This is a genomic window from Stenotrophomonas sp. 220_Sma (genome assembly GCF_056487375.1).
Window position 1 is genome coordinate 1 of sequence record NZ_CM151348.1, and the last position, 114233, is coordinate 114233.

Annotated in this window: 97 protein-coding genes (1 of these 97 running past the window's edge); 57 read left to right on the forward strand and 40 right to left on the reverse strand. The window is 67.3% G+C overall.

Going from position 1 to position 114233, the window contains the following annotated elements; translation table 11 throughout:
* From dnaA to ACZLIB_RS00075, 15 genes are all read left to right on the forward strand, one after another.
* Positions 1 to 1332 (forward strand): chromosomal replication initiator protein DnaA, encoded by a 1332-nt coding sequence (dnaA, locus tag ACZLIB_RS00005; RefSeq protein WP_014035414.1) that lies wholly within the window; start codon positions 1 to 3, stop codon positions 1330 to 1332.
* Between the two features lie 275 nt (positions 1333 to 1607).
* The gene (gene dnaN, locus ACZLIB_RS00010; RefSeq protein WP_478468845.1) at positions 1608 to 2708 is read left to right on the forward strand and encodes a DNA polymerase III subunit beta; all 1101 of its coding nucleotides are present in this window, start codon (positions 1608 to 1610) and stop codon (positions 2706 to 2708) included.
* A 991-nt stretch (positions 2709 to 3699) separates the two neighbouring features.
* Positions 3700 to 4794, forward strand: a complete 1095-nt coding sequence (gene recF / locus ACZLIB_RS00015; RefSeq protein WP_478468846.1) for a DNA replication/repair protein RecF — start codon at positions 3700 to 3702, stop codon at positions 4792 to 4794.
* A 112-nt stretch (positions 4795 to 4906) separates the two neighbouring features.
* Positions 4907 to 7366 (forward strand): DNA topoisomerase (ATP-hydrolyzing) subunit B, encoded by a 2460-nt coding sequence (gyrB, locus tag ACZLIB_RS00020; protein ID WP_164079646.1) that lies wholly within the window; start codon positions 4907 to 4909, stop codon positions 7364 to 7366.
* A gap of 67 nt (positions 7367 to 7433) precedes the next feature.
* Positions 7434 to 8279 carry a CPBP family intramembrane glutamic endopeptidase gene (locus ACZLIB_RS00025; RefSeq protein ID WP_049399023.1) on the forward strand — a complete coding sequence of 282 codons (846 nt, stop codon included), beginning with the start codon at positions 7434 to 7436 and terminating at the stop codon, positions 8277 to 8279.
* Positions 8280 to 8350: 71 nt separating this feature from the next.
* The gene (locus ACZLIB_RS00030) at positions 8351 to 9157 is read left to right on the forward strand and encodes a M48 family metallopeptidase (protein WP_032128510.1); all 807 of its coding nucleotides are present in this window, start codon (positions 8351 to 8353) and stop codon (positions 9155 to 9157) included.
* A gap of 132 nt (positions 9158 to 9289) precedes the next feature.
* Complete coding sequence (locus tag ACZLIB_RS00035) at positions 9290 to 10477, forward strand: tetratricopeptide repeat protein (protein ID WP_032128511.1); 1188 nt, start codon at positions 9290 to 9292, stop codon at positions 10475 to 10477.
* A gap of 143 nt (positions 10478 to 10620) precedes the next feature.
* Positions 10621 to 11286: an energy transducer TonB gene (locus ACZLIB_RS00040; protein ID WP_478057850.1), complete on the forward strand. Its 666-nt coding sequence runs from the start codon at positions 10621 to 10623 to the stop codon at positions 11284 to 11286.
* A gap of 94 nt (positions 11287 to 11380) precedes the next feature.
* Positions 11381 to 12142 carry a TonB-system energizer ExbB gene (exbB, locus tag ACZLIB_RS00045; RefSeq protein WP_004132614.1) on the forward strand — a complete coding sequence of 254 codons (762 nt, stop codon included), beginning with the start codon at positions 11381 to 11383 and terminating at the stop codon, positions 12140 to 12142.
* Between the two features lie 57 nt (positions 12143 to 12199).
* Complete coding sequence (locus ACZLIB_RS00050; RefSeq protein WP_012509603.1) at positions 12200 to 12625, forward strand: ExbD/TolR family protein; 426 nt, start codon at positions 12200 to 12202, stop codon at positions 12623 to 12625.
* A gap of 3 nt (positions 12626 to 12628) precedes the next feature.
* Positions 12629 to 13042, forward strand: coding sequence for an ExbD/TolR family protein (locus tag ACZLIB_RS00055; RefSeq protein ID WP_032129281.1), 414 nt, complete (start codon positions 12629 to 12631; stop codon positions 13040 to 13042).
* A 101-nt stretch (positions 13043 to 13143) separates the two neighbouring features.
* Positions 13144 to 14604, forward strand: a complete 1461-nt coding sequence (gene cls / locus ACZLIB_RS00060) for a cardiolipin synthase (RefSeq protein WP_032129285.1) — start codon at positions 13144 to 13146, stop codon at positions 14602 to 14604.
* Between the two features lie 40 nt (positions 14605 to 14644).
* Positions 14645 to 14914, forward strand: coding sequence for a hypothetical protein (locus ACZLIB_RS00065; RefSeq protein WP_032129280.1), 270 nt, complete (start codon positions 14645 to 14647; stop codon positions 14912 to 14914).
* A 9-nt stretch (positions 14915 to 14923) separates the two neighbouring features.
* Positions 14924 to 15667 (forward strand): pyridoxine 5'-phosphate synthase, encoded by a 744-nt coding sequence (locus ACZLIB_RS00070; RefSeq protein ID WP_478468848.1) that lies wholly within the window; start codon positions 14924 to 14926, stop codon positions 15665 to 15667.
* Between the two features lie 146 nt (positions 15668 to 15813).
* The gene (locus ACZLIB_RS00075) at positions 15814 to 16905 is read left to right on the forward strand and encodes a PA0069 family radical SAM protein (protein ID WP_478468849.1); all 1092 of its coding nucleotides are present in this window, start codon (positions 15814 to 15816) and stop codon (positions 16903 to 16905) included.
* 54 nt (positions 16906 to 16959) lie between these two features.
* Here ACZLIB_RS00075 and ACZLIB_RS00080 read toward each other — a convergent pair whose 3' ends face one another.
* The 3 genes from ACZLIB_RS00080 to ACZLIB_RS00090 form a co-directional block, all read right to left on the reverse strand.
* Positions 16960 to 17667 carry a 2OG-Fe(II) oxygenase gene (locus ACZLIB_RS00080; RefSeq protein WP_065724008.1) on the reverse strand — a complete coding sequence of 236 codons (708 nt, stop codon included), beginning with the start codon at positions 17665 to 17667 and terminating at the stop codon, positions 16960 to 16962.
* 108 nt (positions 17668 to 17775) lie between these two features.
* Complete coding sequence (locus ACZLIB_RS00085) at positions 17776 to 18792, reverse strand: class 1 fructose-bisphosphatase (RefSeq protein ID WP_014035428.1); 1017 nt, start codon at positions 18790 to 18792, stop codon at positions 17776 to 17778.
* 265 nt (positions 18793 to 19057) lie between these two features.
* Positions 19058 to 20260, reverse strand: a complete 1203-nt coding sequence (locus ACZLIB_RS00090; protein WP_088022996.1) for an amino acid aminotransferase — start codon at positions 20258 to 20260, stop codon at positions 19058 to 19060.
* A 171-nt stretch (positions 20261 to 20431) separates the two neighbouring features.
* Here ACZLIB_RS00090 and ACZLIB_RS00095 point away from each other — a divergent pair, with 171 nt between their 5' ends.
* The gene (locus ACZLIB_RS00095; RefSeq protein ID WP_478468850.1) at positions 20432 to 22522 is read left to right on the forward strand and encodes a TonB-dependent receptor family protein; all 2091 of its coding nucleotides are present in this window, start codon (positions 20432 to 20434) and stop codon (positions 22520 to 22522) included.
* 229 nt (positions 22523 to 22751) lie between these two features.
* Here ACZLIB_RS00095 and ACZLIB_RS00100 read toward each other — a convergent pair whose 3' ends face one another.
* On the reverse strand, positions 22752 to 23096 hold the full coding sequence (locus ACZLIB_RS00100) for a hypothetical protein (RefSeq protein WP_032129273.1): 345 nt from the start codon (positions 23094 to 23096) through the stop codon (positions 22752 to 22754).
* 146 nt (positions 23097 to 23242) lie between these two features.
* On the opposite strand from ACZLIB_RS00100, the gene ACZLIB_RS00105 reads away from it, so the two are divergent.
* Positions 23243 to 23641 (forward strand): hypothetical protein, encoded by a 399-nt coding sequence (locus ACZLIB_RS00105; protein ID WP_049399009.1) that lies wholly within the window; start codon positions 23243 to 23245, stop codon positions 23639 to 23641.
* A gap of 54 nt (positions 23642 to 23695) precedes the next feature.
* Here the strand turns inward: ACZLIB_RS00105 and ACZLIB_RS00110 are convergent, their stop codons facing one another.
* The 4 genes from ACZLIB_RS00110 to ACZLIB_RS00125 form a co-directional block, all read right to left on the reverse strand.
* The gene (locus ACZLIB_RS00110; RefSeq protein ID WP_478468852.1) at positions 23696 to 24094 is read right to left on the reverse strand and encodes a hypothetical protein; all 399 of its coding nucleotides are present in this window, start codon (positions 24092 to 24094) and stop codon (positions 23696 to 23698) included.
* A 166-nt stretch (positions 24095 to 24260) separates the two neighbouring features.
* Positions 24261 to 25289 carry an alcohol dehydrogenase AdhP gene (adhP, locus tag ACZLIB_RS00115; RefSeq protein ID WP_478468854.1) on the reverse strand — a complete coding sequence of 343 codons (1029 nt, stop codon included), beginning with the start codon at positions 25287 to 25289 and terminating at the stop codon, positions 24261 to 24263.
* A 95-nt stretch (positions 25290 to 25384) separates the two neighbouring features.
* The gene (gene eda / locus ACZLIB_RS00120) at positions 25385 to 26023 is read right to left on the reverse strand and encodes a bifunctional 4-hydroxy-2-oxoglutarate aldolase/2-dehydro-3-deoxy-phosphogluconate aldolase (RefSeq protein ID WP_132808674.1); all 639 of its coding nucleotides are present in this window, start codon (positions 26021 to 26023) and stop codon (positions 25385 to 25387) included.
* A gap of 116 nt (positions 26024 to 26139) precedes the next feature.
* Positions 26140 to 26730, reverse strand: a complete 591-nt coding sequence (locus tag ACZLIB_RS00125; protein ID WP_049399007.1) for a cysteine dioxygenase family protein — start codon at positions 26728 to 26730, stop codon at positions 26140 to 26142.
* 239 nt (positions 26731 to 26969) lie between these two features.
* On the opposite strand from ACZLIB_RS00125, the gene ACZLIB_RS00130 reads away from it, so the two are divergent.
* Positions 26970 to 28025 (forward strand): LacI family DNA-binding transcriptional regulator, encoded by a 1056-nt coding sequence (locus ACZLIB_RS00130; protein ID WP_049399006.1) that lies wholly within the window; start codon positions 26970 to 26972, stop codon positions 28023 to 28025.
* Positions 28026 to 28135: 110 nt separating this feature from the next.
* On the opposite strand, the gene phhA is transcribed toward ACZLIB_RS00130, so the two are convergent.
* Positions 28136 to 29029: a phenylalanine 4-monooxygenase gene (gene phhA / locus ACZLIB_RS00135; RefSeq protein WP_478468855.1), complete on the reverse strand. Its 894-nt coding sequence runs from the start codon at positions 29027 to 29029 to the stop codon at positions 28136 to 28138.
* Positions 29030 to 29154: 125 nt separating this feature from the next.
* Between phhA and ACZLIB_RS00140 the strand changes: the two genes are divergently transcribed.
* Positions 29155 to 29637 (forward strand): Lrp/AsnC family transcriptional regulator, encoded by a 483-nt coding sequence (locus tag ACZLIB_RS00140; protein WP_004153377.1) that lies wholly within the window; start codon positions 29155 to 29157, stop codon positions 29635 to 29637.
* An 87-nt stretch (positions 29638 to 29724) separates the two neighbouring features.
* Positions 29725 to 31725, forward strand: a complete 2001-nt coding sequence (locus ACZLIB_RS00145) for a hypothetical protein (RefSeq protein WP_478468857.1) — start codon at positions 29725 to 29727, stop codon at positions 31723 to 31725.
* Between the two features lie 39 nt (positions 31726 to 31764).
* On the opposite strand, the gene ACZLIB_RS00150 is transcribed toward ACZLIB_RS00145, so the two are convergent.
* Positions 31765 to 32757 carry a patatin-like phospholipase family protein gene (locus ACZLIB_RS00150; RefSeq protein ID WP_049399033.1) on the reverse strand — a complete coding sequence of 331 codons (993 nt, stop codon included), beginning with the start codon at positions 32755 to 32757 and terminating at the stop codon, positions 31765 to 31767.
* Positions 32758 to 33041: 284 nt separating this feature from the next.
* The gene (locus tag ACZLIB_RS00155; RefSeq protein ID WP_032129262.1) at positions 33042 to 34058 is read right to left on the reverse strand and encodes a TIGR00266 family protein; all 1017 of its coding nucleotides are present in this window, start codon (positions 34056 to 34058) and stop codon (positions 33042 to 33044) included.
* 159 nt (positions 34059 to 34217) lie between these two features.
* Between ACZLIB_RS00155 and ACZLIB_RS00160 the strand changes: the two genes are divergently transcribed.
* Positions 34218 to 36488, forward strand: a complete 2271-nt coding sequence (locus tag ACZLIB_RS00160; protein WP_032129261.1) for a TonB-dependent receptor — start codon at positions 34218 to 34220, stop codon at positions 36486 to 36488.
* Positions 36489 to 36600: 112 nt separating this feature from the next.
* Here the strand turns inward: ACZLIB_RS00160 and ACZLIB_RS00165 are convergent, their stop codons facing one another.
* Positions 36601 to 37440, reverse strand: coding sequence for an acid phosphatase (locus ACZLIB_RS00165; protein WP_049399001.1), 840 nt, complete (start codon positions 37438 to 37440; stop codon positions 36601 to 36603).
* 262 nt (positions 37441 to 37702) lie between these two features.
* Between ACZLIB_RS00165 and ACZLIB_RS00170 the strand changes: the two genes are divergently transcribed.
* Together ACZLIB_RS00170 and ACZLIB_RS00175 are read left to right on the forward strand one after the other, a co-directional pair.
* Positions 37703 to 38581, forward strand: coding sequence for a hypothetical protein (locus tag ACZLIB_RS00170; protein WP_049399000.1), 879 nt, complete (start codon positions 37703 to 37705; stop codon positions 38579 to 38581).
* An 11-nt stretch (positions 38582 to 38592) separates the two neighbouring features.
* A complete protein-coding gene (locus ACZLIB_RS00175) occupies positions 38593 to 39795 on the forward strand; it encodes a DUF4785 domain-containing protein (RefSeq protein WP_478468858.1) in 1203 nt (400 codons plus the stop codon).
* A gap of 143 nt (positions 39796 to 39938) precedes the next feature.
* Here ACZLIB_RS00175 and ACZLIB_RS00180 read toward each other — a convergent pair whose 3' ends face one another.
* Positions 39939 to 40724, reverse strand: coding sequence for an ABC transporter ATP-binding protein (locus ACZLIB_RS00180; RefSeq protein ID WP_478468859.1), 786 nt, complete (start codon positions 40722 to 40724; stop codon positions 39939 to 39941).
* A gap of 186 nt (positions 40725 to 40910) precedes the next feature.
* On the opposite strand from ACZLIB_RS00180, the gene ACZLIB_RS00185 reads away from it, so the two are divergent.
* The 4 genes from ACZLIB_RS00185 (at position 40911) to ACZLIB_RS00200 (ending at position 44984) form a co-directional block, all read left to right on the forward strand.
* Positions 40911 to 42113: a DesA family fatty acid desaturase gene (locus ACZLIB_RS00185; protein WP_478468861.1), complete on the forward strand. Its 1203-nt coding sequence runs from the start codon at positions 40911 to 40913 to the stop codon at positions 42111 to 42113.
* Positions 42110 to 42442: an EF-hand domain-containing protein gene (locus tag ACZLIB_RS00190; RefSeq protein ID WP_277779111.1), complete on the forward strand. Its 333-nt coding sequence runs from the start codon at positions 42110 to 42112 to the stop codon at positions 42440 to 42442. The genes ACZLIB_RS00185 and ACZLIB_RS00190 overlap by 4 nt, the downstream gene beginning before the upstream one ends.
* Before the next feature lie 19 nt (positions 42443 to 42461).
* Positions 42462 to 43274 carry a bifunctional DNA-formamidopyrimidine glycosylase/DNA-(apurinic or apyrimidinic site) lyase gene (mutM, locus tag ACZLIB_RS00195; protein WP_478468863.1) on the forward strand — a complete coding sequence of 271 codons (813 nt, stop codon included), beginning with the start codon at positions 42462 to 42464 and terminating at the stop codon, positions 43272 to 43274.
* Between the two features lie 105 nt (positions 43275 to 43379).
* Positions 43380 to 44984: an OpgD/OpgG family glucan biosynthesis protein gene (locus tag ACZLIB_RS00200; protein WP_012509627.1), complete on the forward strand. Its 1605-nt coding sequence runs from the start codon at positions 43380 to 43382 to the stop codon at positions 44982 to 44984.
* Between the two features lie 42 nt (positions 44985 to 45026).
* On the opposite strand, the gene ACZLIB_RS00205 is transcribed toward ACZLIB_RS00200, so the two are convergent.
* A complete protein-coding gene (locus ACZLIB_RS00205; protein WP_032128680.1) occupies positions 45027 to 45731 on the reverse strand; it encodes an SEL1-like repeat protein in 705 nt (234 codons plus the stop codon).
* Between the two features lie 95 nt (positions 45732 to 45826).
* On the reverse strand, positions 45827 to 46447 hold the full coding sequence (locus ACZLIB_RS00210) for a thymidine kinase (RefSeq protein ID WP_008264720.1): 621 nt from the start codon (positions 46445 to 46447) through the stop codon (positions 45827 to 45829).
* Positions 46448 to 46548: 101 nt separating this feature from the next.
* Between ACZLIB_RS00210 and ACZLIB_RS00215 the strand changes: the two genes are divergently transcribed.
* From ACZLIB_RS00215 to ACZLIB_RS00235, 5 genes are all read left to right on the forward strand, one after another.
* Positions 46549 to 48525: a UvrD-helicase domain-containing protein gene (locus ACZLIB_RS00215; protein ID WP_478468864.1), complete on the forward strand. Its 1977-nt coding sequence runs from the start codon at positions 46549 to 46551 to the stop codon at positions 48523 to 48525.
* A 107-nt stretch (positions 48526 to 48632) separates the two neighbouring features.
* Entirely contained in the window at positions 48633 to 49370 is a 738-nt protein-coding gene (locus tag ACZLIB_RS00220) for a DUF3592 domain-containing protein (RefSeq protein WP_478468865.1), read from the forward strand.
* 38 nt (positions 49371 to 49408) lie between these two features.
* The gene (locus ACZLIB_RS00225; protein ID WP_336684552.1) at positions 49409 to 49630 is read left to right on the forward strand and encodes a DUF3592 domain-containing protein; all 222 of its coding nucleotides are present in this window, start codon (positions 49409 to 49411) and stop codon (positions 49628 to 49630) included.
* A complete protein-coding gene (locus ACZLIB_RS00230; protein ID WP_336684551.1) occupies positions 49627 to 49875 on the forward strand; it encodes a DUF3592 domain-containing protein in 249 nt (82 codons plus the stop codon). The genes ACZLIB_RS00225 and ACZLIB_RS00230 overlap by 4 nt, the downstream gene beginning before the upstream one ends.
* A gap of 91 nt (positions 49876 to 49966) precedes the next feature.
* Positions 49967 to 50494, forward strand: coding sequence for a GNAT family N-acetyltransferase (locus tag ACZLIB_RS00235; protein WP_032128685.1), 528 nt, complete (start codon positions 49967 to 49969; stop codon positions 50492 to 50494).
* A gap of 98 nt (positions 50495 to 50592) precedes the next feature.
* Here ACZLIB_RS00235 and ACZLIB_RS00240 read toward each other — a convergent pair whose 3' ends face one another.
* A complete protein-coding gene (locus ACZLIB_RS00240; RefSeq protein ID WP_478468866.1) occupies positions 50593 to 51246 on the reverse strand; it encodes a YceH family protein in 654 nt (217 codons plus the stop codon).
* Positions 51247 to 51347: 101 nt separating this feature from the next.
* On the opposite strand from ACZLIB_RS00240, the gene ACZLIB_RS00245 reads away from it, so the two are divergent.
* The 4 genes from ACZLIB_RS00245 to plsB all read left to right on the forward strand — a co-directional run bounded on the left by ACZLIB_RS00245 (position 51348) and on the right by plsB (position 57005).
* The gene (locus tag ACZLIB_RS00245; RefSeq protein ID WP_478468867.1) at positions 51348 to 52271 is read left to right on the forward strand and encodes a 5'-nucleotidase, lipoprotein e(P4) family; all 924 of its coding nucleotides are present in this window, start codon (positions 51348 to 51350) and stop codon (positions 52269 to 52271) included.
* Complete coding sequence (gene pyrF, locus ACZLIB_RS00250) at positions 52268 to 52993, forward strand: orotidine-5'-phosphate decarboxylase (RefSeq protein ID WP_032128688.1); 726 nt, start codon at positions 52268 to 52270, stop codon at positions 52991 to 52993. Before ACZLIB_RS00245 ends, pyrF begins: the two co-directional genes overlap by 4 nt.
* A gap of 425 nt (positions 52994 to 53418) precedes the next feature.
* A complete protein-coding gene (locus ACZLIB_RS00255) occupies positions 53419 to 54369 on the forward strand; it encodes a hypothetical protein (RefSeq protein WP_478468868.1) in 951 nt (316 codons plus the stop codon).
* Positions 54369 to 57005 (forward strand): glycerol-3-phosphate 1-O-acyltransferase PlsB, encoded by a 2637-nt coding sequence (gene plsB / locus ACZLIB_RS00260; RefSeq protein ID WP_107432561.1) that lies wholly within the window; start codon positions 54369 to 54371, stop codon positions 57003 to 57005. The genes ACZLIB_RS00255 and plsB overlap by 1 nt, the downstream gene beginning before the upstream one ends.
* 100 nt (positions 57006 to 57105) lie before the next feature.
* Here the strand turns inward: plsB and ACZLIB_RS00265 are convergent, their stop codons facing one another.
* Entirely contained in the window at positions 57106 to 57309 is a 204-nt protein-coding gene (locus tag ACZLIB_RS00265) for a YdcH family protein (protein WP_005421068.1), read from the reverse strand.
* 91 nt (positions 57310 to 57400) lie between these two features.
* On the opposite strand from ACZLIB_RS00265, the gene ttcA reads away from it, so the two are divergent.
* The 3 genes from ttcA to ACZLIB_RS00280 are packed head-to-tail and all read left to right on the forward strand — an operon-like array spanning position 57401 to position 60102.
* Positions 57401 to 58321, forward strand: a complete 921-nt coding sequence (ttcA, locus tag ACZLIB_RS00270) for a tRNA 2-thiocytidine(32) synthetase TtcA (RefSeq protein ID WP_180862782.1) — start codon at positions 57401 to 57403, stop codon at positions 58319 to 58321.
* Positions 58322 to 58357: 36 nt separating this feature from the next.
* The gene (locus ACZLIB_RS00275) at positions 58358 to 59263 is read left to right on the forward strand and encodes a recombination-associated protein RdgC (protein ID WP_005411825.1); all 906 of its coding nucleotides are present in this window, start codon (positions 58358 to 58360) and stop codon (positions 59261 to 59263) included.
* A 59-nt stretch (positions 59264 to 59322) separates the two neighbouring features.
* Entirely contained in the window at positions 59323 to 60102 is a 780-nt protein-coding gene (locus ACZLIB_RS00280) for a M48 family metallopeptidase (protein WP_032128692.1), read from the forward strand.
* A gap of 329 nt (positions 60103 to 60431) precedes the next feature.
* On the opposite strand, the gene ACZLIB_RS00285 is transcribed toward ACZLIB_RS00280, so the two are convergent.
* The gene (locus ACZLIB_RS00285; protein ID WP_049461554.1) at positions 60432 to 61298 is read right to left on the reverse strand and encodes a methylglyoxal synthase; all 867 of its coding nucleotides are present in this window, start codon (positions 61296 to 61298) and stop codon (positions 60432 to 60434) included.
* A gap of 167 nt (positions 61299 to 61465) precedes the next feature.
* On the opposite strand from ACZLIB_RS00285, the gene ACZLIB_RS00290 reads away from it, so the two are divergent.
* Positions 61466 to 63874 carry an ATP-binding protein gene (locus ACZLIB_RS00290; RefSeq protein ID WP_478469965.1) on the forward strand — a complete coding sequence of 803 codons (2409 nt, stop codon included), beginning with the start codon at positions 61466 to 61468 and terminating at the stop codon, positions 63872 to 63874.
* On the opposite strand, the gene ACZLIB_RS00295 is transcribed toward ACZLIB_RS00290, so the two are convergent.
* From ACZLIB_RS00295 to ACZLIB_RS00305, 3 genes are all read right to left on the reverse strand, one after another.
* Positions 63860 to 65305, reverse strand: coding sequence for an FAD-dependent oxidoreductase (locus ACZLIB_RS00295; protein WP_164117970.1), 1446 nt, complete (start codon positions 65303 to 65305; stop codon positions 63860 to 63862). The two genes, ACZLIB_RS00290 and ACZLIB_RS00295, sit on opposite strands and share 15 nt — an antisense overlap.
* 89 nt (positions 65306 to 65394) lie before the next feature.
* Positions 65395 to 69849: a glutamate synthase large subunit gene (gene gltB / locus ACZLIB_RS00300; protein WP_478468869.1), complete on the reverse strand. Its 4455-nt coding sequence runs from the start codon at positions 69847 to 69849 to the stop codon at positions 65395 to 65397.
* Positions 69850 to 70024: 175 nt separating this feature from the next.
* Complete coding sequence (locus tag ACZLIB_RS00305) at positions 70025 to 70414, reverse strand: I78 family peptidase inhibitor (RefSeq protein ID WP_004133799.1); 390 nt, start codon at positions 70412 to 70414, stop codon at positions 70025 to 70027.
* Between the two features lie 111 nt (positions 70415 to 70525).
* On the opposite strand from ACZLIB_RS00305, the gene ACZLIB_RS00310 reads away from it, so the two are divergent.
* The gene (locus tag ACZLIB_RS00310) at positions 70526 to 71581 is read left to right on the forward strand and encodes a DNA topoisomerase IB (protein WP_478468870.1); all 1056 of its coding nucleotides are present in this window, start codon (positions 70526 to 70528) and stop codon (positions 71579 to 71581) included.
* On the opposite strand, the gene ACZLIB_RS00315 is transcribed toward ACZLIB_RS00310, so the two are convergent.
* The gene (locus ACZLIB_RS00315) at positions 71559 to 71867 is read right to left on the reverse strand and encodes a hypothetical protein (protein ID WP_004153470.1); all 309 of its coding nucleotides are present in this window, start codon (positions 71865 to 71867) and stop codon (positions 71559 to 71561) included. The genes ACZLIB_RS00310 and ACZLIB_RS00315 overlap by 23 nt on opposite strands.
* A gap of 195 nt (positions 71868 to 72062) precedes the next feature.
* Here ACZLIB_RS00315 and ACZLIB_RS00320 point away from each other — a divergent pair, with 195 nt between their 5' ends.
* Positions 72063 to 73169, forward strand: coding sequence for an SDR family oxidoreductase (locus ACZLIB_RS00320; protein ID WP_478468871.1), 1107 nt, complete (start codon positions 72063 to 72065; stop codon positions 73167 to 73169).
* 71 nt (positions 73170 to 73240) lie between these two features.
* On the opposite strand, the gene ACZLIB_RS00325 is transcribed toward ACZLIB_RS00320, so the two are convergent.
* Both ACZLIB_RS00325 and ACZLIB_RS00330 read right to left on the reverse strand, forming a co-directional pair.
* The gene (locus ACZLIB_RS00325) at positions 73241 to 74308 is read right to left on the reverse strand and encodes a serine hydrolase domain-containing protein (protein ID WP_478468872.1); all 1068 of its coding nucleotides are present in this window, start codon (positions 74306 to 74308) and stop codon (positions 73241 to 73243) included.
* 144 nt (positions 74309 to 74452) lie between these two features.
* A complete protein-coding gene (locus ACZLIB_RS00330; protein WP_121504992.1) occupies positions 74453 to 75400 on the reverse strand; it encodes a helix-turn-helix transcriptional regulator in 948 nt (315 codons plus the stop codon).
* 127 nt (positions 75401 to 75527) lie between these two features.
* Here ACZLIB_RS00330 and ACZLIB_RS00335 point away from each other — a divergent pair, with 127 nt between their 5' ends.
* From ACZLIB_RS00335 to ACZLIB_RS00355, 5 genes are all read left to right on the forward strand, one after another.
* Positions 75528 to 75920 carry a hypothetical protein gene (locus ACZLIB_RS00335; RefSeq protein WP_478468874.1) on the forward strand — a complete coding sequence of 131 codons (393 nt, stop codon included), beginning with the start codon at positions 75528 to 75530 and terminating at the stop codon, positions 75918 to 75920.
* Positions 75910 to 77130, forward strand: a complete 1221-nt coding sequence (locus tag ACZLIB_RS00340; RefSeq protein WP_478468876.1) for an MFS transporter — start codon at positions 75910 to 75912, stop codon at positions 77128 to 77130. The genes ACZLIB_RS00335 and ACZLIB_RS00340 overlap by 11 nt, the downstream gene beginning before the upstream one ends.
* Before the next feature lie 17 nt (positions 77131 to 77147).
* Positions 77148 to 79403, forward strand: coding sequence for a TonB-dependent receptor (locus ACZLIB_RS00345; RefSeq protein WP_478468877.1), 2256 nt, complete (start codon positions 77148 to 77150; stop codon positions 79401 to 79403).
* Positions 79404 to 79507: 104 nt separating this feature from the next.
* Positions 79508 to 79894: a BlaI/MecI/CopY family transcriptional regulator gene (locus ACZLIB_RS00350; protein ID WP_004133922.1), complete on the forward strand. Its 387-nt coding sequence runs from the start codon at positions 79508 to 79510 to the stop codon at positions 79892 to 79894.
* 3 nt (positions 79895 to 79897) lie between these two features.
* Positions 79898 to 81970 (forward strand): M56 family metallopeptidase, encoded by a 2073-nt coding sequence (locus ACZLIB_RS00355; RefSeq protein WP_478468878.1) that lies wholly within the window; start codon positions 79898 to 79900, stop codon positions 81968 to 81970.
* 67 nt (positions 81971 to 82037) lie between these two features.
* Here ACZLIB_RS00355 and ACZLIB_RS00360 read toward each other — a convergent pair whose 3' ends face one another.
* The 3 genes from ACZLIB_RS00360 to ACZLIB_RS00370 all read right to left on the reverse strand — a co-directional run bounded on the left by ACZLIB_RS00360 (position 82038) and on the right by ACZLIB_RS00370 (position 85930).
* A complete protein-coding gene (locus ACZLIB_RS00360) occupies positions 82038 to 82352 on the reverse strand; it encodes an I78 family peptidase inhibitor (protein ID WP_049461562.1) in 315 nt (104 codons plus the stop codon).
* A 66-nt stretch (positions 82353 to 82418) separates the two neighbouring features.
* Positions 82419 to 83444 carry a ribonuclease H-like domain-containing protein gene (locus ACZLIB_RS00365; RefSeq protein WP_277778865.1) on the reverse strand — a complete coding sequence of 342 codons (1026 nt, stop codon included), beginning with the start codon at positions 83442 to 83444 and terminating at the stop codon, positions 82419 to 82421.
* Positions 83441 to 85930, reverse strand: a complete 2490-nt coding sequence (locus ACZLIB_RS00370) for a DEAD/DEAH box helicase (protein WP_478468879.1) — start codon at positions 85928 to 85930, stop codon at positions 83441 to 83443. Before ACZLIB_RS00370 ends, ACZLIB_RS00365 begins: the two co-directional genes overlap by 4 nt.
* 212 nt (positions 85931 to 86142) lie before the next feature.
* Between ACZLIB_RS00370 and ACZLIB_RS00375 the strand changes: the two genes are divergently transcribed.
* Both ACZLIB_RS00375 and ACZLIB_RS00380 read left to right on the forward strand, forming a co-directional pair.
* Complete coding sequence (locus tag ACZLIB_RS00375) at positions 86143 to 86661, forward strand: hypothetical protein (protein ID WP_478468880.1); 519 nt, start codon at positions 86143 to 86145, stop codon at positions 86659 to 86661.
* A 39-nt stretch (positions 86662 to 86700) separates the two neighbouring features.
* Positions 86701 to 87375, forward strand: coding sequence for a hypothetical protein (locus tag ACZLIB_RS00380; protein ID WP_478468881.1), 675 nt, complete (start codon positions 86701 to 86703; stop codon positions 87373 to 87375).
* Between the two features lie 79 nt (positions 87376 to 87454).
* Here the strand turns inward: ACZLIB_RS00380 and ACZLIB_RS00385 are convergent, their stop codons facing one another.
* Genes ACZLIB_RS00385 through ACZLIB_RS00425 form a run of 9 tightly spaced genes read right to left on the reverse strand, consistent with a single transcriptional unit; the run spans position 87455 to position 99812 of the window.
* A complete protein-coding gene (locus ACZLIB_RS00385) occupies positions 87455 to 89263 on the reverse strand; it encodes a hypothetical protein (protein WP_478468883.1) in 1809 nt (602 codons plus the stop codon).
* The gene (locus ACZLIB_RS00390) at positions 89260 to 91434 is read right to left on the reverse strand and encodes a hypothetical protein (protein ID WP_478468885.1); all 2175 of its coding nucleotides are present in this window, start codon (positions 91432 to 91434) and stop codon (positions 89260 to 89262) included. Before ACZLIB_RS00390 ends, ACZLIB_RS00385 begins: the two co-directional genes overlap by 4 nt.
* Positions 91431 to 92552 carry a BatA domain-containing protein gene (locus ACZLIB_RS00395; protein ID WP_478468886.1) on the reverse strand — a complete coding sequence of 374 codons (1122 nt, stop codon included), beginning with the start codon at positions 92550 to 92552 and terminating at the stop codon, positions 91431 to 91433. The genes ACZLIB_RS00390 and ACZLIB_RS00395 overlap by 4 nt, the downstream gene beginning before the upstream one ends.
* The gene (locus ACZLIB_RS00400) at positions 92549 to 93445 is read right to left on the reverse strand and encodes a DUF58 domain-containing protein (protein WP_478468887.1); all 897 of its coding nucleotides are present in this window, start codon (positions 93443 to 93445) and stop codon (positions 92549 to 92551) included. The genes ACZLIB_RS00395 and ACZLIB_RS00400 overlap by 4 nt, the downstream gene beginning before the upstream one ends.
* A 7-nt stretch (positions 93446 to 93452) precedes the next feature.
* Entirely contained in the window at positions 93453 to 94436 is a 984-nt protein-coding gene (locus ACZLIB_RS00405) for an AAA family ATPase (protein WP_478468889.1), read from the reverse strand.
* 16 nt (positions 94437 to 94452) lie between these two features.
* Positions 94453 to 95160, reverse strand: coding sequence for a DUF4159 domain-containing protein (locus ACZLIB_RS00410; protein WP_032128709.1), 708 nt, complete (start codon positions 95158 to 95160; stop codon positions 94453 to 94455).
* Entirely contained in the window at positions 95160 to 96494 is a 1335-nt protein-coding gene (locus ACZLIB_RS00415) for a TldD/PmbA family protein (protein ID WP_478468890.1), read from the reverse strand. Before ACZLIB_RS00415 ends, ACZLIB_RS00410 begins: the two co-directional genes overlap by 1 nt.
* A 21-nt stretch (positions 96495 to 96515) precedes the next feature.
* Entirely contained in the window at positions 96516 to 98150 is a 1635-nt protein-coding gene (locus ACZLIB_RS00420; RefSeq protein WP_032128710.1) for a TldD/PmbA family protein, read from the reverse strand.
* A gap of 30 nt (positions 98151 to 98180) precedes the next feature.
* A complete protein-coding gene (locus ACZLIB_RS00425; RefSeq protein WP_478468891.1) occupies positions 98181 to 99812 on the reverse strand; it encodes a TldD/PmbA family protein in 1632 nt (543 codons plus the stop codon).
* A gap of 692 nt (positions 99813 to 100504) precedes the next feature.
* On the opposite strand from ACZLIB_RS00425, the gene ACZLIB_RS00430 reads away from it, so the two are divergent.
* Positions 100505 to 101119, forward strand: coding sequence for a DUF938 domain-containing protein (locus ACZLIB_RS00430; RefSeq protein ID WP_049462868.1), 615 nt, complete (start codon positions 100505 to 100507; stop codon positions 101117 to 101119).
* On the opposite strand, the gene ACZLIB_RS00435 is transcribed toward ACZLIB_RS00430, so the two are convergent.
* The 3 genes from ACZLIB_RS00435 to ACZLIB_RS00445 all read right to left on the reverse strand — a co-directional run bounded on the left by ACZLIB_RS00435 (position 101120) and on the right by ACZLIB_RS00445 (position 106547).
* Positions 101120 to 102442, reverse strand: a complete 1323-nt coding sequence (locus tag ACZLIB_RS00435) for a type II toxin-antitoxin system HipA family toxin (protein WP_071228824.1) — start codon at positions 102440 to 102442, stop codon at positions 101120 to 101122.
* 3 nt (positions 102443 to 102445) lie between these two features.
* Positions 102446 to 102703 carry a helix-turn-helix domain-containing protein gene (locus ACZLIB_RS00440; protein WP_004134030.1) on the reverse strand — a complete coding sequence of 86 codons (258 nt, stop codon included), beginning with the start codon at positions 102701 to 102703 and terminating at the stop codon, positions 102446 to 102448.
* A gap of 157 nt (positions 102704 to 102860) precedes the next feature.
* Positions 102861 to 106547, reverse strand: a complete 3687-nt coding sequence (locus tag ACZLIB_RS00445) for an indolepyruvate ferredoxin oxidoreductase family protein (RefSeq protein WP_478468893.1) — start codon at positions 106545 to 106547, stop codon at positions 102861 to 102863.
* A 168-nt stretch (positions 106548 to 106715) separates the two neighbouring features.
* Between ACZLIB_RS00445 and ACZLIB_RS00450 the strand changes: the two genes are divergently transcribed.
* Positions 106716 to 107351 carry a tetratricopeptide repeat protein gene (locus tag ACZLIB_RS00450; RefSeq protein ID WP_032128715.1) on the forward strand — a complete coding sequence of 212 codons (636 nt, stop codon included), beginning with the start codon at positions 106716 to 106718 and terminating at the stop codon, positions 107349 to 107351.
* 574 nt (positions 107352 to 107925) lie between these two features.
* Here the strand turns inward: ACZLIB_RS00450 and ACZLIB_RS00455 are convergent.
* Complete coding sequence (locus ACZLIB_RS00455; RefSeq protein ID WP_478468894.1) at positions 107926 to 109410, reverse strand: AAA family ATPase; 1485 nt, start codon at positions 109408 to 109410, stop codon at positions 107926 to 107928.
* Between the two features lie 123 nt (positions 109411 to 109533).
* Here ACZLIB_RS00455 and ACZLIB_RS00460 point away from each other — a divergent pair, with 123 nt between their 5' ends.
* The 6 genes from ACZLIB_RS00460 to ACZLIB_RS00485 form a co-directional block, all read left to right on the forward strand.
* Positions 109534 to 110163, forward strand: a complete 630-nt coding sequence (locus ACZLIB_RS00460) for a ParA family protein (RefSeq protein ID WP_010487235.1) — start codon at positions 109534 to 109536, stop codon at positions 110161 to 110163.
* 49 nt (positions 110164 to 110212) lie between these two features.
* Positions 110213 to 110689 carry a SixA phosphatase family protein gene (locus ACZLIB_RS00465; RefSeq protein ID WP_005407539.1) on the forward strand — a complete coding sequence of 159 codons (477 nt, stop codon included), beginning with the start codon at positions 110213 to 110215 and terminating at the stop codon, positions 110687 to 110689.
* 4 nt (positions 110690 to 110693) lie between these two features.
* On the forward strand, positions 110694 to 111311 hold the full coding sequence (locus ACZLIB_RS00470) for a YceI family protein (protein ID WP_032128717.1): 618 nt from the start codon (positions 110694 to 110696) through the stop codon (positions 111309 to 111311).
* On the forward strand, positions 111308 to 113359 hold the full coding sequence (locus ACZLIB_RS00475) for a phospholipase D family protein (RefSeq protein WP_478468896.1): 2052 nt from the start codon (positions 111308 to 111310) through the stop codon (positions 113357 to 113359). The genes ACZLIB_RS00470 and ACZLIB_RS00475 overlap by 4 nt, the downstream gene beginning before the upstream one ends.
* A 10-nt stretch (positions 113360 to 113369) precedes the next feature.
* Positions 113370 to 113804 (forward strand): hotdog fold thioesterase, encoded by a 435-nt coding sequence (locus ACZLIB_RS00480; protein ID WP_010487227.1) that lies wholly within the window; start codon positions 113370 to 113372, stop codon positions 113802 to 113804.
* A gap of 119 nt (positions 113805 to 113923) precedes the next feature.
* Positions 113924 to 114233, forward strand: partial view of a lysophospholipid acyltransferase family protein gene (locus tag ACZLIB_RS00485; protein ID WP_110710684.1) — the 5' end (the start) only. Its footprint extends 482 nt past the window's final position; only the first 310 of its 792 coding nucleotides appear in the window; its start codon is at positions 113924 to 113926; its stop codon lies off the right edge, out of view.

Below are 114233 nucleotides of genomic sequence, written 5' to 3' on the forward strand. Positions count from 1 at the left end.
ATGGATGCCTGGTCCCGTAGTCTCGAGCGCCTCGAAGCGGAGTTCCCGCCGGAAGACGTTCATACCTGGTTGAAGCCGCTGCAGGCCGATCTGCGCGTGGACAGCCTGGTGCTGTATGCACCGAATGCCTTCATCGTCGACCAGGTCCGCGAGCTGTACCTGGCCCGGATCCGCGAACTGCTGGCCCATTTCGCCGGTTTCAGCGACGTTTTTCTTGAAATCGGCTCGCGCCCGCGTCCCGTGGAGGCGCAGAACACGCCGGTTTCCACGCCGTCGGCGCATGTGTCCAGCGAACCGCAGGTGCCGTTTGCCGGCAACCTGGACAATCACTACACGTTCGCCAACTTCGTCGAAGGCCGCAGCAACCAGCTGGGCCTGGCCGCCGCCTTCCAGGCAGCGCAGAAGCCGGGCGACCGCGCGCACAACCCGCTGCTGCTGTACGGAGGCACGGGCCTGGGCAAGACCCACCTGATGTTCGCCGCCGGCAATGCCATGCGCCAGGCCAATCCGGGTGCGAAGGTGCTGTACCTGCGTTCGGAACAGTTCTTCAGCGCGATGATCCGGGCTCTGCAGGAAAAGACCATGGATCAGTTCAAGCGCCAGTTCCAGCAGGTGGACGCGCTGCTGATCGATGACATCCAGTTCTTCGCCGGCAAGGACCGCACCCAGGAAGAGTTCTTCCACACCTTCAACGCGTTGTTCGATGGCAAGCAGCAGATCATCCTGACCTGCGACCGCTATCCGCGCGAGGTTGAAGGCCTGGAAGCACGCCTGAAGTCGCGGCTTGCCTGGGGCCTGTCGGTCGCGATCGAACCGCCGGACTTCGAGACCCGCGCTGCGATCGTGCTGGCCAAGGCACGCGAACGCGGTGCAGAGATTCCCGATGATGTTGCGTTCCTGATCGCCAAGAAGATGCGCTCCAACGTGCGCGACCTCGAAGGTGCGCTCAATACCCTGACCGCCCGCGCCAATTTCACCGGCCGCGCGATCACCACCGAATTCGCCCAGGAAACCCTGCGCGACCTGCTGCGCGCCCAGCAGCAGGCGATCAGCATTCCCAACATCCAGAAAACCGTTGCCGACTACTACGGCCTGCAGATCAAGGATCTGCTGTCGAAGCGTCGGACCCGCTCGCTGGCCCGCCCGCGCCAGGTCGCCATGGCCCTGACCAAGGAACTGACCGAGCACAGCCTGCCCGAGATTGGCGATGCCTTTGCCGGTCGCGATCACACCACGGTGCTGCATGCCTGCCGCCAGATCCGGACCCTGATGGAAACCGACGGCAAGCTCCGCGAGGACTGGGACAAGCTGATCCGGAAGCTGAGCGAATGATGCACGGATGCCGATGAGGCGTCATCGCACAAAACGGTGCAGAATCCGGTAGCAAGCGCGGGACACGTTGTGGATAAAAATGGCGTCTGAAATCGCGTCGAATTTATCCACAGCTTTCCCCACCCCCTGGGGGTCGGTAATACAGAGGGTTTCGAGGTCTGAAATTCTTTTATTTACAAAGACTTAGCGTTGTTTTCCAGCGATTCTGTCTCTACCAGCACCACCAAGCTTTTGATTTATTCCACATTTTTTAAAGCATAGGGGCACGGAACCACATGCGTTTCACACTGCAGCGCGAAGCCTTTCTCAAGCCGTTGGCACAGGTCGTCAACGTGGTCGAACGCCGCCAGACCCTTCCGGTTCTGGCCAATTTCCTGGTCCAGGTGCAGAACGGCCAGCTGTCGCTGACCGGTACCGACCTGGAAGTGGAGATGGTGTCGCGGATCGCGGTTGAAGATGCCCAGGACGGCGAAACCACCATCCCCGCCCGCAAACTGTTCGAGATCATCCGCGCCCTGCCCGACGGCAGCCGGATCACGGTCTCGCAGACCGGTGACAAGATCACCGTGCAGGCCGGCCGCAGCCGCTTCACCCTGGCCACCCTGCCCTCCAACGACTTCCCGTCGGTTGACGAAGTGGAAGCCACCGAGCGCGTGGCCATCGGCGAAGCGACCCTGAAGGAACTGATCGAACGCACCGCGTTCGCGATGGCCCAGCAGGACGTGCGCTACTACCTCAACGGTCTGCTGTTCGATCTGCGCGGCGATGCGCTGCGTACCGTCGCCACCGACGGCCACCGCCTGGCGCTGTGTGAAACCGATCTGGCCAAGCCCAGTGGTTCCAAGCGCCAGATCATCGTGCCGCGCAAGGGCGTGACCGAACTGCAGCGCCTGCTGGAGAGCGGCGATCGCGAGATCGAGCTGGAAGTCGGCCGCAGCCACGTCCGCGTCAAGCGCGACGATGTCACCTTCACCTCGAAGCTGATCGACGGCCGTTTCCCGGATTACGAAGCGGTGATTCCGATCGGTGCCGACCGCGAAGTGAAGGTTGATCGCGAAGCACTGCGTGCCTCGCTGCAGCGTGCCGCAATCCTGTCCAACGAGAAGTACCGCGGCATCCGCGTGGAAGTCTCGCCGGGCAACCTGAAGATCAGCGCGCACAACCCGGAACAGGAAGAAGCCCAGGAAGAGATCGAAGCCGACACCAACGTCAGCGATCTGGCCATCGGCTTCAACGTGAACTACCTGCTGGACGCCCTTTCCGCCCTGCGCGACGAGGAAGTCATCATCCAGCTGCGCGACTCCAACTCCTCGGCGCTGGTGCGTGAATCCAGCAGCGAGAAGTCGCGCCATGTGGTGATGCCGCTGCGTCTCTGACAGCAGGCTGTTCCACGTGGAACCGAACGACGCCCGGGATCTTCCCGGGCGTTTTTTTTGCAGGTTCCACGTGGAGCATCGCGATGGCCGGATCTCCAGGTATGGGTGAATGGCTTCCTTGAGATTGCTGGTTGCCGATTGATCCTGGCTGCCCTTCCGATGCAATCGGTGCTGAGCGATTGGAATCCAGGTTGTGAGCTTGGGCGCTGTCCAGCCGCTTTCGATCGAGTATGCCGTTCTGGGTCTTCAGACTGATGCACGTTCCCCGAACTTGCCGGAGGGGTGAAGCAGATCGTGGGTCGCAACGCTGCGGTTGCTTCATCTGCAGACGCCACTGTCCACAGGTCTCGTTGGGGGCGGATCGGGGCCAGCCTAGCTTCTAAATCTGGGTATAAATCTAAAGCATGGTGGTGATGGTAGGCCCAGATTTCGTGGAGAAATGCATTATCTAGTTGATTTTTAAGATATTTATGCACCTGAAACCCCCTGTATAGAGGCCCCTCAGGCTGGGGGGGAACCTGTGGATAGTTTCGCAGGTCGGGCAAAAGGGCTTTTTTATCCACAGTTTGCCCATACCTTGTGTATAAGTCATACAGACCTGCTGTGGACAGCGTGAATCGGCGGGCTCGAATTCCTTGAAATCTGTGGAACCCTCCAGGGCATCGCATCGTAGATTTAAAGAAATCTGCGCGGTGCTCGCGCAAACCACCGTCGGGGCACCTGGCGATGCTCGCGGAATGAGGCTGAAATCGCTGAAATCTGAGGGCCGGTATCCTGTGCCGCCGCTCAGAATTCAAGGATTCCCGGGCGTATCCAGACCCAGGCGAGCCCACGTGAGGGAGCGCCACCACGTGGAACACGCGTAGGGTTGCCAGACGGAAGCTTCAGCACAGTGGCGATGTCTGGGGCGGCACGGCTGGCTTGACCGATGCAGTAAGCTGATGGATTCCCTGCCCCTCTACCGCCTTGTGCGGATGGTCTTTCGCGCCCCATGCAGATCCGCCGCCTCGCCTTGCATCAACTGCGTCGTTTCAGTGCGGTGGACCTGTCGCCCCAGCCGGGATTGAACCTGCTGACCGGCGACAACGGTGCCGGCAAGACCAGCGTGCTCGAAGCCCTGCACTTGATGGCCTATGGCCGCAGCTTCCGTGGCCGGGTGCGCGACGGTCTGGTACGCCAGGGCCAGGAAGCGCTGGAAATCTTCGTGGAATGGGACGAACAGCGTGCCCTTCACCCGCCCCACCGCCGAAAAGCCGGCCTGCGCCACAGTGGTCAGGACTGGAAGGGTCGACTGGACGGCGAGGATGTCGCACAGCTGGGTAATCTCTGCGCAGCGCTGGCCGTGGTGACGTTCGAGCCCGGGAGCCATGCACTGGTCAGTGGTGGTGGTGAACCCCGCCGCCGCTTCCTCGATTGGGGCTTGTTCCACGTGGAACCGGATTTTCTGTCCCTGTGGCGTCGCTATTCCCGGGCGCTGAAGCAGCGCAATGCCCTGCTCAAGCAGGGCGGGCCATCGCGGATGCTCGATACCTGGGATCACGAGCTGGCCGAGGCAGGAGAACCACTGACCAGCCGCCGCCAGCACTACCTGGAGCGTCTGCAGCAGCGCACGGTCGCCTTGGCCGCCAGCCTCGCTCCGCAACTCGGTATCCAGGGATTGGAGCTGAGCCCCGGTTGGCGGCGGCATGAGCTTCCCTTGGCCGATGCCCTGCTTCTGGCCCGGGAACGTGACCGGCAGGCCGGGTATACCTCGGTGGGCCCGCACCGCGCGGACTGGAGTGTGGATTTCCACAGCATTCCAGGTCGTGATGCGCTGTCCCGCGGCCAGGCCAAGCTGACGGCGTTGGCGTGCCTGTTGGCACAGGCGGAGGACTATGCGGAACAGTGCGGCGAATGGCCGGTGATCGCATTGGACGATCTGGCCTCGGAGCTGGATCGCACCCATCAGGCGCGGGTACTGGAGCGCCTGCTCAATGGGCCGGCACAGATCTTCATCACCGCCACCGAAACCCCGGCGGCGCTGCAGGAACTGACCCACATCGCCCGGTTCCACGTGGAACATGCACAGATCGTGGCTGTGCCATAGTGGGCACACCAGGGCCGCTCGACCCCGGCTGGTATAATTCGGGTTGGAATCCTTTCATTCTCGGCGCATCGCCCCAAGCGGTGCCCGACCTGCGGAGCCTACGGCAAGCGCAATGAGCGACGAACAGAACACCCCGGCAAACAACGGCAATTACGACGCCAACAGCATTACCGCCCTGGAAGGCCTGGAGGCTGTCCGCAAGCGTCCCGGCATGTACATCGGCGACGTGCATGACGGCACCGGTCTGCACCACATGGTGTTCGAGGTCGTCGACAACTCGATCGACGAAGCGTTGGCCGGCCACGCCGACCACGTTGCAGTGACGATCCACGCCGACGGCTCGGTCTCGGTGTCCGACAACGGCCGTGGTATTCCGACCGGCAAGCACGAGCAGATGAGCGCCAAGCTCGGTCGCGAAGTGTCTGCGGCCGAAGTGGTCATGACCGTCCTGCACGCAGGCGGCAAGTTCGACGACAACAGCTACAAGGTTTCGGGCGGCCTGCACGGCGTCGGCGTCAGCGTGGTCAACGCGCTGTCGCAGAAGCTGCTGGTGGACGTGTTCCAGAATGGCTCCCACTACCAGCAGGAATTCAGCAACGGCGCAGCCGTGACTGCGCTGGCCAAGCTGGAAGCCACCACCAAGCGCGGTACCACCGTGCGCTTCTGGCCGTCGACCGTCGCCTTCCACGACAACGTGGAATTCCACTACGACATCCTGGCCCGCCGCCTGCGCGAGCTGTCGTTCCTGAACTCCGGCGTCAAGATCGTCCTTGCCGACGAGCGTGGCGATGGCCGTCGCGATGACTTCCACTACGAAGGCGGCATCCGCAGCTTCGTGGAGCATCTGGCCCAGCTGAAGACCCCGCTGCACCCGAACGTCATTTCAGTCACCGGCGAGCACAACGGCATCGTCGTCGACGTGGCGCTGCAGTGGACCGACTCCTACCAGGAGACGATGTACTGCTTCACCAACAACATTCCGCAGAAGGACGGCGGTACCCACCTGGCCGGTTTCCGCGGTGCGCTGACCCGTGTGCTCAACAACTACATCGAGCAGAACGGCATCGCCAAGCAGGCCAAGATCAACCTGACCGGCGATGACATGCGCGAAGGCATGATCGCAGTGCTGTCGGTGAAGGTGCCGGACCCGAGCTTCTCCAGCCAGACCAAGGAAAAGCTGGTCAGCTCCGACGTGCGCCCGGCGGTGGAAAACGCCTTCGGTGCGCGCCTGGAAGAGTTCCTGCAGGAAAACCCGAACGAAGCCAAGGCGATCGCCGGCAAGATCGTCGATGCCGCACGTGCACGTGAAGCCGCGCGCAAGGCCCGCGACCTGACCCGCCGCAAGGGCGCGCTGGACATCGCGGGCCTGCCGGGCAAGCTGGCCGACTGCCAGGAAAAGGATCCGGCGCTGTCCGAACTGTTCATCGTCGAGGGTGACTCGGCAGGTGGTTCGGCCAAGCAGGGCCGCAACCGCAAGAACCAGGCGGTGCTGCCGCTGCGCGGCAAGATCCTCAACGTGGAACGCGCGCGTTTCGATCGCATGCTGTCCTCCGACCAGGTGGGTACGCTGATCACCGCGCTGGGCACCGGCATCGGCCGTGACGAGTACAACCCGGACAAGCTGCGTTACCACAAGATCATCATCATGACCGACGCCGACGTCGACGGCGCCCACATCCGCACCCTGCTGCTGACGTTCTTCTACCGTCAGATGCCGGAGCTGATCGAGCGCGGTTACGTCTACATCGGCCTGCCGCCGCTGTACAAGATCAAGCAGGGCAAGCAGGAGCTGTACCTGAAGGACGACCCGGCGCTGGACAGCTACCTGGCCAGCAGCGCAGTGGAAAATGCTGCACTGGTGCCGGCCACCGGCGAGCCCGGCATCGAAGGCCTGGCGCTGGAGAAGCTGCTGCTGGCCTACGCGGCGGCGCTGGATTCGATCGAGCGCAACGCACACCGCTACGACCGCAATCTGCTTGAAGCGCTGGTCGACTTCGTCCCGATGGACCTGGAAAGCCTGCGCGCTGCCGGCGAAGGCGAGGGCCTGGATGCACTGGCCAAGCGCCTCAACCAGGGCAGCCTGGGCAGCCCGCGCTTCAGCCTGGAGCTGCAGGAAGCCAACGATGAGCGCCCGGCCGCTGTGCTGGTGACCCGTCGCCACATGGGCGAACAGCACATCCAGGTGCTGCCGATGTCGGCCTTCGAAAGCGGCGAACTGCGCGCGATCCACCAGGCATCGAAGCTGCTGCACGGTCTGGTCCGCGAAGGCGCGACCATTTCCCGCGGTGCCAAGTCGATCGAAGTCGACAGCTTTGCCAAGGCACAGAACTGGCTGCTCGAGGAGGCCAAGCGCGGCCGCCAGATCCAGCGATTCAAGGGTCTGGGTGAAATGAATCCGGAGCAGTTGTGGGACACCACGGTGAATCCGGAAACCCGTCGACTGCTGCAGGTGCGCATCGAAGATGCTGTCGCTGCCGACCAGATTTTCAGCACGCTGATGGGCGATGTCGTCGAACCGCGTCGCGACTTCATCGAAGACAACGCGCTGAAGGTCGCAAACCTGGATATCTGACACAATCGGGACACGGCCGGTGCGCGGGGAGGCGCGCCGGCCTTCGACTCTTGAACGCAGGTACCTGATGTCCGCATCCGCCCCGGTTTCCGCTCCGCCCCCGGTTCCGCCGGCTTCTGCCGCGCCGCGTGCCGTTTCGCCGTTGGCGGGGTTTTTCATCGACCTGGGTATCGCCGCTGTCACCCTGTTCGGCCTGAGCCTGATCAGCGGCCTGCTATGGGGCCTGTACCGTGGCGTGGTGGTCGGTTACGCGAACGCGCAGGCCGGCGCTGGTGCCCCCGACGCCAGTTCGGTAGCGGCGTCACTGGGCCAGCCGGGCGCGCTTGCGCAGATTCTCATGGCGCTGTTTGCCACCGGCGGCGCCGCGCTGCTGCTGTACTTCTGGCGACGGCCGGCCAATGCCGCCGAGCGCCACGCGTCGCGCCAGGCGCTGCGCCGTCCCTCCACCTGGGGCTGGACCCTGCTGGTGGCGACCCTGATCGTGCTCGGCAGCAATGGCATCGCCTTCCTGGCCAAGCAGTTCGGCATCGAGCCGGTTCCCACCAATCTGGCGCTGATGCAGAGTGCGATCGCGCGCTTCCCGTTGTTCCTGGTGCTGTTCGCGGTGGTACTGGCACCGGCCTACGAGGAGCTGCTGTTCCGCCGCGTGCTGTTTGGCCGCCTGTGGAAGGCCGGACGCCCGTGGCTGGGCGTGGTACTGAGCAGCCTTGCTTTCGCCCTGATCCATGAAATCCCTGGCACCAGTGCCAACGGCCCGGCCGAGATCGCGCAGCTGTGGCTGGTCTATGGCGGCATGGGGGCCGCGTTCTGCTGGTTGTACCAGCGCACCGGCACGCTCTGGGCCGCGATCACCGCGCACGCGCTGAACAACGGCGTGGCGCTTGCCGCGCTTGTGTTCTTCGGGGCAACGTAACGCCGTGTCCGCTTGACGAAAGATTAAGCCGCTACGCTACACACTGCGCATATGAACACGGGGGTGGATCCATGAAACAACTGCTGCTGGCCCTTGTCATCACCACCCTGGTCAGCGCCTGCGCGACCACGACCTCTCCTACCGGCCGTCGGCAGATGGTGGGCGGGGTGTCACAGGCGCAGCTGGACCAGCTCGGCGCACAGGCGTTCGCCGAAACCAAGCAGAAGGAAAAGATCAGCACCGACGGCCGCCAGAACGGTTACGTGCAGTGCGTGGTCAACGCCCTGGTCGCGCAGCTGCCGCCTCAATACCGTGGCGTACGGTGGGAGACGGCCGTGTTCGTCGACAAGGAGCCCAACGCCTTCGCCCTGCCCGGCGGCAAGGTCGGCGTGAACACCGGCATCTTCACCGTCGCCAAGAACCAGGATCAGCTGGCTGCCGTAATCGGCCATGAAATCGGCCACGTCATCGCCCGCCACCACGAAGAGCGCATCACCCGGCAGATGGGTGCGCAGACCGGGCTGGCCGTGCTCGGTGCGCTGGCCGGCGCGGCCTACGGAGAAGGCGCTGCCAGCACCGTCAACCAGCTCGGGGGCATGGGCGCGCAGACCGCCTTCCTGCTGCCCGGTTCACGCACCCAGGAAAGCGAGGCCGACGTGATCGGCCAGCGACTGATGGCCCAGGCCGGTTTCAACCCGGCGCAGGCGGTCGACCTGTGGCAGAACATGATGGCCGCCAGTGGCGGCCGCAGCCCGCAATGGCTGTCCACCCACCCCGATCCAGCCAACCGTATCCAGGAACTGCGACGCGATGCACCGGGACTGACGCCGGTCTATCAGCAGGCGCAGGCGGCCGGGCTGCGGCCAAAGTGCGGATGAGTGCGCAGTTCTATGCTGTATTGCAGCACATAAAACGATTTCTCACGCCATCTGTTTCTGATACGTTTGGCGGCTCAGATTTTTCTGACAGTCCGACTTTGCCGCTATCCGGCGGTTCGATCGAGGTGAACGATGATTTTCCGTAACCACAAAGCTGTGCTTTCCGTCCTCGTCGCGACCGCCCTGACCGGCGCCGTGGTCACCGATGCCTTCGCGCAGTCCTCGCGTTCCTCCGAGCGTGGCAACCGCGGCGGCAAGCAGGCCAAGGCCGAAGCGCTGTACCCGAACGCGACCCGCGAGGAGCCGACCGTCAAGGCATCAGCCAAGCTGGGCAGCAAGCTGCAGAAGATGATCGACAGCTACAACAAGGAAAAGTTCCCGGAGACGCGCACGCAGGCCGACGCGATCCTGGCTGACAGCGCCGCGAACGAGTACGACAAGTCGCTGGCCGCGCAGCTGGCCTCGCAGGCCGCCTACCAGACCGACGACACCCCGGCTGCCGTGGCCTACCTGAAGCAGGTCCTGCAGTTCAACGGCCTGGACAACAACGGCCACTTCCAGTCGATGCTGATGCTGGGCCAGCTGCAGCTGCAGGAAGACCAGACCGCCGAAGGCCTGGCGACCCTGGACAAGTACTTCGCCGAGAGCAAGTCGACCAAGCCGGAAGAGCTGATCGCCAAGGGCCAGGCGCTGTACCAGCTGGAGCGCTACCAGGAAGCGATCCCGGTGCTGAAGCAGGCCATCGCCGGCGCCACCGAACCGAAGGACAACTGGAACCAGCTGCTGATGGCGGCCCTCTCCGAAGCCGGCCAGTCCGGTGAAGCGGTGAAGGAAGCCGAGGCGCTGGCCGCCAAGAACCCGAACGACAAGAAGGCCCAGCTGAACCTGGCCAGCATGTACATGCAGGCCGATCAGATGGAGAAGGCTGCCGCGGTGATGGACAAGCTGCGCAGCAGCGGCCAGCTCACCGAAGAGCGCGAGTACAAGCAGCTGTACTCGATCTATGCCAACACCGAACACAAGGAAAAGGACGTCATCGCGGTCATCAACGAAGGGTTGCAGAAGGGCATCCTGAAGCCGGATTACCAGGTCTACCTGGCGCTGGCCCAGTCCTACTACTACTCCGACCAGGTGCCGCAGGCGATCGATGCGTGGCAGAAGGCTGCCCCGCTGTCCAAGGACGGTGAGACCTACCTGAACCTGGCACGCGTCCTGCATGCCGAAGGTCGCATCCCGGAGGCCAAGCAGGCCGCCCAGCAGGCGCTGGCGAAGGGTGTGAAGAATCAGGCTGATGCCAAAAAAATCATCAACCTGAAGTAAGTAGGAATAACGCCTGAATGCCTGCACAGTTGATGCGCAGGCGCTCAGGATTGGTATAAGCTTGGAGGTTCCTGCGGTGTCATGCACCGCTGATCAGGGATTCCGCCCCCGGCATCCCGGCCCCACTATTGAGCTCTTGGCGCATGACGGAACAACTAGTCGTTCACCGGTACGAACAACCCGATGACAAGGGGCTGAGCTGGCCTCGCATCGTCGGCATCGCGTTTGTAATTGCCCTGCATCTGGCCGCGTTCATGATGCTCCTGATCCCCGCCGTGGCTCCCAAGGCCGTGGCTGAGAAGGAGCGCAACGTCATGGTGACGATCGTCGACGCCCCGCCGCCGCCGCCACCGCCGCCGCCGCCGCCGCCGACGGATACTCCGCCGCCGCCGGTGAAGAACCTGTCGCCGCCGAAGCCGTCGCCGGTCCCGCCGCCGCCGCAGGCGCCGGTCGTGGACGTGCCGGAACCGCGCCCGAGCGATATCGTCACCCCGCCGTCGCCTCCGTCGCCGCCGGCTCCGCCGACCTCGATCGAGGCCAGCGTGGACATCTCGTCGAAGGCCATGAACCCGCCGCGCTACCCGCCGGCAGCCTTCCGCGCGGGTATCCAGGGCGAAGTGATCCTGATCATTGATGTCGATGCCAGCGGCAACGTCACCAATGTCACGGTGGAAAAGTCCAGCCGTAACCGCGACCTGGACCGTGCTGCGATGGAAGCAGCTCGCAAGTGGCGCTTCAACGCCGCTGAATCTGGCGGTAAGAAGGCGGCAGGTCGCGTTCGCGTCCCGGTCAACTTTGCGCTGAACTGATGCGTCCGGGTGGCCGCCTGGCCACCCCCGCTCCCAGTTCGATTGTTTAGCTTAGCTACACCCTTTATCACCACACACAACAAAGGTAAGCGTCATGCTGCAGGAAATTTTCATCGCCGCTGCTGCCGGGGGCAATCCGTCCAACGCCCTGTCGCAGATGGGCTTCGAGCACCTGATCCACGAAATGACCACCAAGCCGGGTGATTTCGCGGTTTCCTGGGTCGTGCTGCTGACCCTGGTCGTCATGTCGGCCATGTCCTGGTACTGGACCGTCATCAACATCTTCCGCGCCACCCGCCTGAAGAGCGCCGCTGATCGCGTCGTCAGCCTGTTCTGGGATACCCCGAACGCGCAGGACGCCATCCGTGCGATGGAAGAACAGCCGGCTTCCGAGCCGTTCTCCAAGATCGCCCTGGACGCTGCCCAGGCGGCTGCCCACCACCAGCGCGCTGAAGGCGGCGCCACCGGCGGCGTGGGTGAGAACCTGAGCCGTTCGGAGTTCGTCGACCGCGCTCTGCGTCAGGCCGTGACCCGCGAAAGCAACAAGCTGCAGTCGGGCATGACCCTGCTGGCCACCGTCGGCGCGACCGCTCCGTTCGTCGGTCTGCTGGGTACCGTGTGGGGCATCTACGGCGCGCTGATCAAGATCGGTGCCACCGGCTCCGCTTCGATCGACGCCGTTGCCGGCCCGGTGGGTGAAGCGCTGATCATGACCGCGATCGGTCTGTTCGTCGCGATCCCGGCCGTGTTCGCCTTCAACTTCTTCAGCAAGATCAACAGCGCGACCATCAGCAAGTTCGATACCTTCGCGCACGACCTGCACGACTTCTTCGCCACCGGTTCGCGCGTCCGCTAATTGCGACGCGCTGTACCCAGCGAGAACGTAGTCAACACGATCTAGACGGAGCCCGTTATGGCTTTCAGTAGTGGTAACAGCGGCGGCCCCATGGCCGACATCAACGTTACGCCCCTCGTGGACGTGATGCTGGTGCTGCTGATCATCTTCATCATCACGGCGCCCCTGATGTCCCACAAGGTCAAGGTGGATCTGCCGGAGGCCAACCTGGTCCAGAAGCCGGACGACACCAACGACCGCAAGGGCCCCATCACCCTGGCAGTCAAGGAAGATGGCTCGATCTACTGGAACGACGAAGAAATCAACAAGCAGACTCTCGAGTCGCGCTTGGCGACCGCCGCCCAGCAGACCCCGCAGCCGCCGTTGAACCTGCGTGGTGACCGCACCACCAAGATGCGTGTCATCAACGAGATGACCAAGATCGCGCAGGAACAGGGCATGCTGGACGTCGGCTTCGTCGCGACCAAAGAGAAGGGGCAGTAAGCCATGGCATTCAGTAGTGGTGGTGGCAAAGGCCCCATGGCAGACATCAACGTCACGCCCCTCGTGGACGTGATGCTGGTTCTGCTGATCATCTTCATCGTGACCGCGCCGATCATGACGTACCCGATCGCCGTGGACCTGCCGCAGCGCGTGCTCAACCCACCGCCGCAGCTGGTCGAACCGCCGCCGCCGATCGAACTCAAGATCGACGCCAGCAACCAGGTCTCGTGGAACAACAGCCCGATCAATGCGAGCGAGCTGCAGCAGCGGATGGAGAACGAGGTCCAGAAGGACCCGACCAACCAGCCGGAACTGCGCATCGATGCGAGCCCGGATTCCGAGTACGACGTGATGGCCAAGGTTCTGGCTGCCGCGAAGAACGCTCAGATGAAGAAGATCGGTTTTGTGCAGCAGTAACTGCTACACCGCAATACAACAGTCATGACGCGACTGCAGACGCCCCTGGAAACAGGGGCGTCTTTTTTATGCCTGACGGCCTGGACCGTTATGATCGGCGGATGCTCGCCCTCTTCGACTCCCTGCGCCACTGGCTCGACGGCATCGCCCACCTTGGCACGATCCTGGCGGTCGCCTATCTGCTGTACCTGTTCGCGCTGGCAGGCTGGATCATGCTGCAGAAGCGCGAGCCGGTGGCCACGCTGAGCTGGATCCTGTCGCTTGCGCTGCTGCCCTACCTGGGTCTCTTCATCTACTACCTGCTGGGCCCGCAGAAGGTGAAGCGGCAGCGCCTGCGCCGTGGCCGTGCCCGCTCGGGGATGGAGCACTACAGCGATGTCTGCCCACCCGACGCCGACTGCACCGAGCTGGCCAAGGTCGCACAGGCCACGACCGGGCTCGCGCCGAGCAGCGCCACCGAAGTCACCTGGCTGGTGGATGGCGCGGCAACCTACGCGGCCCTGCTGGACGCCATCGCGCAGGCCCGCGATCACGTGCACCTGGAGTACTACATCTTCAACCCGGACCATGCCGGCACCGCGCTGCGCGACGCCCTGGTCGAGCGCGCCCGCGCGGGTGTGCAGGTGCGCCTGCTGCTCGACGCGGTGGGTTCGTCGGCCCTGCCCCGCCGCTTCCTGCAGCCGCTGCTCGACGCCGGTGGCGAAGCGATCTGGTTCCACCCACGGCAGCTGCTGAAGCCATTCAAGCGCCCGTGGTTGAACCTGCGTACCCACCGCAAGCTGGTGATCGTCGACGGCCGCCTCGCCTTCACCGGCGGCATCAACATCACCGACGACGAGGATGAAAGCCGCAGGGCGGATGCCTACCGCGACCTGCACATGCGCATCCGCGGCCACGTGGTGCGCAGCCTGCAGCTGGTGTTCGCCGAGGACTGGCTCTACGCCAGTGGACAGGATCCCTCGCGCATGGACATCGCGCGTCTGTGGCCAGCTGACATGCCGCTGCGCGGCGATGGTGCGATCAACGCCCAGGTGCTGGTCTCCGGCCCGGACTCGGGCTGGGAAACGATCCATCGCCTGCATGTGGCGGCGATCCAGGAGGCGCACGAGCGCGTCTGGCTGGTCACGCCCTACTTCGTGCCGGGCGAAGCGGCGCGGATGGCACTGACCTCGGCCGCGCTGGGCGGGCTGGACGTGCGCCTGCTGGTGCCGAAGATGAGCGATTCCTGGTTCGTCACCCAGGCCGCCCGCTCCTACTTCGACGAGCTGCTGCATGCCGGGGTGAAGATCTACGAGTACGGCCCACGCATGCTGCATACCAAGGCCTTCATCGCCGATGACGACGTCTGCATCGTCGGCAGTGCCAACTTCGATCACCGCAGCTTCCGGCTGAACTTCGAGCTGTCGATGATGATCAGCGACCGTGACCGGGTGGCTGCGCTGGCCGAACTGCTGCAGGGCGAATTCGACCGTTCCACGCGGGTGCACGACCAGGCCGGTCGTTCGCTGTGGCTGCACCGCCTGCCCGAGGCCTTCGCCCGGCTGGCCTCGCCGCTGCTCTGACGCAGCGCTACACTGCGCCGATCATCCGGGGAGCCCGACTATGTACTGGTTGTACCTGTTGCTGGCGCTGGGCTGTTTCGCCTTCGCGCTGAAGACCCCCAGCCCCGGGCTGATGACCCTGTGCCTGCTGGCCGCCCTCGCCTTCCTGCTGGCCTGGGTACGCGGCCGCTATGTGGCCCGTTTCGGTGATCCACAGCGCGATCCGTCCACACTGGTCGATGCCGAAGAACTGCGCCGCCTGCGCGAACAGGCCCAGGCCCGCCGCGGTGACGACCCCAACGATCACGATCCATCCCCTCTTTCCAAGTAGTTTCGTTCCATGACCCAGCTCAGCGTCAACGTCAACAAGATCGCCGTCCTGCGCAATTCGCGCGGCGGTGCCGAACCGGACGTGGTACGCGCCGCCCAGGCCTGCCTGGATGCCGGCGCGCACGGCATCACCGTGCATCCGCGACCGGACCGTCGCCACATCACCGCCGAGGACGTGCTGGCCCTGTCCACGCTGACCCGTGCGCGTGGGGTGGAGTTCAACATCGAAGGCAATCCGTTCGCACCGCCGCGCGAGGGTTATCCGGGGCTGCTGCCGCTGTGTGCACAGGCCCGTCCGGCGCAGGCTACCCTGGTGCCTGACAGCGACGGCCAGATCACCTCCGATCATGGTTTCGACTTCGAGCGGGATGCCGAACGACTGCGCCCGCTGATTGCCGAACTGAAAGCGATGGGTTGCCGGGTCAGCCTGTTCGTCGATGCCGGCAACCCGTTGCTGGAGCAGGCGGCCGAAGTGGGTGCGGACCGCATCGAGCTGTATACCGGGCCCTATGCGGAGGCGCATGCGGCTGGTGATGCTGACGCGATGCTGGCGCTGTTCGCCACTGCCGCACGCCGTGCACAGGCCGTTGGCCTGGGCGTGAACGCCGGCCACGATCTGTCGCAGGACAACCTGCGCGATTTCCTGGCCAACGTGCCGGACGTGCTGGAGGTGTCGATCGGCCACGCGCTGATCGGTGAGGCGCTGTACGACGGGCTGGACGCCACGGTGCGCGGGTACCTGGCGCTGCTCTGACCCCTCCCCTGTAGCATCGAGCCCTGCTCGACTTCGGTCTTGGGCCACCCTGGGTGGGAGTCGAGCACGGCTCGACTCTACGGGGGCGCTGAACCCTTCAGGCGGCCGTCGCAGCCACTGAGACGGCCGCGACGTACCCTGCCGCAATGGGTATTGCGATCAAGGGCCGAGGTTCCACGTCCCACCTTGCCGGGCGCTTTGAAAGCACTGTCAGCGAGGCGGTGGACGACGGCTGGGCGGTCGACGAGAGCGAGGAGTTCCTTGCCCCTCGCCTGCGTAACGAAGTGCGTGCCGAGACCGCGCGCAGCATCATCACCCGCAACAACTCGCCGGACGTCGGCTTCAGCCAGTCGGTCAATCCGTATCGCGGCTGCGAGCATGGATGCTCGTACTGCTTTGCGCGCCCCTCGCATGCCTATCTGAACCTGTCGCCGGGCCTGGATTTCGAAACCAAGCTGTTCGCCAAGACCAATGCGCCCCAGCTGCTGCGCAAGGAACTGTCGAAACCGGGCTACGTGCCGCAACCGATCGCGCTGGGCATCAACACCGATGCGTACCAGCCGATCGAGCGCAAGTTCAAGCTGACCCGCCAACTGATCGAAGTGATGCTGGAGACCAAGCATCCTTTCTCGCTGATCACCAAGAACGCACTGGTCGAGCGCGACATCGATCTGCTTGCACCGCTGGCCGCGGAGAACCTGGTCAGCGTGCATTTCTCGGTGACCTCGCTGGACCCGCACCTCTCCGCGAAGCTGGAGCCGCGCGCGTCAGCGCCGCATGCACGGCTGCGTGCGATGAAGCGTCTGCATGAAGCTGGCATTCCGGTGGGCGTGATGGTGGCGCCGGTGATTCCGTGGATCAACGACAGCGAACTGGAAGCCGTGCTGGAGGCTGCACACGATGCCGGTGCCAGCACCGCCGGTTATGTGCTGCTGCGCCTGCCGCTGGAAGTGGCACCGCTGTTCCGCGAGTGGCTGGACACCCATCATCCAGATCGCGCCGCACATGTGATGAGTACCATCCAGCAGTTGCGCGGCGGCAAGGACTACGACAGCCAGTTCGGCACGCGCATGCGGGGCCAGGGCGTATATGCCGATCTGTTGAACAACCGCTTCAAGCTGGCGCGCAAACGTCTGGGCTTCAATGCGCAGAACAGCCATTGGCCGAAGCTGGATTGCAGCCGGTTCCAGAAGCCGCTGCCGCCGAAGAAGGATTCGCCGCAGGGTTCGTTGTTCTGAGTAGAGTCGAGCTTGCTCGACTGGAGACGTAAAGGCAGTCGAGCAAGCTCGACTCTACCCCCCAAACAACTTCTGCGCACTCTGGAACAGGATCCAGCTGGTCGCGATGAACTTGTCGCCGCCCTGCGGCCGGTTGCCACGATGCGTGTGGGTGAACGCAGTCGGCGCAATCAGCAGGCTGCCGGTGCGCGGCGCGATCTTCCGCCCCTGGAACAGGAACTCGGTTTCGCCCTCTTCGAAGTCGTCGTTGAGGTACAGCGTCCACAGCACGTGCCGGTGCAGGGTCTCGGCCTGCGCATCCTTCGGGTACAGCTCGCAGTGCCAGTACGGATAGCCGCCCTCGCCTGCCGCATACCACTGCAGGTTGATCGCACCCGGGCGCAGGCAGGTGCGGGCCAGATCGGCCAGCTGCTGCTGCGGCATGTCGGGGAAGTCCTCGGCAGACAGGCGTCGCGGTTGGCCGTTGCTGTCCTGGATCTGCAACATCAGCGGCGCAATCAACGCCTGTGGATAACGGCGTAGATAAGTCAGCAGGCCATTGAACACCGCGATCTGCAGCTGCTGATCGACATCCTGCCAGCCGTCCAGGCCACTGATGCGCAGATCCTTGCTGTGCTTGAGTTCCGGGAACACGCCACTGCCCACCGCACCGGGCTGCAGGCCACGCGTAGCGCGCAGGCGTTCAACGATGGCCGCGCAGACCTCGCTGGGGACGGCGTTGTGGATGACTTCGATGAAATCGACCGGGCCCTGCTCGTGCATGCGTGCATTCCTTAGGCGGCAACGGCTTGATGGTGCCGTTTGCCGCCCTCGGTGTCACCCCACGGTCATGTCATCGAACTGCCATGACCGCTGTCAGGCGATAGGCCGTCAGCCCTGCGCGTCGTCGTGTGCGTGGTGGTAGCGCACGGCTTCAGCCACTTCCTCGCGCGAACCCAGGAACACCGGCACGCGCTGGTGCAGCTGGTCGGGCTGGATGTCGAGGATGCGCTCGCGGCCGGTCCAGGCAGCGCCACCGGCCTGTTCGACCAGCAGGCCCATCGGGTTGGCTTCGTACATCAGGCGCAGCTTGCCGGCCTTGGACGGATCCTTCTTGTCCCACGGGTAGATGAAGATGCCGCCGCGGGTCAGGATGCGATGCACGTCGGCGACCATGCTGGCGATCCAGCGCATGTTGAAGTTCTTGCCGCGCGCGCCTTCCTTGCCCGCCAGCAGATCGCCGACATAGGCCTGCATCGGCGCTTCCCAGTGACGCTGGTTGGACATGTTGATGGCGAATTCCTGGGTGGCCGCCGGAATCTGCATGTTCTCGGTGGTCAGCACGAACTCGCCCTTCTCGCGGTCCAGGGTGAAGGCATGGGTACCGTGGCCGACGGTCAGCACCAGCTGGGTGCTGGGCCCGTAGATGCAGTAGCCGGCGGCAATCTGCTTGCTGCCCGGCTGCAGGAAGGCGTCATCGCCCGGCAGTTCGACGTTGGTCGGGCAGCGCAGCACCGAGAAGATGGTGCCGACGGAGACGTTGACGTCGATGTTGGAGCTGCCATCGAGGGGATCGAACAGCAGCAGGAAATCACCGCGCGGATAAATGTCCGGCACCGGCTGGCTGTGGTCCATTTCCTCCGAGGCGCAGGCGGCGAGATGGCCGCCCCAGGCGTTGGCTTCGAGCAGGATCTCGTTGCTGATGACATCCAGCTTCTTCTGCGCTTCCCCCTGCACGTTGCCGGTACCGGCGTCGCCGAGCACGCCACCGAGGGCGCCTTTGCTGACGGCGATGGAGATGCTGGTGCAGGCGCGGGCGACGACCGCGATCAGCTGGCGCAGGTCGGCATTGATGCGGCCGGCGTGCTGTTCCTGGATCAGGAAGCGGGTCAACGAAGTACGGGACATGAGCGGGCAGGTCTCGGCAGCGGGAAAACGCCTATTGTCGCCCGTATGGCGGGGCCGTGCGTGAGCGCGGGAAGGCGTAATCGTTTCCAGATGCGTTGCGCTGTAGAAACGGGGCACTCTGCCTCTGTAGAGCCGAGCCCGCGCTCGGCTGCGCTTCGTCCGTCATACCGCGCAAGCCGAGCGCAGGCTCGGCTCTACAGGAACCAGGATCCAAAAACAAAGGCGCCTTTCGGCGCCTTTGTCTTCAAGCGACTGGAGCGTTGCTTCAGCCCTTGGCGACGGTGGCCACGGCCTTGGCGACGTACTCCAGGTTGTTCTGGTTCAGCGCGGCCACGCAGATGCGGCCGGTGCCGACGGCGTAGATGCCGAACTCGTCGCGCAGGCGTTCGACCTGCTCACGGCTCAGGCCGGAGTAGGAGAACATGCCGGCCTGTTCGTTGATGAAACCGAACTGCGGCGCACCGGCGGCGGCCAACTTCTCGACCAGGCCCTGGCGCAGGGCATGGATGCGCTCGCGCATCTCGGTCAGCTCCTGCTCCCACATCGCGCGCAGTTCCGGATTGGTCAGCACGCCTGCCACCAGCGCGGCACCGTGGGTGGACGGGCTGGAGTAGATGGTGCGGATCACGCGCTTGACCTGCGACTGCACGGCCTTGGCGTCAGCGGCGGTCGGCGCCACCATCGACAGCGCACCCACGCGCTCGCCATACAGCGAGAACGACTTGGAGTACGAGTTGGCGACGATGAAGCTGTCGATGCCGGCTTCGGCGATGATGCGCACGGCGGCGCCGTCCTGCTCGATGCCCTTGTCGAAGCCCTGGTAGGCCATGTCGATGAAGGGGAACAACTGCTTTTCCTTCAGCAGCTGCGCGACCTGCTTCCACTGGGTGACCGTGAGGTCAGCGCCGGTGGGGTTGTGGCAGCAGGCATGCAGCAGCACCACGGTGCCGGCGTCCAGCTTGCCCAGGTCGGCCAGCAGGCCGTCGAAGTTGACGCCGTGGGTGGTCGGGTCGAAGTAGGTGTAATCCACCACTTCGAAGCCGGCCGCGCTGAACACGGCGCGGTGGTTTTCCCAGCTCGGGTTGCTCAGCGCAACGGTGGCGTGCGGCAGCAGCTTCTTCAGCACGTCGGCGCCGACGCGCAGCGCACCGCTGCCACCGACGGTCTGTGCGGTGGTGACGCGGCCGGCGGCCAGCAGCGGCGAGTCCTTGCCGAACACCAGCTCGCGCGTGGCCTGCGTGTACGCCGGCAGGCCATCGATCGGCAGGTAGCCGCGCGGTTTGGCTTCAGCGGCGAGCTGCTGCTCGATCTGCTTGACGGCGCGCAGCAGCGGAATGCGGCCGCTCTCGTCGTAGTAGATGCCCACACCCAGGTTGACCTTGGTCGGGCGGCTGTCGGCGTTGTACGCCTCGGTCAGGCCCAGGATCGGGTCGCCTGGGACCAGTTCCACGTTTGCAAAGAAGGACACGGCGGTACTCGTTCGGTAGACGGAAAGGGGGAGGAATTGCGCCACGCGGTCTGCGGCTTTTCGGCCGGAAACAGCCCATCGTAACAAAGCCTGCCGGGGCTGGCCGCCGCCATCGTCATCCGCGGCCCCGTACCATGGCGTGCGTTGCCGCCCGATCCATCAACCTGAATCATGAATCCTGCCGCACGACGCCGTTGCCTGCCGCTGTCCGCCCTGCTGCTGTCGCCCTGGGCGGCGGTGGCCGAGCCTGCGCCCACCGCCCTGCCCGCCGTGCAGGTGCAGGTGGCGCGGGTGCCGGGTATCGACCCGTTCGCGCTGCCGGCCAGCCTGGACACCGTCTGGATCGACGCCAGCCGCGCGGGCACCGGCGCGCAGCTGTCCGAGGCGCTGGCCGGCGTACCGGGACTAGTGGCGCGCGACCGGCAGAACTTCGCCCAGGACACGCAGCTGTCGATCCGTGGCTTCGGCGCGCGCTCGACCTTTGGTGTGCGCGGGGTACGGGTGTTGATCGACGGGGTGCCGGCGACCATGCCCGATGGCCAGGGCCAGCTGTCGCACGCCAGCTTGTTGGGCGCCGAACGCATCGAGGTGCTGCGCGGGCCGTTCTCGGCGCTGTACGGCAATTCCTCCGGCGGCGTGCTGCAGGTCTGGAGCGCGCAGGGCCAGGCCGGCGACCCGTGGCGGTTGCGCGTGAACGCCGGCGCCGACACCACGCTCAGTGTCGGCGCGCAGCTGAAGGGTGCCGGCCAAGCGTTGGACTACAACATCGCCGCCAACCACTTCCGCACCGATGGCTGGCGCGACCACAGCCGTGCGCGCCGCGAATCGCTCAATGCGCGCATCGGTGGTGATCTGGGCGGTGGGCGGTTGGAGCTGCTGCTCAATGCGCTGGATGCCCCCGATGCGCAGGATCCGCTGGGCCTGAGCCGCGCCCAGGTGGCGGCGGATCCGCGCCAGGCCACCGCCGTGGCGCACCAATACAACACCCGCAAATCGGTGCGCCAGCAGCAGGCCGGTCTGCGCTGGACCCGGGAAACCGGCGCGCAGCGCTGGCAGCTGATGGGCTATGCCGGCCAGCGCACGGTGACGCAATACCTGCCGATTCCCCCGACCGCCCAGGCGAACCCGCTGCACGCTGGCGGAGTGATCGATCTGGAGGGCGGCTATGGCGGCCTGGACGCGCGCTGGGGCTGGCACGGTGACCTCGCCGGCCGACCGTTGGACCTGGTGGCCGGGCTCAGCGCAGACCGCCAGCGCCAGCACCGCACCGGCTACGAGAACTTCATCGGCAGCGCCCTCGGCGTGCGTGGGCGCCTGCGCCGCGACCAGATCGACACGGTGCAGAACGTGGACCAGTTCGCCCAGGCCTGGTGGCAATGGAGCCCGCGCTGGTCGTTGCTGGCTGGGCTGCGCCACAGCGCCGTGCGATTCGAATCGAATGACCGCTACATCACCGATCGCAACCCGGACGACAGCGGCCGCCGCCGCTACCAGGCGACTACGCCGGTGGCAGGCGTCAGCTTCGAGGCCAACCCGCAGTGGCGGCTGCACGCCGCCGTGGGCCGCGGCTTCGAGACGCCCACCTTCAACGAGCTGGGCTATCGCGCCGATGGCCTGGCGGGTTTGGCGCTGGATCTGGCCGCTGCGCGCAGCCGCAATCTGGAGGTAGGCAGCAAGTGGCGCGCACAGGATGGAACCCAGCTTGATATCAGCCTGTTCCGCGCAGATACCGACGATGAGCTGGCAGTTGCCAGCAATTCTGGCGGGCGCAGCACCTATCGCAACATCGGCCGCACCCGCCGCCAGGGTGTGGAACTGCAGTACCGACAGCCGCTGGCCGAGCAGCTGGAGCTGCAGCTGGCGTGGACCTGGCTGCAGGCGCAGGTGCGTTCGCCGTACCTGACCTCGAACACCCTGGTTGCTGCCGGCAGCCGCCTTCCCGGGGTACCGCGCCAGCAGGCCTTTGCCAGGCTGCAGTGGTCCCCCGCCGACTGGCAGTGGGCGATGGAGGCCTCGGCCAGTAGCGATACCGTGGTCAACGACGTGGCGACCGAACGTGCGCCCGGCTTTGCCCTGCTGCATCTGGAGGCCGGCCGTCGCTGGACGCTGCCGGGTGGCGAACTGCGCGCCTTCGCACGGTTGGAGAACGTGCTGGACCAGGCCTACATCGGCTCGGTGATCGTCAATGACGGCAATGGCCGCTTCTACGAGCCGGGACCGGGACGGCGGGCCAACGTCGGCCTGCAGTGGTCGTGGCGCTGAAGTGGTAGTGCCGGCCGCTGGCCGGCATGGCGCCGTGCAGGACGTCAGGAGGTTGCCGGCCAGCGGCCGGCACTACCCGTAAATCGGAGGCCGTGGCCGGCATCGCGCCGTGCAGGGCGCCAGGAGGTTGCCGGCCAGCGGCCGGCACTACCCGTAAATCGGGGGCCCTGGCCGGCATTGCGCCGTGCAGGACGTCAGGAGGTTGCCGGCCAGCGGCCGGCACTACCGGTCAGTCGGGGGCCTTGGCCGGCACGAACGGCGAGGTCGGGTCGCTGGCCGGGAAGGTCTCCTCCAGCGCCTCATCCTGGTTGTCGCTGGCGCGCTGCTTGCGCTCACGCCGCTTGAGCGGGCTTTCCTGGCCGCCACGATGGCGGTCGCCGCCGTCCTTGCGGTCCAGCGCGGCCTGTTCAGACTCGTGCTTCACCGGCAGATGCTCTCCGGCATGCTCGGCATCGAAGAACGGTGCACCGGTGCCGCGGTAGTCGGCATTGTCGGCATCGCGCTTGCCGCGCTGTTCGCCGGGAATGGGCGGGTGGTTTTCGCGCAGCGGGTCTCGTGAGGTCTCTCGGCTCATGGTCTGGTACCTGCACTCGGGGGCTCCCACTACACCGCCCTGCAGGTAAAGCCGCCGCGAACCTGGCGTCATGAACATCTCGCTCACCCCCCGGTAACGGCACCGCGCGTATTCCTGCCCACCCGCCCCCGCTGCAGGAGCCGGCCATGCCCCGTCTTGAACGACCCGCACCGTCCGTGTTCAACGCCCTGCTCGATCCGCTCGGCCAGCGCACCGCGCAGCGCCGCACGCGCCGCCAGGAAGATCCGCAGGCGGTGGCGCAGGACTACCTGCAGTACATGCTCAGTGACTACGAAGAGCGCCGAGGCCAGAGCCACCGCAACTGGCGCGATCTGTGCCCGGTGTATGCCTTCGCGCTGACCACCCATGCCGCGGATTGGCCACGCGGTGACGCCGCCGATACCTGCGAGGAACTGGCCGAGCACTGGGAGCAGATGCGCGGGCAGTCGCGGTTGAGCTGGTCGCAGGCGAGGCCGGTGGTGGAGGACGCCTGGCGCGCACTGGACCATATTCCGGCGGCGGCGGTGAAGCCGTTACTGCAGTAACGAAGGGCCATGCGCGTCGAGCGCGCAACGCGGTGAACGACGTGATGTCGTGCGTCAGGCCGGCGTTGCGTCGCGCGACGCGCGGCGGCCGAACCACCAGCCGGCCAGCAGCTGCAACGGCAGCGATGCCAGCAGCGAAATGACGAACCAGAGCGGGAAATCCGCGCCTGCGGTCCACATTGCGTAGGCGCAGCCGAGCGCGATCAACGACCAGATCGAAAAACCATGCGAACGCGGCCAGCACGGTGCGTAGTAGGTGGCGAAGGAAATGCCAGCGACGCCGCCGAGCACGCTGAAGGCCAGGTCCCACCCCAGCTGCACGCTGTTGTTGTCCGGCGACATGCCCACCAGCGGGGGCAGCCAGCTGGCGACGCTGCTGACCAGCGCAAGCGACAGCACGCCGCCGATCAGAGCGACGAGGGACAGGAACAGGGTCTTGAGCAGGTCGGGCATGCGCGCATTGTACGGCTGCCACAGAGTGCCCGGGTTGCCGGCCAGCGGCCGGCACTACCGAACCGACTGGGGTTTGCCGGCCAACGGCCGGCACCACCGGGGGATAGGCATGGCCGCCGCGTCCGTGGGAGAGGGGGACGGAGCGACGGCGGCCATGCACAGGCGGTCAGGCGGCGAAGTCGAGCACCACGCGGCCTTCGATCGTGCCCGCATGCATGCGCGCGAACACGTCGTTGATGTTTTCCAGGCGGTCGGTGCTGACCGTGGCCGCGACCTTGCCTTCGGCAGCGAACTGCAGCGACTCCTGCAGGTCCAGCCGGGTGCCGACGATCGAGCCACGCACGGTGATGCCGTTGAGCACCATGCCGAAGATGTCCAGCGGGAAATTACCGGGCGGCAGTCCGTTGAGCGAGACCGTGCCGCCACGGCGGACCATGCCCAGCGCCTGCTCGAACGCCTTCGGCGACACCGCGGTGACCAGCGCGCCGTGCGCGCCGCCGATTTCCTTCTTCAGGAAGGCGGCCGGATCGGTGGTACGCGCGTTCACGGTGATCTGCGCGCCGAGCTGCCGGGCCAATGCCAGCTTGTTGTCGTCCACATCCACCGCAGCCACGTTCAGCCCCATCGCGCGGGCGTACTGCACCGCCATGTGGCCCAGGCCACCGATGCCGGAAATCGCCACCCAGTCACCGGGTCTGGTGTCGGTGACCTTCAGGCCCTTGTAGACGGTCACGCCGGCGCACAGCACCGGCGCGATCTCGACGAAGCCCACGTCCTTCGGAAGCAGGCCGACATAGTTGGCATCGGCCAGTGCGTACTCGGCGAAGCCGCCGTTGACGGAGTACCCGGTGTTGCGCTGTGTCTCGCACAGCGTTTCCCAGCCACCCAGGCAGTGTTCGCAATGGCCACACGCCGAGTACAACCAGGGGATGCCGACCCTGTCGCCTTCCTTGACGTGCCCTACCCCGCCTCCCACGGCCACGATGTGCCCCACGCCCTCGTGACCGGGGATGAACGGCGGGTTCGGTTTCACCGGCCAGTCGCCCTCGGCGGCGTGCAGGTCGGTGTGGCAGACGCCACAGGCCTCGATCTTGACCAGTACTTCGCCCGCCCCCGGGCGCGGTACCTGGACTTCCTCGATCACCAGTGGCTTGCCGAACTCACGCACCACGGCGGCCTTCATGGTCGAATTCATGTTCGGATCTCCGTAGTGCGCTTGCCCACAGAATGACGCCGGCTCGAGGCCGGCGCTTTGATCACGATCAAACCTTTGACGATTCGTGCAGCGGTTCAGCCGGCCAGTACCGAGGCCTCGCGGGCCAGACGCTCGATCGCATCCCAGTCGCGGGTCTGCAGCAGCGCCGGGGTGGTCAGCCACGAGCCGCCCACGCACAGCACGTTGGGCAGGTGCAGGAACTGCGGCGCGGTCTGCGCGCTGATGCCGCCGGTCGGGCAGAAGCGCACATCGGCGAACGGGCCGTGCCAGGCCGCCAGCAACGCAGCGCCACCGGCCTGCACCGCCGGGAAGAACTTGAAGGTGTCGTGGCCGTGCTCCAGGCCCAAAATCAGGTCGGAGGCAGTGGCGGCACCGGGCAGGTACGGCAGGTCGGCATCACGCGCGGCGGCATACAGCGTCGGCGTGGCACCGGGGGACACCGCGAAACGCGCACCGGCCTGCTTGGCTGCCTGCATCTGCGCGGCGTTGAGCACGGTGCCGGCACCGATTACCGCATCGGGCACGGCCTCGACCATCGCCTTGATCGCATCCAGCGCCTGCGGCGTGCGCAGCGTCACTTCGATCACCGGCAGGCCGCCGCGGAACAGCGCCTGGGCCACTTCGACCGCTTCATTCACATCTTCGGGGGTGTACACCGGAATCACCGGTGCCAGCTTCAACAGCGCGCGCAGGCGCGGATCAGCGCTGGACATCGTCTTGCTCCTTGCCCGACCGGGCATCGCGGATCGCCGCCGGGTCCGGCAGCGCAGCGGCGCATGATGCCACGTGGCTCACGACGGTGCTGGTGGTGCCCCGCCCTGCCCCCGGCTCAGGCCGGGTCGGCCTGCAATGCCTGGATGCGACGCTGGTACCAGTCACCACCGAGTGGATCGAACACCGCCGAGCGCTCCATCTGCGCCTCGTACACGTGAACCGAGATCGCCAGCGCTTCGTTGCTGGCGTTGCGCAGGGTGTGGTACTCGTGCGGCGGAATCAGGCTGCCGGCACTGCCGCAGCCCCCGCGCAGCACGGCGTGGCGGCGGAAGCGGCAGCGCTCACCGTTGCGCTCCAGCAGTTCATAGCGGGTGATCTCCAGCTCGCCTGACCACACTCCCTCCACACACCACATGGCATCGTGGTCGTGCAGCGGCGTGCCCTGCCCTGGGCCCCAGCTCATGGCAATCACGCTGTAGCCGTGTTCGCGGCTGTGGTACAGCGGGCGTCGCGCGTAATGATCACTGACCGGACGGTGTACGCACTCGGGCAATTCGATGCGGCTGTCCGCGATGGCTTCCTGCAGCGCCAGCTGCAGGTCGGCGGTGATGCGCTCGGCATCACCGGAGGTCATCGCCGCGTCGACCGCAGCGATCAACCTGTCGCGGCCACGGAACACCGGAAACGGAGAAGTCTGCAGGTCCATGCCCCGACTGTAGCGGAGCCTGGTTAAGGGAATGTTGGCGTTCGCGCGCGTCGCGCCCGCATTCAAGGTGAACACGCGCGGAAGAACGGTTCAGATGGACATCAAGTAGAGCGATCACAATGGAACCTCGCGCAGCAGAAGCGGTCGAACACGACGCGATCCATCTTCGCTGCGACATTCCGCAACTTCGCGCCCCAAGGGCGCAAGGCTAGAATTCTCCGACTTACCTGGTTCTATACATGTCAGTGCGAATTATTAGCGATGCCGCGTTGCCGGCATCGAAGGGCAAGGCTGCCACGATCAACGACATCGCACGACTGTCGGGAGTTTCCAAGAAAACGGTTTCAAGAATCATCAACAACTCGCCGCTGGTGCGCAAAGACACCCGCGACAAGGTCGAGGCGTTGATGCGCGAGGTCGGTTACGTGCCCGACCCCCTGGCGCGCGGCCTCGCGTTCCGCCGCTCCTTCCTGATCGGCCTGGTGTATGACGACCCGGGCGCCCAATGCATCGTCGACCTGCAGCACGGCGCGCTGGAAGCGCTGCGCGGCACCGGCTATGAACTGGTCGTGCATCCCTGCGACAGCCAGTCTCCGGACTGCGCGCACGGCGTGCGGCGCTTCGTGCAGCAGCAGAAGCTGCATGGCGTGATCCTGGGCCCGCGTGCCTCCGAGTCAGCTGCGTTGACGGAGATGCTCGACGGCATTGAATGCCGCTACGTCCGCATCAACGCGCATGTGTCGGATGACGAGGCACAGGCCGTGGTCACCCATGATCGCGACGGTGCAGCCGCGGCAGCGGGCTACCTGCTCTCGCTCGGCCACCGCGACATCGCGGTGATTGCCGGTCCGGGTGACCGCCGTACCGCACGCGAGCGCACCCATGGCTTCCTCGACCGGCTGGCGCAGGTGGGCCTGACCCTGCCGGGTGAACGCGTGCTGGAAGCAGGCGATACGTTCGAGTCGGGCGTGCATGCCGCCGAACGGCTGCTGATGGGCGGACAACGCCCCAGTGCGATCTTTGCCGGCAACGACGAAATGGCTGCCGGCGTGTATCAGGTGGCGTTGCGTGCGGGCATCGCGGTGCCGCAGCAGTTGTCGATCGTCAGCTACGACGACAGCCCACTGGCGTCGCGGCTGTGGCCGCCGCTGACCTCGGTGCGCCGCCATGTGTCCGACATCGGGCGCATGGCCGCGGCGATGCTGGTGCAGGCCGACGTGCCGGATGCGCCGACCGCAACCAGCGTGCATCCGCAGCTGATGGTGCGCGGTTCCTGCCGGGCCGTGGACGCCTGATCGCCCTGCCCTCGCCTGCACTGCCGTGACGGTGCAGGCAGGCAGCAACGAAAACGGCGCATCCAGGTGCGCCGTTTTCTTTTCAATGCGAAGAGGTGTGCGCCGTGCGCTTACACGTCGCCACCGTCGGCCCAGCCTTCGCCGGTGCCCTTCTGGAACACGCGGTCATCGCCCTGCACATCGCCCGCCGGCAGATGCGCCTGATCAGACAGCGCCGCGTAGATCGGGGTGAAGTCCGGCGACGTCGCCTGCATCAGCTGTTCGAAGCTGTCGATGACGAAGTAGGTCTTCTGGAAGGTGTCGATGCGGTACTTGGTACGCATGATCCGCTGCAGGTCGAAACCGATGCGGTTGGGCGCAGCCGACTCCAGCGAGTACAGCGATTCGCCCTTCGACGACACGATGCCGGCGCCGTAGATGCGCAGGCCGTCGGGCGTATCGATCAGGCCGAACTCCACCGTGTACCAGTACAGGCGGGTCAGGTTCTGCAGTGCATCCGGGCCGATCGCGTGGGCTTTGACGCCGCCACGGCCGTACGCCTCCATGTAGTCGGCGAACACCGGGTTCATCAGCAGCGGCACATGGCCGAACAGATCGTGGAACAGGTCCGGTTCGGCGATGTAATCGATCTGGTCCGGGCGACGGATCCACCAGGTCACCGGGAAACGGCGGTTTGCCAGGTGGTCGAAGAAATCCAGTTCCGGCAGCAGGCCTTCCACACCCACCAGGGTCCAGCCGGTGGCGGCGCCGAGCACTTCATTGAGTTGATCGAAGCGCGGAATGATGTGCGCGCTCATGCCCATTTCGTCCTGTGCATCCAGGAATTCCTGGCAGGCACGGCCGACCAGCAGCTCGCGCTGGCGCTGGTACAGCGTGCTCCAGGTGGCGTGGTCGTCGGCGCTGTAGGTGTCCCACGGCTGCTCGACGAGCGCGGTGGTATACACCGGCACGTAGCCCTTGTCGGTCTGCTGGTGTTCGACGCGGCGGGGCTGGGCGAGGTCCATGGGGCACTCCTTGACGGGATACCCACGATGCTAGGGCAGGGCGCGCGCAACAGGGTTGCAAAAGTTGCGCCGATTGGCCTTGTTGGCGCAATATCCTTGCGTACTCACCATGTTGCGGGGCAACAATGGCCGGAGAAGTCCAGTTCGATCGCACGGATATACGTCTGCTGGCTGAAATCCAGCGGGATGGGCGCGCCACCAACGCCGAGCTGGCGACACGGGTGAATCTCTCGCCCTCGGCCTGCCTGCGTCGCCTGCAGCGGTTGGAAAGCGAGGGCGTGATCGTCGGCTATGGCGCGCGGCTGGAACCGCGCCAGCTGCGCCTGGGCCTTCAGGCCTTCGTGCGCGTGCAGCTGGAAAAGCACGACCAGGCCGCCATCGGCCACTTCGTCGACAGCGTGCAGGGCTGGGATGAAGTGGTGGCCTGCCATGCACTGACCGGCGACATGGACTACCTGCTGCACGTCTACGTGCGCGACCTGGAGCACTTCTCGCACTTCCTGCTGGACCGGCTGCTCAACGCCGGTGGCGTGGCCGATGCCAATTCCAGCTTCGTGCTGCGCACGGTGAAGGGCTTCCAGGCATTGCCGCTTTCGCAGCTGGAATGAACGCGCCGCTGCGATTTGACGGCGCCGGGCGGGTAGCCGAGCATCTCCGCCCTGCGCGCGTCGCAGCGTTCCTTTCCGGTTCCACGCATGTCCGAACTCCAGCACCCGCTGCCCACCACCACGTTCCTGCCGCTGCAGCGCAAGTCGCTGGCGCGCTACGTTGCCCATGGCACGCCACCGCAGACCGCAGTGGAGCAGGCCGGCCTGATGGCCGCGCAGCTGTGCCGGACGCGCCTGCATCCGGCGGCCGAGATCGAGCGCCTGCTGCATGATGCCTGCGCGTTGTTTGCCGGCAACGAAGGCGCGGCTGCACAGCTGGCCGGGCCCGGTGGCGGTGGCCAACCGGAGCTGGATGCCTGGCTGACCGCATTGGCTGCCCACGGCGTGCTGCTGGCGCCGGCGGAGATCCTGCAGGACGTCATCGCGCAGTCGCCACGGGAGTACCCGGGCCTGGCCCTGCAGCAGGCCTGCCAGGAAACCCTGGTCGAACATGAGATCCGCTTTCCCGCCACCTTTTCCAGTGACGATGACGAGGCCACGCAGGATGACGTCGCCGCCGCGGATGCGCGGTCGGTCGAGCACCATGGCCTGTACACCTCCGAGCAGGCCCGCGTGCTGCGCGCCATCGCCGCCAACCCCGATGAGCTGATCGACCTCGATGGCTATGCCGGCACCGGCAAGGGCCACCTGGTGCTGGCGCTGATGGAGGCGCGGCCGGGCCGCTACACCTACGTGGCGCCTTCGCGTGGGCAGGTGGAAGCTTTCCGCGCCCGCGTGCCGGCCAGCACCGCGGTGCGCCTGCTGACCCAGATCGAGTTCGCCAACCGCGTGGCGCAGCACGCCGCGCGCAGCGGCCAGACCGGTGGCTTCGTTGCCAGCTACCGGCGCAGCACCCGTACTCCGCGCGAGATTGCCGGCCGCATCGGCCTGCAGGGCATCGGTGGGCGCAGCCCGGAGCAGGTGCTGCTGACCGCGTTCGAGGCCATCAACCGTTGGTGCGCGTCGTCGGCCCCGGGCTTGGCGTTCCAGCATTTCGACCGTTCGGTGCCCGCTGCGATGCTCGATGTGTCGCCGTACATGGCGGCCGCCGAGCACGTCTGGCGCTGCATGTTCGACGCCGAGCTGCAGCGGGGCACGCTGCTGAGCCTCAGCCCGGCGCACATCGGCAAGTGGTTGGCGCTGCGCGGCGTCACCCCCCCGCAGGACATGGGCATGCTGCTGGTGGACGAGGCGCATGACCTGAGCCCGTCGTGGAAGCAGTTGCTGGCCGGCCATGCGCCTGGCGTGGTCAGCCTGGGTGATCCGCACCAGTGCCTGACCGGTACGGTGCCGCGCTGGGCCGCGTCGAAGGTGCTGGAAATGCACCAGTCGGTGCGCCAGGGCAACCAGGTCGAGGGCCTGGTCAACCAGACCCTGGCACTGGATGGACTGGGCCAGGAAAGTGGGCCGTTCGTCGGTGCCACCGACCGCGCCACCGGTGTGCTGCATTACCGCGACTGGGCGCAGGTGCCGAGCGAGGGCCTGCGCATCCATGGCAGCGTCGCCGATCTGGCCCTGGACGCGGCACAGCTGCACGCACTCGGGCTGCGGCCCTACCTGCATCCGGCATCGCTGCGCGCGCTGCGCAGCGTGCTGCAGCGGCCACTGGATGCGTGGCGCCGGCGCCGCGACAGCGCATCGGACCAGGAATGGGAGCGCTTCCTGGCCACGCAGGCCGACGAAGGGCAGGGCGCGCTGGTCGAACTGTTTGCGTCTGCCGATCGGGTGCAGTCACTGCTGCTGGCGCTTGATGACCAGGACACGCCCGCTGAAGGGCGGGTGGCGCTGTGCCTGGCCGAACACGCGAAGAACCTGCAGTTCGACGTGGTCTCGCTGTCGCCCGGTTGCTTCAGTGCGGGGCAGGGCAGGCACATCTGGCACAACCCGGTGCGCGCGGTCTATCTGGCGCTGACCCGTGCGCGACGCCAGCTGCATGTGCCGGCCGATGGCATGGAACAACTGCAGCATACGGCGACACTGCAGGAGCAGGCCCGCCAGATGCGCAGGCGCGAGCGGCAGCAGGCCAGCGGTTACCGGCCCGCGCGCTAGCACGCGCGTCGCTGTCTGGCAGCGACACGCCGGCTCAGGTCAGCACTTGTCCTTGCGGCCCATCAGCTTGCCCAGGCGCGAGGCTTCCTCGCACTTCGGCGCGGCCACCGGTGCCGGTGCGGCCGCCGCGGCACGTGCGCGCTGCAGCTGCTGGATCTTCGCGCGGATCTGCGGCATGGCTGCCATCGCGGCCTTTTCGCCTTCCAGGATGGCGGTGCCACGCTGGCTGAAATCGGCGGCGCCGATGTCCAGCACCTTCGGGCGGATGACGATGTCGGCGCGTGCCAGTTCCTGCTCGCCCAGGCGTTGGCCCATGATCGAGATGGACTGGTTGACGATGCCCAGCATGTCGGTCGGCGCCTTGCCGCTGGCCTTGCTGGAGATGTCCACGGCGATCACGAAGTCGGCGCCGAGCTGGCGCGCGGCATCCACCGGCACCGGGCTGACCACGCCGCCATCGATGTAGTTGCGGCCGCCGATCTTCACCGGTTCGAACACACCGGGAATGCTGCTGGACGCGCGCACCGCCTGGCCGACGTTGCCGCGGACGAAAATCGAGCGCTCGCCGGTTTCGAGCTGGGTGGCGACGGCGGCGAACGGCTTCTTCAGGCGCTCGGCAGGACGGTTGGCAACCTGCTCGTTGACGTAGTCCTGCAGCTTCTGGCCCTGCACCAGGCCGCCGGAGAACAGGCGCACGTCGCGGATGCTGGCTTCGTCCAGCGCGACCGCCTTGCTCTGCATCTGGAACGCGTCCATGCCGCTGGCATACAGCGCACCCACCACGCTGCCGGCGCTGGTGCCGGACACCACGGCCGGCTCGAAGCCATTGGCCTCCAGCATCTTGATCACGCCGATGTGGGCGAAGCCCTTGGCCGCGCCGCCTCCGAGGGCGATGCCGATCTTCACCGGCTTGGCCTGCGGCACCACGGTGGGTGCCGGCGGCGGCGTGGGACGGACCGGATCGCCACCGCAGCCGGCCAGCAGGCCGATCAGGGCGACGGACAGCAGCATGCGGGGGCGGAACAGGCTCATCGGCAGTGCGCTCGCGGCGCCGGATTCAGGAAAGGGCGCCAGCATACCGAAGCCGTGGCGGGGCGGGCAGGGTGGGAAACATCGCCCATTCATAAAGGTAGTGCCGGCCGCTGGCCGGCAATCATTGGGAACCTGGCAACGGTTCATGAGGCTGCCGGCCAGCGGCCGGCACTACCGGGACGCTCGCCAAGGTCCATGGGGCTGCCGGCCAGCGGCAGGCACGACCGGGATGCGCGCCAAGGTCCATGAGGTTGCGGGCCAGCGGCCGGCACGACCGGGGGCGGTCAGAACCGGTTGTCGCCGTCCAGCATCCGGCCCAGGCCGCCCAGCACCGAGCCTTCGCCGCGGTTCTGGCCACCGCCCTGCGGCGCGGCCATCCACATGCGGCCGGCCAGACGCGAGAACGGCAGCGACTGCAGCCAGACCTTGCCCGGACCGGTCAGCGTGGCCAGGAACACGCCTTCGCCACCGAACAGCATGCTCTTGATGCCGGCCACCCGGCGCACGTCCATGTCTACGGTCGGGTGGTAGGCCACCACGCAGCCGGTATCCACATCCAGGCGCTCGCCCGCGGCCAGCTCGCGCTCCACCACGCAACCGCCGGCATGGATGAACACCCAGCCGTCGCCTTCCAGCTTCTGCATGATGAAACCTTCGCCGCCGAACAGGCCGGTCATGATCTTGCGCTGGAACTGCACGCCGATCTGCACGCCGCGCGCGCCGGCCAGGAAGCTGTCCTTCTGGCAGATCAGGCGGCCGCCATGCTGGTCCAGCTTCATTGCCAGCACGGTGCCGGGGTAGGGCGCGGCGAAGGCGACCTTGCCCTTGCCGTGGCCGCTCTGGGTGTAGACGGTGGCGAACAGGCTCTCGCCGGTCAGCACGCGCTTGCCGGCGGCCATCACCTTGCCCATGAAGCCGCCGCCCTGGTCGCCGTTGGCGGCGCCGAACACCGTGTCCATCTGCACGGTGGCATCCTTGAACATCAATGCGCCGGCCTCGGCAATGGCGCTCTCACCGGGGTCGAGCTCGATCTCCACGAACTGCATTTCATGGCCGACGATGCGGAATTCGATGTCGTCGGCGCGGCCGCTGGCCGCGGCGGGGACCGGCGGCGGGGTGTTCGGCATGCCCGGGGCCGCGGACTGCAGTTCGGGCACCTCGGCAATCGAGGTCCACCCGCTCATGCCCTGGCACCAGGCCAGGGCGCGCGGGTTGGCCTGCGCATAACGGCGCGCGGCCTCGTCATCAAGCGGGCCGATACGCTCGGCCTGGGCGGAGGCATGGAAGTACCACTGGGTCATCGCGGCGGCTCTGCAGGGCTGGAAAACCCCGAGTCTAGCGAGGGCGCGGGGGCCGGGGCGACGCGGCCATGAACGGCAGGCATTTGCGGGGCAGGTGCTGTATTGCAACAATTATCTGGTAGCGCCGTTTTACCACCCCTCCAAACACAGCCTACCGCCATGTCTCCGACCCGCACTTCCCGTGGCCGCCTTCCGGTCGCGCGCCCCCTCGTTGCCGCTCTTTCCGCCCTGTTGCCGCTGGTAGCAGCCGCCCAGGAAACTCCCGCTGCCAAGGATCCGGTTGCCCTTGATGCCCTGCAGGTGACCGCGCAGCGCCGCGTCGAGAACGCCAAGGACGTGCCGGTCGCGATCAGCGCGATCCAGGGCGAGAAGCTCGATGTGCTGGGTTCGGCGGGCGACGACATCCGCTTCCTGGCCGCGCGCGTGCCCAGCCTCAACATCGAGTCGTCCTACGGCCGTGCCTTCCCGCGCTTCTACATCCGTGGCCTGGGCAACACCGACTTCGACCTCAATGCGTCGCAGCCGGTGTCGCTGGTGTACGACGACGTGGTGCAGGAAAGCCCGCTGCTGAAGGGCTTCCCGCTGTTCGACCTGGCCAATGTGGAAGTGCTGCGTGGCCCGCAGGGCACGCTGTTCGGCCGCAACACCCCGGCCGGCGTGGTCAAGTTCGATTCGGCGCGCCCGTCGCAGGATGCCGACGGCTACGTGCGCGTGGGCTATGGCAGCTACAACAGCTGGAACGTGCAGGGCGCCTATGGCGGCCCGCTGACCGACCGCTGGTCGGCACGCGTCTCGGCCATCTACCAGCGCCGTGACGACTGGGTCGACAACACCCGCGCCGGTGCGCCCAACAGCGGTTTCGAAGGTTATGACGAAGCCGCCGGCCGCGTGCAGTTCCTGTACGAAGGCGACGACTTCGAAGCACTGTTCAACCTGCACAAGCGCAAGCTCAACGGCACCGCCCGCCTGTTCCGTGCCAACATCATCCAGAAGGGTGGCAACGGCCTGGTCGAGAACTTCGATCGCGACAAGGTGGCCAACGATGGCGTCAACTTCTCCGACCTGGAAACCTGGGGCGGCAGCGCGCGCCTGCAGTGGAACCTCGGTTCGGTGACCCTGCACTCGATCACCGGTTATGAAACCGCCGAATCGCTCAATCGTGGTGACATCGACGGTGGCTACGGCGACGCATCGCTGGGCGCTGGCAACTATGGGCCGGGCTTCATCCCGTTCTCGTCGGAGTCGGCCGACGGCCTGCCGCACCATCGCCAGTGGACGCAGGAATTCCGCGTTGAATCCAACGAATGGGGCCGCTTCGACTGGCAGGCCGGCGTCTTCTATTTCGACGAAGACGTGACCATCAACAACTTCAACTACAACTCGTTGAAGCCGGGCAATCCGCAGACCGGCCACGTGGTGCAGAACCAGCGCAACAAGGCATGGGCGGTGTTCGCCTCGGGTGACTTCGATGTCACCGACCGCTTCAAGCTGCGTGCCGGCGTGCGCTACACCCAGGACAAGAAGGACTTCAACGCCAGCGTGCTGCAGGCCGTGCCGTTCGGCACCCCGGTCAGTGGCCCGTACCTGGCCAACACCGACGTCAACGACGTCAGCTGGGATGTCAGCGGCGTGTACAAGCTGACCGACAACGTGAATGCCTACGCCCGCGTGGCCAAGGGCTTCCGTGCGCCGTCGATCCAGGGCCGCCTGGCCTTCGCGCCGGGCCTGTCGCAGGCCGATTCGGAGAAGGTGATCTCGTACGAAGCCGGCATCAAGGCCGACCTGTTCGAGCGCCGTGCGCGCCTGGGCCTGAGCGTGTTCCGCTACAACGTTGACGGCCAGCAGCTGATCGCCGTGGGCGGCACCAACAACACCGCCACCCTGCTCAACGCCGACAAGACCATCGGCCAGGGCGTGGAGCTGGACCTGGAAGCCTATCTGGCTGACAACGTGCTGCTGACCTTCGGCAGCAGCTACAACGACACCGAGATCAAGGACAAGGATCTGGCGGTAGCGATCTGCGGCGGTGGCTGCACCATCAACGACCCGACCACCGTCATCAACGGTGGCACCTACGCACTGGTCAACGGCAATCCGCTGCCGCAGGCGCCGAAGTGGATCCACAACGCGACCCTGCGTGTCGGCTTCCCGCTCAGCGATGGCAGCGAGCTGTATGCCTACACCGACTGGGCCTACCGCAGCGCGGTGAACTTCTTCATCTACGAGTCGCCGGAATTCCGCGGCCGTAGTTCGCTGGAAGGCGGCCTGCGCCTGGGCTACAACTGGGATTACGGCCAGTACGACGTGGCCGTGTTCGGCCGCAACCTGACCAACCAGACCCGCGTGGTCGGCGCGATCGACTTCAACAACCTGACCGGCTTCCTCAACGAGCCGCGTACCTGGGGCGTGGAGTTCACCGCGAAGTTCTGATGTGGTGGCTGCGTTGATGCAATGAAGAAGGGCCGGCGCAATGCCGGCCCTTCTGCTTTACACCCATCGGTAGTGCCGGCCGCTGGCCGGCAACAATTGAACCGCCAGGCGCTTACAGCGCGCTCTGCGGGCGCACCTTCAGCACCGCTTCCTCGGCCGCGCAGTCGCGGCTGGAGTGCAGGCCGGCCTTGCGCGCGGCAGCGATCTCCTTGCGTGCGGCCAGCAGGTCCTTGTTGAACGCGGCGTTGTCATGCAGGCGGGCCACGGCGGCGGCGCCCATGAAGCGGCCTTCCAGGATGTCGCTCTGCCAGTGCACGTTGCACACCAGGCGGCTCTCGCCGTAGTTGCGGCCGCGCGCCTGGATGGCATCGGCGCGATCCGGTGCGATCTCCGACAGGATCAGGGCCCAGGCCCAGCCGATCGAGGTGTGGCCGGACGGGTACGAGCCGTTCTTGCGCAGGCCTTCTTCGTCCTTCGGCGAGCAGGTCGGTTCACCATTGACCATGAACGGGCGCGGGCGCTGGTAGTGGTTCTTGGCGGCCTTGGTGGCGGCGCTGGCGTCGATCCGGCTGCGCTCCAGCAGGCGGTACAGCGCCGGGGTCTTCACCGCATCGACGTCGATGTCGGCGGCGCAGGAGAAGTGGTTGGCGCCTTCGGGGAAGCCGAGTTCCGCATCGACACCGGCCTGGGCGAAGCGCGGGCTGCCACGCAGCGCGCGGGCTTCACGGCTGACCTGTTCGTCGAGGGCGAGGGCGGCCGAACCGGCCACCGGCGGTGCTGGCACCAGGTCGAGGCTGGCCGGTACCGCGCTCTTGTCCAGATAGCCCACCGCCTTGGTGGTGATGTTGGCTTCGACGGCGGTCGGCTTGGCGGCGGTGGCGGCACAACCGGCCAGGGCCGCGATGACGGCAAGGCCGAGCAGCGGGCGGGCAGGGTGGGAAATCAGCGACATGGACAGGCTCCGGAGGAAAAACATCGCGCCATGATCGCAGCCCGTATACGACACCGCAGTGGCCATCGGTCATACGGCCAGACCCGGCATGGTCATCCCGGCGATATGAAAAGCGTCATCGAGTGACGTCAGTCTCCTGAATCCGGGCGCAGCGCACGGACTTTCACGCGGCCGCGCCGCGAGCATCGGCACAACGGCAAGCACCAGGGGCCGTCCAGTTCCAGCCGGGTCGGGGGGATCCGTTGACAGAGGGAGAGAAGCGATGCGCAGCACCGCAACAGGAAGTACCGTCCTGGCCCTGCTCCTCGGGCTGGCAGCCGCGCCGGCACAGGCGGCCGACGTGGTCGGCGTGGCCTTCGTGCATGGCACCGGCGCACAGACCAACGCCACCCAGGACTACTGGCAGCCGGCGATCATCGATACCGTGCGCCAGGGCCTGCCCAACAGCAGCAACTACGTCGTCATCAACTGCGACTTCACCCAGTACATGTGGAAGCCGGAAGCGGCCGGCTGCCTGGCCAATCAGCTGACCGGCTTCATCGACAGCCGTGGCATCACCCAGCTGGTGGTGATCACCCACTCCAACGGCGGCAACGTGATGCGCTGGATCCTGTCCAACCCGACCTACGACAGCCGCTATCCGAAGATCATCCGCACGGTGCGCAAGGTCAACGCGCTGGCACCGTCTTCGGCCGGCACGCCGTTGGCCGATGCGGTGCTCAACGGCAACACCTTTGAAACCTCGCTGGGCTGGCTGCTGGGCTACAAGAACGACGCCGTGCGCCAGCAGCAGGTGGCGAGCATGGCCACCTACAACGCACAGAACCTGTACGGCACCGCCGGCCGTCCCGCCCTGCCCAAGCCGTTCCGCGCGGTGGTCGGCAGCGACGTGGAGTCGGCGGTGTGGGACAGCAACAGCTACTGCGGTGGCTATGCCGCCAACGTCGGCCTGGAGTTCACCCAGAACTGGCTGTCGTCCTGCTCCGATGGCTTCCTGGAGTGCAGCAGCCAGAAGGCCGCCGGCACCACCTGGTTCACCGACAAGGCGCGTACCCAGGGTGCAGAACCGCTCAGCCACAACCAGAGCCGCCGCGAGTGCTTCGGCCTCGGCACCCTGCTGCGCAACGACCTGACCCAGTGAGGGAGACGACCATGACGATTCAATCCACCCTGCTGGCCGGCGCCACCCTGGCAGTGCTGTCCCTTTCCGCAGCGCAGGCCGCGCAGCCGCTGCAGGCCGCCCGTGCGGGCGATCAGGTGCCTGCCGCCCTGGTAGCCGCGCCGCTTCCCGCCGATGAGAGCGAACACGCGCCACTGGCCTTTGCCTGGGCACTGGACCCCGCACAACCGCTGCAGGCGGCCACGCCGTATGCCTCGGTCAGCCGCAGCTACTGGCAGCAGGTTGATGGCACGCAGCTGCAACGCGGCCTGGACCTGCCACTGACGGCGCCGGATGCGGTGATCCAGCTGAGCCCGGCCGACGGTGCCCGCGCGCTGCCGGCCAACACGCTACAGGTGCGCGACCCGGCCGGCCGCAGCAGCGTGGCGCGCAGTGTCGATGCGCGCGCGCTGCAGGACGCCGGCATGCCGGTCAGCGATGGCAGCAGCATGCTCCGTACCGGCGCGACCAGTGCCGTCGGTGCCTACACGCTGCAGAGCGCGCAGGCCCAGGGCCGCTACGTGGTGCAGGTGCTGGAGCCGAACAGCCCGCTGCGGCTGGAGGTGCAGGCCAACCAGGCGCAGGTGCTGGCCGGCGGCAACATGCAGCTGCAGGCACGCCTGCTGGAAGACGGCGCCACCACCGCGCAGCTGGCATCGCGTCGTGGTGGGCTGGGCGGTGAAGCCCTGCTGGTCGCACCGGATGGCCGCAGCTGGCCGCAGCGCCTGCTGCGCACTACCGATGGCAGCCTGCGCGCGCAGGTGCGGATCCCGGCCGATGTCGGCAGCGTGCAGGGGCTGTGGGAATTGCAGGTGTTCGCCCAGGCCGACGGTGTGCTGCGCGATGGCAAGGTCGCCTTTGCGGTGGCACGGCCGACTGCCCGCTTCAGTGGCCAGGCGGCACCGGATCCGTCCAATCGCCAGGTGGCACTGCCATTGCAGGTGGCCGCCGCAGGCCGCTATGAGGCACGGGGCACGCTGTATGCCACGGCCCGCGATGGCCAGTTGAAGCCGGTCGCACAGGCACATGCGGCCGCGTGGTTCGATGGCCCGGGCGCAGGCCAGCTGGTGCTGCCGTTCGACCAGGCCGCATTGCCGGCCGGCTTCGGCGCACCGTACGAGCTGCGCGACCTGCAGCTGCAGGATCAGAGCCGGATGGCACCGATCGAGTCACGCGCGCTGGCGTTGCGGTTCTGAGCAAAGCGGTGGCGGGCCGGAACATCCGGCCCGCTGCCCCGCCTTCTGTAGAGCCGAGCCATGCTCGGCTGCTTCTGCTCGCGGCGAACGGCAGTCGAGCATGGCTCGACTCTACAGACGGTTACGGAGAGCGATGCATCTGTCTATCCCGCGTACGCGGTCAGTCGGCCTTCCTGCTCGACCACCGTGATCGCGCCGCCGAACACCGCCGACAGCGGTTCGTTGCGCAGCAGCTCGGCGCGGGTGCCATCGGCCAGTACGCGGCCGTCGCGCAGCAGCACCACCCGCTCGATCTCGGGAATGATCTCTTCGATGTGATGGGTCACCAGCACCAGGGTGATGCCCTGCTGTGCCAGCACCCGCATGGTTGCCACCAGCTGTTCGCGGGCAACCAGGTCCAGCCCGGTGGAAGGTTCGTCCAGCAGGAGTGCCTGCGGCCGATTGACCAGCGCGCGGGCGATCAGCACGCGGCGGGTCTCGCCGGCGGACAACTCGGCGTAGGCGCGGTCGCGCAGCGACAGCGCGCCGGTCATCGCCAGTGTCTCGCCGACGCGTGCACGCATGTCGGCGGTCACCTCGCGGAAGGCCGGCACCACGTAGCTGGCGAAGAAGCCGGACAGCACCGCCTGTTCCACGGTCAGCCCGGGCATGTCGGCCAGGTTGCTGCTGAGGTCGCCGGTGACGATGCCCAGCTGCGAGCGCAGCCGGTCCACCTGCCAGCGGTTCTGGCCCAGCACCTTCACCGCCACCGCGCCGTCGCCCTGGGCCAGCGGGTACAGCTCGCGGGTGATCAGCTTGATGAAGGTGGACTTGCCGCAGCCGTTGGGGCCGAGCAGGGCGGTGTGCTGGCCCTGCGCGATGCGCAGGCTGAGCCCGTGCAGCACCTTCACCTGGCCGCGTACCACGGTGGCGCGGTCCAGTTCGATCAAGGGGGCTGCTCCGCCAGGGGCGGGGCGGCGGTCATGGCGCTGGCGCGTGGATCAAGGCTCGACAACTCAGGTCCCCAACTGTGAACGGTGCCTCGGATGGCGATGCAGAGCATCGCCGCAGGGATGCAGTTTGCAACGCAAGCGCCCATGATGTCTGCCATCCCCGCGTCGACCCGGAGAGCCGTCATGCCAGATGCCCTGATGTCCCTGTTGACCGGTGGTGTGCTCGGCCTGGGGTGGTGGGCCATGCTGGCGGTGCTGCTGGTCTTCACCCAGATCACCATCTTCTCGGTGACCCTGTACCTGCACCGCAGCCAGGCCCATCGTGGGGTCGATTTCCACCCGGCGCTGGCCCATGTGTTCCGCTTCTGGCTGTGGCTGACCACCTCGATGATCACCCGCGAGTGGGTGGCCATCCACCGCAAGCACCACGCCAAGGTGGAGACCGAGGACGACCCGCACAGCCCGGTCACCCGTGGCATCGGCAAGGTGTTCTGGCACGGCGTGGAGCTGTACCGCGAAGCGCGTGGCATGCGCGCGGACATCGAGCAGTACGGGCGCGGCACCCCGGATGATGCGATCGAGCGCCGCCTGTATACCCCGCATGCCACGTTGGGGCCGGTGCTGCTGTTCGCGATCAATACCGTGTTGTTTGGCCTGCCGGGCGTGGCCCTGTGGGCGATCCAGATGGCATGGATCCCGTTCTGGGCCGCGGGCGTGGTCAATGGCCTGGGGCACTGGTGGGGCTACCGCAACTACGAGTCCGCCGACACCTCCACCAATCTCACGCCGTGGGGGTTCTGGATCGGTGGCGAGGAGCTGCACAACAACCATCATGCCTTCCCCAGTTCGGCGCGCTTCGCGATGCGGCGCTGGGAGTTCGATATCGGCTGGAGTGCGATCCGCCTGCTGCAGGCGCTGCGCCTGGCCAAGGTGCTGCGGGTGGCGCCGGCCATGGACGTGCGCCCGAACATCGCCGTGCCCGATGCTGAAACCCTGAAGGCGCTGCTCTCGCACCGCTTCCAGGCGATGACCGACTACCAGCGCAATGTGTTCATGCCGGCCCTGCGCGAGGAAGCCGTGCAGGCCGGGGCCAAGCTGCGCCGCCTGCTGCCGCGCCGGCTGCGCCGTGGCCTGGTCAACGATGGCCGCTGGCTGAAGCCGGACAGTCGTGCCCAGCTCAGCGAATGGGTGGCGCAGCGCCCGCGCATCCGCACCCTGGTCGAGTACCGCGGGCGATTGGCCGCGTTGCTGGAAGCCCGCGGCCACGATGCCGCCGAGCGCCTGCATCAGTTGCAGGCGTGGTGCCGTGAGGCCGAGGAAAGCGGGATCGCCGCGCTGCAGGCCTATGCCGCACGGTTGAAGGGCTACAGCCTGGTGGGCGCGTGAGGGCTGGGTATGGGCTTGCGTTGACGATGCTGCTGCCGGGCGCGGCGCTGGCCCAGGTCACCGACACCACCAGCTACCTGCAGCGGATGGACAGCGATGGCGACGGCCGGGTGAGTGAATCCGAATACGTGCAGTGGATGCTGTATGCCTTCGACCGCATGGACCGCAATGGCGATGGCGTGCTGAGCGCAGACGAGCTGCCCGGCGGCAAGGGCAGGGCGATCAGCCGCGAGCAGCAGCGGCAGGTGATCGTGCAGCGTTTCCACAAGCAGGATGCCAACGGTGATGGCGTCCTGGATGCCCGTGAACTGGCGGCACCGCCACGCTGAGCGGGCGTAGAATCGGTTCATGCCTGAACTGCCCGAAGTCGAAACCACCCGCCGCGGCCTGGCGCCGCACCTGCAGGGCCGCCGCGTGCACGGCGTGATCCTGCGCCGCGCCGACCTGCGCTGGCCGATTCCGCCGGAAGTGGCCGAGCTGCTGCCGGGGCAGCGCATCGAGGAGATCCGCCGTCGCGCCAAGTACCTGCTGCTGGATACCGCCATCGGCAGCGCGGTGCTGCACCTGGGCATGTCCGGCAGCCTGCGTGTGCTGCCCGGTGATACGCCGGTGCGCGCCCACGACCACGTCGACATCAGCCTGGACAACGGCCGCCTGCTGCGCTTCAACGACCCGCGCCGCTTCGGCAGCCTGCTCTGGCAGCCCGCCGGTGAGATCCATCCGCTGCTGCAGGGGCTGGGCCCGGAGCCGCTGGACGACGCGTTCGACGGCGACTACCTGTTCGCCCGCAGCCGTAGCCGCAGCGCGCCGGTGAAGACCTTCCTGATGGACCAGGCGGTGGTGGTGGGCGTGGGCAACATCTACGCCGCCGAGAGCCTGTTCAAGGCCGGCATCAGTCCACTGCGCGAGGCCGGCAAGATCTCGCGCGGGCGCTATCAGCGGCTGGCCGACGCGGTGAAGGAAATCCTCGGCTACGCCATCACCCGTGGCGGCACCACCCTGCGCGATTTCATCAGCCCTGACGGCGCACCGGGCTACTTCGAACAGGAACTGCTGGTGTACGGCCGCGACGGGCTGCCCTGCCCGAACTGTGGCCGCGCGCTGAAGCACGCCACGATCGGCCAGCGCGCCAGCGTCTGGTGCAGCCACTGCCAGCGCTGAGGCGGGCGGCCAGCGGCAGCTGAACGGGCAGGGTACGTCTCCGCTGCCCGTTAACGTTTGTCTGCCTATGATGGCCGACCTTCCCTCTGTGCCTGACGCGCCTGCATGCAACGACGCGACTTCATCCGCAATGCCTCCCTCGCCCTGGCTGCATTCGGCCTGCCGTCCCTGCCCGCGTGCGCGGCCAGCAAGAGCGGCCAGATGGGCCTGCGCCGCCTCGGCCAGCCGCAGCCATTCGACTTCGCCACCCTGAAGGGCCAGGCGCGCGCGCTGGCACAGGCACCCTACAAGAGCCACAAGCGGGTGCTGCCGGGCCGCCTGGAAGGCCTGGACTGGGACCAGTACCAGTCGATCGGCTACCGCCAGGACCATGCGCTGTGGGCTGACCAGCCGGGCAAGTTCCAGGCCAAGTTCTTCCACCTGGGCCTGTACTTCCACTCGCCGGTGCGCATGTTCGACGTGGTCGACGGCAAGGCGCAGGAGCTGGCCTATGACGGCGCGGCGTTCAACTACGGCAAGAGCGGCATCAAGGACGGCGAGCTGCCGGCCGATCTGGGCTTCGCCGGCTTCCGCCTGAACACCCGCAAGGACACCGACCGCGACTTCGCGGCCTTCCTCGGCGCCAGCTACTTCCGCGCGGTCGGCAAGGAAGGCCAGTACGGCCAGTCCGCGCGCGGCCTGGCGATCGACACCGGCATGGGCAAGCCGGAGGAATTCCCGGACTTCATCGCCTACTACCTGGAGCAGCCGTCGGCCGATTCGGAGACGATCGTGGTCTACGGCCTGCTGGATTCGCCCAGCGTGGCCGGTGCGTACCGCTTCGCCATCACCAACGGCGACGTGCTGCTGATGGATATCGACAGCGCGCTGTACCCGCGCAAGGCGATCGAGCGGCTGGGCATCGCCCCGTGCACCAGCATGTACCAGGTGGGCGAGAACGACCGCCGCATGGCATGGGACTGGCGCCCGGAGATCCACGACACCGATGGCCTGTCGCTGTGGACCGGTGCCGGCGAATGGATCTGGCGACCGCTGCTGAATCCGCGCAACCTGCGCTTCAACATGTTCGTCGACCGCAACCCGCGTGGTTTCGGCCTGCTGCAGCGCGACCGCAACTTCGACCACTACCAGGACGACGGCGTGTTCTACGAGAAGCGCCCCTGCCTGTGGGTGGAGCCGAAGGGCGAATGGGGCGAGGGCTCGGTGCAGCTGGTGGAGATTCCCACCGTGGACGAGACCTTCGACAACATCGTGGCGTTCTGGAACCCGAAGGAAAAGCCGCAGCCGGGCCAGGAGCTGCTGGTCGGCTACCGCCTGTACTGGGGCGCCGAGCCGCCGGCACGGCCGCCGCTGGCGCACTGCGTGGCCAGCCGCACCGGCCTGGGCGGCGTGGTCGGCAAGAAGCGCGAGTATTTCAGCTGGCGCTTCGCGGTGGACTTCGAAGGCGGCGAACTGGCCAGGCTGATCGACAAGGGTGAGGTCGAGGCCGTGGTGGAAGCCAGCCGTGGCCGGGTCGAGATCGTGTCGGCGCGCCCGCTGCGCGAGATCAACGGCTACCGCGCGATGTTCGACCTGGTGCCGCCGGAAGGCAGCACCGAGCAGATCGACATCCGCCTGTTCCTGCGCAGTGGCGGCAAGACCCTCACCGAGACCTGGCTGTACCAGTACACCCCGCCGCCGGCAGGTGCGCCGGAGCGCACGCTGTACTGAATGGATGCGGCCCGGTGCCGGCTACACGCCGGCACCGTTGTTTCAAGGCTTGCTGTCGGTGGCGTGCGACTGGGTCGGCACACCCACTTCCACCGTGCCCCGGCGGATCTTCATCCAGGTTTCGTCCTGCCAGCGTTCGTACTGCTTCGGGTCCCAGTACTTCGGGTCGTAGAGGCGATCGGCCTTGATGGTGCGGGAGATTCCGCCGTCCATGTACACGATGTCGACGTTGTTGGACATCGAGCCGACGCGGCTGCCGGTCATCTCGCGGCGCCCCTTTCTGAGCACTTCGGCCATGCGTGGGCGCGCGACTTCGTCACCATACTCGGCGCGCAGCGCGCTTGCCTGCGCGCGCGCCGCATCATGCTGCTCCAGCGGCAGCGTGGCCCAGTACTCGTTGCGCAGCTCGACGAACAACGGATAGCCACGTTCGGCCGCCACCTCCATCCAGGCATAGGCCATGACCGGATTGCGCGGCTGCTCTACCCCGTACCAGTACATCTCGCCGAGGTAGCCCTGGGCAGGCTTGTCCGCATACCGCGCGGCCAGCCGGAAGTTGTCCATCGCGCCGTTGACATCGTTGCGACGCAGCGCGTTGACGCCCCATTGCCGGTACATCATGTCCGGGTGGCTGTCCATGAAACCGGCGCCGATCACCGCCGCATCGTCTTCACCTGACGGGCGCTCGGCCGCGGTGGCCAGCAGGGGCAGCAACAGCAGCGGCAGCAGCAGGAGGGCAGAGCGCATGTCGGACGTCCAGTTCGGCAGCAGGGGAGCCGCAGCCTAGGCGCGACAGCGCGTGCTTGTAAACCGCTGGAGGTCATGGCGCACCGGCGCGCCTGCTACAGCGGCAGCGGCGCCTGCGCCGGATCGATCCGCCCTTCACCGCGGGTGATCTTCTTGAACTCGGCGCGGCTGACCGACACGTAGCGGTCGTTGCCGCCGATCTCCACCTGCGGGCCGTCCTGCACCGCGTGGCCATGCTCGTCCACACGCACCGTCATCGTCGCCTTCTTGCCGCTGTGGCAGATGGTCTTGATCTCCTGCATCTCATCGGCCCAGGCCAGCAGGTACTGGCTGCCTTCGAACAGCTCGCCGCGGAAGTCGGTGCGCAGGCCGTAGCACAGCACCGGAATGCGCAGCTGGTCGACCACTTCGCTGAGCTGCCAGACCTGGGCGCGGGTCAGGAACTGCGCCTCGTCCACCAGCACGCAGCCCATCGGGCCGTTGGCTGCCAGATCCTGTTCAACCCAGCGCTGCAGGTCGGTATCGCGGTCGAAGGCCATGCCGTCCGCACGCAGGCCGATCCGCGAGGCGACCACGCCGGCGCCGGCACGATCGTCCAGGCGCGGGGTCAGGATCGCCACCCGCATGCCGCGCTCGCGGTAGTTGTGGGCGCTCTGCAGCAGGGTGGTGGTCTTGCCGGCGTTCATCGCCGAATAGTAGAAGTAGAGCTTGGCCATCGACGGATTGTACGCCGCGGCCCCGCTTCGCCGAAGCCGTTCAGCAACCCCACCGGCGGCCCGCTGTGGTCGTCACCCGGCCCCGCTACAATCCCCATCCCATGCACGGTCTCAATCCCCCCCAAGCCGCCGCCGTCCTGCACATCGAAGGTCCATTGCTGGTGCTCGCCGGCGCGGGCAGCGGCAAGACGCGTGTGATCGTGGAAAAGATCGCCCACCTGATCGGCTGCGGCCGCTATCCGGCGCGCCGCATCGCGGCGATCACCTTCACCAACAAGTCGGCCAAGGAAATGCGCGAGCGCGTGGCCAAGCGCCTGCGCGAGCAGGACGCCGACGAGGTGACCATCTGCACCTTCCATGCGCTGGGCCTGAAGTTCCTGCAGATCGAGCACGCGGCCGTTGGCCTGAAGCGCGGCTTCTCGATCTTCGATGCCGACGATGCCGCTGCGCAGATCAAGGACCTGATGTACGGGGCCAAGCCTGATGACATCGAGGACATGAAGAACCTGGTGTCGCGCGCGAAGAACGCCGGCCTGTCGCCCGAACAGGCGATGGCCGCCGCGCGCAGCAATCGCGAGAAGGAAGCGGCCAGCGTCTACGAGCGCTACCAGCTGCGCCTGACCGCGTTCAATGCGGTCGACTTCGATGATCTGATCCGTCTGCCGGTGCAGATCCTGGAAGAAAATCCGGAGATCGCGCTGGCCTGGCGCGAGCGCATCGGCTACCTGCTGGTGGACGAATGCCAGGACACCAACGACGCGCAGTACCGGCTGCTCAAGCAGCTGGCCGGTGACAAGGGCAACTTCACCTGCGTGGGTGACGATGACCAGTCGATCTATGCCTGGCGCGGCGCCAATCCGGAAAACCTGCAGCAGATGGGGCGCGACTATCCCAAGCTGGAGATCATCAAGCTGGAGCAGAACTACCGCTGCTCCAACCGCGTGCTGCGCGCGGCCAATGCGCTGATCGCCAACAACCCGCACGAGCACCTGAAGAAGCTGTGGAGTGACCAGGCCGACGGCGAACGCATCCGCGTGTGGGAATGCCGCAACAGCGAACATGAGGCGGAAAAGGTTGCCGCCGAGATCGCCTTCGTGGCGCAGTCGCGCAATGTGCCGTGGAGTGATTTCTGCATCCTGTTCCGCGGCAACTTCCAGTCGCGTCCGCTGGAAAAGGCGATGCAGCTGCTGCGCATTCCCTACCACCTGACCGGCGGCACCATGTTCCTGGAACGCCAGGAAGTGAAGGACACGCTGGCCTGGCTGCGCCTGCTGGTGAACCCGGACGACGACACCGCGTTCATGCGTGCGGTGCAGTCACCCAAGCGCGACGTCGGTGCTGGCACGCTGGCCAAGCTGGCCGAGCTGGCGCAGGAGAAGGACATGCCGATGGCGCAGGCTGCCGAGGCGATCGGTGCCCTGCAGCAACTGCCCCCGCGCGCGGCCAACAGCCTGGCGCGCTTCACCGACATCCTGCGTGACCTGCGTGCACAGACCCGGCAGGTCACTTCCGGCGACATGATCCGCAAGGTCGCCAAGGAATCCGGCCTGCTCAGCGAACTGCGCCAGCAGGCCAAGGAAGAGGCAAGTTACCAGCGCCGTGCCAACAACATCGAGGAACTGGCGCAGTGGTTCGAGGGCGGCCCGCGCGGCGCCACCGCCGCCGATCTGGCCGGCCAGCTGGCGCTGCTGTCGCGCAGCGACAAGGACGAGGGCGGCAACCAGGTGCGCATGATGACCATGCACGCTTCCAAGGGCCTGGAGTTCCCGTACGTGTTCATCGTTGGCTGCGAGGACGGCGTGCTGCCGCACCAGGTCAGCCTGGACGAGGGCAATCTGCAGGAAGAGCGTCGCCTGCTTTACGTGGGCATCACCCGCGCCAAGATCCAGCTGTGGATGAGTTACAGCAAGCTGACCCGCAAGTTCGGCGAGCACGTGCGGTTGAAGCCGAGCCGGTTCTTCGAGGAGATTCCGGCCGAGGAGATCCAGCGCGACGGTGCCGACCCGGTGGCCGATGCCGCGCGCAAGAAGGAACGCGCGACGGCGGGGTTGGCGGCGATCGAGGCGCTGTTCGATTGAGGATCGAAAAGCGACTAAAGTGGTATTCCAACCCGTCCGATTGACGCTTCTGGCCTTGAGCCTGCATCGGGTTAAGGCCTAGTGTGAGCGCACCCGAAGTGCGCGCCGTGTCCTTCATCGTGTCCAACGACATCCCTCCTGTTCTCACCCGTACCTTCCTCGGGCTGGGCGTGGTCCTGCTTGTTTCAGCGCTTCTGGCCTACGTTGGGGCCAGGCGCTTCCTCGATGCGGCGGTCATTGCCGATGGCAGGATCACCCATGTGGCTGCCAGCGTTGATCGCGGTGGTTCGCGCACTTCAGGGGTGACGTTCCTGTACTGGGTGGACTTCACTACCAGCAGCGGGCAAGTGATGCGGTTCTTCGCAGGTCGTACCAGCCGTCGTGCCTATATGACGGGCGATCATGTAGATGTGCTGTACCTGCCGGACCGCCCGGACAAGGCCCTGGTGCGTTCGCTCTCATCACCCTGGGGCCTGAGCGTCATACTGGGAGTGACCGGCGGCCCATTCTTGCTGGGGGTGGGACTTCTGCACCTGCCGCAGGCGGCGAGGGCATGGCGGCGCAGGCAGCTCCTTCGCCACGGGACACGGGTGCAAGCCAAGGTCCGGGCGATCAAGCGCGATCGCGGAGTATTTTCGGGGGGAAGGCATCCGTTCGTCATCGTCTGCGCCTGGCGCGATCCTGAAACCACTCGATGGCATGTCTTCCACAGCGCGTATCTCTGGGCCGATCCCCGTGCACAGGTGAGTGGGCGTGAACTGGATGTCCATGTCATGCCGGTCAATCCGCGCTACTACCATGTCGATATCTCCTTCATTCGATCAGCGCCGGCACCTGCACGCTGATCGATCAACCCGGCCAGCACCATGCCCACCCTCCTCAGATGTTTTTTGCTGTTTTCTTTGCCGTGGGCCTGCTGATCCTTCTGGCCGCCGCCTGGCTGTTCGTGGACGTCCAGCGTTTCGCGCGCAAGGCCGTTTCCGTAACCGGAACGGTGGTGGCCGTCCAGGCAGAGGATGCCCGGTCGGAAATGGAGGGGATGCCCGCACGTGACATCACCCTGCATCGCCCGGTGGTGAGGTTCCAGACCGCACAGGGCAGATGATTCAGTTCACCGCGTCCTTTGCTACCGGGGCACCACTGTACGTGGTCGGCGAACAGGTACAGGTGCTATATCCCGGCGGCATGCCTTCCAAGGCTCGTATCCAGCACCCGGGATTGCGCTGGGGCGCACCGCTGCTGTTGGCGCTGATGGGCATGGGGTTCTGCCTGATCGCCGCATGCGTCCATCGCCTGTGCGTGCGCTACTGGCCGATCCTGTTCGGCCAGCGTGACGGGGCATGTGGCTAGGCTGGGCATCGTAGTGGCCCACTTGGCCTGAGCGTGCTGCACGGCGGGCGCTGGCGTTGCAAAATCGAGGTATTCCTTCCGGAGCCCACCCATGCATCCCATCGAAAGCGAACGCCTGCGGCTGCGCCGCCTGGAACCAGACCGGGATGCTGCGCCGATGCTGGCACTGCTCAACGATCCGGGCTTCCTGCTTTTCATCGGTGATCGCAACGTGCGCAGCGAGGAGCAGGCGCGGGACTACATCGCGTTGCGGGTGTTGCACAGTTATGCGTTGAACGGCTTCGGCATGTACGCGATCGAGCGCTTGGCCGACGGGGCGTGGCTGGGCAATGCCGGGCTGGTGCGCCGAGATGGCCTGCCGGGGCCGGACATCGGCTACGCGGTGCTGTCTGAATTCGCCGGGCAGGGTTATGCCGGTGAGGCGGCGCGGGCGGTGTTCGCGCATGCGCGCGCTGAGCTGGGCCTGCAGGATCTGTACGGCATCACCGATCTGGACAACGTGGTGTCCGGGAAGATCCTGCTGGGCCTGGGCATGCAGGAGCGCGGGGTGATCCAGTTGCCGGGCATCGAAACGCCCAGCCGGCTGTACGCCACCTTGGGTGCGGCTGACGTCGGGTAGTGCCGGCCGCTGGCCGGCACAGCAGCAGCTGACGGTGGGTGCCGACCGTTGGTCGGCACGATTCAGATGCAGTGCCGACCAACGGTCGGCACCCACCATCAACCGCGCAGTTCAGCCAGTTGCGCCTGAAGTTCGGCCACCGCCGCTTCCAGCTGGGCCACGCGCTCGGCCAGGCCGGGGTCGGCCGCTTCGCTGCTGCCACTGCCGCTGCTGGCGTACTTCGCAGCCAGCGCCGCGCCGTCCACTTCACCGCACAACAGGTGCATGTAGCGGTCTTCGCGCTGGCCGCTGGCGCGGGGCAGCACCACCAGCAGCGCGCGCTGCTGCAGGCGCTCGATGGCGTGGCGGGCTTCGTCGGTGTCGGCAAAACGATGCAGGCGCTCGCTGCGCGAGACCAGTTCGCCCAGGGTCTGCGGCCCACGCAGCAGCAGCATCGCCAGCAGCACGGTCTGCTGCCGGGTCAGGTCCAGCGCGGCCTGCAGGCGGTGCTCGTAACGGTCTGCGCGCGAGGAGAAGTGCTGGCGGGCCAGGCCCAGTGTTTCCAGCTGGCGCAGGGCGTGCTGCACGCTGCCGGCGTCGACGTTCATCACCGGCTCGCGGGCGGTCTTCTGGTTGGCGGCGGACTGGGCCGCATTGACCGTCAGCGGGTAGGTGTCCGGTGTGGTTGCCTCCTTCTCCACCAGGCAGCCCAGCAGTCGGGCCTGCACGGCGTCGAGCAGGGGAACGTCGGGGGTCTGGACGGAATCGGTCATGGCGGCCTCCGGAAGGGCAACGGGTCAACCGCCAAGCATAGCCGTCCCGGGACCGCCTTTGCCGGTAAAATGCGCCGGTATATCTGATTGCCGGTGAATCCATGCGTCGTCCCGTTTCCCTGTCCCTGACCCTGCTCGCCACCGCGGCGCTGGGCCTGTCCGCCTGCAAGCGCGTGGATGCGCCTGCCGCTGAAGCCGCTGCGCCGGAGGCCCCGGCCGCCGCTGCCAAGGCCGACGGCGCGCTCGATGCCACTGCCAACGACAACCTCAATGCGGTGCTGTGGATGCAGCGCGCGCAGGAGTACAAGGCGATCACCGAACAGACCTACCGTGCCGCCGCCGACCACCTGGATGCCGCGCTGAAGGAAGCCCACTGGGACGCGCTGGTGCCGGAAGAACGCGGCAACGAGGCCAAGGGCCTGAAGCCGGCCGTGGTGCTGGACGTGGATGAGACCGTGCTGGACAACTCGCCCTACCAGGCGCGCCTGGTCCGCGACGGCAAGGAATACGACGAGCTGACCTGGGACCAGTGGGTGGCCGAAAAGAAGGCCAAGGCCATTCCGGGCGTGGTTGATTTCGCCAAGGCCGCCAACGCCAAGGGCGTGACCCTGCTGTACATCTCCAACCGCGCCGTGCACCTGAAGGACGCAACCCTGGCCAACCTGCGCGAGCAGGGCCTGCCGGTGGCCGATGACAGCGTGTTCCTGGGCCTGGGCACCGTGGTCGAAGGCTGCGAGCAGGCCGGCAACGAGAAGAACTGCCGCCGCCGCCTGGCCGGGCAGAAATACCGCGTGCTGATGCAGTTCGGCGACCAGCTGGGCGATTTCGTCGAGGTGACCGCCAACACCAACGACGGTCGTGACGCGCTGCTGCAGCAGTACCACGACTGGTTCGGCGAGCGCTGGTGGATGCTGCCGAACCCGACCTACGGCGGCTTCGAGCCGGCGCAGTTCAACAACGACTACAGCCAGTCGCGCCAGGCCCGCCACGACGCCAAGCGCGCCGCCCTGGACTACGCACCGTGAGCCGCGCGCCGCTGCCGCTGCGCGATGACGAGCGCCTGATCTTCGCGCTGGACGTGCCTGACCGCGTGCAGGCGCTGGAGTGGGTCGACCGCCTCGGCGACAGCGTGGCGTTCTACAAGATCGGCATGGAACTGCTCGCCTCCGGCGAGTACTTCCAGGTGTTGGACGAGCTGGCCCGCCGCGACAAGCGCGTGTTCGTCGACCTGAAGTTCTTCGACATCCCGGCCACCGCCGCGGCGGTGATCAAGCGCCTGTCGCAGTGGCCGGTCAGCTACGCCACCATCCACGGCTGGCACCCGGCGATGATGGAAGCCTGCGCCGCCGCCAACAGCAGCGACATGCGCCTGCTGGCGGTGACCGTGCTGACCTCGATGGGCCGCCCGGACCTGGCGCAGATGGGCATCGACCGTGAGCCGGTGGACGTGGTGGTCGAGCGCGCGCTGGCCGCGCAGGCGGCCGGTATCGATGGCGTGATCGCCTCGGGCCAGGAAGCCGGCCCGATCCGCGCCGCTACCGGCGCCGGGTTCTCGATCGTCTGCCCGGGCATCCGCCCCGGTGGCCCGGTCGGCGATGACCAGAAGCGTACCGTTGGCGTGGCCCAGGCCTTTGCCGATGGCGCCGATGCCATCGTGGTCGGTCGCCCGATCCGCCTGGCCGCCGATCCGCAGGCTGCGGCCCGGGCCATCCAGCAGGAAATCGCGTCGGCGTTGGCTACGCGCTGAGATTCCGCTGCGCAGGCTGCAGGCCCGAACGCCATCCCGACCCGCGCGGGATGGCGTTTTTGCATCCGCCGAAGGACCCGGTTGTGCCCGAATCGCCGCAAAACCTGCCGTAGATTTCATGGCCCCGGCGCCAGGCATCAGTCTAATCAATAAAATCAATGATTTATGTGGCACTACGTGAAGTGTTGCCTTAACTTGAGCGGCAGCGTAGGATCGCCGCCATCCGGTCCTCGGACCGGACATGTGCCACAACACTGTCCACCGGCCCTGCGCCGGCTTGAAGAGCCTGTGATCCTCGTGATCCCGGCTCTTTTTTTATTCCGATCAGTGACTTGCACAAGCAACCGCGGAAACCGTGACGTCCCGGCTTGCCGCTGTCACCTCGCAGGCCGCAAGATGCGGACCGGTCCGGGGAGTCCGAGTGCATGAGCGTGGCAGTGCGAGGAAGGTCTGCGCGTGGATGGGGGCTGGCAGTCATGCTGCTGGCCGTGGCCGCGTGCAGTGAACCGGCCAACGATCCGGCCAGGCCGGCAGCCGAACCGGTTGCGGCGGTGCAGGCGATGGCCCTGCGCCTGGCCGAGGACGATCTGGTCGGCTATGCAAAGCTGTCGGTTCCGCCCAGCCAGTACCAGCGCCTGCAGCAGGCCTGGGCCGAGGGCCACAGCCAGTGGCCGCTGACCGAGCTGCCACTGGGCGACCAGCTGCTGCCGATGCTGGCCGCACTGCGCACGCCCAATGCCGGTGCCGAACTGCAGCGCAGCTTCGATCGCCAGCTGGCTGGTCAGGCCAGCGCCGTACGCCAGGCCGCGCAGTCGATGGGCAACTTCGGCGTGCAGTACCTGCGCCACCAGAAGGGCTATACGCCCGGCCAGCAGGCCCATTACATCGCCCTGGTGGAAACCCTCGCCAGCTGGGCGCAGGGCGCGCCGATCAGTGACCGTGCGCGTGCACGCAGCACGATCGCCGCGCTGGTGGGTGCCGCCGGCAAGGTTGGCTTCGACGATGAGGCCGGCCTGCAGGCCGCGGGCATGGAAGGCAGCCTGCAGCAGCTGGCGCCGTTCATCCATACCCTCAAGGCGGTGCTGGGCAGCTACGGGTTGGGCGTGGATGACGCACTGCGCAGCGTGCGCGGTGAACTGCTCTCGGTGGAGGGCGACAACGCGCTGGTACGCCTGCACTACGACCTGGCGGGGCGTGAGATGACCCTGCAGCTGCCGCTGAGCCGCCGCGAGGGCCATTGGTACCTGACCCGCACCCTGGCCGACACCGATGCCCTGCTGCGCAAGGCCGACGCGGCCCGTGCCGCAGCGGCGCCGGCACCGGCCGAGACCCCGCCCGAGGGTGGGGAAGCGGCAACACTGCCGCCTAAGCCATAATGGCGCCGATGTCGAAACAGAACCCGCTGCCGTTCCCCGGCGAAGAATCCCAGTCGACGCCCGCCGATACGGTGCCGGCGTCCCCCTCGACCGGTACCGGCCCGAACCCGGTACCGCCGCCCGCGCACGCGCGTCCGGCTGGCCGCCGCCCGCTGTGGGCTCGCCTGCTCGGCCGTCTGGTCGAACCGTGGCTGTCGCTGAAGATCGAACCGGAAGACCCGGGCCAGTACAACGATGGCCGCCCGGTCATGTACGTGCTGGAGGACTACGGCCTGTCCAATGCGCTGATCCTGGACAAGGCCTGCCGCCAGGCCGGCCTGCCGTCGCCGCTGGTGCCGCTGGCCGGTGACCCGACCGGCCGCAAGCGCGCCTACCTGGCGCTGTCGCGGCGCAGCTCCAGCAACTCGCTGATTCCCGAACAGCGCGGCGCCAAGACCCACTCCGATTCGCTGGCCAAGGTGCTGCAGGCCCATCGCGTGCGCGATGACCTGGACGTGCACCTGGTGCCGGTGTCGATCTTCGTCGGCCGCGCGCCGGACAAGCAGAGCGGTTGGTTCGCCGTGCTGTTCTCGGAAAACTGGGCGCTGGTGGGTCGCTTCCGCCGCCTGCTGGCGGTGCTGCTCAACGGCCGCAGCACCATCGTCCGCTTTGCCCCGCCGATCTCGCTGCGCAGCACCGTGGACGAAGGCCTGGAGCCGGAGCGCACGGTGCGCAAGCTGCAGCGCGTGCTGCGTACCCATTTCCGCCGCATTCGTGAATCGGTGATCGGCCCTGACCTGTCGACGCGGCGCCTGCTGGTCGACCAGGTGCTGGCCGCCGAACCGGTGCGCGAAGCGATCGCCGCACAGGCCAAGCGCGACAATTCGAAGCCGGCCGATGCCTGGAAGAAGGCGCACGCCTACGCCTGGGAAATCGCCGCGGACTATTCCAGCCCGGTGGTGCGTTCGGCCAGCTTCATGCTCAGCCACGTGTGGAACCGCATCTATGCGGGCGTGCTGGTGCACCACCTGGACAAGTTCAAGGCCGCCGCGCCGGGCCACGAAGTGGTCTACGTGCCCAGCCACCGCAGCCACATGGACTACCTGCTGCTGTCCTACCTGCTGTACGACCGTGGCATCGTGCCGCCGCACATCGTGGCCGGCATCAACCTGAACCTGCCGGTGGTCGGCACCCTGCTGCGCAAGGGCGGTGCGTTCTTCATCCGCCGCTCGATCCGTGGCAACGCGCTGTACTCGGCGGTGCTCAGCGAATACGTCGCGCAGCTGGTGGCCGGTGGCTACTCGCTGGAGTACTTCGTCGAAGGCGGCCGCTCGCGTACCGGCCGACTGCTGCAGCCCAAGGGCGGCATGATCTCGATGACGCTGCGCGCGTTCCTGCGCCAGCCGCGCAAGCCGGTGCTGTTCCAGCCCATCTACATCGGCTATGAGAAGCTGATGGAAGGCGGCAGCTACCTGGACGAACTGTCCGGCCGGCCGAAGGAAAAGGAATCGATCTGGTCGCTGCTGTGGGGCATCCCCAAGGTGCTCAAGCAGAACTACGGCCAGGTGGTGGTGAACTTCGGCGAACCGATCGCACTGAACGACGTGCTCGCCGAGAAGGCGCCGGAGTGGAAGGGCGAGGCGGTCTCCGAGGACGAGAAGCCGGCGTGGCTGTCGACCACGGTGGATACGCTGGCCGAACGCATCCAGGTGCGCATCAACGGTGCCGCCGACGTCAACCCGATCAACCTGCTGGCGCTGGCCCTGCTGTCCACGCCGAAGCATGCGATGGGCGAGGCCGACCTGATCGCGCAGATCGAGCTGTGCAAGACCCTGCTGGTCGAGATGCCGTACTCGGACCGGGTGACGGTGACCCCGCACTCGCCGGAGCGGATCATCGCCCATGCCGAGGAAATCAACGTCCTCACCCGCATCAAGCACCCGCTGGGCGACGTGCTCAGCGTCAGCGGCGATACCGCAGTGCTGCTGAGCTACTTCCGCAACAACGTGGTGCACCTGTTCACCGCCTCGTCGTGGGTGGCCTGCTGCTTCCAGAACAACCGCCGCATGAGCCGCACCGGCCTGGTCCAGCTGGGCCGTACGGTATACCCGTTCCTGCAGGCCGAGCTGTTCCTGCCGTGGAGCGAGGACGAGTTCGCCCTGCGCATCGACCGGACCATCGATGTGTTCGTGCGCGAGGGCCTGCTGCAGAACGTCAACGATGACGACGGCGGCATCCTGGCGCGCAATACGGGGCAGACCGACGAGGTGTTCCGCCTGCGTGCGATCGGCCATTCGCTGCAGCAGGCGTTCGAGCGCTATTACATCGCCATCTCGGTGCTGGTGAAGAACGGCCCGGGCGTGCTCGGCGCGGCCGAGCTGGAAAGCCTGTGCCAGCAGGCCGCGCAGCGGCTGAGCCTGCTCTATGCACCGGCGGCACCGGAGTTCTTCGACAAGTCCCTGTTCCGCGGCTTCATCCAGAAGCTGCGCGAGCTGCGCCTGGTGTGGCCGGACGAGAACAGCAAGCTGCTGTTCGACGAACGCCTGGATGCGTGGGCCAAGGATGCCAAGTTCATCCTCGGCCGCGAGCTGCGCCACACCATCGAACGGGTCAGCCCGGAAGCGGCACGCCCGGACGAGCCTGCGCCGCAGGATTGAAGGCAGCGCCGGGCCGTGCCCGGCGAACGGCATGCCAACCAAGGTTGGCATCTACCGGGGCGAAGCAGTAGATCCACGCCATGCGTGGATGGGCCACCGCTCAGGCCGGTTCGTCGGGAATCTGCAGGCTTTCCAGCCTGGCGATGCAGTCCTTCAGCTGCAGCTTGCGCCGCTTCAGGCGCTTGGCTTCCAGCTCGTCCTCGCCATTGGCGGCCATGCGGGTGATCTGTTCATCCAGCAGGCGGTGCTCGGCGCGCAGGGCGGCGAGGTGCTCGACGATCTCGGCGGGGCTGTAGGTGTCCACAGCCTCCGAGCATACACAGCGATGATGACTGCCGGGAGAGGGGAATTCCGACCCCCGGCCGTGGCCGCTCCGAGCCGTTAGAATGGAACCCATGAGTGCCGTGATTTCCCTTCCCGATCCCCAGCCGCGCGCCGCCCGTGATCCGCGCGTGGCCGAGCGCGAGCAGCACAAGCTGGCCAAGCGCCTGCGCCGCCAGGTTGGCGAGGCGATTGCCGACTTCGGCATGATCGAGGCCGGCGACAAGGTCATGGTCTGCCTGTCCGGCGGCAAGGACAGCTACACCCTGCTGGACGTGCTGCTGCAGCTGCAGAAGAAGGCGCCGGTGCCGTTCGAGCTGGTGGCGGTGAACCTGGACCAGAAGCAGCCGGACTTCCCCGAGCACGTACTGCCGGAATACCTGGCAGGCCTGGGCGTGCCGTATCACATCATCGAGCAGGACACCTATTCGGTGGTCAGCCGGGTCATTCCGGAAGGCAAGACCATGTGTTCGCTGTGCTCGCGGCTGCGTCGTGGCGCGCTGTACAACTACGCCGAACTCCATGGCTTCACCAAGATCGCGCTGGGCCACCACCGCGACGACATGGTGGCCACGTTCTTCATGAACCTGTTCCACCACGCCAAGCTGTCGGGCATGCCGCCGAAGCTGCGCAGCGATGACGGCAAGCACGTGGTGATCCGGCCGCTGGCCTACGTGCGCGAAAGCGACATCGTCGAGTACGCACAGGCACGCCAGTTCCCGATCATTCCCTGCAACCTGTGCGGCAGCCAGGAGAACCTGCAGCGCCGCCAGGTCGGCCTGATGCTGAAGCAGTGGGAAAAGGACCACCCGGGCCGCATCGAGCAGATCGCGCGTGCCATGGGCGAAGTCCGGCCCTCGCAGCTGGCCGACACCACCCTGTTCGACTTCATGGCGCTGGGCCGTCGCGACGACGCGCCGCTGCCCGACGCCCATGCCTGGCTGGCCGGTTCCCCGGCCGACGCCGACGCAGATCCCGAGACGCCCACCGTTTAAGGTCGGTCGCCCTTCCTCTTTGCCATCCGGAATTCCATGTTCTTTCGCAACCTGACGTTCTTCCGTTTCCCGACCACCACCGATTTTTCCGAAGTCGACACCCTGCTGCCGCACGCGCTGCTGAAGCCGGTCGGCGCACTGGAAATGAATTCGCGCGGCTTCATCTCGCCGTTCGGCCGCGAGGAGAAGGAACTGCTCTCCCACCGCATCGCCGAACATCTGTGGCTGACCGTGGGCGGCGAGGACAAGATCCTGCCGGCGGCGGTGGTCAACGACCTGCTCGAGCGCAAGCTGGAGGAGATCGAGGAGAAGGAAGGCCGCCGCCCGGGTGGCCGCGAGCGCAAGCGCATGAAGGACGACCTGCTGCATGAACTGCTGCCGCGCGCCTTCGTGAAGTCCTCGCGCAACGACGCCTTCATCGACCTGCAGCACGGCTACGTGGCGGTGGATACCTCCAGCCGCAAGACCGGCGAGTACTTCATGTCCGACATCCGCGGCCTGCTCGGCAGCTTCCCGGCGATGCCGCTGAATGCCGAAGTCGCACCGCGTTCGATCCTGACCGGCTGGATCGCCGGCGAGCCGCTGCCGACCGGGCTGAGCCTGGGCGAAGAATGCGAGATGAAGGACCCGGTGGAGGGCGGTGCGGTGGTCAAGTGCCAGCACCAGGAACTGCGCTGCGACGAGATCGACAAGCACCTGGACGCCGGCAAGCAGGTGACCAAGCTGGCGCTGATCTTCGAAGACAACCTGTCCTTCGTGATCGGCGACGACCTGATCGTGCGCAAGCTGAAGTTCCTCGACGGCGCCCTGGACCAGCTGGAGCATGCCGACGAAGACGGCCGCCGCGCCGAGTTCGACGCCCGCTTCGCCCTGCAGAGCGCCGAGATCCGCCGCCTGTTCCTGTTGCTGGAAGAAGCCTTCAAGCTCAGCAAGGCTGACTGAACAGGCAGCCCGACGGCCGCCGGTCATCCGGCGGCCCGAAGCGGCGCTATGCTGGGCGCATGAGCCGTCTGCTGCGCCGCCTGATCAGCCCGACCCCGCCCGCCACCGTACAGCGCGACACCGTTCGCCTGCGCCTGGAGGATGCCGAGATCGAGGTGCTGCGCGTGCGCGATCCACGTGCGCGCCGCATCAAGCTGAGCGTGGACGAGCGCGGCGCACGCTTGACCCTGCCGCCGCGCGCAAGCCTGGTGATGGGCGAACGCTTCCTGGAACAGCACCGCGACTGGCTGGCACTGCAGCTTCGCCAGTACCAGGGCCAGGGCCTGCCAGCACCGCTGCAGCCGGGCGAAGACGGCGTGCTGCCCCTGCGTGGCGAACTGCTGCCGCTGCGCTGGCAGGAAGGCCGCTACGCGCGGCTGGAGATCGACGCGCACGGCGCCTGCGTGCAGTGGCCGACCCGCGGCGGTGATGCCACCCTGCGCCGCCTGCTGCGCGAGTTCTACGAAGCCCAGACCCGCGCCGACGTCGGCCGCTGGCTGCCGAAGTACCTGCCCACCCTGCCGCGCGCACCCAGCCGCCTGCGTCTGAAGGTGATGTCCTCGCAATGGGGATCGTTGGCCCCGGACGGCAGCATGGCACTGGACCTGGCGCTGGTGCTGGGCCGATCCGAGGCGTTCGAGTACGTGCTGGTGCACGAACTCTGCCACCTGATCCAGCCGAATCACTCACCCGCGTTCTGGCACGAAGTGGAACAACGCTTCCCCGCCTGGCGCGAACAGCGCGATTACTTCCAGCTGGAAGGGCGACGCTTGAAAGCTATGCTCCGCCAGCTGCTGTAGAGCCGAGCCTATGCTCGGCTAACGCGCGTAGCGCGGATATTCAGCCCTCGCGATCAACAGCAGCCGAGCATGGCTCGGCTCTACAAAAGCGCGCGCAGCGCGCGACCCGCTTTCGCTCCTGCTCTTCTTTCTTTCTTCCGTGGTGGGCACACCGGAAACTGTCGAAGGACGGGATGGGTGGGATTGCGGGGGTGTCCGCGGCATGGATGCCGCGGCCAAGCCCCCATGGATGGGTTCACGGCGTCCCCCGCAATTCCACCCATCCCGGCCAACCTCATGACCGCGCAGGCCCCACCCACCACGAGGGGCTCAGCCGTTGGCCGAAACCCTCACCCCGCCCGCAGCGCCACCGCCGCCGCCCACCGCGCCGCCACCCGCGGCGCCGTAATGCACACTGCCTGATCGGTCACCGTCGTCACCGCGCGCTCCAGCAGCTGGATATCCGCCTCATGCTGGCGCGCCACATGCGGATCCTCGAAGAAGATCGCGCGCTGGCAACGCCCCTCCAGCACCCGGTCGGCAATCTGCGCATCACCGCCCATCGGACCGCTCTGGTAGCGCGTCACCCACGGCGTATCACGCGGCCAGCCCCGGCTCCAGGCCAGCTCGTTCAAACGCTGGCCGGTGGTCCCGGTGGCCACCCGCTCACCGAACCGGGCCAGCACATCGAAGTGCTCATCGGCGAAGGCCAGCATCGCCGGCTTCATCGCATCGTGCGCGATCAGCGCCAGTGTCTGGCCTTCGAACGCATGCAGGTCGTCGGCGCCGGCATCGGCTGCCAGCCCGGCGTGGACGCGCTCCACCTCCACCCAGTCGCGTGCGGTGGCTACGGTCGAAATGAACGGCTTGCCGTGGATCACGCACTGCCGCTTGAGCGCGGTTGCTTCCGGAAACACCGAGGATGGATCGACCGGGTCGATCAGGTAGATCGCGCCATCCAGTGTCCGATCCGGACCCATGCCAACGACTTCGGCGACCAGCTTCATCAGGCCACCCTCGCGTCCGTAGGGATAACGGTGCAGGCCCGCGTACCCGGTCAGGAAGCCCTGCCGTTCGATCGCGTCATGGGTGCGGCCGACCGCATGCAGCGACACGCCCAGCTCGCGCAGGCCGGCCTCGCTGCTGCGCAGCCAACGGAACAGCGCAGCGCGCGCGTCGTGGTGATGAAGACGGTTGGCAGCCAGGCCGATGCGCATCGAACGCTCCGCAGGTACGGGTGAAGGCGGCAGTGTATGTCGGCATTCCCCCATCTGGATGCTTTTACAACTTTCTTCATTGCCGTCGGCCCGGGCGTCGATAGCGTGGCAGGCAGCGGTACCGCAGCGCGGCCGTTCCTTCCGCCCGCGAGATGAGGATGCCTACCGTGAATGTCGCCGGCTTCCCGGCAGCCATTGCTGTCATGGCCAGCCTGCTGCTGCCTGCCGCGGCCTCCGCCACGGGCTGCAGCACACCGCTGCGCATCGCCTGGCCGTCCGACCGTGCTCCTTTGTCGTCCAGCGAACAGGGCGAAGCCCGGGGGCTCGGCGCGGCGTACCTGAAGCTGCTGGGCGGGCAACGGCCACTGCAGCTGTTGCCCGTGCCGGCCACCAGCGTGGACCGGGACGAGCTGCCGGCCGGCACCCAGGCGCTGCTGGGATGGCCACGCTCGCAACTGCCTGCCGGATGGGTGGTCAGCACGCCCTACCTGCAGCTGCCACAGGTGATCGTGCGCCGGGAGGATGCGCCGCCGGTGCTGGGCCTGGAAGATCTACGTGGACGCATTGTGGCCAGCCCCAGCCGGGTGCCGCTGCAGGGGCTGCTGGCCGAGCAGGCAGCGGGTGCACAGCTGCTGCCACCGGCAGCGCTGGACGATGCACTCCCGCTGCTGGGCACCGGATTGATCGATGCGGTGGTCGCCAACCTCGGCGACGTCGAGGCGGCGTTGCGCCGCTACCAGGGCGATGCACTGCTGATCGCCGCGCCGGCCGGTTTCGATGATGCCCTGGTGCTGGCGACCACGCCCGCCTGCGCCGATGTCATCGCCGGCTTCGAACAGGCGCTGTCGCAGCTGACCGATACCGAACGCGATCAGATCCGCGCGGCCTGGCTGCCGGACCGGCCGCGCAACGCTCCGTCATCGTCGCCCCTGCGCTGGCTGGTGCCGGCCTCGCTGATCCTGCTCGCCCTGGCGCTGGTCCATGCCTTCGGCTACTGGCGGGTCCATCGCGAGAGCGTGCGCCGCCGAGGGGTGGAGCAGCGCCTGCAGGAGGTGACCGCGAACCTGCCGGCGGTGGTCTACCAGGCGCGTCGTTCGGCGGGCGGCCACTACAGCTTTCCGCAGATCGCCGGGGACGTGCAGGCCCTGTTCGGAATCAGCGTGGAGACCGCGCGGATCGATCACCAGCGGTTGTTGGCCGCGGTCCACCCGGAAGACCGTAACCAGGTGATGGCCTGCGTCGAGATGGCTGCATTGGCGCGTGGCCCGATCGACGTCACCTTCCGCACCCGCTCGCCACAGGGCTGGCGATGGGTGCGCTCGCATGGGCGGCCGTTGTCCTGCGACGACAGCGACGTCGAGTGGAGCGGCTACTGGATCGACGTCAGTGAGGTGCAGTCACGTACCCGCGCGCTGGCCGAAGCGCGCCGCGAGGCCGAGCAGGCGGCACAGGCCAAGGCGCACTTCCTGGCAACGATGAGCCACGAGATCCGCACCCCGATGAGCACGCTGCTGGGCATGCTCGAACGGCTGGCGGGCAGCAGGCTGGAGGCGCGCCAGCAGCAGGTGCTGGCCACCGTCGATGATGCCGCGCGGATGCTGCGGCAGATCCTCGACGATGTACTGCACAGCCAACGCCTGGAAGGCGCACCACTGCAGCTGCGGCCCACCGACCTGGCGGCACTGGTGCGCGCGGTGCAGCAGCTGCTGATGCCGGTGGCCGCCAGCCGAGGCCTGCACCTGCAGATGGTGCTTGATCCGGAGATGCAGCCGGGATCGCTGGCCGATGGCCTGCGCCTGCGCCAGATCCTGTTCAACCTGGCCGGCAACGCGTTGAAGTTCACCCGGCACGGCCACGTGGAACTGCAGGTGCAGGTACTGCAGCAACGTGACTGGGGCCAGCGGCTGCGCCTGCAGGTAAGCGACAGCGGCGTGGGCATCAGCGAGGAGCGCCAGCAGGCGGTGTTCGCTGCCTATACCCAGGCGGAGCGCTCGACCACGCGGCGCTTCGGCGGCAGTGGGCTGGGCCTGGCGATCTGCCGCGAGCTGGCGATCTCGATGGGGGCGGAGCTGCAGCTGCGCAGCTCACCCGGGAAGGGCACCACGGTGTGGCTGGATCTGGACCTGGATGCCTGTGAGGCACCCGTGGCCGCGCCCGCGGCGGCGGTTGCCGACGAGCGTCCATTGCCGGCGGCGCGCGTGCTGATGGCTGAAGACCATCCCACCAACCTGCATCTGCTGGAGCAGCACCTGTGTGCGCTCGGGCTGCAGGTCCACGCCTGTACCGATGGACGGTCGGCGCTTGAAGCATGGCAGGCGCAGCCGTTCGACCTGGTCATCACCGACTGCCACATGCCGGGCATGGATGGCTTCGCGCTGGCACGGGCGATCCGTGCCGACGCCTGCCCGGCGCGTGCGCAGATGCCGATCATCGCGCTCACCGCCAGCGTGATGGAAAGCACCCGCGAAGCCTGTCGTGCGGCTGGCATCGACCACTTCCTGGCCAAGCCGGTGGAGCCGCACGCACTGCGGGCGCTGCTGGCGGCATTGCTGGTACCGGACTCAGTGGGCCAGTAACCGCACGATGCTGGCGGCGGCATCGCGGCCTTCGGCCACGGCGGTCACCACCAGGTCAGCACCGCGCACCGCGTCACCACCGGCGAACAGGCGCGGATGCGCGGTCTGGAATGGCAGGCGGTCCTTGCCGCCGGCCACGATGCGGCCGTTGGACTGGCCTTCCACGCCCAGCTCGGCCAGCCACGCCGGCACGCTCGGCGAGAAGCCGAAGGCGATGATCACCACGTCCGCTTCCAGCAGCGATTCACTGCCTTCGATCGGCACGGCGTTCTGGCGGCCGTTGGCATCGGGCTCGCCCAGCCGGGTTTCCACCACGGTCACGCCGATCACTTCATCGTCGGCGCCGGCTTCGATCGACAGCGGCTGCCGGTTGAACAGGAAGCGCACGCCTTCTTCGCGGGCATTGGCCACTTCGCGCGCGCTGCCGGGCATGTTGGCTTCGTCGCGGCGATAGGCGCAGGTGACCTTGGCCGCGCCCAGCCGCACCGCGCTGCGCACGCAGTCCATGCCGGTATCGCCGCCACCGAGCACCACCACGCGCTTGCCGTTGAGGTCGGGCAGGGCAATGGTGTCTTCCCAGCCGGCAATCGGCCGGCCCTTCGGGTCATCGCCGCCAACGATGCGGCTGTTCTGCACCAGGAACGGCAGGGCCGGCAGCACGCCCTTCAGGTCCTGGCCGTCGAGGCCACCATCGGTGTAGCGGTAGGCGCCGGTGCCGACGAACACCGCGTCGTGGGTATCCAGCAGCTGCTGCACGCTGAGGTCGCGTCCGATCTCGACGCCGAGGCGGAACTGCACGCCCATGCCCTCCAGCACTTCGCGGCGGCGGTGGATCACGTCCTTGTCCAGCTTGAAGCTGGGAATGCCGAACTGCAGCAGGCCGCCGATCTGCTCATAGCGGTCGTAGACCACGGCGGCAATGCCAGCGCGGGCGAGGCGATCAGCGCAGGCCAGGCCGGCCGGACCGGCGCCGATCACCGCCACGCTGTGGCCGCTGGGCTGCACCGCGCCCAGATCCGGGCGCCAGCCGCTGGCCAGCGCGGTATCGACGATGTACTTCTCCACCGCACCGATGGTGACCGCACCGAATTCCTCCAGCGTGCAGCTGCCCTCGCACAGGCGATCCTGCGGGCAGACCCGGCCGCACACTTCCGGCAGCGGGTTGGTGCTGTGGCACAGCGTGGCGGCTTCATGGATGCGGTTCTCCTGCACCAGCTGCAGCCACTGCGGAATGGCGTTGTGCACCGGGCACTTCCAGCTGCAGTAGGGGTTGCCACAGTCCAGGCAGCGGCCGGCCTGGTACTGGGCGTCCTCCTTGCCGAACTTGCCATACAGCTCGCCCCAGTCGCCGGACGTGCGCAGTTCCACCGGAATGCGCTGCGGCATGGTGCGGGGCAGATCGAGGAACTGGAAGGCGTGCTTGCGGCTCATGGCGGGCTCTGGAATGCGGGGGGGAACGTTGCCGGCCAGCGGCCGGCACTACGTGATCCTGGGATGCCGGCCAGCGGCCGGCACTACCGTTACGCGGCGCGTCGCAGGGTTTCGGTCAGCGACTCGATGCTGGCGGCCTTCGGTTTGACCAGCCAGAACTTGCCGATGTAGTCGCGGAACTCGTCCAGGATCTGCTGCGCCCAGATGCTGCCGGTCAGCTCGCGATGGCGGCCGATCAGGCGGTGCAGGTGCTGGCGGTAGTTCTCGAAGCCTTCGGCGGACACGCGATGGATGTCGATCAGCTCGTGGTTGTAGCGGTCGACGAAATCGCGGTCGACGTCCAGCACGTAGGCCAGCCCGCCGGTGAAACCCGCACCGAAGTTCAGGCCGACCTTGCCCAGCACCAGCACCACGCCATCAGTCATGTACTCGCAGCAGTGGTCACCAGCACCCTCCACCACCGCCAGCGCGCCGGAATTGCGCACGGCGAAACGTTCGCCGGCACGACCGGCAGCGAACAGTTCACCGCCGGTGGCACCGTACAGGCAGGTGTTGCCGATGATCGCGGTGCTGCGTGCCTCGAAGCGGGCGCCGCGCGGCGGACGCACCACCAGTCGGCCGCCGGCCATGCCCTTGCCGACGTAGTCGTTGGCTTCGCCTTCCACTTCCAGGTGCAGGCCGCCGACGTTGAACGCGCCGAAGCTCTGCCCGGCACTGCCGCGGAAACGCAGTTCCAGCGGCGCCTCGGCCATGCCCTGGTTACCGTGTGCGCGTGCCACCGCACCGGCCAGGCGGGTGCCGATGCTGCGGTCGGTGTTGTGGATCAGGAAGCGGTGTTCGCCACCGCGCTTGTGTTCGATGGCCGGGGCCAGCAGGCCGTCCATCTGCGTGGCCAGGCTGTCCGGCGATTCGTACAGGCGTTGCGCCGCGCAGTGGCTGCCCTCGTAGCGGCTGTCGGCCAGCAGGCGCGACAGATCCACGCGCACGCCGTCGCGCGGCGCGGCGTCGATCTGCCGCAGCAGGTCGGCGCGGCCTACGATTTCTTCCAGCGAACGCGCACCCAGGTACGACAGCCAGCCACGCACTTCCTCGGCCAGCAGGCGGAAGAAGTTCTCCACGCGCTCGGGCTGGCCGGTGAAGTGGTTCTCGCGCAGGCGCTCATCCTGGGTGGCAACGCCGGTGGCGCAGTTGTTGAGGTGGCAGATGCGCAGGTACTTGCAGCCCAGCACGATCATCGGCGCGGTGCCGAAGCCGAAGCTGTCCGCGCCCAGCAGTGCGGCCTTGACCACGTCCAGGCCGGTCTTCAGGCCGCCATCGGTCTGCAGCAACGTGCGCCCGCGCAGGTCGTTGGCCAGCAGTGCCTGGTGTGCTTCGGCAATGCCCAGTTCCCACGGCACGCCGGCGTAACGGATCGAGCTGACCGGTGACGCACCGGTACCGCCGTCATGGCCGGAGATGGTGATCAGGTCCGCACCGGCCTTGACCACGCCGGCGGCGATCGTGCCGACACCGGCATGGCTGACCAGCTTCACCGACACCAGCGCGGTCGGGTTGACCTGCTTGAGGTCGTAGATCAGCTGCGCCAGGTCTTCGATGGAATAGATGTCGTGGTGCGGCGGCGGCGAGATCAGGCCGATGCCCGGCTTGGCATAGCGCAGCCGCGCGATCAGTTCGTTGACCTTGTGGCCGGGCAGCTGGCCGCCTTCGCCGGGCTTGGCGCCCTGCGCGACCTTGATCTGCAGCACTTCGGCGTTGACCAGGTATTCGGCGGTGACGCCGAAGCGGCCCGAGGCCACCTGCTTGATCTTGCTGCGCTTGGCGGTGCCATAGCGGGCGGGATCCTCACCGCCTTCGCCGGAATTGCTGCGACCACCGAGGCGATTCATCGCAATCGCCAGCGCCTCGTGTGCCTCAGGGGACAGTGCACCCAGGCTGATCGCCGCGGTATCGAAGCGCGGGAACAGCTCGCTGGCCGGCGCCACGTCATCGAGTGGTGTCGGCGCAGCGGCCGGCACCAGTTCCAGCAGGTCGCGCAGTGCCGACGGCGGACGCGCGTGCACGGCATCGCAGTACTGCTGCCAGGCACGCGGATCGCCGCTGCGCGCCGCGCGCTGCAGGGTGGTCACCACGTCCGGGTTGTACATGTGGTACTCGCCGCCGTGCACGTACTTCAGCAGGCCGCCGACATCCACGTCCTGCTGCGCGTCCCAGGCCTGCGCGCACAGCTCGCGTGCGTCGGCATCCAGGCGCGCGAAACCGGCACCACCGATGCGCGAAGCGGTATCCGGGAAGCACAGGTCCACGACTTCCGGTTCCAGGCCGATGATCTCGAACAGCTGCGCGCCGCGGTAGCTGGCCACGGTACAGATACCCATCTTCGAGATGATCTTCGACAGGCCCTTGTAGACGCCCTTGCGGTAGCGGCGGCCGATCTGCGACTGCTCACCGCCCTTGCTGAGCTTGAGGATGCCGCGTCGGCCCAGGTCGAACAGGGTCTGGTAGGCCAGGTACGGATACACCGCCGTGGCGCCGAAGCCGAGCAGGCAGGCCATGTGGTGCGGGTCGCGCGCGGTGCCGGTCTCGACGATGAGATTCACGTCGCAGCGCAGGCCCAGCCGCGAGAGGTGGTGGTGGATGGCGCTGGTGGCGAGCAGGGCATGCACCATCGGCCGTCCGGCCACCGGGTAGCGGTCAGACAGCAGCAGCATCACCATGCCGTCGCGCGCGGCCTGTTCGGCCTCGGCACAGATGCGCTCGATGCCGGCGCGCAGGCCCTCGTCTTCGCTGTAGGACAGGTCGAGCAGGCGGTTGGCCTGCACGTACTGGTCCATCTTCAGCAGCTGGCGCAGCTTGCGCTGGCTCAGTACCGGCGAGTTGAGGATGACGTGGTTCACCGTCTCCGGGCCGGCGTGGAAGATGTTGGTCTCCTTGCCGAGCTGGGTGGACAGCGACATCGCGCAGTCTTCGCGCAGCGGGTCGATCGGCGGGTTGGTGACCTGCGCGAACGCCTGGCGGAAGTAGTCATAGAGCGGACGGCTGCGCTGGCTCAGCACCGCCATCGGCGTGTCGTCGCCCATCGAGCCAGTGGCTTCCTGCTCGGTCTCGGCCAGCGGCCGCAGCACCTGTTCCACTTCCTCGCTGCTGAGCTGGTAGAGCTTGTGGTAGCTGCGCAGCGTGCCTTCGTCGAAGGGTTCCTCCACCAGCGAGGGATCGATCAGTTCGGTCTGCAGGTAGGTCACGCCCTGCTGCAGCCATTGCTTGTACGGCGCACGACCGCGGTTGATGCGATCCACCGCATCGGAGTCGAGCAGGTCACCGCGCTTGAGATCGATGGCCACCATTTCGCCGGGGCCGAGCTTGCCCTTGCGTACCACGCGCTCGGTCGGCACTTCCCACACACCCGCTTCGGAGGCGACCAGGAAGTGGCGGTCGGCGGTCAGCATCCAGCGCGCCGGGCGCAGGCCGTTGCGGTCGAGGGTACATACGGCGTAGCGGCTGTCGCAGGCGACGATGCCGGCCGGGCCATCCCACGGCTCGCTGTTGAGCCCATGGAACTCGTAGAAGGCGGCCAGGTCCGGATCCTTGAATTCGAGCGACTGGGTGGCCGGCGGCACCAGGATGCGCAGCGCCTGGATCAGCTCCATGCCACCGGCCACCATCAGCTCCAGCATGTTGTCCAGGCTCTGCGAGTCAGAGCCGTGCATGGAGATGACGGGGTCGAATTCACCGATATCGAAGCGCGGCGTCTTCCACACCTTGCTGCGCGCCTGCGCCCAACGCCGGTTGCCTTCGATGGTGTTGATCTCGCCGTTGTGGGCGAGCATGCGGAACGGGTGCGCCAGCGGCCAGCGCGGTAGCGTGTTGGTGGAGAAGCGCTGGTGGAACACGATCGCGCTGGAGGCCAGCTCGCGGCGCTGCAGGTCCGGGAAGAAGCGGCTGAGCTTGTCCGGCAGCACCATGCCCTTGTAGCTGATCGCATCCGGGGTGAGGGTGGTGACGTAGAAGTCGGCGTGTTCGCGCAGCTGCTGTTCGCTGCGGCGACGGGCCAGGAACAGCGCCAGCGCGAAGCCGGCATCGTCCTGGCCGATGCCGGCGTCGACGAACACCTGCTCGATGCGCGGCAGCGTGTCGCGCGCCAGCTGGCCGCAGACGCTGTCATCGGTGGGCACCTCGCGCCAGCCGGCGACCTTGCAGCCGACCGCTTCCACCTGCGCCTGCAGCTGCGCGCGGCAGGCCTGCGCCGCGTCGGCGTCGTGCGGCAGGAACACCAGGCCGGCGGCGAAACGCGCAGCGACCGCGATGCCGGCTTCGCTGGCCAGCAGTTTCAGGAACGCATCGGGGCGGCGCAGCAGCAGGCCGCAGCCATCGCCGGTCAGGCCATCGGCGGCGACACCGCCACGGTGGGTCATGCGCGAAAGCGCGGCGATGGCGGTATCAACCAACAGGCGCGATGGTTGATCGTCGAGCTGGGCGACCATGCCAAATCCACAGGCATCGCGCTCGGAGCGCGGGTCGTAAAGCCCTTGGCGGTTGCGGGGGGCCATCTCTACCTCGATGCGGAATGAATTGAACGGGGACACTCAAGCCCGCTCAATCCTTGGAGCGCATCGTGAGGCCACCGGATGCCTCGACTAGATCACAGGTTGCTGCAACGCCGCAATACACGGTTGCAGGTGCAACAGAACGCGCCGGCAACCCAGTGCCGGCGCGGGGCCGGACTCAGCCGCAGCGCGCGCCGCTGACGGCGCCCTTGGCGTCCACTTCGATGTTCAGGCGGTCGCCGAGGAACTCCATCGTCGCCACGTCGTTGGGCTTGAGCACGCGCACCTGGTTGGCGCCGGCATCTTCCTGCGCCTGCTTGCCCAGCGCGTCGGTGTAGGTCTGGCCGACCAGGCTCTGCACCTGGCTGGCATCGCAGGTGCCGACCGGCGGAGCCTCGGTGGCCTTGCCGGCTTCGTCGGCCGGCGCCTTGGCGGCTTCGGCGGCCTGCTGGGCGTGGGCCGTGGCCGAATCCTGTTCATCCAGCGCCGGTGCCTGGCAGGCGGTCAGCGCCAGCACGGCCGGCAGCAACAGGGCGGAGAGCGAACGGGCGCGAATCGGGAACGACATCATGACTCCGGAAGGGGTTGTGAAGACCCGAGCATAGCGGCGAACCGGCCCTCACGTGTTTGTCTTGTGTTATCGACAGGATCGCGGCATGGCGACGGCGACACTACCGACATGCCAACCCCCTCCACCCCCGAACGACAGGCCGCGCGCGCGGCCGGCCTGCGCTATGTCGATGACACCCAGCCGGGCATCAGCCGGCGCCGCGCCGGCAAGGGTTTCAGCTACCGCGATGCCGATGGTCACGCGATACGCGACGCCACCACCCTGCAACGCATCCGTGCGCTGGCGATTCCGCCGGCGTATACCGCCGTGTGGATCTGCGCGTACGCCAACGGCCACCTGCAGGCCACCGGCCGCGATGCACGCGGCCGCAAGCAGTACCGCTACCACGCCGACTGGGCCAAGGAGCGCGACGCCGGCAAGTTCGACCGCATCATCGCCTTTGGCGAGGCTTTGCCTACGCTGCGGCGGCGGTTGTCGCGGGATCTCAAGCGACCTGGGTTTCCGCAGGAAAAGGTGCTGGCCATGGTGGTGGCGCTGTTGGTGGACACCCTGGTTCGGGTTGGCAATGAAATCTATGCACAACAGAACCGTTCGTTCGGACTGACCACACTGCGCAACCGCCATCTGGAACTGCTGCGCGGCGGCCGGGTGCGCATGCGCTTCCGCGGCAAGTCCGGGCAGCTGCAGGAGGTGACCGTGGGCGACCGCAGGCTGGGGCTGCTGGTGCGGCGCCTGCAGCAGCTGCCGGGGCAGGCGCTGTTCCAGTACCGCGATGACGACGGTGCGCTGCAGCCGGTGGATTCCGGCGCGGTGAACGACTACCTGCGCGAGGTGATGGGCGAGGACTTCACTGCCAAGGATTTCCGCACCTGGGGTGGCACGGTGGCGGCGGTGCAGGCGTTTGCCGCCACCGAACTGCCGGAACCGGCCAGTCAGCGCGCGCTGGCGCAGGCGCAGCGCGCGGTGGTGTGCGAAGTGGCATCGCTGCTGGGCAACACTCCGGCGGTGTGCCGCAAGGCCTACATCGACCCGTGCGTGTTCGCCGGCTGGGAGCGCGGTGAACTGGCCAAGCTGGCCGGCCTGCGTGGGCCGCGCCAGTGGGAACAGGCCACCCTGCGCGTGCTGCGCAGGGCGCGCAGGCTCAGCCGCAGTAGATCGCAGTGATGTTGTTGGTGCGGCCCTTTTCGATGGTCAGGCGGTCGCCGCCTTCGCTGGCCGGCGGTACCCGCGGACCGTCATGGCGCAGCACCCGTACATGCAGGCTGTCGCTGTCCACGCGTGCGCGGGCCACGGTGGCATCCGAAGCGGCCAGGCCCAGTGCGCCGCGCACCATGTCGCTGTGGCACTGCCCGGAAATCACGCCGTCGATCGGCTGCACCTGGGCCATCGGTGTGCTGCTGCAGGCGGCGAGGGCGAAGCAGACGGCGGTGGTGGCGATGGCATGTTTCATGGTGGCGTTCCTTGTGTGGTTGCGTGCAGCGTGCGACGTCGCACGTGGTGGCGGAATGAATACCGTGCACATCGTGGACACGGTGCGCTCACTGCCGCCAACAGCATAGGTGGAGACACTGCAGGCGCGGCGGATGCCGCCCCGGGTAGTGCCGGCCGCTGGCCGGCAACCCCATTCCCCCCCGAGGAGACCTGCATGGCCACCGCCAAGAAGCCCCCCGCCCGCCGCAAGGCATCGCCGAAGGTGCGCAAAGGCAGCACCGCAACCAAGACCGTCGCCGACCCCGATCGCCCGCGCGTGGTGAAGACCGCAACCCGCAAGGCGGCTGCCAGCGATCCGCGGGCAGCGCGCGTCGCGGCCCGGCAGCGGCGCCTGCAGGACCAGGAAAAGGCCAAGGATGTGCGCGCGGCAAAGAAGGCAACAAAGAAGACCGCGACCCAGGCAGGCGCACGCCGTCAGCCGGAGGCGATGCCGGCGCAGCAGCTGGCCAAGCCCGGGCATGAACACGAACTGGAGCTGGCGCCGCGTTTCCTTGCACCGGACTACACCGGCAGCGGCAAGCTGCAGGGGATGCGTGCGATCGTCACCGGTGGCGATTCCGGCATTGGCCGTGCAGTGGCGGTGCTGTTCGCACGCGAAGGCGCCGATGTGGCGGTACTGCACCTGGACGAGGCCGAGGACGCGGACATCACCCGCCAGCACGTGGAGCGCGAAGGCGGCCGCTGCGTGGTGATCGCCGGCGACGTGCGCGATCCGCGCTTCTGCAACAAGGCGGTCAAGCAGGTGGCCAAGGCGTTCGGCGGCATCGACATCCTGGTCAACAATGCCGCGTTCCAGCTGCATTGCGAGCGGCTGGAAGACCTGGAAGACGCGCATCTGCAGGAAACCCTGCAGACCAACATCGGCGGTTACATACGGATGGCGCGCGCGGTACTGCCGCATCTGGGCGAGGGCGCGAGCATCATCAACACAGGATCGGAAACGGGAATCTTCGGCAGCAAGGCGCTGATCGATTACTCGGCCACCAAGGGCGCGATCCATGCGTTCACCAAATCGCTGGCGAGCCAATTGCTACCACGTGGCATCCGGGTCAACTGCGTGGCGCCGGGACCGGTGTGGACGCCGCTGAACCCGGCCGACAAGCCGGCGGAGGACGTGGCGGAGTTCGGCAAGGACAGCGACATGGGGCGGCCCGCACAGCCTGAAGAACTGTCGCCGGCCTATGTATTCCTGGCCTCGCCGGTCTGTGCCAGCTACATCAGCGGGGTGATCCTGCCGGTGATGGGCGGTCCGCGCGGCTGACGCACCGATTCTGCCGGAAATGGCCGTCGGCGCGGCCGATGCTCCGGTAGGCCGGCCGCTGGCCGGCAGCCTCAGGGCACGGTCACCGCAGGCGCATAGAGATCGGCAATGCGCGGAATGAACTGCTGTGGATTGGCACCGACCAGGTTGGTCAGCACCACTACCGCCACGCCGCGGTCGGGGTAGACGATGAAGGCCGATCGCGCGCCACCGATGCCGGCCACCTGAAGGTCGGGCGATGCGCGCAGCACCGGCCAGCCACCCGCCCATGGGCCGGCACGGCCATCGGTGAGGCGCTCTGCGGTCCACATCCTCTTCCGAGCTGCATCCTGAAGCAGGCGCCCGTCGGTCAGCGCGACCAGCCAGCGCGCGGTGTCGTCGGCGGTGGTGAGGATGCCACCACCGGCCCACAGTGAAGGCGGAATGTCGTAGAACCAGTGCGACAGGCGCGGCGGTGCATCGGCTGCGTCGGTGGCACGCGGGGCCAGGCTGTACATCGTCGCCGCATCCGGAATCAGGTCGTAGCTGTCGCCGAAGGTGGTGCGGGCCATGCGCGCGCTGCTGAACTGGCCGGTGGCGAGGAAACGTTCGTAGGGCATGCCGGATTGCTGCGCGATGATCCGTGCCAGCAGTACGTAGTTGGTCTGGTTGTAGGCGAAGCGCTGCCCGGGTGCGGCTTCGGCCGGCCGCGCAGTGACGGCTGTCCACGCCTGCGCTTCGGAGCCACCGCCCAACAGCCCATTCGCATCAAGGATGTCCGGAAGGCCTGAGGTATGCGCAAGCAACTGGCGTACGCGTACGTCTCTCCACGCTGCCGGAAGATCATCCAGGTAACGCGAGGTCGGCGCGTCCAGATCCAGCTGCCCCTGCTGGGCCAGCTGCGCGGCAGCCACGCCGGTGAACGCCTTGGTGGCCGAATTGAGCGGAAAGCGGGTGTCGCGCGAGGCAAGCACACCGTTCTCGACATTGGCCAGGCCGTAGGCCTCGGACAACACGATCTGCCCGTCTTTGATCACCGCGACCTGCAGCCCGGGAATGCGCTGCTCCAGCATGATCTGGCGGATCAGGCGGCGGGTCTGGTCGTTGGCCTGGTCCTGGCTGGCGGAGATGGCGGCGAAGGGCAGGGCAGTGATGAGCATGAGCATGACTCGAAGCGTTGGGCGGAACATGCGGGATTCCGGCGGGGCGTCGAGGATCGGATGCAGCGGGTGCGTAAAAGGTTTAAGCAGTACCTGCGCTGCGTGGCAGGTACTGGTTGTGCGCGCGGGGCGTGCCTGCTGCGGTTAGCGGATCCGGGAAGGAGACCTTCCGAACTGCCGCTTGAACGCGGCACTGAAGCTGCTGGTATGGGCGTACCCGGCCACGCTGGCCGCCACGTCCACTGACACCCGTCGTTGCAGCAGGGCATCGTGCGCCCGTTGCAGGCGCAGTGCACGCAGCCAGGCGGCGATGCTGCTGCCGTGCAGCTGCTGGAAGGTGCTTTGCAGGTCGACGGCGTTGGTACCCAGCCTGCGCGCCATCTGGTTGATGGTCAGGCCATCGGCCTCGCCGCTCTGCAGCCACTGTTGCAACTGGTCCACGCAACGCCGCAGATGTGCGCTGGGGGCAGGCGCCTCGCGTTCGGCGATCACGGATCGAACCACGCTCGCCGCGACCTCCAGCGCAAAGCTCTCGCGCTGCAGGCTGGCCAGCAGAGGCGGCTCCGCCGTTTCCGCCCCGAACAACGCTGCGGCCCGCCGCAGCAGTGGCGCAGGCGGTTGCCACGCCTGGTTGCGTGCGTGGCTCAGTCGCAGGCGGGTGAGTCCGGCCGATGCAATACCATCGAGCTGGCGCGACAACCAGTCCTGGCCGAGGTGCAGGCTGACCTTGGTTTCCTCACGACCCGCCTGCCAATGGCGCTGGAACGCTTCCTCCTCACGAAGGTGGACCAGCATCGCCGGGCTCCCGGTCCGGCGGCTGTCCATCTGCAGGCGCTGGTTGGCGATGACCACTTCGGCCTGCCCCTGCAGCAGGAAGCTGGCGGTGAGACCCGCAGGCAGGCAGTTCTGGCTGCGGCCGCCGACCATGTCCTGGCTGCGGCTGAGGTAGAGCACCAGGCCGCTGTCCATCGACTGCACCTGCTGCCAGCCGGCCAGCACCGGCAGCGCATCGGGGAGGCCCGATTCAAAGTCGACCCGGCCGCCCAGCGCGTGGGCGGCGCTCATCAGTTCGGCGCAGGAATAGACCTGCATGCAAGGCACCCGCGAATGCTGTCGTGGCTAAATTTTCTTTCGTCGCGCCTAAACTTTCAATGGTATTGCAAATTATTCTCATTTGCGGGGGCTCGCTGCCCCTTTCCCCTGTTCAGCAAGAAGGTCGATGGCGATGGGTCTGGTGATCAACGAGGCGGTGGTGCTGCGTGCCGTCTTCCATGGCGCGGTGGATGCGCACCAGATCCGGTACTGGCTGGACCGCGTGCAGGCGCTGATCGATGCCCACCGCCCCTTCTACTTCGTTGCCAGCACCGCGCCCGGTACCACCTTCTGCGACGATTACCGTGCCCTGCAGGCGGTCTGGTACAAGCAGTACAAGGCCGCCTTCCGGCAGTACTGCCGGGGCCTGGTGCGCATCGCCAGCGATGCCGCCGAGCAGCAACGGCTGGACACTCCGGCGCTGCATGCGGCGTGGGCCGTGCCGTACTTCGTCACCGCCGATGCCGGCGCGGGCATGCGCTGGATTGGCGAGCACCTGGAGCAGGCTGATGCGCACTGAGCGCGCCGCCGCTTCGCCGTTCGGCCTTGGGGTGATCGTCGCGCTGTACATGGCGCATGCCTTGCCCCTGTATTTCTACAACGTGGCGGTACCGGCCATCCTGCGCAGCCAGGGCGTGGATCTGCGCTGGATCGGCATGTTGTCGCTGCTTTACCTGCCGTGGGCGCTGAAGTTCCTGTGGGCACCGCTGGTCGACCGCTGGCATCTGCCGGCCCTCGGTCGCCGCCGCAGCTGGCTGTGGCTGACCCAGCTGTTGCTGCTGGCCGGGATCCTGGTGCTGGCGTTCACCGGCCTGGATCATGGCCTGGTCGTGTTCGTGCTGGTCGGCATGTGGATCTCGACCATTGCCGCCACCCAGGACATCGCCATCGACGGCTATACCGTGGAGGCGCTGGCGCCGGCCGAGCACCGGCTGGGCAGCATGGCGCAGAGCGTGGGCGTGGCCTTGGGCAGCATGATCGGTGGCGCCGGCGTGCTGTGGCTGTATGAAACCCGCGGCTGGAGCGTGGCCCTGCTGAGCCTGGCGGCAATGAGCGCACTGACCCTGCTGGCAGTGCAGCAGATCAATGAAACGCCTGCCAGGCCCGACGCGCCGCGGCCGAGCATCCTGCGTGCGCTGCGTCGCCCCGAACTGCGCTGGGCGCTGCTGCTGATCGTGCTGTACCGGCTGGTGGAAGCGCCGGCCATGGCGATGATCAACCCGCTGCTGGTCGACCAGCAGTTCAGCCTGACTGAGATCGGGTTGCTGATCTCGGTGGGCGGCGCCGGTACCGGCATGCTGGCTGCGGTGGCCGCCGCCTGGCTGCTCAAGCAGCGCCGGGCCGAGCAGTTGCTGATGCACGCTGGCTGGTGGCGCACCGTGTTGTATGTACTGCTGGCATTGATGCTTTACAGCGGTGCGATGGCGTCGTCACGGTGGGGCCTGGGCGCGCTGGTGATCGCGCTGCTGGCGCTGCGCTATGTGTCGATGACCAGCCTGTATGCCCTGTTCATGCGGGTCAGTTCGCGTGCCCAGGCCGGCACTGACTTCACCCTGCTGGTGTGCTTCGAGCTGCTGGTCAATTTCATCGGCGGCGCGTTGTCTGGCTTCCTCGCCAAGGGCCTGGGCTACCCCATCTACTACATCGCGCTGGCGGCAGTTTCGGCGCTCGGGTTGCTGCTGTGCCGGCCGCTGATGCGCCGCTTCGCAGCACCCACGAACTCCCCCTGATACGCAACGAGGACACCATGCGGCATACCGCAGCAACCCTTCCGCTGGCGATGCTGGCGTTGGCCATCAGTGGCCAGCTGGCGGCGCAGAATACGTCCGCTACGGCTGGCACCCGGCAACTGGATGCGGTGAGTGTCACCGCCGTGCGAGGCGCACGCAGCGTGGCCGAGATCGCCGGCACCGTGTATGCCATCGAGCGCGAGCAGATTGCCCAGCAGATCACCGCCGGGCGCAGCACCGCCGACATCCTCGGCCAGTTGGTGCCGTCGCTGGCGCCGGCCAGCGGGACCACCAGCAACTACGGCATGACCATGCGTGGCCGCAGCGTGCAGGTGATGATCGATGGCGTGCCATTGACCGGCGCACGCGATGGGTCGCGCCAGCTCAACAGCATCTCGCCGACCATGATCGAGCGCATCGAGGTGATCTCCGGCGCCACCGCGCTGTATGGCGCCGGTGCCAGTGGCGGCATCATCAACATCATCACCCTGCAGCCCGGTGAGCAGCCGGTGCAGCTGGCCAGCCAGTTCGGCCTGCGCAGCCCCTCGCATCTGTCCAGTGACACGCTGGCCTGGAACGCCGCGCAGACCATGACCGTGCGCGGCGATCAGTTCAGTGGCGCGTTCGGCTTCGCCTATGGCCGGCAGGGCGCATCGCTGGATGCGCATGGCCGCCGTATCGGCCCGGAGATCGCGCAGACTGATCGGCAGGACACCGAGACCCGCGAACTCAATGCGCGCTTCGACTGGACCCCGACGGACAGCCAGCAGTTGAGCGTGGGCGTGCGCTGGTTCGACGATCAGCAGGACAGTGATCATGGCCCCGACTATGGCCCGCGCCTGGCTGCGCTGTTCAACCCAGCATTCACGCCCAGCCACCAGGCGCTGCCCGGCCTGCAGCTGGAGGCGCAGCCACGTACCCGGCACCAGGGAGTGAATGCGCAGTACCGCAACCGCGATGTACTGGGCGGGCAGGAACTGAGCGTGGAAGCCTATTACCGCAACGAGCAGGGGCGCTGGTTCCCGTCGGTGTCGACGCTGGTGCACCCGGCACTGCGCGGTGGCTTCGCCTATGTGGCGATGCAGTCCAATACCGATATCGATGTGTGGGGCCTGCGCACAGCGCTGCACAAGGGTTTCGACGTGGCGGGCCGCAGCCTGCAGCTGTCGTACGGCGTGGACCACGAGCGCGAGCAGGACAGCCAGCGCGGGCAGATGTATGACATCAACCGCTTCATCGCCAGCAACGGTCTCGATTACCAGCCCACCGCGCAGTACGCGATGGGGCCGGACGTGCGCGTGGATACCACCGGCCTGTTCCTGCAGGCCGACCATTCGCTGAGTGAGCGCTTCAGCGTGCAGGCCGGCGTGCGCCACCAGATCCTGCGCAACCGCGTCGAGGATTCACTTCCCTACACCGAAGCGATCACCGCCGATGCCGTTGCCGGGTATCAGCCGCACCTGCTGCGGGGCGGCCGCGTGCGCCACTCGCAGACCCTGTTCAATGCGGGCGTGGTGTACCGGCTGGATGCATCGCAACAGCTGTTCGCCAACGTCTCGCAGGGCTTCAGCCTGCCCGACACCCAGCGCATGCTGCGCGATGTACCGGCAAGCTTCGTCATCGACAGCCGCAACGTCGGCCCGATCAAGGTCGACAGCTATGAGCTGGGCTGGCGCCGCAGCGATGCATCGCTGCAGAGCGCGGTGACCGCGTTCTACAACCGCTCGGACAAGACCGTGCAGTTCAACCGCGACTACAGCGTGTCGGTGGCCGACACCGATGAGCGCGTGTGGGGCGTGGAGGCCAACCTGCGCTACACACCGACGGCGCAGCTGGAGCTGGGCGCAAGCCTTGCCAGCACCCGGGGCCAGTACCGCGATGCTGCCGGACGTTGGCGTGAGCTCAATGCGTTCCGCGTTTCACCCTTGAAGGCGGGTGTGCATGGGCAGTGGCGCTTCGCCAATGACAGCCTGCTGCGCTTGCAGGGACAAGTGGTGGGCGGGACCGATCGTGCCTGGCGCGATGCGCCACTCGCAGCGATCAGTCCCAGCATCCGCGCTACCCCGGCGGCGAAGATCCACGGCTATGCGGTGTTCGACCTGATCGGCGAGCTGCCGCTGGCAGGCGGCCGCTTCAGTGTCGGCATCTACAACCTGGCTGATCGTGACTACCGCACGGTCTATGGCCAGCAGGCCGAGGCGACCTACGGGAAGATGTCCAGTCTGCCGGCGGCGGGGCGGACCTTCTCGATCGGGTATCGGGTGGAGTACTGAGGGGCACGCCCCCCTACCGTTCGTCGGCCCATGACTTCCGGGGGGTTGACTACAGTTGTCGTCACGCAGAAAGTGGCGACACGTGTAGTCAAGGGAGTGGTGTCATGCGTGGCAAGACGATCGGGGACCAGGAACTGGCCCTGCTGCAGTACATCGATGAACATGCGCCGGCCAGCGTCGGCGAGGTCGCCAGTGGCTACGGCGAGGCCCGTGGCCTGGCCCGGTCCACCGTGCTGACGATGATGGAGCGGCTGCGGGCTAAGGGGTATCTTCGTCGCCAGCAGCAGGACGGCGTCTACCGCTACCAGGCCACGCGTGGCCCGGAAAGCGTGCTGCAGGGTGCAGTGGCCCAGTTCGTCGACAACACCCTGCAGGGCTCGGTGTCGCCGTTCGTGGCCTACCTGTCGCAGCGCCAGCAGGTCAGCGACAACGAGCTGGCCGAGCTGGAAGCGCTGGTCGCCGAACTCCAATCGCGCCGCCACGAGGGCTGAGCCATGGACACCACGATGCTGATCCCGTTGTTGGAACGGCTGGGCTGGACCAGCCTGCAGACCGTGCTGCTGGTGGCCCTGGTGTACGGCGTGTGCCGCGCGCTGCCGTCGCTGTCGGCGGCCACCCGCTGCCGCCTGTGGTGGCTGGTGTCGCTGCAGGCCGTGCTCGGCCTGTTCTGGAGCCAGCCGCTGCAGCTGGCCTGGCTGCCGGCACCGCAGGCGGTGGCGATGACCGCCACTGACGTTGCCGCAGATCTGGTCTACCCGCTGGCGCCGGAAGCCTCGGCGCAGCTGCTGGCGACGATGCCGGTGCCTGCAGCGGACGTGCCGGCAGTGGCGTGGTGGGCCGTTGCACTGGCTGCGCTGTGGGCATCCGGTGTGCTGTTGATGGCCCTGCGCACCTTCGGTGAGTGGCGCCGCTGCAGGGCGCTGCTGGCCGCCGCCTATCCCTGCGAGGACGAAGCGCTGGTGCAGGCGCTGCAGCTGGCCTCCGATGCCCACGGCGTACGCCCTGCGCCGCGGCTGTGGATGAGCGCGCAGGTGGACGCACCGCAGCTGGTCGGGCCGTTCCGCCCGGTGCTGCTGCTGCCGGCCGGCGACAACGCCCTGCAGGGTGATGCGCTGGACCTGGCACTGACTCACGAACTGCAACACCTGCAGCGGCGTGACCTGCAGTGGGGCCTGCTGCCCGCACTGGCCCAGCACCTGTTCTTCTTCCACCCGCTGCTGCGCCTGTCGGTGCGCGAATACGCACAGGCCCGCGAAGAAGCGGTGGATGCGGCCGTGGTTGGCCAGCATGGCGCGAGCCGTCAAGCCTACGGTCGCCTGCTGTTGCAGCTTGGCGTGGCACCGCAGCCACACCTGGGCGTGGCCAGCGCCGCGCCGAACACCACCAGCCTCAAGCGTCGCCTGCTCTCGCTGCAGTCGCGCCGGTCTTGCCCGCGCATCCTGGCGATGGCGTTGACCGCTGTGGTGGTGCTGGTGGGCGTGGCGCCGATGCGACTGGTCGCTGCGCCGGTGCCGCCGGCCCCGCCCGCGCCGCCGGCCGCACCGAAGGCCGTGGTGCCGCCGCCGCCGAAGGCTCCGCCGGCACCTCCGTCGTCCGCGCGCGTTCCGGCGGTGCCGGTCGCGCCTGCAGCGCCTGCCGAGCCGGCCGATGCCGAAGAACCGTCCGGTCCTGACGATGCCGACGTGGCCTACGTCGAGGATGCCTCTGGCATGGATGAGGACCATGACGGCACGACCACCTCGACCACCTCGACCACCTCCATCACCACCTACGGTCGCCTCGATCTGGGCAAGCCGCCTCGAGAGGCCTTCGTGCTGATCGATGGCGATTCGACCTTCGCCAACGGCGGCATGGACGACGTGACGGTGGCCCGCAGGCAGCTCGGCAAGGGCCCGGCGTTGTGGTTCCGCCAGGGTGACAAGCGCTACGTGGTGCGTGACCCGATGATGATCCAGACCCTGCAGCGTGCCTACAGCGGCGCGGTGGATCTGGGCCGCCAGCAGAGCGAACTGGGCCGCCAGCAGAGTGTGCTGGGTCGCCAGCAGGGCGAACTCGGCAGGCAGATGGGCGAGATGGGCCGCCTGCAGGGCGAGGAGGCGCGTCGCATCGCACTGGCCGCCACCGAGGCTGCGCGCAGCGCGATGGCTGCGCATGACATCAACCGCGAAGCGGCGGCGGAAGCGGCGAAGGCGGCGCGCGGTGCGGCCCACGATGCAGCTGCTGCCGCGGAAGCGGTGAAGGCGGTGCGTGGCTTGACCGTAGACGTGGCCGGTGTGCGTGAGGCGGCGCGCAGCGTGACCAACGACATGGCGGGCGCACGCGAGGCCGCCGCCGAGGCACGTCGTGCGATGCAGGAAGCCCGCAGCGAGGCCGCGCAATCCGGCCGCACCCGTGACATGCAGCGCCTGGCCAGCCAGCAGTCTGAACTGGCCAGCCGACAGGCGGCACTGGGCAGCCAACAGGCCGCGTTGGGCGAGCGTCAGGCACGCGTGCATGCGCAGGCATCGCAGCAGGCACAGCAGGTGATCGCGCGCGCACTGGCCAGCGGCAAGGCCGAGCGCCTCTGAGCGGTAGTGCCGGCCGCTGGCCGGCAATGTGGGGTGCCGGCCAGCGGCCGGCACTACCCTGAGGCGATCAACCGCAGCTGGCGCGCTCGATGCGGTTCTGCGCATCCACCTGCACGGTCACGCGGTCCTGGCGGAAGTCCATGGTCACCGCCATGCCCGGCTTGACCACCCGTGCACCGCGCGCGCCGCTGTCAGCCACCAGTTTCTTGATCGTGGCTTCGTCGGCGGTCTTGCCGGTGAAGGCCTCCAGCGCCTCCGGCCTGCATTCGTGCGCGGCATCGGCCACGGGCGCTGGCGCGGGATCGTGGGTGGTGCTGCTGCCGGCGTGACTGCAGGCGGCCAAGGGCAGGATGGCGAGCAGGACCAGGGGATTGAGGCGCATCGTCGGGCTCCAGGCGTGGATGGTGGCGGCAGTGTCACCGCTGCCACCGTCAGGCTGCGTCAACGCCTACTGCCCGACCAGCGCCAGGGTTTCGCGCTCACGTTGTTCTTCCCGTACCAGCCGCTGCAGCAGCAGGGCCAGGGTCACCACGTCCTGGTGGTTGTGGTCGGCCACCCGGCGCAGGTTCACCGCGTCGCCGCCGCGCAGGAAGCGCAGCCATGCGCCCGGCGCTTCAGAACCGGGCAGGTCGTCCTCGCGCACCACGCGCAGCAGCTGGCGTTCGATGGTGGACAGCTTGCAGTTCTCCCACGTGCCGCGATAGCGGCGGCGGGTGGGATAGAGCAGGTCGACGTGATCCAGCGCGCTGATCGGGCAGCGCTGGCGGGCCAGCCGGTAGCGCGCCTTCAGCAGCGGCGCATCGTAGCTGCGGCCGTTGTAGCTGCAGAACACGGTGGACGGCTGCAGCCAGCGGGCGAAGGTGGCCAGCATCGCATCCTCGGCGGCCATCGTCGCCATCAGCAGCTGGCGGATGCGCAGGCCTTCGCCGCGTTGCGGGCACACATGCCAGTCGGCGGCACCGATCATGAAGGCGCGGGTGCCGGTGCCGCCGGCCAGGCCGGTGGTTTCGGTATCGAAGAACAGCAGGTCGAGCGGGGATACGTGTTCGCCTTCGCGGCGGGCGAAATCCAGCGACAGCGGCTGCGACGGAATCGGCTGTGGCTGCAGCGACTCGATCAGGAACAGGCCCGGTGCGATTTCCTCGCCGGGCAGCTGGCGATCCTGCGCGCTGGCGCGTGCCGGCGCGGCTCCACCCCGCGAACGCAGGCCGAGCAGGCGATGCAGGCTGCCCACTTCCGGCCGACGCAGCGGTGCGGGTGCCGGTGTGGAGGCCGCAGCGCCGGTCGGCTTGTGGCGGATTTCCTGTTCGACCCAGGCGAACACCGAACGCTCGGCCGGTGGTTGCCGCGCATCGTTGGCGGCCACCGGTGCCGCAGGTGCTGCGGGCGGCGGCTCGGGCGCAGCCGGCGTGACTGCCTTCGGGTCACCGGCCTGCTTCCGCAGCAGGCGCAGCTTGTCCAGGCTCAGGCTCACGGGGCCAGCAGCTCCATCGGATCGCGCGTGGTCACCACCACGTCGGGCACGTGCTGGCAGGCCTCGGCATCGAACAGGTCCAGCACGCGCAGCGCCAGCGCTCGCGGCGAGGTCTCATCTTCTTCCTGCGCGGCCAGCACCGGGCCCACGCAGGCCGGGCAGCCGGCCTTGCAGTCGCAGCGCTGCACCAGTTCGCGCGCGCGCTGCACCAGCTCGGCCTGGCGCTGCCACAGCGGCTCGCTGAGGCCGACGCCGCCGGGGAAGTTGTCGTACAGGTACACGGTGGGCACGAACTCCTGCAGGAGTTCGACAACGCCAGGATCCCCCTCGCTGCCGCGCAGCTGGCCGCGGCCGCTCTGGTCGGCGATCGCGAACCAGGAACCATCGCCGTTGCCCACCGACTTCTGCAGGTCACGCGCATCGGCCATCACCGCTACGGTGGCGACGATGTGCAGCGCATACGCGGCGCCGAGGAAGCCATCCAGCGCATCCTGCTTGCTGGCGAAGGCGCGCAGCAGCAGTGCCTGCGGTAGCTGCCACCACACCGCCGTGGTGTGCAGTTCCTGGTCGGGCAGGTTCACCGGGCCGTAGCCGATGTTCTCGTGGGTGTAGTAGCGGATCTTCTTGTAGCCGGCCACGCGGCGCACCACGTGCACTTCGCCATGATGCGAATCCCCCCGGCCGGCCACGCCGCCGTCGAAGCGGTCCAGCACCTTGAGCTTGGTGAAGTCGATGCTGTCGGTGTAGTAATCCACATGCGTGCGGGTGACATAGGCCTTGCGGCCGTCCCAGTCGAGCGTCTCCACCTGGTAGGGCGTGGACTGCACCATGTGGATGGCACCTTCATACAGGGTGAGTGCGGTAGCGGAATAGTCGACCTCGGCGATGATCTGCTGGCGGCCATCGCTGCGATCGACCACCACGAAGTTGCCATCGGCCACCGCACGCAGGCTGACCGCGTTGGCCGGGTAACTGTCGGCGATCCATTCCCAGCGTTCGCCCTCGCGGTGGATCACTTCTGTCTCTGCCAGCGCTTCCAGGAACACTTCCGGATCGATCGGGCCGAAGCCATCGCCAACCCGGAACGGCAGCTCGAACGCCGCGCAGCGGATGTGGTCGAACAGGATCAGCGGCTGGTCCGGCGCGATGCGCGCGTGCTCGGGCGAGGCCTCGGCGAAGAAGTCCGGATGCCGCACCACGTACTGGTCCAGCGGCTGCGAACTGGCCACCATCACGCCGAGTGCGGGCTGCTGGCGGCGGCCGGCACGGCCGAAGCGCTGCCAGGTGGCGGCCACGCTGCCGGGGTAGCCGTTGAGGATGACCACGTCCAGGCTGCCGATATCCACGCCCAGCTCCAGCGCCGAGGTGCTGACGATGCCGTCGATGTTGCCCGCGCGCATCGCACGCTCGGTCTCGCGGCGTTCGGTGGGCAGGTAGCCGCCACGGTAGGCGCGGATGCGCGGCGGCTTGCGCGGGTCGTGGTCGAAGATGTCCTTCAGGTACTTGGTCAGCACCTCGACCATCAAGCGGGTCTGCGCGAACACCAGGGTCTTCAGCCCGGACTTGATCGCAATGCGTGCGATGCGGTTGCTCTGCGAGCGTGCCGAGGCGCGCAGGCCCAGGTCCGGATTGATCACCGGCGGGTTCCACAGCAGCACCTGCTTGGGCCCACTGGGCGCGCCGGATTCGGTGATGGCGGTGACCGGTGCCTCGATCAGCGCTTCGGCATGGGCCTGCGGGTTGCCGATGGTGGCCGAGCACAGGATGAACTGCGGTTGCACGCCGTAGAACGCGCAGATGCGCTTGAGCCGGCGCAGCACGTTGGTGACATGGCTGCCGAACACGCCGCGATAGGTGTGCACCTCGTCGATGACGATGTAGCGCAGGTTCTCGAAGAACTGCGCCCACTTGGTGTGATGCGGCAGGATCGCCTGGTGCAGCATGTCCGGGTTGGACACCACGATGTCGCCGTGCAGGCGGATGGCCTGGCGCGCATCGCCCGGGGTGTCGCCATCGAAGGTGAAGGCCTTCACCCCGAGGTCGCCGGCACGGTTGAGCTCCAGCAGCTCGGCCACCTGGTCCTGGGCCAGCGCCTTGGTCGGGAACAGGTACAGCGCCTTGGCCTTGTCCTGCATCGCCGCGCTGACCACCGGCAGGGTGTAGCACAGCGACTTGCCGCTGGCGGTGGGGGTGACGATGGCCACGTGCTCGCCGCGCTGGCTCGCCTCCCAGGCCTCGGCCTGGTGGCTGTAGAGCTGTTCGATGCCACGCGCCTTCAGGGCGGCAGCCAGGGCCGGCGGAACCGAATCGGGAATGGGCGCATAGCGGCCTTCGCGGCCGGGAATGGCAAAGCTGCCGGTGATGCGGTCCTGGTAGCGGCGCTGCAGGCGCGCGCTGAGCAGGGCGCCGTCGCGGGCGGGCAGGCCATCGCGGGTGGCGAGCTTCTGCTCGGCATCGGCGGTGCGCTTGGCGAGTTCGTAAGCCATGGAAAGTCGAGCCGGGACGGATTGCGAGGGGTCACATGGCACCACACTCACGTCTCAGGATGTGAGACACCGCACACCAAGGGCATGAACCGTTCAGTGCTCGCGTCCCGTGGCGTCGCCGCATCTCCCCTGGCTGAACAGCTGCCCGTGCAGCAACGAAATCTGAAGCCGGCATCCGTATCCTTGGGTGCTGGACGCAACCAACAGGGTGGATGGCTGTGGCACGACGTGGAACGCAGGGAGCCGTCCTGGCCAGCATGCTGCTGGCCGGTATCGCGCAGGCGCAGCAGGCCACGCCGGTAGCGGTGCCCGACCCAGCGCCCGAACCTCCTGCAGATGCGCTGGCGGCAACCACCGCGCCGATCTCCACCACCCTGCCGCAGGACAACGTCACCACCCTTGGCGAAGTGCGTGCGCTCAAGCCCGAAGACGAGCCGCTGGATCTGTACCGTTTCAAGAACCCGGTGAAGTTCGGCGACAACCGCTTCAGTCGCGACTGGAGCGAACCGCCGTCGCCGGAGCAGGTCAGCATGGGCGGTGGTTACATCATGATGGGCGTGGTCAAGGGTGTGATGGCGGCGGCCAAGGGGATCAACAAACTCACCGGCGGACCGGCGCAGATCCAGGCCGCCGTGGCGCGGCCACCGCCGGAGCTCAGTGCCGAACAGCAGCAGCGTGCGCTGCGGTTCTCCCAGGAGCAGGATGCCGGCGATGCACCGCCGGTGAAGTAGGCCGGTATATCCTGCCGGCTCCCCACCGGTAGTGCTGCCATGTTCCTGCGTTCGATCTGCCTGCTGGCCGCATCGCTGCCGGCGTCCGCCTTCGCCGATGGCATCGCCGGTGATGGCGCCTGCCGCAATGGCGCGTTTCCCTCTGAACAGAGCCGGTTCGCTCTGGCGCGGGTGGTCGATGCGCCCCGTCTGTACCTGCTTGGCGACATGGACGGCTGCCCGGCGAAGGGCGAACCGGCCTGCCGACAGCGCAGCTATGTGGTCAATGGCGATACCGTGGTGACCGGGCGTGATCTTGGCCGCTACCGCTGCGCGTTCTTCCCGAACAAGGTGGGTGGCAGTGCTGGCTGGGTGGACCGCAGCAAGCTGCAGGCGTTGCCGGTGGTCGTGCCGTTGCTACAGGATTGGGCGGGCCACTGGAAGGACGGCGACAACGGCCTGCGCATCACCGTGCAGGGCGGGCAGCTGCATGTGGAGGGTGACGCCTACTGGCCCTCCGCCAACCCCACGCCGGAGCAGCGTCCCTACGGGCCGAACATGGGCCAGGTGGAAGCGCGCGCGGCGCCGCGTGGTGCCGATGTCGAGTTTGTAGAGGACACCTGCAAGGTGCGCGTGCATTCGCTGGGGGAGGTGCTGATCGTGGTCGACAACAGCGAATGCGGTGGCATGAACGTGCGCTTCAACGGCGTGTACCGGCGCGCCGGTTCGCGTTGACCCCGCGGAAAGGCGCCAACCAAGGTTGGCATCTACCAGGGCAATCGGAGGGATCCGACCCCGGGATCAATCCCCGGCTTCAGCGTCGCCGTTCCAGCCACCACAGCAGCGATGCGCACAACACGAACGCCAGCCACCATGGCCAGCGTGGGCCTGCCACGGGTTGCATCACTGACGCGTCTGCCGGCGTGCTGGCAGCCAGTGCACGCGTGGTCGCATCGATCATCGCCTGCCGATGCAGCGTCGGTGCATCCTTCGGATCGAACACATAGCGCCAGACAACGATGTCGCCGTGCTGCAGGCGCTGCCAGCCCGGTTCGCGGGGCCACCAGCCAGCGCAGCGCAGCGCCGACGTCGCGCCATCGACGATCAGGGGTACATCGTCGCCGCGCTTGTTGAAGACCTGCAGCGGCGCCTGCACACCGCACAGCGCCTGCCGTTCGCCTGCCCAGCTGATCGGTTGCGGTGACCACAGCGCATCAGCGCTGCCCTGTGCGCGTGCCAGCGTGGCCACCACGCCGCTCCACAGTTCGCCGTGGCGGTCGTCGCGCCCGGCCAGTACCCAGCGCCAGCTGTCGGTCAGCGGCAGCAGGCCGATGCGGCCCTTGCCGGCAGCGCGCCAGCCACCGACAGCCTTGCCCGTGCCATCCTGCAGCAGGGCGGTGCTGCCCGGTGCCTGCAGCGCGAGTGCTTCCAGCGCAGGCAGGGGAGCATTGTGCGAGCTGCGGTCAGCCTCTTCGCCGTAGCCGGTCGGCAGCGTACCCGCGGCGAGCGGGCCACGCCGTGCGGCGAGGACCGCGCTGTCGCCGTCGCCGGGAAGTTCGAGGGCGTGGCTGCTGCCATCGCCTTGCACCGGCAGGCCCAGATCGCGGAGGCGCTGGCGCGCGCTGGCCGAAGGTGCGCCCGCACTGCGTACCAGCATGCCCAGTCCCTCGCGCAACGCCTGCCGCACGGCGGCCAGCTGGCCGGCACTCAATGCGGCCAGGCTGCGCTCGTCCAGCAGCAGCAGATCGCTGTGCGTGAGCGATGCTGCATCGATCGACACCGCGCCATCACCGACGCTGAGTCCGGCCCCAGTATCCGCCTGCACCTGCACGCGGATGCCGGCATCGGCCGCCCAACGCCGCAGGTACTTCAGCTCTGGACCCGGCGCACTGGCGCGCACCAGCAGGCGCAGCGGTGCGGCCGGCAGGGTCTGCTGCGGTACCGGTACGCTGTCCACCACATGGCCGTCGGCATCGAGCAGGCGCAGCTGGAACACGCTGCGGCCTTCGGCGCGGGCGATGCCGCTGAGCTTCACGCGCCCGTCCTCGGCAACGTCCGTGCGATCAACCACGCTGTCGGCGGGGTCGAGCAGCTCTGCTTTCGCCTTGGCCGCGCCACGCGCCTGTGCCTGGACGTCAAAACGAGCACCGGGAGCGACATCGGCCGGTGGTTGCAGTGCGATCCAGCCGCGCGGCTCCGGTGCGGCCTGCCAACGTACATCCGGTGGCAGCAGCGCGTCACGGTCACGTGCGGCCAGGCCCGCACCGACCAGTGTCAGTGTGGACGCCGGATGCTGGCGCAGCGCGGTGGCCATGTCGGGAACGCGCTGTGCGCCGGGAACATCGGCAGCTTCGGGCAAAAGCAACAGCGGGCCTTCGCTGGCCGGGAGCGCGCCGGCCTTGCCGGCATCGGTTCCCAGCACGACCAGCCCGCCTGCGGGTTGCTGGCGGGTGGGCGGCACCAGGCAGAAATACAGCAGCGCGGCGACGATGATCTGCAGTGCGATCACGATCCACCGGCGGCCAGGGTGCGCGGTGTTTCCACGCAGCTGGCGCACGCTGGCGATGACCACGATCAGGGCGAGTGCCAGCGCAATCCACAGGTTCACAGCGGAGGCGTTCATGGCTGCGCCTCCAGCGCGTCGAGGTAGCGCTGGCCCATCGCATCGGCGGCACTGCGCCGCATCGCCTGCGGCAACGGACGCTGCAGCGCCCGCCACAACTGTGCGCGCAGGCGCTGGCGACAGTCGCTGCAGTCGGGCTCGATGCGCAGCTGCTCGATGGCCGCAGCCAGATCGAGTGCATCGGGCAGGTAGGCCGCGTTGCGCTGCTGCCAGATCGCGAGCGCGTCCAGATCCGGCGCGCCGGTGTCGTCGCCGAGACGCTGCCAGGCTTCGACGATGGCCGGATCGGGCGGGGTGCGGGCGGCCAGCGGCAGTTCACGACTGGCCAGCCCGGCACGGTCACCGCCGAGGCGGCGGCCTTCATCGATCGGTGGCAGCTCCGGTCCGACACGGGCCAGATAGATGCGCTCGGCCTGCTGCACCTGCTTGATGAAGCCCAATGCCTTGTAGGCGAAGGGTAATGCCTGCTCCGGTCGGCCCTGGCGCAGCTCGCCTTCGGCCGACCACATCTGGTCCAGCGCGGCCTTCAGCGTGGCGCGTGTCTGCGGATCGAGCAGGGTGGCCGCCTCGGCATGGTCATGGGTGTGGCCGTATTCGGAGAGCACATCGGTGGCGCTGCCGAACACCGGTGGCGTATCGGCATTGGACGCCTTGCCGCCGTGATCGTGGCCATGCTCATCGTGCGCTCCGGCCTCGGCGCCATGGCCGTGATCGTGATCGTCGTCGTGATCGTGGTCGTCTGCGGCGGGCGTATCGCTGGTGGGCAGGTCGCTGGTCGGCGGTGGCTTCGGCGCACCTTCGCTTTCCTCACCCAGGAACTGGCCGTAGCGCAGGCGCAGGATGCGCTGGTCGACGCCGATCGCATCGCTGCGCTTCACGAAGTCCTCGGCGGCGAGAGTGCGGCGCTGCCGGATCAGCGCTTCGGCATCAATGATGATCTGCCGCTGGCTGCGGAAGTAGGCCGGCAGGGTCTTCTTGATGCGGCCTTCCAGCTCTGCACCGAGTGCGACTTCGGCGCTGGGCAGGCGCAGGATCACGCTGCTGCTGCGTCCGGTCTGCGGCGTGGGCGCATGGTTGTCGCGCACTTCCAGCTGGGCGATGACATCGTTGCCGGGCTGTGCGCCCAGCGCAGCAAGATCAAGGGTATGGGCGAAACGCCGCGCGGTGGCTTCGCCGCTGCCGGCAAGCGTGACGCTGCGCTTCACGAAGGTGATGTTCTCACCGCTGCCCTGGGTGGTGGTGATCGACAGCGTTGCCTGCGCCGCGACACCGTAATCGTCGCTGCCCTCGAAGCGCAGCGCCCACTGGCGTTGCCCCGGCGTGCCCAGCACCAGGCTGGCGGCCGGCTCCAGCACGCGCACGCTGGGCGCGCGGTCGGCCACTACATCCAGCCGGTACAGGCGGGTTTCGGCCAGCGCCGGTTCGCTCACCACGCGGTACAGCACCGGCGTGCGTGCCACATCCTGCGCCTGCCACTGTCCATCGTGCTCGCTTAGTGGCAACCGGCGACCATCGTGGAACTGCAGCCATGCCTTGGCCGGTGCGCGGTCGAAGCGCAACGACCACGATAGCTGGCTGTCGGCGGCGACCTTTGCATCCAGCGTGCTCTGCGTCAGCGTGGCTTGCCCGGTGTAAGCCGGTGCGTCGATGCGCAGGCGACTGGACTGCAGTTGCAGCGGGCCTGCGGACGCCGTGCTGCCGGTCGTGGCGGAATGAACGGCTGCCGGGTCTGGGTTCGAACGCGGCCAGCCGAACGCGAGCAGGGCAACGGCCAAGCCACCGATCCAGCACAGCATCACCGCCAGGTGCGGCCAACGCGGACGCAGCTCCGGCATCGCGCGTTCCAGCGTGGCCAGCACATGCACACGCTGGCGCTGCTGCAGCGGATTGAGGGTGAGCGTATCGGCGAACAGCAGATCGGCGCTGTCTTCGCTCGTACCGCTGCCATCGAGTTGGCGCTGCAGCCACTGGCGGTCCAGCTGGCGGGCACGTGCAGTGGCGAAGGCCGCGCAGGCGAGCAGACTGACCGTGGCGACCACGCAGGCGATATCGAAACCGGACAGCCGCAGTGCGAGCGCCGTCGCAGCCAGCGCCCACGGCAGGCCCAGCAGCAGGGTGATGGCGGCGCGGCGACGACGCGCACGTTGCCAGGCATGCTGCAGCGTCTTCATGCGATCGCCCTGCGCCGCGCGCTGCTGGCCATCCAGCGTTCCAGTGCGAACAGCAGCACGATTGCCAGCAGAAGCCACGCCGTGGGCTCACGCACCGGCGACGCTGCGGCGGGCAGTGCAATCTGGCGCGGCGCCTGGTCCTGTGCATCGCCCACGCGTGGCGACGGCGGCGGCTGCAGGGCCAGCAGCAGGGAACGCGGCAGCTGTGGATCGCGCAGCGCGGTGTTGCTGGCGGCATCCCAATCACCCGGTAGTGACAGCAGGCGGCCAAGGCCGACACGTTGCTGCCACAACAGCGGCACGCCTTCGGCGCTGCGCAGCAGGACCTGGGCTTCCGTGGCGGGCTTGGTGGCGATCAGCACACTGCCGCCGTCGCGCAGCCACGCCTGCCAGTTCGCCGGCAGTGCGTCGTTGCGGCTCCATACGCCGATCTCGCCGCGTTCGGGCAGGGCATCCGCCCCCAGAGGAGCGAGCGGCGCCTGCACGCCCCACGCGCGCTGCAGTGCATTCAACCAGTGCTGGGCAGCGGCCGAAGCATCGCTGTGCACGCGCAGGCGCGGCGACGTTGCGGCACGCGGTTGCGCAGTGACCGGCATCGGCTGCGTGTGCCATTGCACCTCACGCGACAGCTGCAGGCGGGCGCCATCCAGGCCGGGCAGGGGATCGGGAACGTGCACGGTCAATGCGGTGCCAACGGGCAGCTGCGCGTCCAGTTCGCGCAGCAGGCTGGGCAGGGATCCGCTGGTTGCAGATGGCGCCTGATCAATGGCGGGGAAGCCGGGCGCCAGCCAGTGCCAGTTGCCCGCTTCGGCGGTGCCGCGCAGAGCGGTCGCGTCCAGCCCTGGAGCAACGACCGTCCACGCAGTGGGGGCTGGTGCAGGCCCGGTCAACGCAGGCCGTGCCTGCAACAAGGCCAGCGCGGCCAGCAACAGCAGGCGCACCAGCAGCAATGGCCAGTCATCGAAGCGGATGCGCTGGCGTGGCCGGATCTGTGCGCGCAGCCAGCGCAGCGCGGCGAAATCCAGCGGTGTGTACGGATGGCGGCGGGCGAGGTGGATCAGCAGCGGCAGCAGCCATGCAGCGAGCGCGGCCAGACCCAATGGGAACAGCAGGGTCATGCACCGCCCCCACGGCCGAACAGCGCCTGCAGTGGTTGGTCCAGGGGCTGGTCGAGCCAGCCGGTGGCCCTGGCGATGCCGCTGGCCTGCAGGCGCGACTGCAATGCGTTTCGTGCGTCAGCGAAGTGCTGCAGGTAGTCGTTGCGGATCGCCGCGCCATCGCCCAGCAGTTCCTCGCCGGTCTCCGGGTCGCGGAAGCGGTGGCCGGCGTCGAATGGGAAGTCGCGCTCGTCGGCAGTCAGGATCTGCAGCAGGGCCACTTCGCGGCGCGCGCTGGCCAGTTGTTCCAGCAGTACGATGCCGGCCTCGTCGAAGCCATCACCGATCGCCAGCAGCAGGTCGCCCGGGCGTACGCGCTCCCACAGGGGACGCAGGCGATCGGCCGCAGGCCAGCCACCGCGTGCCTGCAGGGCATGCAGTTGCAGATGCACGCGATCACGCTGGCGTGCGCCGCTCGCTGCGGGCACCAGCTGCAGTCCATCGCCATTGATCGCCAGCAGGCCGAAACGGTCGCCCTGCTGCAGGGCCAGCTCCACCACGCACGCGGCCACGCCGCGCATATGATCCAGGCGCGTGCGCTGCGGTACCGCGCGATCGGCCTGGCCGGCCGAGGCGGTGGCATCGAGCAGCAGCCAGACCGTGATCGGGCTTTCGCGTTCGGATTCGCGCACGAAGAAGCGGTCCGAGCGTGCATACAGCTTCCAGTCGATCTGGCGCAGTTCGTCACCCGGCTCGTAGGCCCGGTACTGGGCGAACTCCAGGCCGGCACCACGGCTGCGGCTGGCGTGCTGGCCAATGCCGCTCGCACCGCTGGCCAGGCGCGGCCGCAACCGCAGCAGGCGCAGGCGCGCGCGCAGTTCCGGTGGCAAGGTCAGCGGGGCACCTGCGTTCACGCGTGGCTCAACCCGGGAACGGCACGGCCTGCAGCAGGGCGGCGACCACGTCGTCGGCACGCTTCTGCTCGGCCTCGGCGGCGAACGACAGCAGCAGGCGATGGCGCATCACCGGTGCGGCCAGTGCCTGCACATCCTCGCGGGTGGCGGCGAAGCGGCCCTGCAGGAGTGCGCGTGCCTTCGCCGCCAGCACCAGCGACTGCCCGGCGCGCGGGCCCGCACCCCACTTCACCCACTGGTTGATCGCCGCGGGTGCGCCTTCGCCTGGGCGGCTGGCGCGCACCAGGCGGGTGATCCAGGCCAGCACATCAGGGCTGACATGCACCTGGCGTACTGCGGCCTGCAGCGCGATCACCGCTTCGGCATCCATCACCTTCGGCACCGCGTCGGTGGCACCGCCGGTGGTCTGTTCCAGGATCTGCCGTTCCTCGTCTTCGCTGGGGTAATCCACCAGCACGTGCAGCAGGAAGCGGTCGAGCTGTGCTTCCGGCAGCGGGTAGGTACCGGCCTGCTCGATCGGGTTCTGCGTGGCCAGCACGAAGAACGGCGCGGGCAATGCGTAGGTGGTGCCGGCGTAGCTGACCGTGCGCTCCTGCATCGCTTCCAGCAGCGCGGCCTGGGTCTTGGGCGGGGTGCGGTTGAGTTCGTCGGCGAGCAGCAGGTTGGTGAAGATCGGGCCCTGCTGGAAGCGGAAATGGCGATGGCCGGTGCCGTGGTCTTCCTCCAGCAGCTCGGTGCCGAGGATGTCGCTGGGCATCAGGTCCGGGGTGAACTGCACGCGCCGGAACTGCAGCTCCAGCGCCTGCCCGAGCGAGCGCACCAGCAGGGTCTTGCCGAGCCCCGGCGCGCCTTCCAGCAGGCAGTGGCCGCCGGCCAGCAGGCCGATCAGCAGCTGCTCGACCACGGTGTGCTGGCCCACCACCGCGCGTGCGAGCGCAGCGCGCAGATCGTGCAGGCGCGGCAGCAGGGAGTCGAGGTCAGCGGTGGTCATGGGCGTGCAGGTCCTATCAATTGTTCAACGCGTACATCACGATGTTGACGCCGAAGCGGGTGTTGTCTTCGGCCAGGAAGCGCTTGTTGCGCCAGTCGTAGTCCCACTCGCAGCCGTAGTCCTTGTTGCTGTAGAGCAGGCCCAGGCGGCCATCGACCTCGATGCCCTTCAGATAGTCGTGCACCAGGTCGTCGCCCCAGCCGTTGAGTTCGAAGCTGGTGGCGGGCGGGCCATCGGGGAAGCGGAAGAAGCTGCGGTACAGCGGGTGGCTGTTGGGCAGCTTCTGCAGTGCCTTGGGACCAAACAGGCGACCCATCTGCGCCTCGAACGAGGTGGCGAACAGGCCGTCGATATCGTGGTTACAGTCGTCGACGAAGACGAAGCCGCCATTGCGCACATAGCGCACGAAGTTCTGCCGCTCGGCGGCGTTGAACTCCACCAGCGTGTGCCCGGCCAGGTAGCAGAACGGCGCTTCCAGCATGCGCGGATCGGCCAGCGCCACCACGTGTTCCTGCGGGTCCACGCGCAGCGAGGTGTAGTCGATCAGCGAGGTGATCAGGTTGGACGGCATGCGCGCATCCACATCCCAGTCGCCGGAGTCGTACTGCAGGCGGGTGAACCAGAAGTCGTAGCGCGAACTGCGCGGGCCTGACTGCGCCAAGGCCGGCAGCGCCGCCGCCGAAGCGGCAGCGGCCAACCAGCGCAGGCAGGCCCGGCGATCCATCAGACGGCGTCGGACAGCGAGGTGAAGGTGAAATCGCGCAGCTTCATCGGCGGGATCATCATCACGTAGCTGGATTCATCACCGGCCACGCGCACCGGCTTGCCCAGCTCTTCGATGTTGTTGAGCATGATCACCGGCGACTCGTTGAAGCGGAAGTTCTTCACCGGGTGCTTGATCTGGCCGTTCTCGATGTAGAAGGTGCCGTCGCGGGTGAGGCCGGTCAGCAGCACGGTCTGCGGGTCGACCATGCGGATGTACCAGGTACGGGTGACCAGGACGCCCTTCTGGGTGCCGCGCACCAGCTCGGCGGTGCTCTTGTCGCCACCGCTCATCAGCAGGTTGCCCGGCGTTGCCTTGGCGGTCTTGCCCTGCTTCTGCGCCCAGAAGCGCGAGTAGTCCAGGTTGGCGATCTTGCCGTTCTCGATGATGGCCATGCGCTCGCGTGGCATGCCTTCGCCGTCCCACGGCAGCACCGGTGCGTCCGGATGCCACGGATCGGCAATCATGGTCACGCGCGGGTCGTAGACCTGCTCGCCCAGCTTGTTGCCGCCGCCCTTCTTCGACAGGAAGCTGCGGCCTTCATCGGCCGAGCGTGCGCTGAAGAAGTTCATCATGAAGCTGATCAGGCCCGCGGCCGCGGCCGGTTCCAGGATCACCGTGTACTTGCCCGGCTCCAGCGCCTTGGCTTCGGCCGATTCGGTGGCCTTGCGCATGGCGATGCGGATGTCCTGGTCAGCCTTGAAGTCGGCGGCATCCTTCAGGTTGCGGCCGACCCAGCCCGAACCGCGGCCATCTTCGGTGCGCACGGTGCAGGTGTAATCGAAGTTGGTGGTGCGCTGGTAGGCGAAGTTGCCGTTGCTGTTGGCGGTGGCCTGGAAGCCCTGGCCGTCCTCGAGGAAGCCGGCGGCGATCAGGCCGTGGCCACGGCACGGGGCGATCGAATCGGCGGCGACCTTGGCTCGGAAGGCCGGATCGATCGCGGAGGTGGATTCGCTGAAGGTCGGGCTGGCGCGGTAGCTCTGCTTGCCGATGGCCGGCATGAACTCCGGGTTCTCCGGCGCCAGGCGCGCCAGGTCTTCGGCGCGGCGTACCACGCGTTCCAGCGCGGCATCGTCGAACTCGTTGATCGAGGCAGTGCCGACGCGCTTGCCGAAGGCGACGGTGACCGCCAGTTCGGTGTTGTCGACGATGCCGCTGGTGGAGACATTGTTCAGCGCGAAACGGATGTTGCCGCTGATCGCGCCGGCCAGCACGGCGGTGCATTCGTCGGCCTTGGACAGGGCGATGACCTTGTCGAGGATGGCCTTGGCCTGGGCTTCGGTGAAGATACTCATGGTGTAAGGGCTCCTGACCGATCAGCCGAGGCTGCGTGCGGTGTTGATGACGTTGATGCCGTTGAAACGCGCGGTCGACGAACCGTGCGAGACCGCCGAGACCTGGCCCGGCTGGCCCTTGCCGTCGAAGAACGAACCGCCCAGGCGGTAGTCGCGCTCGTCGGCCACGGCGGTGCAGGCGTTCCAGAACTCCGGTGTGCGGATCTGGTAGGCCACGTCTTCCAGCATGCGGGTGATCTGGCCGTTCTTGATCTCGTAGAACAGCTGGCCGCCGAACTGCGCGTTGTAGCGCTGCTGGTCGATCGAGAACGAACCATCACCGATGATGTAGATGCCGTTCTCCACGTCCTTGATCAGGTCCGGCACGCTCAGCGGCTTCTTGCCCGGTGCCATCGACACGTTGGCCATGCGCTGGAACTGCACGCTGGACCACGAGTCGGCGTAGCAGCAGCCGTCGGACTCGGTCTTGCCGAGGATGTGGGCCTGGTCGCGGATGGTCTGGTAATCCACCAGCTTGCCGTTGCTGATCAGGTCCCAGCGCTTGCACTTCACGCCTTCATCGTCGTACGCCACCGCACCGAGGCTGCCCGGCTGGGTCTTGTCGGCGAAGATGTTGACCAGCTCGCTGCCGTACTGGAAATGCTGTTCGCGCTTGTCCAGGGTGGCGAAGCTGGTGCCGGCGTAGTTGGCTTCGTAGCCGAGCACGCGGTCCAGCTCCAGCGGGTGGCCGATCGACTCATGGATGGTCAGCCAGGTGTGCGACGGGTCGAGCACCAGATCGTACTTGCCCGGCTTCACCGACGGGGCCTTCAGCTTTTCCTGCGCCTGCTTGGCGGCGGCGATGGCATCTTCCTTCATGTTGTAGGAAGAGCTGTAGTTGACCACGCCATTCGGGCTGACCACCTTGCCGGCAGCCGCACCGTCCAGATACTCGTAGCCCAGGCCCATCGGCGAGGACAGGCCTTCGCGGGTACGGAACTTGCCGCTGGACTTGTCGATGGCGGTGATCGTCATCGGTGCCCAGATGCGGTGCACGTCCTGGTCGATATAGGAACCATCGGTGGAGGCGAAGTACTTCTGCTCGTTGACCAGGAACAGCATCGAGTTGACGAAGCTGGCACCGGCGCCCATCGCCGCAGCGTTGACGTCCAGCAGCAGGCCGACCTTGTCCTTGATCGGCACTTCCATCGCATTCTTGCGGATAGGCGTGCGCCAGCTCACCTCACCCACGCCCGGCGCCTTGGCCAGCTGTACCGGTGCGGTCTGCACGCCGGCATTGGCCTTGGCGATTGCTGCGGCCTGCTGCGCGGCCTTGGCTACATCGGCCGTACCCAGCGCATTGGTGGCGGCGAAGCCCCAGGCACCGTTGACGATCACGCGGATGCCCACGCCGGTGGACTCGGTGTTCACCACGTTCTGCACCTTGTCCTCGCGGGTGATCACGAACTGCCGCAGGTAGCGGCCGATGCGCACGTCGCAGTAGGTGGCACCGGCCTGGCGGGCAGCGGCCAGTGCTGCATCGGCCAGGCGCTTCTTCAGCCCCAGGTCCAGCGTGCTCTGCAGTTGTTCAGCGGCGATCGCCTTGCCGAAGAAGGAGGGCACGATCAGCCCGCCCGCGGTAAGCCCGGTCAGGGCCAGGAAGTCACGTCTTTGCAAGGCTGCTCTCCATGTCGAAGGATGGGTGGCTCAAGCGCCGAGACTGCGCGCGGTGTTGATGATGTTGATGCCGTTGAAGCGGGTGGTGGACGAACCGTGCGAGACCGCCGAGACCTGGCCGGGCTGGCCCTTGCCGTCGAAGAACGAACCACCCAGGCGGAAGTCACGCTCGTCGCAGATGGCAGTGCACGCGTTCCAGAACTCCGGCGTGCGGATCTGGTAGGCCGCATCCTCGACCATGCCGGCGATCTTTCCGTCCTTGATCTGGTAGTACAGTTGGCCGCCGAACTGCGCGTTGTAGCGCTGCTGGTCGATCGAGTACGACCCGCGGCCGTGGATGTAGATGCCGTTCTCCACGTCCTTGATCATGTCCTCGACGCTGAGCGGTTTTTTGCCCGGCGCCAGCGAGACATTGGCCATGCGCTGGAACTGCACACTGGACCAGGAATCGGCGTAACTGCAGCCATGCGAGGCATCGCGGCCGAGGATGTGGGCCTCATCGCGGGTGGCCTGGTAATCGACCAGGATGCCGTCGCGCACCAGGTCCCAGCGCTGGGTCTTCACGCCTTCGTCGTCGTAGCCGACCGCACCGAGGCTGCCCGGTTGGATCTTGTCGGCGAAGAAGGTGACGATGTCGCTGCCCCAGCGGAAACCGGCATCGCGCTTGTCCAGCGTGGCGAAGCTGGTGCCGGCGTAGTTGGCTTCGTAGCCGAGCACGCGGTCCAGCTCCAGCGGGTGGCCAACGTTCTCGTGGATGGTCAGGAACAGGTTGGACGGGTCCAGCACCAGGTCGTACTTGCCCGGCTTCACCGACGGCGCCTTCAGCTTCTCGCGCGCGTGGCGGGCGGCGGCGATGGCGTCCTCGACCGGGTCGTAGGAATCGCGGTAGGCGGTGATGCCACCGGGCAGCTGCACCTTGCCGCGCGCATCGCCATCAAGGAACTCGTAGCCCATGCCCATCGGCGAGGACAGGCCGGCACGAGTGCGGAACCTGCCGCTGGCCTTGTCGATGGCGGTGGCAGTGAACGGCAGCCAGATGCGATGGATGTCCTGGTCGATGAACGAGCCGTCGCTGGAGGCGAAGTACTTCTGTTCATTGACCAGGAACAGGGTGGAATTGATGTAGTCGGCGCCCGCATTCAGCGCGGCGGCGTTGAGCGCCAGCAACAGCTCGACCTTGTCCTGGATCGGCACCGCCATCGCGTTCCTGCGCACCGGGGTCTGCCAGCGCACCTCGCCCACCGACGGCGTCGGTGCCAGCTGCACCGGCCGGGTCTGGATGCCGGCGTTGGCGCGGGCGATCGCTGCGGCCTGCTCGACCGCCGCGCGCACGGCAGCCTCGGTCTGCTGGTGGGTAGCGGCAAAGCCCCAGGCGCCGTTGACGATCACCCGCACGCCGATACCGGACGATTCGCGGTTGGTCACATTGCCGACCTGGTGCTCGCGGGTGATGACCGACTGGTTGAGATAGCGGCCGATGCGCACGTCGCAGTAGCTGGCCTTGGCGGTGCGTGCGGCGGCGAGCGCAACGTCCGCCAGGCGTCTGCGCTGGGCGGTATCGACCGGGGCGAGCAGCTGCTCGGCGGCGATGGCACGGGAATGCGGCAGCAGCAGGCCCGCCAGGCCCAGACCGGAAAAAGCCAGGAACTCACGTCGTTGCACAGCGTTTCTCTCTCTCGCTTGCGTGCGGTTGGCAACGGGCCGGACCGATCACGTCAACTCCTCGACTTTCGCCAGCGCGGCGCGTCCGGGCAAGTGACTGCAGTCATGGTTGGGTGGATTTCGGCAGGGCTACGCCCTGCACCTGCAGAGGCTACAAGCCAAGGCAACGTCAAGGTCAACGTCGAAAGCTGGCCATCCGTGGGTTGGCGGGGTGGGTCCGGTTGCGGGGGACGCCGTAAATCCGTCCATGGAGGCTCGGTCGCGCCATCCATGGCGCTCACGCCCCCGCAACCGGATCCACCCCGCCTTCGACGGTTTCCTGCGAGCTGTTGGAACCTGCTGCTGTTGGTGGGTGCCGACCGTTGGTCGGCACGCGGTCGGATCACGTCTTAAAAATTGATATCTGACAGATGTGTCGACCAACGGTCGACACCTACCAACAGCACACGAAATCTGTCAGAGGCGGGGCGGTGTGGGTGGGCAGGACCGTTGGCGCCATGGATGGCGCCATCGAGCCCCCATGGATGGGTTTACGGCGTGTCCTGACCACCCACACCGCCCCGCCATCCCACGGAATGCCCGCTTCTGACGTTGACGTTGTCCTGGCCTGAAGCAGGTGCAGGGCTGCAAGCCCTGCCGAGCAACACCCCCTCGTGCACAATGGGGCCGACCCCGCCTGGACACCGTCCCTGATGTCGAGCAAGCCGTATTCAGAAGCCTGCGAGCGCAACCGCGAACCCATCGCCACCGCACTCGACCCGTGGATGGGCGACCGCCATCGGCTGCTGGAGATCGGCAGTGGCACCGGCCAGCACGCGGCCTTCTTCGCCGAACGCTGGCCGTGGCTGCGCTGGCAGCCTAGCGATCATCCGGACCATCTGCCCGGCATCGAGGCCTGGCGTGCGGAGGCCGCGCTGCTCAATCTGCTGCCGCCGGTGGCGCTGCAGGTGGAACTGCCCCCGGCGCCGGGCCTGTCGTTGCCCGAGGGCAGCACGTTCGATGCCGCATTCAGTGCCAACACGTTGCACATCATGGGCTGGGAGCATGTGCAGGCGCTGTTCGCCGCGCTGCCGTCGGTGCTGCGGCATGGTGCGCTGCTGGCGGTGTACGGCCCGTTCAACTACGGCGGCCGCTACACCAGCGACAGCAACGCGCAGTTCGATGCCTGGCTGAAGGCGCGTGATCCACGCAGCGGCATCCGCGATGTGGAAGCGGTGCAGGCGCTGGCGGCGGACAACGGCTTCACCCGCCTGGGTGATGTGGCGATGCCGGCCAACAACCGGTTGCTGCTGTGGCGGCTGGGGTGATCAGGCGTCCGGCGACATGCTGGAAAGGCGTGCCGCCGCAGCGCGCAGCCCGTTGAAAATGGGTTCGGACACGTTTACGGGGAAATCACTTGGGAGCTGACGCGTGACCTGCTCGATGGCGGGTTCGACGGCTGCGATCAGCGCTTCGATCCACGGCTCCGCACCATCAGCGACACCACAGGCGCGTGCGGTTTCGTTCCAATGGCGTCGTCGCACAAGGTGCAGCTTCCGGTGGCGATTCTTGCCCTGGACGGACATGGCGAGCTGTGCATTCCGCGGGTCGAGCTGGTTTGGCCCCCTACCCAGGATGGGATGCACCGACAATACGTCGTAGACGGGTGTCAGGCGGAAGCGTCCACCGGCTTCGAGGTAAACACTGAAGTTCTTGGCATGTCCATCGGTTGCAGCCAACATCCAGAAAAGAATCTGCGTCTTGAAGAAGGTCGCCCGATCCTCGAAATGCTCGGATTGTCGAAGCAGATCCATGATGGTCACGATGCCTGGGCCGCCATCGGATTCATACTTCCTGGCAGCGGGCAGACCGAAGACCTGGCACATGTCTTCCTGCGGCAGTCGCAGCCACCACCGGCGATCCGCAGAAAGGCGGCGGTCGAATCGCTCCACAATAAGCGCGCGTTCGTCCTTGAAGCGTCCCATCTGCGTATTCGCAACGGGGATTCCAAAGGCGGAAAGCAGTTGCATGCACAGCCATTCGTTCTCGACGGATTGGTGCATGTCCGCCCGCATGTTGCCCACAATGCCAAGCGGCAGCTTGAAGATATGGGTGGATGGGGTACTGCCGGTAGGAATGCACCACTGGCCAGCATGCAGCAGAAGTCCCGTCTTCTCCTGCGCACCGGCGATGGATATGCGGAACGCATCATCACTGGTGGGTGCGCCAGGTAGATTCCCTGCCGTCACCTGACGCAGGATCGCAGCGACGCCTGATTCGTCCAACGCTTCGCACGTAATCTGCTGGATGTCCCCCGGTGTATGCGAAAGCGGCAGCAGTTGCACTGCGCCGACGCAATCCCGGCCAATGGCTTCGAGAAGATCGAACGTGTCGCTGCTGCGCGTGGAGAACCTGTCGCGGATCCGGTTGCGGATGACGGCGTTGTCGGGAAGAAGGTTGTCGAAGTAGTTGTTGACGACATCGCCCCGATGGCTCTCACCCTCCGGGAGCAGGGGCAGTGAGAGTGACAACGGCCGGGACTGGGCGGAGCTGATCCACGAGTCGACGTACGAAAGCCGGGAAGATCCGCTCCGGACATCATCCCAGAGCGCGACCTCGACACCATTCATCCAGACCCGCAGCGTACCCATGGCTCACCACTCCAACGTTGACGTTGTCTCCGGGGGGCTTCGCTGCTGCAATCTGACTTCCAGACCCAGCACTGCCCAGACCCGCATCAGCCGTTCGAAGCTTGCTGATGCCGGGTCGCGCTCCAATGCGCCTACTGCCTGGCGGCTTATGCCGAGCTGTGCCGCCAACTGCGCCTGGCTCAGGCCCGCCTGGCGCCTGAACGCACGCATCAGCGGTGCCAGTTGTTGAGGTGTCCTCACCGTGTGCAGCGGCCTGTCCATATCGGCAGTCCCCTAGAAAGTGACCGTACGCGAACGTGTACGCAAAGGATAGGTTGCATTACGACAAGCAACCTATCTCTTTCCTTCGCTGGAGGCAACCTATCGATTGCTATCTCAATATGCAATCAATAGGTTGCTTTCGTGCCGTCAGCGGTGCTCAAGCCACCTGCACGATATGCAGCGCCTTCGGGTTCCGCCACTGCGCCAGCAGGGCGGCTTCGCGCGCCTTGGCCTGCTCGAAATGCGCTTCCTTGACGTGGCCGAAGCCGCGGATGTGCTCGGGCACGCTGGCGATCTCCACCGCCAGCGCCAGGCGGTCGTCATCCAGGCCGTCCAGCAGCAGCTGCACGGTGGCCTCGTAATCGCCGATCAGCTTGCGCTCCATGCGGCGTTCCTCGGTGCGACCGAACACATCAAGCCGGCCGCCGCGCAGGAACTTCAGCCTGGCCAGCAGGCCGAAGGCCTTGAACATCCACGGGCCGTACTCCTTCTTCAGCAACCGGCCCTGCTCGTCCTTCTTGGCGAACAGCGGCGGTGCCAGGTGGAAACGCAGCTGGTAATCGCCCTCGAACTGCTGCTGCAGGCGGCGCTGGAAGTCGCCGCTGGTGTACAGGCGGGCCACTTCGTACTCGTCCTTGTACGCCATCAGCTTGAACAGGTAGCGGGCCACCGTCTCGGTCAGCGCAGTGGAACCGCCGATGCGCTCGGCTTCGGCGGCGCGCACGCGCTCGACCAGGCTGCGGTAGCGGTTGGCGTAGGCAGCGTCCTGGTACTCGACCAGGAACGCGGCGCGGCGCTCGATCATTTCATCCAGCGAGCGCGACAGGCGGGCGTCGTCCAGCGGCAGGAACGCAACATCGCCACCGTGCGAGGGCAGGCCACGCAGTTCGCGTTCGTCGTCGGTGTTGCGCGGTGCGGCGGTGGCACCCCATTCGTTGCCCTCCCACTCGCCCGGCGGCAGCGGGTGCAGCGGGCCCGGAGTGGATTCGGTATCGGTGTGGCGGTTGCGCACCAGGCCGGCGGCCTGCTGCACGGCCTGCGGGTCGACCACGGCCAGGCGGCCCCAGGCGAAGGCCTGCTGGTTCATCGCCACGGCCGCACCGTTGAGTTCGATGGCGCGCATCAGCGACTCGAACGACAGCGGCACCAGGCCCTGCTGCCACGCATAGCCGAGGATGAACAGGTTGGCGGCGATCGCATCGCCGAGCAGCGCGGTGGCCAGCTGGGTGGCATCCAGCAGCAGCGGTTCCTCGCCACCCAGCGCCACGCGCACACCGGCCACGATGTCGGCGGCGGGGAACTGCATGTCCGGGCGGGTGGTGAAGGTGCCGGGCATTGCTTCGTAGGTGTTCAGCACCACCTGCGAACGGCCGGCACGCACCTTCGACAGGGCCCAGTAGTCGTTGACCACCACCATGTCGCAGCCCACCACCAGGTCAGCCTCACCGGCGGCGATGCGCACGGCGTGGATGTCTTCAGGGCGACGGGCAATGCGGATGTGCGTGGTCACCGCGCCGCCCTTCTGTGCCAGGCCGGTCTGGTCGAGCACGGTCGCACCCTTGCCTTCCAGGTGGCCGGCCATGCCCAGCAGCGCGCCGATGGTCACCACGCCGGTACCGCCGACGCCGGTGATCAGGATGTTCCAGGGCTGTTCAAGGGTGCCGCGGATGGCCGGTGCCGGCAGGTTGTCCAGCAGGGTGGAAGCATCGCGCTTGCTGCCCTTGCGCGGCTGGCCACCGTGCACGGTGACGAAGCTCGGGCAGAAACCGTTCACGCAGGAATAGTCCTTGTTGCAGTTGGACTGATCGATCTCGCGCTTGCGCCCGAACTCGGTTTCCTTCGGTAGCACCGACACGCAGAAGCTCTTCTTGCCGCAGTCACCGCAGCCTTCGCAGACCAGCGAATTGATCAGCACCCGCTTCTGCGGATCTTCCAGCTTGCCGCGCTTGCGGCGGCGGCGCTTCTCGGTGGCGCAGGTCTGTTCGTAGATCAGGATCGAAACACCCTTCACCTCGCGCAGGCGCTTCTGCACCTCATCCAGCTCGCTGCGGTCGTGGAACTCGACGTCGCTGGGGAAGTGCTCGCGTTGGCCGGTCCACTTGCCGATGTTGTCCGACAGCACCACGATGGTGTGGATGCCTTCGGCGCGCATCTGCTTTGCGATGTCGGGCACGCTCAGCGGGCCGTCCACCGGCTGGCCGCCGGTCATCGCCACCGCGTCGTTGTAGAGGATTTTGTAGGTGATGTTGACGCCGGCGGCGACCGCCTGGCGGATCGCCAGCGAGCCGCTGTGGAAATAGGTGCCGTCGCCCAGATTCTGGAATACGTGCGGGGTGTCGGTGAACGGCGCCTGCCCGGCCCAGGTCACGCCTTCGCCGCCCATGTGAGTGAAGGTGTCGGTGCTGCGGTCCATCCAGGTCACCATGTAGTGGCAACCGATGCCGGCCAGCGCCCGCGAGCCTTCCGGCACCTGGGTAGAGGTGTTGTGCGGGCAGCCCGAGCAGTAGTGCGGTACGCGCGGGAAGCTGGCGCGCGGCAACGCAAGCTCGGCTTCCTTCTCCTGCATCCACTGCAGGCGCTGCTCGATCGATTCGTTGTTGAAGAACTTCTGGATGCGGCGACCGATCACGCCGGCGATGGTGGCCGGCGTCAGCTCACCGGTGGACGGCAGGATCCATTCGCCGCTTTCATCGTACTTGCCGACGATGGACGGGCGCTGGCCCCAGCTGGCCGGCCAGTTGAAGAACTGTTCCTTCATCTGGCGCTCGATGAAGGCACGCTTCTCCTCCACCACGATGATGTCTTCCAGGCCCTGCGCGAAGCGCGCGATGCCCTGCGGTTCCAGCGGCCAGGTCATGCCGACCTTGTACACGCGGATGCCGATGTCGGCGCACGCGGCTTCGTCCAGGCCCAGGTACTCCAGCGCCTGCAGCACGTCCAGGTAGCTCTTGCCGGTGGTGACGATGCCCAGCCGCGCGCGCGGCGCATCCATCACCACCTTGTCGATGCCGTTGGCGCGGGCAAAGGCCTGTGCGGCCTTCACCGCATAGCGGTGCAGGCGCATTTCCTGGTCCAGCGGCGGGTCTGGCCAGCGGATGTTGAGGCCACCCGACGGCATCTCGAAGTCTTCCGGCAGCACGATGCGGCGCGCCATCGGATCGACCTCGACCGAGGCCGACGATTCCACCGTCTCGGCGATCGTCTTGAAGCCGACCCAGCGGCCGGTATAGCGGCTCATCGCCCAGCCCAGCAGGCCCATGTCGAGGATGTCCTGCACGCCGGCCGGGTTCAGCACCGGCATCATCGCGCTGACGAATTCGTCCTCGCTGCCGTGCGGCAGCGTCGAGCTGCGGCAGGCATGGTCGTCGGCAGCCAGCGCCAGCACGCCGCCGTAGCGCGAGGTGCCGGCGGCATTGGCGTGCTTGAACACGTCGCCGCAGCGGTCCACGCCCGGGCCCTTGCCGTACCACATGCCGAACACGCCCTGCACGTTGGCGCCGGGGAACAGGTTGGTCTGCTGCGTGCCCCACACCATGGTGGCGCCCAGGTCCTCGTTCAGGCCCGGGGTGAACTTCACCTTGGCTGCTTCAAGGTGCTTGCGCGCGCGCCACAGCTCCAGGTCGAAGCCACCCAGCGGGCTGCCACGGTAGCCGCTGACAAAGCCGGCGCTGTCGATGCCTTCGGCGGCGTCGCGCAGCCGCTGCATCAGCGGCAGCCGCACCAGCGCCTGCACGCCACTCAGATAGATCCGCCCCTCGCTGCGGGTGTACTTGTGGTCGAGCGTGTAATCACGGTCGAGCAGGTCGGCGGACGAGGGCGAAGTGAGTTGCGCGGTACTGGTCATGGCTGGCCCGGTAGGATCGGCTGGCACCGGCCGCGTGCAGGCACGCGGCGGGAAAGGCGCGAATTGTAGCAGCGGGGCCGCGAGGCCCCGGCACTCGCGCCCGCGGCGGTGCTGGGGTTAGGATCGGGGAGAGAGAGGGAGGCTGCAGTTGCGGCCTGGGGAGAAGGGATGTCAGTTCCAGGAAAGATCCTGGCCAGCGTGCTGCTGGCCTCGGGAGTGGCCACTGCGTGGGCCGCGCCGGCCGTGCCGGCACCACAGGAGTTCTACTTCGACAACGACCTGGCGGCAACGCCGATGGTGGCGGTGCAGGGCGAGGGCGATGAGCTGGTGGCCCAGCTGGTCAAGCTGCGTGAGCGCGGCCGCCGCGCGGTGGAAGCGACGGTGCAGCTGGCATCGGTGGCCGGCGCGCAGGGCCGTGGCGAGCTGGCCGAGCAGCTGTATGGCGAGGCGATGAAGGAGGCGCCGGCACAGAGCAGCAGCGGCCGCAGCGTGCGCTGGAACTACGGTTGGGACCTGCTGCGCCAGGGCAAGCCGGAGGCGGCGCTGGAACAGTGGCTGGTATCGGCCAGCAACGCCCGTACGAAGCCCACCTGGGTGCCACCGACCTATGCGTTGGCATTGTGGCGGATGGGGCAGAAGCAGGAGGCGGTGCAGTGGTATGCGGCTGCGGTACGCACCGAGCCGACGCAGTGGAGTACCACGGCCAACTATGGGCAGTTGCTGCCGCAGTGGCGTGAGGATGAGCGCGCGTCGCTGGCCGAGGTGCAGCAGGCCTGGGCGGCCGCACCGCCTGCCTGGCCCTGAGGGAAGGGGTTCGGCCGGGTTGCACCCGGCACCCGCAGAGGCAACAGCCAAAGCCAAAGCAACAGCAACAGCAACAGCGGGCAATCCGTGGGATGGCGGGGCGGTGTGGGTTGGCAGGACACGCCGTAAACCCGTCCATGGGGGCTCGATGGCGCCATCCATGGCGCCAACGGTCCTGCCAACCCACACCGCCCCGCCTCCGACAGTTCCCTGCTGCTGGTAGGTGTCGACCTTGGTCGACACGGTAGATCCACGCCATGCGTGGATGAATCTGTAACGGAATCGACTATTCGATATCTGATCGAAGAGCAGCCGAGTGTGGGCTCGGCTCTACAAAGAGCGGCCGGCCAAGCGCTTTTGCTCTTCTTCTTTCTTCCACGTGGCTGATCGCCCCGGGAGACTGTCAGGGGCCGGGTGGGTAGGCTGCGCAGGGGCGTGAGCCGCATGGATGCGGCGACCGAGCTTACATGGACGTACTTGCAGCGTCCCCTGCGCAGCCTACCCAACCGGCCAACCACGGCTGTTGCTTTGAGCGACCAGCCACGAGGGGCTCCGCCGTTGGCCGGAAACCCCCTCAGTCGTCCGCGGAAACCGTCCGCCCCGACGCCCACGCACGCAGTGCTTCTACCTGCTCTGCCATCAGCACCGACAGCGGTCGGGTGGCGCGGATCTCGGTCATCAGCAGCTCGGTGTCCAGTGGCCGGCCCTCGGCATGCGCCGCATACAGGCCAGCCACGATCGCCTGCTCGATCTCGGCGCCGGAAAAACCATTGGCGGCCGCCGCCAGCGCGGGCAGTGCGAAGTCGTCGGCGTTGAGCTGCCGCCGGCCCAGATGCAGCCGCAGCAGTTCCACGCGCACGTCGGGCGAGGGCAGATCGACGAAGAAGATCTCGTCGAAGCGGCCCTTGCGCAGCAGCTCGGCGGGCAGCTCGTGCACCTGGTTGGCGGTGGCGACGATGAACACCGGCGCTTTGCGTTCGGCCATCCAGGTCAGCAGGTAACCGAGCACGCGGCGTGACACGCCGCCGTCCTCGCCTCCGCTGGCCAGGCCCTTCTCGATCTCGTCCATCCACAGCACGCAGGGCGCGAGTTGTTCGGCCGAGGCCAGCGCCTGGCGCAGGTTGGCTTCGGTCTCGCCGTGGTACTTGTTGTACAGCGCGCCCACGTCCAGGCGCAGCAGGGGCACGCCGAAGCCGGCGGCGGTGGCCTTGGCCAGCATCGACTTGCCGCAGCCCTGCACACCCAGCAACAGCATGCCGCGCGGCGGGTCCAGCCCGGCCGGGACGGAGCCGGCAATGAAGGCCACGCGCCGCTGGTTGATCCAGCGCTTGAGCCGGTTGGCGCCGGCCACATCGCCGAAGCGCGCGCTGTCATGTTCGAAGAACAGGTGGCCGCTGCGGTTGAGCAGCTCGAACTTCAGCCGCGCCAGCTGTGGCAGGTCGTCGTCGCGCAGTGCGCCGTCGGCGTAGATCAGCTGGCGCGCGATGCGCCGGGCATCGACCAGGCTCAGGCCCTGCAGGTTCTTCAGGATTTTCTTCACCGCCTCGCTGTCGACTTCAACCCGGCGGCCGCCATGCTCGCGCGCATAGGCGTCGGCCTCCTCGCGCAGCATCTTCAGCAGGGCATTGGCATCGGGCAGGCGCGGGTTGAAGCGCACCGCCAGCGCTTCCAGCTCGGCCGGCAGCTCCACTTTGGCACCGATCAGCACCAGCACATGCGGCTCGCTGTGGCGGCGCTGGATCAGGTCGCGAAGGGCGCGCTGGTGGCTGGCATAGCCCAGGTAGGGGTGGAAATCGAGCAGCAGGTAGACGCCGCGCTGGTCGGCCTGGCGGATCATCTGCAGGGCCGCGCTGGCATCGGGCGGCCCGACCGGCGGGTCTTCGCTGTCCAGGTCGATCCGGCGCAGGCCCTCGGTGATCGACCAGCGGTGCAGCGCCCGCCATACGTGCATCAGCGTCTGCCGGAACAGCTCGACGATGCGACCCTCGTCCTGGGTCTCGATGACGATCAGTGGGGTATTGGCGCGGATCAACGCGCTCAGATCCTGCAGTTCGCTCATGCCGGTTCGATCCTTCGGGGGCGCCACGATAGCAAAGGCGATGGCCGCTGGTTCAGCACGACGCTACCTCCCGTCACCATCACCGGTGTACGCTCGGGGCACGTACCCGGAAGCGAGGCTGGCATGAAGACGATCCTGGTGGCCGGTTCCAAGGGCGGGGTGGGCAAGACCACCGTCGCCACCCACCTGGCCGCGTACGCGGCATTGCAGGGCAAGGCCACGGTGATTGCCGATGCCGACCCGCAGGGTTCCAGCACCCGCTGGGCACAACGCCGTGCCGGGCTGGAAAGCGCGGTGCTCCCCATCGACGTGTATCGGAAGAAGCAGTGGGCGCAGAAGCTGCCCGACGGCACCGACACCGTCATCATCGATGCGCCGGCCGGTGCCCTGGCTGACGATATTCCCCATTTCCTCGACGCTGCCGACGCGGTGGTGGTACCGGTGCTGCCCTCGGCGCTGGACATCGAAGCGATCGTCGGCTTCCTCAACAGCCTGGCCCAGAACCCGCGCGTGCACAGCCGCAAGCTGCCGGTGGGGCTGGTGCTCAACCGTACCAAACCATGGACCCAGACCTCGCAGCAGGCGCTGCAGATGCTGGGTGAATGGCCGTACCCGGTGGTCGCGCAGCTGCGCGACAGCCAGAGCTATGTGGTCATGACCGGCCTGGGCCGCAGCCTGTTCGACTACCGCTCGGCCCAGGTGCGCGAGCACCAGGCCGACTGGGAGCCGCTGCTGTCCTGGCTGAAGCTTTGATGCCTGCGTCACTCTTTCTGCTGCATCCTCTTCTTCATGGAAACCCGCGATGCGTGAACTGATCCTGCTGCGCCATGCCCATGCCGAACCGGCTACCCCCGGCCAGGCCGACCTCGACCGGCCGTTGTCGCCGGTGGGGCTCGCCGAAGCCGAAGCCGCCGGCAAGTGGCTGAAGGAGAACAACCTGCTGCCGGACTGTGTGCTGTGCTCACCGGCGCGGCGCACCCGGGAGACCCTGGAAGCCGTGCTCGGCACCATCGGCTATGTCGAGAAGCGCCTGGAAGACCGCATCTACGAGGCTACCCCCGGCACCCTGGCGGCGCTGGTGGACGACCGCCGTGACCTCGACCGGGTGCTGATCGTCGGCCACAACCCCGGCCTGGAGCGCCTGGTGGCGTTGATGACGGAAGGCACCAGCAGCGACTATCGCGGCATGCCGCCGGCCGGCATTGCCGTGCTCGGCTTCCCGCGCGAGGCCTCGATCGAGCCGGGCGTGGCCAGCCTGAACGCGTTCTGGTGGCCGTGATCCAATGAGCCTGGCGCGGCGCAGCCGCTTTCTGCTGCCCGTGCTGCTGGCTTCCGGCGCGGCCTGGGCTGCCGCGCCACCGCCAACGCCCTTGCCGCCGGTGGTCGCTGAAGCGCACCGGGTCCTGCACCTGGATACCCAGCGCTCGCAGATCGGTTTCGAGGTGCGCACCCGCTTCGGGCAGCGCATCGAAGGCCTGTTCCCGCACTTCGAGGGTCGCATCGAGATCCTCTCCGACGGCCGCCACCAGGTGCACCTGAAGATGTTCACGCGCTCGGTCGAGATCCCCGGCAAGGCGCGCTACACCGGCTGGATGCGCGGCGAGGAGTTCTTCGACGCAGGCCGCCACCCGGTGGTCGAGTTCGACTCGCTGCCGTACTGGCCGGAGACCGTGGAAGACGGGGGCGACATCAACGGGCGGCTGACCCTGCGCGGGATCAGCCACCCCGAGACACTGAAGGTCGAGAAGGCGGATTGCGCCCGACCCGGCTATGATTGCGACGTCGTCAGCCGCGGTACCGTGCAGCGAGGCCGGTATGGAATGGACAGCTGGCAGCTTGCCTTGAGTGACCGAGTGACCTTCGTATTGCGAGCGCGCCTGAGCGAGGCGCCGAAACCGTGAACCTCCTGCTGCGTGTACTGGCGCTGGCAACCGTGTTGCTGGGCAGCGGTTGTGCATCGCTGTCCAATGCCGAGCGCGACCGCGCCGAAGCGATCGCCGTGCAGGCGCGCTCGATCCAGGTCGACTGCCAGCGCGCCGACCGCTGCGCACAGGATTCGCCGCTGCGGGCGTTGGCCGGCCGGGCGTTCACCGAATCCACCCCGGAGCAGCCGCGCCACTACGCCACCCTGCTGGACGAGGGGGAGGGCGCCCTGGTGGCGCGCCTGAACCTGCTGCGCAGTGCCACCCGCAGCATCGACCTGCAGACCTACATCTTCGACAAGGACGACAGCGCGCGGCTGGTCATCGACGAACTGCTGGCCGCGTCGCGGCGCGGGGTGAAGGTGCGGGTGCTGATCGACCAGCTCTCGGCGATCTCCGACCTGCAGATCCTTGGCGCATTGTCCGGCGCCCACCAGAACTTCCAGCTGCGGGTCTACAACCCGACCTTCGGCAAGGCCCGGCTGAACTACTTCGATTACGCCGGCAGCGTGCTGTGCTGCTTCCGTCGCTTCAACCAGCGCATGCACAACAAGCTGCTGGTGATCGACGATGCGATCGGCGTGGTCGGCGGCCGCAACTACCAGGACGACTATTACGACTGGGATCGCGAGTACAACTTCCGCGATCGCGACGTCATGATCGCCGGCCCGGAAGCGCGGGCGATGGCGGCCAACTTCGATGCGTTCTGGCGCGCCAAGCGCAGCGTGCCGGCCGAGCGCCTGAATGACGTGGGCCGCACCCTGCTGCGCGAAGGCGTGCCGGTGCTGCCGCCCGCCACGTTCCGCCGCCCGGAGCGGGTGCAGCGGGTCAGCGCTGAAGCCAATGACATGGAGTTCGTCACCCGTTCCTTCGTGGATACCGCGCTGCCGGTGGCCTCGGTGCGCTACGTCGCCGACCTGCCGCGCAAGCACCGCCGCGAGAAGGCCGATGCCCCGCTGGCCGGCCAGCACGTGACCGAGCCGCAGCTGGATGCACTGATTGCCGGCGCGCAGAAGGAAGTGATCCTGCAGACGCCGTACCTGGTGCTGTCCAAGCCGGCGCAGAAGCTGTTCCGCGAGCTGCGCAAGCGCCCGCAGCCGCCGCGCGTGGTGGTGTCCAGCAACAGCCTGGCGGCCACCGACAACCCGATCGTGTATGCGCTGTCGTACAAGTACAAGCGGCGCAACATGCGCGAACTGGGCTTCAACATCTTCGAATACAAGCCGTTCCCGCTGGATGCACCGGTCGACTACCGCAACCTGCTGCCCGACCCGATCGCTGCGCCCGAGGGCGACGACGACGGCGGGCGCAATCCGCTGATCGGCGGCAGCGCCGCTGGCAGCAATGCCGGTGGTGGCAGCGACGGAGATCTGGCCGCGCCCCGCAAGCAGGTGCCGGTGAATCATCCGCGTACTGGTAGCGCCTACCAGAACGCGCGCGAACGTCGCCGTGCCGCCGGCAGCGAGGTGGAAACGCGCCTGCTGCGCACCGAGACACGACCGTCGTTCCTGGGCAGCAAGGCGGTCAACAAGCCGTTGCCGGTCACCCGCAAGGGCGCCCGCATGGGCCTGCACGCCAAGTCGCTGGTGGTCGATCGCCGCATCGGCGTGGTCGGCACCCACAACTTCGATCCGCGCAGCGAGAACTACAACACCGAAGGCGCAGTGATCATCGACGACCCGGTATTTGCCGAGCAGCTGGCCGAGAGCATCCTGCGCGATACCCATCCGCAGAACTCGTGGACGGTGGCGCCGCGGGCCAAGCCGCCGGTGCTGTCGGGCCTGAACTACAGTGTCGGCAAGGCCTCCGAAGCGTTGCCGATCCTCGACTTCTGGCCGTGGCGTTACGCCACCGACTACGAATTCAAGCCGGGCCCCGACTGTCCGCAGCCGCTGCCCCGGCAGGACCCGGCGTTCCACAACTGCTACGTCGCCGTCGGCGACTTCCCCGAAGTCAACGTCGGCCCGAAGTGGCTGCTGGTGCGCATGCTGACTGCATTCGGCGCCGGCCTCGTTCCCATCCTCTGAAGGTGCCCGCATGACCCAGGTATTCCGCGAAGCCGTTTCCATCGAGCAGCTCAACGCGCTCAGCCGCAACACGGCGATTGAATCCCTGGGCATCGTCTTCAGCGCTGCGGGCGAGGACTGGCTGCAGGCCACCATGCCGGTGGATGAGCGCACCCGCCAGCCGTACGGCATCCTGCATGGCGGTGCCTCGGTGGTGCTGGCCGAGACCCTGGGCAGCAGTGCCGGAAACCTGTGCGTGGATACGGCCAAGCAGATCTGCGTGGGCCTGGAAATCAACGCCAATCACGTACGCGCAGTACGCTCGGGCACGGTCACCGGTACTGCCCGCGCGCTGCACGTGGGCCGCAGCACCCAGCTGTGGGAGATCCGTATCGAGGATGAGCAGGGCCGGCTGGTATGCATCTCGCGGCTGACCCTGGCCGTGGTGGCGGCCGGCCACGGCTGAGCCCCTGGAGGCTCGTTGACGGTGGCAGAACCCAGCGTTCCCCATCGATTGCCCCGGTCGATCGGTCTTATGGCCTAAATCGGCTGGCAGCGATGACGGCCCTCCGGTATCGTGCGCGGATGACTTCCCCCACTCCGGCCCCCCGCGGCGGCGTGGCGCGTGTGTGCCGTTACCTGTACCGCGTACCGCTGCTGTTGGTCCACATCACCGTGTTCCTGCCGCTCATCCTGATCGGCATGCTTCCGCCGTGGGGCGAACTGCGCGTGGGCGAAGCGACCTTCGGCGCCAAGGTGGTGAACTGGTGGCAGGGTGGGCTGATGTGGATCTTCGGCTTCCGCCTAGTGCAGATCGGCAAGCCGCTGCCCGGCGCCGTGCTGTTCGTCGCCAACCATGTCAGCTGGGTGGATATCTGCATCCTGCACAGCCAGC

Excerpts from the sequence above, each read along its gene's own strand:
- dnaA (WP_014035414.1), top strand. The coding sequence starts at position 1 with ATGGATGCCTGGTCCCGTAGTCTCGAGCGCCTCGAAGCGGAGTTCCCG.
- dnaN (WP_478468845.1), top strand. The coding sequence starts at position 1,608 with ATGCGTTTCACACTGCAGCGCGAAGCCTTTCTCAAGCCGTTGGCACAG.
- recF (WP_478468846.1), top strand. The coding sequence starts at position 3,700 with ATGCAGATCCGCCGCCTCGCCTTGCATCAACTGCGTCGTTTCAGTGCG.
- gyrB (WP_164079646.1), top strand. The coding sequence starts at position 4,907 with ATGAGCGACGAACAGAACACCCCGGCAAACAACGGCAATTACGACGCC.
- ACZLIB_RS00025 (WP_049399023.1), top strand. The coding sequence starts at position 7,434 with ATGTCCGCATCCGCCCCGGTTTCCGCTCCGCCCCCGGTTCCGCCGGCT.
- ACZLIB_RS00030 (WP_032128510.1), top strand. The coding sequence starts at position 8,351 with ATGAAACAACTGCTGCTGGCCCTTGTCATCACCACCCTGGTCAGCGCC.
- ACZLIB_RS00035 (WP_032128511.1), top strand. The coding sequence starts at position 9,290 with ATGATTTTCCGTAACCACAAAGCTGTGCTTTCCGTCCTCGTCGCGACC.
- ACZLIB_RS00040 (WP_478057850.1), top strand. The coding sequence starts at position 10,621 with ATGACGGAACAACTAGTCGTTCACCGGTACGAACAACCCGATGACAAG.
- exbB (WP_004132614.1), top strand. The coding sequence starts at position 11,381 with ATGCTGCAGGAAATTTTCATCGCCGCTGCTGCCGGGGGCAATCCGTCC.
- ACZLIB_RS00050 (WP_012509603.1), top strand. The coding sequence starts at position 12,200 with ATGGCTTTCAGTAGTGGTAACAGCGGCGGCCCCATGGCCGACATCAAC.
- ACZLIB_RS00055 (WP_032129281.1), top strand. The coding sequence starts at position 12,629 with ATGGCATTCAGTAGTGGTGGTGGCAAAGGCCCCATGGCAGACATCAAC.
- cls (WP_032129285.1), top strand. The coding sequence starts at position 13,144 with ATGCTCGCCCTCTTCGACTCCCTGCGCCACTGGCTCGACGGCATCGCC.
- ACZLIB_RS00065 (WP_032129280.1), top strand. The coding sequence starts at position 14,645 with ATGTACTGGTTGTACCTGTTGCTGGCGCTGGGCTGTTTCGCCTTCGCG.
- ACZLIB_RS00070 (WP_478468848.1), top strand. The coding sequence starts at position 14,924 with ATGACCCAGCTCAGCGTCAACGTCAACAAGATCGCCGTCCTGCGCAAT.
- ACZLIB_RS00075 (WP_478468849.1), top strand. The coding sequence starts at position 15,814 with ATGGGTATTGCGATCAAGGGCCGAGGTTCCACGTCCCACCTTGCCGGG.
- ACZLIB_RS00080 (WP_065724008.1), bottom strand. The coding sequence starts at position 17,667 with ATGCACGAGCAGGGCCCGGTCGATTTCATCGAAGTCATCCACAACGCC.
- ACZLIB_RS00085 (WP_014035428.1), bottom strand. The coding sequence starts at position 18,792 with ATGTCCCGTACTTCGTTGACCCGCTTCCTGATCCAGGAACAGCACGCC.
- ACZLIB_RS00095 (WP_478468850.1), top strand. The coding sequence starts at position 20,432 with ATGAATCCTGCCGCACGACGCCGTTGCCTGCCGCTGTCCGCCCTGCTG.
- ACZLIB_RS00100 (WP_032129273.1), bottom strand. The coding sequence starts at position 23,096 with ATGAGCCGAGAGACCTCACGAGACCCGCTGCGCGAAAACCACCCGCCC.
- ACZLIB_RS00105 (WP_049399009.1), top strand. The coding sequence starts at position 23,243 with ATGCCCCGTCTTGAACGACCCGCACCGTCCGTGTTCAACGCCCTGCTC.
- ACZLIB_RS00110 (WP_478468852.1), bottom strand. The coding sequence starts at position 24,094 with ATGCCCGACCTGCTCAAGACCCTGTTCCTGTCCCTCGTCGCTCTGATC.
- adhP (WP_478468854.1), bottom strand. The coding sequence starts at position 25,289 with ATGAATTCGACCATGAAGGCCGCCGTGGTGCGTGAGTTCGGCAAGCCA.
- eda (WP_132808674.1), bottom strand. The coding sequence starts at position 26,023 with ATGTCCAGCGCTGATCCGCGCCTGCGCGCGCTGTTGAAGCTGGCACCG.
- ACZLIB_RS00125 (WP_049399007.1), bottom strand. The coding sequence starts at position 26,730 with ATGGACCTGCAGACTTCTCCGTTTCCGGTGTTCCGTGGCCGCGACAGG.
- ACZLIB_RS00130 (WP_049399006.1), top strand. The coding sequence starts at position 26,970 with ATGTCAGTGCGAATTATTAGCGATGCCGCGTTGCCGGCATCGAAGGGC.
- phhA (WP_478468855.1), bottom strand. The coding sequence starts at position 29,029 with ATGGACCTCGCCCAGCCCCGCCGCGTCGAACACCAGCAGACCGACAAG.
- ACZLIB_RS00140 (WP_004153377.1), top strand. The coding sequence starts at position 29,155 with ATGGCCGGAGAAGTCCAGTTCGATCGCACGGATATACGTCTGCTGGCT.
- ACZLIB_RS00145 (WP_478468857.1), top strand. The coding sequence starts at position 29,725 with ATGTCCGAACTCCAGCACCCGCTGCCCACCACCACGTTCCTGCCGCTG.
- ACZLIB_RS00150 (WP_049399033.1), bottom strand. The coding sequence starts at position 32,757 with ATGAGCCTGTTCCGCCCCCGCATGCTGCTGTCCGTCGCCCTGATCGGC.
- ACZLIB_RS00155 (WP_032129262.1), bottom strand. The coding sequence starts at position 34,058 with ATGACCCAGTGGTACTTCCATGCCTCCGCCCAGGCCGAGCGTATCGGC.
- ACZLIB_RS00160 (WP_032129261.1), top strand. The coding sequence starts at position 34,218 with ATGTCTCCGACCCGCACTTCCCGTGGCCGCCTTCCGGTCGCGCGCCCC.
- ACZLIB_RS00165 (WP_049399001.1), bottom strand. The coding sequence starts at position 37,440 with ATGTCGCTGATTTCCCACCCTGCCCGCCCGCTGCTCGGCCTTGCCGTC.
- ACZLIB_RS00170 (WP_049399000.1), top strand. The coding sequence starts at position 37,703 with ATGCGCAGCACCGCAACAGGAAGTACCGTCCTGGCCCTGCTCCTCGGG.
- ACZLIB_RS00175 (WP_478468858.1), top strand. The coding sequence starts at position 38,593 with ATGACGATTCAATCCACCCTGCTGGCCGGCGCCACCCTGGCAGTGCTG.
- ACZLIB_RS00185 (WP_478468861.1), top strand. The coding sequence starts at position 40,911 with ATGCCAGATGCCCTGATGTCCCTGTTGACCGGTGGTGTGCTCGGCCTG.
- mutM (WP_478468863.1), top strand. The coding sequence starts at position 42,462 with ATGCCTGAACTGCCCGAAGTCGAAACCACCCGCCGCGGCCTGGCGCCG.
- ACZLIB_RS00200 (WP_012509627.1), top strand. The coding sequence starts at position 43,380 with ATGCAACGACGCGACTTCATCCGCAATGCCTCCCTCGCCCTGGCTGCA.
- ACZLIB_RS00205 (WP_032128680.1), bottom strand. The coding sequence starts at position 45,731 with ATGCGCTCTGCCCTCCTGCTGCTGCCGCTGCTGTTGCTGCCCCTGCTG.
- ACZLIB_RS00210 (WP_008264720.1), bottom strand. The coding sequence starts at position 46,447 with ATGGCCAAGCTCTACTTCTACTATTCGGCGATGAACGCCGGCAAGACC.
- ACZLIB_RS00215 (WP_478468864.1), top strand. The coding sequence starts at position 46,549 with ATGCACGGTCTCAATCCCCCCCAAGCCGCCGCCGTCCTGCACATCGAA.
- ACZLIB_RS00225 (WP_336684552.1), top strand. The coding sequence starts at position 49,409 with ATGTTTTTTGCTGTTTTCTTTGCCGTGGGCCTGCTGATCCTTCTGGCC.
- ACZLIB_RS00230 (WP_336684551.1), top strand. The coding sequence starts at position 49,627 with ATGATTCAGTTCACCGCGTCCTTTGCTACCGGGGCACCACTGTACGTG.
- ACZLIB_RS00235 (WP_032128685.1), top strand. The coding sequence starts at position 49,967 with ATGCATCCCATCGAAAGCGAACGCCTGCGGCTGCGCCGCCTGGAACCA.
- ACZLIB_RS00240 (WP_478468866.1), bottom strand. The coding sequence starts at position 51,246 with ATGACCGATTCCGTCCAGACCCCCGACGTTCCCCTGCTCGACGCCGTG.
- ACZLIB_RS00245 (WP_478468867.1), top strand. The coding sequence starts at position 51,348 with ATGCGTCGTCCCGTTTCCCTGTCCCTGACCCTGCTCGCCACCGCGGCG.
- ACZLIB_RS00255 (WP_478468868.1), top strand. The coding sequence starts at position 53,419 with ATGAGCGTGGCAGTGCGAGGAAGGTCTGCGCGTGGATGGGGGCTGGCA.
- plsB (WP_107432561.1), top strand. The coding sequence starts at position 54,369 with ATGGCGCCGATGTCGAAACAGAACCCGCTGCCGTTCCCCGGCGAAGAA.
- ttcA (WP_180862782.1), top strand. The coding sequence starts at position 57,401 with ATGAGTGCCGTGATTTCCCTTCCCGATCCCCAGCCGCGCGCCGCCCGT.
- ACZLIB_RS00275 (WP_005411825.1), top strand. The coding sequence starts at position 58,358 with ATGTTCTTTCGCAACCTGACGTTCTTCCGTTTCCCGACCACCACCGAT.
- ACZLIB_RS00280 (WP_032128692.1), top strand. The coding sequence starts at position 59,323 with ATGAGCCGTCTGCTGCGCCGCCTGATCAGCCCGACCCCGCCCGCCACC.
- ACZLIB_RS00285 (WP_049461554.1), bottom strand. The coding sequence starts at position 61,298 with ATGCGCATCGGCCTGGCTGCCAACCGTCTTCATCACCACGACGCGCGC.
- ACZLIB_RS00295 (WP_164117970.1), bottom strand. The coding sequence starts at position 65,305 with ATGAGCCGCAAGCACGCCTTCCAGTTCCTCGATCTGCCCCGCACCATG.
- gltB (WP_478468869.1), bottom strand. The coding sequence starts at position 69,849 with ATGGCCCCCCGCAACCGCCAAGGGCTTTACGACCCGCGCTCCGAGCGC.
- ACZLIB_RS00305 (WP_004133799.1), bottom strand. The coding sequence starts at position 70,414 with ATGTCGTTCCCGATTCGCGCCCGTTCGCTCTCCGCCCTGTTGCTGCCG.
- ACZLIB_RS00310 (WP_478468870.1), top strand. The coding sequence starts at position 70,526 with ATGCCAACCCCCTCCACCCCCGAACGACAGGCCGCGCGCGCGGCCGGC.
- ACZLIB_RS00315 (WP_004153470.1), bottom strand. The coding sequence starts at position 71,867 with ATGAAACATGCCATCGCCACCACCGCCGTCTGCTTCGCCCTCGCCGCC.
- ACZLIB_RS00320 (WP_478468871.1), top strand. The coding sequence starts at position 72,063 with ATGGCCACCGCCAAGAAGCCCCCCGCCCGCCGCAAGGCATCGCCGAAG.
- ACZLIB_RS00325 (WP_478468872.1), bottom strand. The coding sequence starts at position 74,308 with ATGCTCATCACTGCCCTGCCCTTCGCCGCCATCTCCGCCAGCCAGGAC.
- ACZLIB_RS00330 (WP_121504992.1), bottom strand. The coding sequence starts at position 75,400 with ATGCAGGTCTATTCCTGCGCCGAACTGATGAGCGCCGCCCACGCGCTG.
- ACZLIB_RS00335 (WP_478468874.1), top strand. The coding sequence starts at position 75,528 with ATGGCGATGGGTCTGGTGATCAACGAGGCGGTGGTGCTGCGTGCCGTC.
- ACZLIB_RS00340 (WP_478468876.1), top strand. The coding sequence starts at position 75,910 with ATGCGCACTGAGCGCGCCGCCGCTTCGCCGTTCGGCCTTGGGGTGATC.
- ACZLIB_RS00345 (WP_478468877.1), top strand. The coding sequence starts at position 77,148 with ATGCGGCATACCGCAGCAACCCTTCCGCTGGCGATGCTGGCGTTGGCC.
- ACZLIB_RS00350 (WP_004133922.1), top strand. The coding sequence starts at position 79,508 with ATGCGTGGCAAGACGATCGGGGACCAGGAACTGGCCCTGCTGCAGTAC.
- ACZLIB_RS00355 (WP_478468878.1), top strand. The coding sequence starts at position 79,898 with ATGGACACCACGATGCTGATCCCGTTGTTGGAACGGCTGGGCTGGACC.
- ACZLIB_RS00360 (WP_049461562.1), bottom strand. The coding sequence starts at position 82,352 with ATGCGCCTCAATCCCCTGGTCCTGCTCGCCATCCTGCCCTTGGCCGCC.
- ACZLIB_RS00370 (WP_478468879.1), bottom strand. The coding sequence starts at position 85,930 with ATGGCTTACGAACTCGCCAAGCGCACCGCCGATGCCGAGCAGAAGCTC.
- ACZLIB_RS00375 (WP_478468880.1), top strand. The coding sequence starts at position 86,143 with ATGGCTGTGGCACGACGTGGAACGCAGGGAGCCGTCCTGGCCAGCATG.
- ACZLIB_RS00380 (WP_478468881.1), top strand. The coding sequence starts at position 86,701 with ATGTTCCTGCGTTCGATCTGCCTGCTGGCCGCATCGCTGCCGGCGTCC.
- ACZLIB_RS00385 (WP_478468883.1), bottom strand. The coding sequence starts at position 89,263 with ATGAACGCCTCCGCTGTGAACCTGTGGATTGCGCTGGCACTCGCCCTG.
- ACZLIB_RS00390 (WP_478468885.1), bottom strand. The coding sequence starts at position 91,434 with ATGAAGACGCTGCAGCATGCCTGGCAACGTGCGCGTCGTCGCCGCGCC.
- ACZLIB_RS00395 (WP_478468886.1), bottom strand. The coding sequence starts at position 92,552 with ATGACCCTGCTGTTCCCATTGGGTCTGGCCGCGCTCGCTGCATGGCTG.
- ACZLIB_RS00405 (WP_478468889.1), bottom strand. The coding sequence starts at position 94,436 with ATGACCACCGCTGACCTCGACTCCCTGCTGCCGCGCCTGCACGATCTG.
- ACZLIB_RS00410 (WP_032128709.1), bottom strand. The coding sequence starts at position 95,160 with ATGGATCGCCGGGCCTGCCTGCGCTGGTTGGCCGCTGCCGCTTCGGCG.
- ACZLIB_RS00415 (WP_478468890.1), bottom strand. The coding sequence starts at position 96,494 with ATGAGTATCTTCACCGAAGCCCAGGCCAAGGCCATCCTCGACAAGGTC.
- ACZLIB_RS00430 (WP_049462868.1), top strand. The coding sequence starts at position 100,505 with ATGTCGAGCAAGCCGTATTCAGAAGCCTGCGAGCGCAACCGCGAACCC.
- ACZLIB_RS00435 (WP_071228824.1), bottom strand. The coding sequence starts at position 102,442 with ATGGGTACGCTGCGGGTCTGGATGAATGGTGTCGAGGTCGCGCTCTGG.
- ACZLIB_RS00440 (WP_004134030.1), bottom strand. The coding sequence starts at position 102,703 with ATGGACAGGCCGCTGCACACGGTGAGGACACCTCAACAACTGGCACCG.
- ACZLIB_RS00445 (WP_478468893.1), bottom strand. The coding sequence starts at position 106,547 with ATGACCAGTACCGCGCAACTCACTTCGCCCTCGTCCGCCGACCTGCTC.
- ACZLIB_RS00450 (WP_032128715.1), top strand. The coding sequence starts at position 106,716 with ATGTCAGTTCCAGGAAAGATCCTGGCCAGCGTGCTGCTGGCCTCGGGA.
- ACZLIB_RS00455 (WP_478468894.1), bottom strand. The coding sequence starts at position 109,410 with ATGAGCGAACTGCAGGATCTGAGCGCGTTGATCCGCGCCAATACCCCA.
- ACZLIB_RS00460 (WP_010487235.1), top strand. The coding sequence starts at position 109,534 with ATGAAGACGATCCTGGTGGCCGGTTCCAAGGGCGGGGTGGGCAAGACC.
- ACZLIB_RS00465 (WP_005407539.1), top strand. The coding sequence starts at position 110,213 with ATGCGTGAACTGATCCTGCTGCGCCATGCCCATGCCGAACCGGCTACC.
- ACZLIB_RS00470 (WP_032128717.1), top strand. The coding sequence starts at position 110,694 with ATGAGCCTGGCGCGGCGCAGCCGCTTTCTGCTGCCCGTGCTGCTGGCT.
- ACZLIB_RS00480 (WP_010487227.1), top strand. The coding sequence starts at position 113,370 with ATGACCCAGGTATTCCGCGAAGCCGTTTCCATCGAGCAGCTCAACGCG.